The sequence below is a fragment of the Bellilinea caldifistulae genome (assembly GCF_001306055.1).
Taxonomy (GTDB): domain Bacteria; phylum Chloroflexota; class Anaerolineae; order Anaerolineales; family Anaerolineaceae; genus Bellilinea; species Bellilinea caldifistulae.
In genome coordinates, this window is sequence record NZ_LGHJ01000017.1 from 1 (window position 1) to 114,091 (window position 114,091).

Sequence of the window (114,091 nt, forward strand, 5' to 3'; positions counted from 1 at the left end):
TGGAGGTGAAGAGGTCAAATCAAGATACACAGCCCCTTTGTTTTAGGGTGGATACCCCATCGAGTGCGGCTTTTCCACCCCTCAAACAGTCTGCTCGGCGTATTACGCTTGATTTTTCAACTCTCTCTGAGGGCTGCCAGTTTTCGAGCTTAACCTTCCTTGAAGGCCACAAAGCGGCCCCACATGGATTCGGCTTCCATGGCTTTCTGTACAAAACAGCCAATGTAGTAGCGTCCACTGGGAGCATCCGCAATCTGGTAGCCAAGGTTCTCGGCATGCACGATCTTCTTGGGGAAGAGATTGAGGTGCATGTCTTGATAGTACTGATCGAGCGGGAACATTTCATCCCACGACTTACCGAAGTCGCGTTTGAGTTTTTCGTTGGCTTCTTCAAATGTCTTGGGATGCCAGATACGCTGAATGGTGTTCATCGGGTGGTCGGCAGCAACGCAGTCCACACCAATCCATTTGATTTTCTTTTCGGCAGCCCATTGAGCAAAATCAGCGGAGGGGCCGGGGTGCTTGATCATGTAGCGGAACTCGTCCGAATCCGGGCTGATCCAGCCGTATTTATACCAGCCGGTCTTGATGATCAGGATATCGCCTTCGCGCACTTCAACGACCTTTTCGATCATCTCTGGCGAATACACGCTGGAATTGCTGACCATGCCGGAAATATCGGCAATCACACCCGGGCCGACCCACTCTTCCAGCGGCACCTGACCAATGGTGCGCCCGTTCGGGTAAAAGTGCTTTTCGCCATCCATGTGGGTTGCGAGGTGAATCGAGGCATTGCAGATCGAGCCGTTGCGCGCCATGCCGTAGTGAGCGCCGCCAACCCGCTTGAAGTACTTGACCGTCAGCGGCTCGTAATTGGCCCACTGTGGCGAACGTACCGAGAACGGCACCGTCATGTCAATCATCTGGGCGCGGTCCATCGCCTCGTAGAATTCTTTTTCTTCCATCCACTCGGGCGGTTGATAAGCCACCACGCGCGCCCAGGCGGTTTCCACTTCCATGAAGGGGATTGGCATCACGGCAATCCATGCCCGCTGATTCTTGAGTTTATCAATGTCACCGACTATCGATTCGACAAACAGCAGATGATTCTTGGGCAGGGTAATATGAGTCATCTCATAGTACCAGTCCTGTGGGAACATTTCATCCCACGTCTTGCCGTATTCTTTAATCAATTTGGCTTCAGCCTTCTTGAACTCGTTTTCGTGCAGCCGGCGGATGGGGGTGTTCATCGGGTGTTCGGCGCAACCGCAATCCACACCGATCCACTTCAGCTTCATGTCCAGCGCCCACTGGAAGAACTCCGGTGAGGGACCGGGATGCCGTACCAGGAAACCAAACTCTTTGGATTCAACCCCGCCTTGAGCGTTCGGGTTATACACATCCGGTTGGTCCCATGAGTAGCGGTGATAACCGGTGTTGATGATCAGAATATCGCCTTTGCGCACATCGGCTTTCTTCATGATCATTTCCGGGGTGTAGAGGCTGTAATCCGAAACCATGTCGGAAATATCCACTACCACACCCTGACCGCACAGGTCGCTCAAGGGGATGTCGGAAATTGCCCGCCCGCCGGAATGAAAGGCCGTTTCACCGACCAGATGGGTGCCAACCGTGTTCGACCAGTTCAAAATCTGACCGTTAGCGCCAGCTCCGCCGCCATACGCGCCGGTTACCCGTTTGAAGAAATGAACTTCCAGGGCTTTATCGCCGGGGAAAGGCGGTGTGAAGATACTGCATCCCTGAGTCAGATCATATAATTTGGCTTCCGCCATCATTTTGACAAACTTTTCACGATCCATTTTTTCCCTCCACTCCTGATCAAAAGGTTTAGATGCCGTACTTGTCGGCAAAGGCGATCAAAGCATCCTCAAATGCCGACATGGGCATACTCACCACACCCGCGCCAACCTGGCCAACACCGGGATCTTTGTGGGCTACACCCGTATTGACACGCGGCGGAAGTTGTTTTTCCACCACTTTACGGATATCCACGCCGGTGGGTGTGCCGCGGAAATCCAGATAGGGGATGGTGTAGTATTTATGCTCGGCGGTAGTAATCTCGTACATATCCAATGTGGTGCGAATGGCATCCTGCGCTGTACCGCCGATGAAAGTCACAATCGCCGGGGCGGCTGCCATGGCAAAACCGCCGATACCGGTTGTTTCAGTGATCACACTATCGCCAATGTCGGGGTTGGCGTCTTTCTCGGTAAAGCCGGCAAAATACAGGGCTTTTACATGCGGGGCGGGTGCGGTAAACCAGCGGTCGCCCAAACCGCTGACTTTCAAACCAAAATCTGTACCATTGCGTCCCATAATCGACACAACCGTACTGCCTTCGACGCCATGGGCGGCCATTGAAGCGGTTTTACAGCCTGCCATCACGGGGTTCAAGATAGTGAGCGCATTTTCGCCCATGAACTTCAACACATCGAAGGCAATATCAGAGTTCTTAGCAACTTTCGAAACATGCGGTGCCAGCACAGTGGTAAACAAAATTGAAGCCGCATCAAGCCGGTTGTGGCCGTCATCACCCATGTGCAGCGCCTTGCCCAATAGGGAGCGCAGATCAACGCCGCCACTGTTTTTCAAGGCAGCATCCACCGTTGGGCCAAACACCTCGTTTAGCCAGCGCATGCGTTGAATGACATCCTCGCTGTAAGCACCCATCCGCATCACCTTGCCGCGCCCCTCGTTGAGCCCGGAAAAGGCTTTATTGCCAAATACCTGATCTTCAACGATGTAAACCATCATTTCAGGCGAAATCACTCCCGCCATCGGGCCCACCGAAGCGTAATCATGACACGGGGCGAATTTGAACTTACCGGAGGCCAGCATGGCTTCGGCTTCTTTAGCATCCTTAGCCTTGCCCTCAAACAGCAGGGCGCCGATCATGTTGCCCTTCATCGGGCCAGCCATCCGCTCCCAGGTCACTGGCGGGCCAGCGTGCAGTAAAAGATCATCGGTCATGCCGGGAATGACTTCTTTGGCTGGGGCTACCCCAACCACCACCGGCCGGGCTTCCATCATATTTTCAACCGCTTTTCTATTGGCATCTTCAATATTGATCATGATCCTCCTCCAAAAAATTTTCTGGGTGATTCTGTCAAATCATCTCAACTGGCGGAAAGTTTTTTCATCCGCTCCAAAATGCTGGCCAGTTTTTCGTTACCACCAGCCGGTGGCCGCCAATCTACCTGGATAACAGGGGTTTCCTGAGCGGTGAGATTTTCGGCAAACGATTCGAGCCCGACATTGAAGGCTTTGACCGGCTTTTTAAGTATTTCCAAATCCACCGGTGCAGCCGACGACTGCGCTTCATCCAGCGGCTGGTTGAGCGCCTGGATAATTTGACCGGCATAGCGTACGGCGGCTTCATTGCTGGTTTCCACCCACGCTCCGCCCTGTTTCAACTGGCGGATTTGATGACTGAGTTTTTGCGGGTCTTCCTCCGTACCTGTGCAAACGACCACCACTTCCAGATAGCGCCCGGCTTTTTCGGCTTTGGCTTTGGCTTTGGCTTCGGCAATCGCCGGGCCAAGTTCGCTGGCCGGGTCGGGATGCGAACCGAAACCAATCACCACATCCATCAAAATCACCGCCACCTCGGGGTCATTCGCCTCCTCCATCAAACGCCGAATACGCAGGTCGTTATCCATCATCGGGTGCAGGCGGCCGACCGTGAACTCGTCTTCGCCCAGGTCTACAATGGTATGCTCAACGCTCACCAGCGAGTCTTTGAGTTTGTTCTCCTTGTTGATGGGCGCATTGGCATACACTTTTGGCACATATTCGGTCAGCAGGTGCTGGGCCTCGTAAGCCAGTGTGCCGCCGGAAAACAGACCCCGCAGGTATTTTTGGCCGGGGGCAAATCGTTCCAGTTTCAGATCCGGTTCGACCTCCAGCACGGGCGGGCTTTTAGCAAGCTCAACTGCCAGCGCGGCTGCATCATCCAGCCCGGAGGCAAAAAACAAATTCCCCACCCGCCGCGAAATCGGGGTACGTCCAATAAAGTTGACCACTACCGGTTTACCGGCCTTACGCGCCACCCGCAGCACCTGATCAGCCACTTTGGGGGAAGGCGGCTTGGACACCAGCACAATCACTTTGGTATCCGGGTCACGGCTGAGAGCATCCAGCCCCATCAGGAAGGTCACGCCTCCCACTTTTTCGGAGAGATCCCGCCCGCCCGTGCCAATTCCAAAGGTCATACCGCCACCCAGCTGGTCAATGCGGGAGGCTACCTGCTGTAAACCGGTGCCGGCGGCTGCGACCACACCAATCGGCCCGCGCCGGACTTTGTTGGCGAAACCCAGACCGATGCCATTAATCATCGCAGTACCGCAGTCCGGACCCATGACGAGCAGACCCTTCTGAGCTGCCTCCGCTTTTAAAGAAATTTCCTCTTCAACGGGTACATTATCGCTGAAGAGGAAAACGTGCTTGTTGAGCCGTAATGCTTCGCGGGCGACACCGGCGGCATAACGGCCAGCCACCGAAATCAACACCCAGTTGGCATCCGGCATCATACTCTGGGCGCCTTCCAGACTGCGCGGCCGGTAATCCTGCTGGATGCTGGACTTGCGCGCCGAGAGCAGCTCGTCCACTCGTTGGAGGGCATCACTGGCAGCCCGTTCATCGCCAGCTCGCACCACAATCACCAGATCATTTTCCTTGGCCTGTTCCACCTCGGTGGTTACCAGATTGACCCGAACGAGCAATTCTTTGTTCGTAGGGGTACCCATAATCACGCCGGCGTCTTCGACACCGGGCAAGTCCGCCAGTGACCGCTGCAGCTGCATCAAAACGGCTGAATCGTAGTAAACACCGCTGCGAATTTCGGCTTTAATCACGCTCATGTTTCACTCCTATTCCTGGAATCATCCAAATAACCGAACAGAAATAAGCTCCTGTCGGTTGATTTTGGCTGGTAAAAGTAATTTGAAAATCCATTTTCAGTCTGTGCCTGAAAAGGGAATGCCTTTTGGTGTGATGTTTTGCTTCGCTTTTGGGTTTCAGCTTTTGTATGGGTAGAGGAAAACTCGGCAGAGTTCTGGCCGGGAAAAGAAATGTTTGACAACTGACAAATTGAGTATAGCACTTCAGGATAATCGAGTCAATTGGGGTAATTTCATCATGATGACTGTTTCAACCGGTCTGACCCGTTTTTGGAACAGGTCAGACCGGCACACTACACCCAGCAACTTTAAAGTTCAAGAGTTTCCGGCACGCGCAGTACCGCGTTGGCCTTGCGCACTTCTTCCGGCACATCGAAGTTCAGGTCATTACCGACCGCATCTACCAGATATTGCTTAAGCTGGATATTCCAGTGATCCTGATTGACGTAGAAGACTTTGGCGCCGCCCAGTTCATGCTGGTATTCCGGCCACGGTTTGGTGGGTTGCGCCATTGCCAAACCGGCCATCCGCCAGCCATTGTAACTTTCGAAAGTTGACCACCACTCCTTGGCTTTGCAGATTTCCATGGCGTAGTAGGTTTTGGCGTAGTACATTGCCCAGCCGACCCGTCCGCGGCGCGAAAAGGCCATCGTGTGCAGACTGATAGCAAGGTCTTTGTTCCAGAAACGTCCGTTGGCAAAACCAACAAATTCACCGTCAATCAAACCGAGAATAGTGAAAGCATCCTTGATGCGTTTGCGTTTGACCGCCAGAATTTCGCCATAGACGCGCACACCGACAATGTCATAAAAATCTTTTTCGACCTTCATCACCCGTTCCATGAAACCGAGCAGAGTGGGGATGTCATCCTCGGTCATTGAGCGCAGGTAAAGGGTGCGGCCGTCTTTGAGTTGGAAAGTCGCTTCCGGCCATGGCGGTAATTGCATGGGATAACCCTGCAAAATTGCCTCAACTTCGCCAATGTCAATCGTTAACGTGTCAACGGATACGGGAGTTGGGGGGTAAGTTTCATCTGGTCTGCTCCTAATAAAAATTTGGGATTAACGGAAGGTTTCCAGTCCTCCGGGCAAGGTTGACTCATTTGAGAGGAATGGAAACAAAACAACCCGCAAGGTTTTTACACCTGCTGGACGGGTTTTACAACTACATTGTGTGGATATTGATGGTATTGCCTTATGAAACTGTAGGGTGAAGTACTTTTATTATAGCCAATCCAAAAACCTCAGTCAATAACACTTGTAATTTTAGCGTCGGATAATTGTCATACAAATTATCGTCTATTGGCTGGGGTCAAGGCCGGCGGATGGCCAGTTGACCCTCGATGATTTCGCTCAAATAAGCCAGAGAAGGCGGCCCGAAGATTTTTTCACCGTTCAGCCAGAAGGCCGGGGTAACGCTGAAGCCATTTTCACCAGCCCGGCGCATGTCAAATTCCACCTTGCGGCGCATCTGACTCTCGTCCAGGCATTGATTGAAAATCGGCATATCCAGACCCAGCCGGGAAGCATACCCTTTCAATGCCTCCACTCCCAGTCCGGCATCCTGCTCATACAGCAGGTCATGGTACTCCCAAAAACGCCCCTGGTTATGGGCACACTGACCGGCCTCGGCGGCTTTGATAGAAGCCGTACTTCGTCTGGCGTTATCCCGCCAGATGAACAGCACCTGATCGGGGTAACGCTGCAACAGCCCCTCGCGCACCTGAGCGCGGTGCCACAGGCGGCAGACTTCGCAGGCGTAATCCCCATATTCAATCAAGACAATCGCCGCATCCGGGTTGCCCAAAAAGGGGTCATCCAGGAGGCGCCGATCGGCCACCTCCGGATAATTCGGCTTTGGCAACAGGAGTACCAGTCCCAGCAAAGTAATGATCAAAATCATGACCAAAACCGCCGGGCGGCTCTTTATGGCATCCAGTAATTTGAGCGACATGGTAATTTCTCCGTAAAATTACATCCTGTTTGTTTTTTAGATGCCAGAACGGCCGTTTTTCTTACCCAAAGACCATTGACAATTCAATAAAGGTTCATAAAATTATACCTGAGTATAAATATATGAACAATAATTTTCAAAAGGACTCGCTGGTTTCTACCGCCGAACGCACCCTCAAACTGGTTGAATTATTCCTCAACCATTCTGAGGGATTGACCCCCCAGGAAATTCTGCCTCATTTGGGGATTTCTCGCGGCGCATTGTTCTTGCTGCTGCGCACCCTAAAAAACGCCGGTTACCTCGAACAAAGCGAACGGCGCGGGCGTTATCGAGCCGGATCTCGTTTAGCCGCCTGGCGCACCACCAGCAGCGAGTTTCACCAAAATCTGATGGATGCTTTCTATCAGGAAGTCCGTCACCACCCCTGCTCGGAAACCCTGCTCATCACGGTGCCTGCCGCTCCAGGTGTGCTGACATTGGCACAGGTCGAAAGCCGCCAAACCGTCCGCAGTGCCTATCCGGTTGGAGAAGTGATTGGCATCCCCAGCCCTGCCGAAGACATCTTCCAATCGCCGCCAGCGGTCTCGGTCCTGCGCAACGGCTATTCGCTGAAACGCTCAAACGAGATTATCGAACTGGCTCTACCGGTTTGCCCGGACGGGATTCATCCTCAAGCCGCCCTGCTGCTCAGTGCGCCAGCCTTTCGCTGGACGGAAGAGACCCTCGTCCAACAATGGCTGGCCGAATTGCGCGCTCTGGCTGCGCGGCTCTCCTACCGTCTTGGGGCTGCCACCTACACCCCCTATCAGGTTCAGCAGCCCGGCCAGTTGCCCGCCGAAGCTCCCCTGAATCCTCAGGAAATCCGCCGCTTTTTACAGGGGCCCTGGACCGCGCGGCTGGCCTGCCTGCGTCCTGACGGCAAGCCGCATGTCATCCCGGTCTGGCAGGAGTGGGACGGCAAGGCTTTTTACCTGATCGCCTGGCGGGGTTCGCTGTGGGCTGAATACCTGCTCAACAACCCGGAAGCCTCGCTGACAATTGACGAACCCTGGCCGCCGCTGCGCCGGGTTTCTGCCCGCGGTAAAGCCTTTCCTCTGCCTCTTGGTAAGGACGACCCGCAATTGAACGACCTTTTACGCCGCCTTTCCGAGCGTTACCTCGGTGAAGCCGCCCTCGCCCCTTCCACTGAACAGATTCAACAGGTCTTTCAAATCATTCCCGAAACCCTGCGCGGCTGGAAAGGTCTGCTAACTGCCCAATCGCCCAAAGATGAGGTTACTGCTCCATGAAGGTCGAAATCGCCGCCCTCAACCATACCTTTTTTACCCCTCAACCTCGCCCGGCGCTCCTTAATCTTGATTTACACATCCCCAGCGGGCAATTCGCTGCCATCATTGGACCGAGCGGATGCGGAAAGTCCACCCTGCTGCGGCTGATCGCCGGCCTGCTTCAGCCGACCAGCGGCAGTATCCTTCTGGATGGCAAAACCCCGGCGGAAGCCAACGCCGCCCGGCAGGTCGCCTGGCTGGCGCAAAGTCCGGCACTGCTACCCTGGCTGACAGTGGAAGGCAACATTGCGCTGGCTCGTAAACTGCTGGCAACCCGTCTCAACCATCAAATGAGCGTTCAACAGGCCCTCCAGCGGGTTGGGTTGGAAAATGCCGCCCGTGCCTACCCCTTTACCCTCTCCGGCGGTATGCAGCAGCGCCTTGCGCTGGCCCGCCTGCTGATTCAAAACGCTGGCCTGTGGCTGATGGACGAACCCTTTGCTGCTCTGGACGAAATCACCCGTGAACAACTGGCTGCCATGCTGCTCGATCTGTGGCAGCCGGCCCAGCCCACCGTTTTATGGGTCACCCACAATATTTACGAAGCCCTTCGCCTGGCCGAACGAGTAATCGTCCTTTCGCCAGCCCCCGGCCAGATGGTTGCCGATTTCAGCGTGGCTCTGCCGCATCCGCGTCGCGAAGATACACCCGCCTTTCAAAATCTGCTGTACGAAGTACGGACAGCCCTCAATCAGGCGGTGGAGGCAGCCGCATGAAGAAACCGCAGCCGGGCGGCGGTCAGATAGCCGTGCTGATTGTGCTGTTCTTCCTGCTGGTTTGGGAAGCCGCCGTCAGCCTGTCGCAAATTCCAGTCTATCTGCTGCCGGCCCCCAGCCGCATCCTGCAAACCCTGTTTGAACACCCGCAACTCTACGCCCAGGCCAGCCTGCTGACCCTGGGCGAGGCGTTCGCCGGCCTGCTGATCGGCCTGCTGGCAGGGGTGTTGATTGCTTCGCTACTGACGCTGATGCCCGGTTTGGAAGAGGGGGTCATGACGCTCGCCATCTTGCTTAAATCCACCCCTCTTGTCGCAATTGCCCCGCTACTGACCATCTGGCTGGGGTTTGGTATTCTGCCCAAAATCATCATCACTGCACTGCTGACCTTCTTTCCGGTGCTGGTCAACGTCCTCAGCGGTCTCCAGAAGGCCGAAAATCACCATCTGGAGTTATTCCACTCCTGGCACGCCTCGCGCGGGGAGGTCTTTCGTTACCTGCGTGCCCCCAACGCCCTCCCCTACCTGTTTGCCGCCCTTAAAATTTCCGCTCCGCTGGCGTTGATCGGCGCGGTGGTAGCCGAGTGGACCGGCGCATCCGGCGGGTTGGGGCGGGTAATGTGGCTGGCCTACACCAACTTAAACCTTCCTTTTCTGTTTGCAGCCATTTTTATCCTCGCCGCGGCTGGTATGTCACTCTATCGCCTGACCGTCTGGTTGGAACGACGAATCATCTTCTGGCAATCCCATCCCGAACCTTGAGAGGTGAACATGCAACGCTTTACTTCCCTTTCTCTGCTCCTCGTTCTCTTTCTGCTGGTTTCCGCCTGCACTCCTGCAGCCCCGCAGCCCTCACCAACCCCTGAGCCAGTTGCCCTGACTTTTATGGCTGGTTACAAACCGCAGGCCAATTTACCGTTCGTGGGGGCTTATGTTGCCAAAGAAAAAGGTTTTTTTGAACGCGAAGGACTGGAAGTAACCATTGAGCATTCCGCCGGCCAGGGTGAGCATCTCCAACTGCTTACCGCCGGCAAGATTCAGGTGACCACCCAGGATGCCGCGGTGCTGCTGCAACGCCGCGCCGACCCGGGTCTGCCACTGGTTTCGATTGCGCTGATCGGACAGCGCGGTCAGCAAGCCTACGCCGCCCTGGCTTCCTCCGGCATTCAAACGCCCAAAGACTGGGAAGGGCGTACGGTCGGATACAAGGGCACTCCCCCGCCCGACCTGTTCGCCCTGCTCAAAGCTGCCGGCGCCGATCCAGAGAAAATCTCGCTGGTCAATGTTGGCTTTGACCCGCGCATCCTCACCGAGGGCAAGGTAGATGTCTACCCGGTCTTCAAGTCCAACGAACCCTACCTGATTCGCTCTTGGGGGTATGAATTAACTCTTTGGGAAGCCGCCGATTACGACGTGCCGACCCTTGGCCTGACCTATGTAACTACGGAAACCATCCTGCAAGAACAACCGGAAGCCCTGCGCCGCTTTCTCAAAGCCGCCCTGGAGGGCATCCGCTACGCCGAGCAGCACCCCGACGAGGCAGTAGAGATTGTGCTGAAGTACACCGGCCCGCAGGCCGATCCGCAGCACATGCGCTACATGCTGGAAACCGAACTTGGCGATGCGAAATCCCCGCTGACCGAACAGTACGGCTACGGCTGGCAAACCCAGGAGCAGTGGTCGGCTTTGGCCGACTTGCTGGTACAGCAGGGCATCCTTCCGGCGGTAGAGGTTGAAAAGGCGTTTACTACCGACTTGTTGAAGTAGCTCGGCATGATCGTTACATATATCACTAAAAAGAGATGTACTGATGCAGCCTGTTTTATGGTAAACTAATTTTCGCTGGCGGAGCACGCAGCCTTCGGCATGATAACGACAGCCTCAAAGGTGCAAACCGGTTCATCCGGTAGGGGCATGAGCATCTTTGAGGTTATTTTTAATATAATGGAGAATGTATGCGCTGGGTACGCGATTACACACCACAACCCACCGAAAACGGTTTGTACCGGTCGGCATTACTGGTTACCATCAGTGGGAACGTTCTGCTGGCAGCCGTAAAAAGTCTGGCGGCTTACTTTTCCGGTTCGGTTGCCCTCTACTCGGATGCGGCTAACTCCATCTCGGATGTGTTGTATTCCGTCATGATGGTGCTGGGGCTGTATCTGGCTCAACGACCGCCCGATCTTTCACACCCACAGGGCCACAGCCGCTTCGAGCCGCTGGTCGGCACACTGATTTCGTTCTCGATGGCTTTTGCCGGTTATGAAGCCCTGCGTGCCTCCTTTATCCGCTTTCAACAGGGCGGTCTGGCAATTGAACCTGGCTTACCGACGATTGCCCTGCTGTTCAGCGCAGCCGTTAAAGTGGGCATGTACCTCTTCATCCGCAACACGGCCCGCAAACTGACCAGCCCGACCCTCAACACCGCTGCTAAAGACAACTTGAGCGATGTGCTGACCTCCAGTGCCGCCTTCGTGGGAGCGTTTGGCTCCAAACTGATCCATCCGATCACCGACCCGATTGCTGGTTTTCTGGTGGCTATCTGGATCTTCCGCGCCGCTTTTCTGGCTGCCCGCGAAAATCTCAACTTCCTTACCGGTGCTGGCGCCTCGGAGGAATTGCGCCAGCGGATCATTCAGGAAGCCTCCTCCGTACCGGGCGTGCTGCGTGTCCATCACCTGATGACCGATTACTCCGGGCCGCGCCTGATTGCCGACCTGCATGTCAACGTGGATGGCAACACCACCCTGACCGAGTCGCACCGGATTACCGATGAAATCATCGCCAGATTAGAAGCCATGCCCGAAATTGATCGCGCCTACGTTCACCTTGAACCCGACGATTGGGAATAAACACCTGGAGTTTAGGAAGGAACCCCATGCGCCTGTCCGAACTGTTCAGCCAGACCCTGCGGGAATCCCCCGCGGAAGCCCAATCGCCCGGTTATGCCTGTTTATTACGCGCCGGATATTTCCGACAAGTAGCTGCAGGCATCTTTGCTGCGCTGCCACTCGGCCTGCGCGTTCAACGCAAAATTGAGCGCATCCTGCGCGAAGAAATGCAATCCATTGGCGGGCAGGAAGTCAGTCTGCCGGTGGTGCTACCAGCCGAGATTTGGAAGGAAAGCGGACGCTGGTACCGCATTGGAGCCGAAATGGCGCGCTTCAAAGACCGAGCCGAACGCGATCTGGTGCTGGCAATGACCCACGAGGAATCGGTAGCCGATCTGGTGCGCCGCGAAATCCGCTCTCACCGTCAACTGCCGCGCTTGATCTACCAGATTCAAACCAAATTCCGCGATGATCCCCGCCCGCGTGCCGGATTGATCCGCGTGCGCGAGTTCATCATGAAAGACTCCTACTCGCTGGATGCTGACTGGGCGGGGCTGGAAAAGCAGTATCAGGCGCATTATGAGGCTTATCTGCGCATCTTCCGGCGAGTTGGGCTGCCGGTGATTGCCGTTGCCTCCGACAGTGGCATGATGGGCGGCAAACGCTCGCACGAATTCATGTACCTCAACCCGATTGGCGAGGATACGCTGATGCTGTGCGATGCCTGCGGTTATGCTGCTAACCGGCAGGTAGCCCGTTTTGCCAAACCGCAGCCACCGCAGGAAGAAGCCCTGCCTGTGGAGAAAGTCCACACGCCGCATACGCGCACCATCGAATCGCTGGCACGTTTTCTGGGCATCCCCGAATCCAGAACCGCCAAAGCCGTCTTTCTGACCGCCACCCTTGTCGAAAACAAGCAGTCTCAAGAACGGCTGGTGATGGTCATCGTGCGCGGGGATATGGAACTCAACGAGACCAAACTGGCTAACCTGATCGGCGCAGTTGACCTGCGCCCGGCAACTGAAGAAGAAATCCGCACCAGCGGAGCGGTGCCGGGATTTGCCTCCCCGGTTGGACTGCATGACTTACTGGTGGTGGTGGATGACCTTATACCCCATTCCCCCAATCTGGTAGCCGGCGCCAACGAGGAAGATTATCACCTCCGGAATGTCAACTTCGGCAGGGACTATACCACGCCGCTGGTGGCCGATCTCACCGCCGCGCGAGAGGGCGATCCCTGTCCGCACTGTCAGGCGCCCCTGCGCGCCGAGCGCGGCATCGAAGTGGGCAACATTTTCCAACTCGGCACGGCTTATTCCGAAGCGATGGGATGCACCTTTCAGGACGAAGACGGGCAGGTCAAACCGGTAGTGATGGGCTCCTACGGCATCGGGGTGGGAAGGCTGATTGGCTGTCTGGCCGAAGCCTATCACGACGAAAAAGGCCTCAAATTGCCGGCGGTGGTCGCTCCGTATCAGGTTCATCTCGTATTGCTCAGCGGTAAGGACGGCGAAGCCGCCCGGCAAACTGCCGAGCGGCTCTACGAGCAAATGCAGGCAGCCGGTCTGGAAGTGCTTTATGACGACCGCGAAGAAAGCCCCGGTGTCAAATTCAACGACGCCGACCTGATCGGCATTCCCCTGCGCGTCACGGTTTCGAAGCGCACGCTTGAAAATGGAACGGTGGAAATTAAACCTCGCGGTGAGGAAGAAAAAGTCACCCTCCCGCTGGAAAACGGGCTGGCGTACCTTCAAGAACAACTCGCCCGGCAGAAAGAACAATTCAATTTTTAGCTGAATAACACATAATCCTGCAAAAAGCGCTCGGTTTGCTGGTAGAAGTCCTCAATCGTCTCCGGAGCGCGAAAGCCATGCCCTTCGCCGGGGTACAGGCGGAAGAGGTGCGGCACACCCAATCCGCGCAGACGTTCGACCAGCGCCTGATTTTGCGCGGGCGGTACAGCCTTATCTTCCTCACCTTGAAAGATCGCCAGCGCATCGCGAATTTGTGAAGCCTGAAAGAGCGGCGAGCGCTTGCGGTAGAGCGCGGCCGCCTGCGGAAATGGCGCAATCAGGCGATCGGTGTAGTAGCGCTCAAAGCGGTGCGTTTCACGCGCCAGCGCAATCAGGTCGGCTACCGGATAAAGCGCAATCCCGGCTTTGAACACGCCCGGGTAGCGTACCAGACAATTCAGCACGGTATAACCGCCGGCGCTGCCGCCCATCACCGCCATGCGCTGTTCATCCACCCGGCCCTGCTGAGCCAGAAAACGCGCCAGGCTGACCGTGTCCACTACGTCCGCCTCGCCCCAATGACCGTTCAAAGCCTGCTGGTACGTGCGCCCGTAACCGCTGCTGCCGCGGTGATTGACCTCCAGCCAGGCGTAGCCGCGGCTGGTGAAGTAAGCCGCTTCGCGTGGAAAATCCAGCACCACCGCCGAGGTCGGCCCGCCATGGACGTGAACGATGAGCGGCGGCAGACCTTCGCCTTGCACCTGCGGATTCTGCGGCGGGTAAAACCAGCCGTAAACCCGACCCCCATCCGGGAGATTGCATTCAATGGCTTGTGGCTCGGCAAACCACGTCTCCGGCAGCAGCCACGCATCCGTACAGGCAATCTCCTGCCAGCGGCTTCCATCCCAGCGCAAAACTCGCTCGGCCAGGCGCGGTGAGGATGCCAGCAAGGCAATTTCACCGCTGAGTGGGTGAACACTCAACTGGCGCAGCCATGTATAAGGTGCGGTGGGAATCACCCGCACCGCGCCGCTTTCGACTTCCACTTCACACAATTCTGCCAGCCCGGCGCGGTTGCGAATCACCAGCAACCGTCTACCGTCAGGCAGCCAGGCCAGCGTGCGCTGTCCCTGCACCCAGGCCGGCGTGCTGAGGTGAAAACCCTGCGCCGCGTAAACCAGCCGCTTTTCACCGCTACTCAGATCCAACACGATCAGATCATCCCACTCCCCCTGCGCAGCAAGGTAGGCCAGCCGGCGGCCATCCGGCGAAAAGCACGGCTGGGCGAAGGCCGCCTCTTCGTGCCCGCCGGCAATCATCACCTTTTCGGCAACTTGCGGCACTTCTCCTGCCAGCCGTGCCATTACCACCCTCGTGGCATCCCAGGGCATGTTCGGGTTCTCCCATTCCACCCACGCCAGCGCATTTCCATCCGGCGACCAGGCCGGCTGCATGTAAAAATCCGCCCGGCTGTCCAGGAGAATTGGCCAGCCGCCGTTGGACTCAACCAAACCTAATGCAGCCCGATCCCCATCCTCATGAACAAAAGCCAGCCAGCGGCCATCCGGTGAAGGCGCCGGTGCGCTGAACGCCCCCCAGGCTGGCGTCACAGCTCGAACGGCAGCCGTTTCGAAATCGTAACGCATGATCTGGCGGCCCTGCTGGACAAAATACAGGCTGTCCCCGCTGGCAGTAAATTCCCCGCCGCCGTAACCCACCCCACCGCGCGCCGAATGCTCGAAGAGCAAATCGCGGCGGGCGCTACCTCCGGGTTGATAGACCAGCTGGCCCTGCTTTCCGCGGTTTTCCAGCCAGACCAATCCATTGCCGCCAAACTGAACATCCTCCAGCCGGGCGCGCTGGGCCATGCGCCGCGCGCTGATGATGCTGGGCCAAAATCCGTAGGGCTGCCTGCGCTTTGCGTTACTCATCTGCTTCCTCCTCCTATTTGGTTAATTCTACCGGAAAAGCGCCATTGGAATAAAAAAGACTGCCCGCTGAGGGGCAGTCTTTTCGCATCCCAACCGCATCAATCCTGCGGATGTACAACCAGATACGGCTCAAGGGTTTCTTTCAAGCGTTGCAAGGGCTGAAAACCGCTCATCCGCTTGACGGCCTCGCCGTTTTGGAACAGGATCAGGGTCGGCACACTCAGCACCATGAACTGCATGGCAAGGTCTGAAGCCTCATCCACATCCACCGATAAAATTTCCAGACGGTCACCCCATTCCTGACTCAGGCGGGCAAGCTCGGGTTCCAGTCGCTTACAGGGACCGCACCAGACCGCCCCGAACTCAACCAGTACCGGTTTTTCCGTGCCAAGTACCCGTTGTTCAAACTCCTCTTCCGAAATGGTTTCGATTTCTTTCATTCGCATTTCCTCCACTTCAACTAATGGTATCATTGATTATACTCCACGTGTCAAGACAACAATTCCATTTAGCAAAAAGATAACCAAACCTTAATGAAACTTCAACTTCCCCATGGTCATCTTGACTTTCCCGCCTTTCTGCCGGACGCAACTCTGGCGGTAGTGCGTACAGTCGATTCGCGTGACCTGCGCGCCTGCGGTATTCCGGCTCTGATGATGAACGCCTTTCACCTCATGCAAAAGCCGGGTTCCAGCGTGATTCAGGCTTTGGGCGGCCTGCACCGGATGAGCAACTGGGATCGCCCAATCTTTACCGATTCGGGTGGTTTTCAGGCTTATTCGCTCATCCGTCAAAATCCGCGCTTCGGCAAAATGGACGAACGCGGAATCACCTTTCAGCCGGAAGGCGGCCAGCGTAAATTCCTGCTCACACCGGAAAAGAGCGTTCAACTGCAAATCGGCTATGACAGCGATGTGGTCATCTGTCTGGATGATTGCACCCATGTGGAAGCGCCCCGCAGCGAGCAGGAACTCTCTGTGCAGCGCACCATTGCCTGGGCCAAGCGCGCCCGGCGCGAATATGATCGTTTGATGGAACAAAAGAAACTGACCGGAGGTCAGAGACCGCTCATTTTTGCGGTCATTCAGGGCGGAGGCGAACTTGACCTGCGCCGTCAATGCGCCGATGCCCTGTTAGAAATTGGTTTTGATGGCTACGGCTTCGGCGGTTGGCCGTTGGACTCTTCCGGAAGTCTACTGAGCGAGATTCTCGAATATACCCGCCAGTTAGTCCCAGCCCAGTATCCCCTCCACGCCCTGGGAATTGGGCATCCGCACAACGTGGTAACCGGCTGGCAGCTGGGTTACAGCATTTTCGACTGCGCCATGCCAACCCGTGATGCCCGTCATGGCCGTTTGTACACCTTCACCAATCCTCCCGGACAGGATGGCGGATTGAACGGCAACTGGCTGGAATACCTCTACATCAACGACGAACGCCACATGCGATCCAGCCGCCCCATCTCCGAGTGGTGCGACTGTCCGACCTGCCAGCAATATAGCCTCGGCTACTTACGCCACCTGTTCAAGATCAACGACAGCCTCTTTTTAAGGCTGGCAACCATCCATAATTTGCGCTTTATGACCCAGCTGACCGAGCGCATCCGCCTGAATTCCCATGCCTGAGCCGGTGGACATTGATGCCCTGATTCGCGCCGTACAGGCCAACCCGCGCTACGCCGCCATAGACCCCGGCTTGATTCGCGGGTTAATTGAACGCTATCAGAGCAGCATTCACCAGCCGCGTGAATTGATTAAGGCTGTGCGCAATAAACTTCATCAGGTTGGCGGGGCTTATCTGGAAAAGCCAATAGACTATGCGAATTGGGGCGAACGCCTTGCAATCCTGCCCCGTGACCTGCATCATCCCCAGGTCAAAGAATTTTGCCGACAAATGATGGCGCTGCACGCCTCCACCCGCGAACGCCTTCCAATCCTCGACCGGTTTTATGCGGAAACCCTCACCAGTCTTCAGCCCATTCATTCCATCCTCGATCTGGCTTGTGGGCTCAACCCGCTGGCTCTACCGTGGATGCCGGTCAACCCCGCTACCCAAATTTACGTTTGCGACATTTACAGCGACCAGATTAACTTTTTACAGCAATTTTTCAACCATTTTGGCATCCATGGGCAGGCAACCCTTTGCGACCTGACCCGCAGTCTGCCTCAACAGTCGGTTCAGGTGGCTTTCCTGCTCAAATCCATCCCCTGTCTGGAGCAATTGGATAAGACCATCGCCACACGTTTGCTGCACGGCATTCCCGCAAAATACTGGCTGATTTCGTTTCCGGCTCACAGTCTGGGAGGGCGCGGCAAAGGGATGCGCCAGCACTACCGCCAGCACTTTGAGGAACTGATTCGCGGTTGGGCGGTACAATTGCGGTCTTTTGAATTCCCCGGTGAACTGGTTTTCCTGCTTTCCCCTGCCTGATTCATCCTGCAGACCTAGCCGCAATCCATTTCGGGACGGATGGCACACCGAAAGGACTCGGCTATGATAGGGTCATCAAACCACAAGGAGAAACAATCATGGAAAACCAAGTCGAAATCAGAAATACACTCAAGACCAATCCACTGGCAATTGCCAGCCTGGTTCTATCCGCCGGCGGTTTCAGCTTCCTCCCTCTGATCGGAAGTATCGCCGGCATTGTGACCGGGTACATGGCACGTCGCGAGATACGCGAGAATTCCCACCTCTACAACGGCGAGAGCCTTGCCAAAACGGCGATCATCCTCGGATGGATTGGGATTGTGCTGCCAATCGTGATCCTCACCTTTGGCATACTCTTCATGTTTCCTGCGACGACGATCTTCCGCTAATGACGGGCTGACCTATGAACGGGAATGGGTTGAGGAAATTTCCTGTGTTTATCCCTCGTTGGAGATGACCAAAACCCATTCCTGGATCCCGTTTTCCCAAAAAGATAAAAAAACAAGGTTAAAATAAACTTGTCTGCACACTCATACGAAAGAAAAAATCTCATGGAAAGAACCCCGCAAATTGAACATGTTTCCTCTCATCCTCTCGCCATTGTTGGCCTGGTGCTTGGTATTCTTGGGCTGATCGGCGTGTTACCGTTGGTCGGCTCAATTGGGGCATTGATCGCCGGCAAAATGGCTCAAAAGGAAATTCTGGAAAAACCAGAACTTTACACAGGTGAGAATTTTGCCCGCGCCGGCATCATCATGGGATGGATAGGACTCGCCATTGGGGTTGTCATTTGTGTGCTGGTAGCGGTTGCTTTTCTGTTCTTCATGCCGGTTGGCATACAAACCATGCCTCAATAACCCACGATGAACCTGCACAGCCGCTGGCAACAATTTACGAATCGTTTTCTGAACCGTCTGCGCTGGCGGCTGACCCTGAGTTTCACGCTGGTCACCCTGGCGGCAATCTTAATGGCAGCCTGGTGGAGCTTCCTGGCGCTGAATGTATATCTTTCTCGCACCATGCCGGATCTGTTTACCGGCTCATCAGCCAGCCAGATGCTTCCCGGTCTCCTTCAACTGGCAGGACAGGCTCTGCTGGTGCTGATCATTCCGGCTGTGCTGGTAGGAACGTTGTTCGGTTTTTTAACCGCACGCTGGCTGGAAAGCCGGCTTGACCATTTGCGAAACACCACCGAGGCATGGGCAAACGGCAACTTCAAGCCCCGCATCAACGACCTTGCTCAGGATGAAATTGCCCGCTTCGGCAGGCAATTGAATCAAATGGCTGCGGAACTGGAAACCCTGATGTCAACCCGTCAGCAGTTAGCTGCCATGGAAGAACGGAATCAGCTCGCCCGCGACCTGCACGATTCGGTTAAGCAAAATCTGACTGCGGCCATCTTGCAGCTGAACACCGCTGCAGTGCTGATCGCAACCGAACCTCAGGCTGCCCAACAGACCCTTCAAAGAGCCGAGGATCTTGCAGTGCAGGCTCAGCAGGAACTCACCAATGTGATATTAGAACTTCGTCCGGCGATGCTGCACCAAAAGAACCTGCCCGGTGCATTGAAAGATTACCTGCAACGATGGCAACAGCAAAATCAAATTGTCGTGGACTTCACTCACACCGAAAACCTCCAGCTGACATTCAGTCAGGAATTAACCCTTTTCCGAATAGTGCAGGAAGCCCTTGCCAATGTCATCCGCCACAGCAGTGCAACCCATGTCAACGTTTCTCTTGATTGCGACTCGCACCAGATCATGTTGAGAATTCAGGACAATGGCCGCGGCTTTGACCTCAGCCGGTCAGGTTCTTCCGGCTTTGGTTTGAAAAGCATGCGCGACCGGGTGGAAGAAATTGGCGGTCGGCTGGAGATTGAAAGCAGCATCGGACAGGGAACAACGGTCAGCGCCTCCGTTCCGATCAAACTTGAACCGCGAAATGAGGAAATCCTCAATGGATAAAACGCCCAACCCAATTACGGTAATTATTGTGGATGACCACGCCGTTGTTCGGCAGGGTTTGATCGCTTTTCTACAAACACAGGAAGACATCGAAATCATCGGTGAGGCTGAAAATGGGGCGCAGTTGCTTAAGTTACTCCCCCATAGCGTGCCGGATGTCCTGCTGATGGATCTGATCATGCCGGATATGGACGGGGTTGAGGCGACCCGCCGGGTAAAAGCCATCAGCCCTCATACGCAGGTCATCATTTTCACCTCTTATTACAAGGATGAACATATTTTTCCGGCTGTTCGGGCCGGAGCGCTCTCGTATATTTTGAAAGACACCAAACCCGCCGAACTGGTTGATGCCATTCGAAAAGCTTCGCGGGGTGAAGCCGTTCTTCATCCGCGTGTTGCAGCCCGGCTTGTGCAGGAAGTACAGGGCATACGCAGCGAAACCATCAACCCGTTTTCAGAATTGAGTGACCGTGAGTTGGAAATTCTGCGCCTGATCGCCAGCGGCATTTCCAATCGCGAGATTGCCGAAGTTCTGTTCATCAGCGAAAAAACAGTCAAGAGCCATGTGAGCAACATTCTCTCCAAACTGCACCTGGCCGACCGCACCCAGGCTGCCGTTTACGCCTGGAATCAAGGAATTGTCAGACGGGATGAATAAAACTGCTTCTGTTTCTGAAGATGAAATTCGCAAATGGATTGGAATGCTGCGCGCCATTCGAAAGTATCGCTCGCTGGATTTACCCGATGCCCTCCTGCGCGATTTGATTGTGGAGGAGCTGTCCCGTCATTCCTCTTCCAGTGAGGCGTTGAAAGCCGTTCGCCGTAAACTCCACAACATCGTTGCCCCTTACCTTGGCGATCCAGACTACACCACCGCCCAAAAAGCCCTGGAGGCTGCTTTTACCGACGGAAGCCCACAATCTGTCCGAGAATTCTGCCTGTCCATGCTGGCCAGTCACGCCTCCACCCGTGAGCGGATTCCGCTCCTCGATGAGTTTTACTCCCGTTTGTGGAAAATCACCGGACTACCCCAGACACTCCTTGACCTGGCTTGTGGAATGCAACCGTTTGCCCTGCCGTGGATGGGCTTGCCCACCTTGACCCGCTATTTCGCCTATGATCTGCACCGGCCGCGCGTTGATTTGATCAACCAGTTTTTTCAACGGAGCGGCTGCCGCGGTTCTGCCATTCACGAGGATATTTTGGTCAATCCTCCGCAGATAGAAGCCGAAGTTGCCCTGTTTTTCAAAGAAGCCCACCGTTTTGAACAACGCCGCCGCGGGGCCTGTTTGCCTTTCTTTCAAGCCCTGCGCGTTCGCTGGCTGCTGGTATCACTGCCAATCAGCAGCCTGAAAGGCACCCGTGATTTAGAAGATCGTCAACGCAGGTTGATGCAGTCCATCCTTGGCGGTCAAACCTGGGAGGTCACAGAAATCCGTTTTGAGAACGAGTTGGTGTTCTGTATTCAAAAAACATGAGCCGTCGTAAAAAAACTTCCTCAACCGCTCCCTACCCTGCCATTTCAGCACGAGAGACGGCGCTGGAACAATTCCGCGCCTTGCTTGCGCCGGAGGATTTTCAAGCCCTGCTCGAAGAGCTGGAGCGCCCGCTGTTGCCCGCCTTTCGGATCAACCCACTCAAAACTTCGCCGCAAGCCGTTGCAGACTGGTGCAACTGGTACGGTTGGGAGGTCCAGCCGGTAGTGTTTTGCCCAACCGGCTGGCAGGTTCGCCAGGCGCGTACACCGCTCAGCCAGACCCTGGAACACCGGTTGGGGCACTACTACATTCAGGATGCGGCTTCGATGCTTCCGGCAGAATTATTCGACCTGCCAGCGTCTCCCTACCCGCTGATTCTTGACCTGGCCGCTTCGCCCGGGGGAAAGACCACCCACCTGATCAGCCGCACCCTTGACCGCGGGTTGGTACTGGCCAACGATGCCGGACTCGAACGGATCACCCCACTGCGTTTGGTGCTGCAAAATTGGGGGACGGTCAATACCGCTGTCACCCGCTTTCCAGCCGAAAAGTTTGGGCGCTGGTTTCCGGCCACCTTCGATTGGGTGTTGCTGGATGCACCGTGCAGCATGCAATCCCTCCGACCGACCGAATCGCATCCGATGCGGAGCATCTCTCAGCGCGAGCAATCCCATCTGGCACGCCGCCAAACGGCAATGCTCCTCTCCGCCCTGGCAGCGGTCAAACCCGGCGGTCAGGTGGTCTACTCGACCTGTACCCTCGCTCCGCAAGAAGACGAAGCCGTTCTGGATGAGATTATCCGCCGCCTGCCGTTCAGTGTTCAAATCAACCCGGTCACCGACCGGCTCCCCGCCCCTGCCCCAGCACTCGCCAATGCGTTTGGTCAAGTCTTCCATCCGCAGGTACAAAACGCCCTGCGCCTCTGGCCACATCGCTTTTCGACATCCGGTTTTTTTGCGGCCCGCTTAACCCGCACTGGTGAAGTTGAATTACCCATCGAACCGCCACCTGCCCGCCCCCTGCGCGAAACCGGTCAGGAGCCGCTCAACCGCTCAAACCTGCAAGAGATCACCCACTGGCTACAAAATACCTACGCTTTTGACCTGCTCAGCGTACTGGAAACCTATCGCTTAGAACTGTGGCACAGCCAGACCTCCGTTTTTGCCGTTCCCATTGCTTTTCTGGAAAGATTCAACGAACTGCCGTGTCAAATGCTGGGTCTCAAGGTATTGGAAGAAACCCCCGATGGCTGGCAGCCCGCCCATGAATGGGTCAATCGTTTTTTCAATCTCTTTCACGCCGGACGATTAGTCCTACCGAATGAAATGATGGACGAATGGCTGAAAGGCAAGGATGTTCCCCTGCCGGTTTCCGCCGCTAATCCTCCCGCCGTCTGGTTGGTGTTTGATGAACGCAACCGCTTTGTGGGGAGGGGACGCTCCAGTGGTCCCTGGTTGAAAAACCTGCTGCCGCGTCGCCTGATTGGGTAAGAGACGCTTCAATCAGAAAGGCTAATTTCAGCGGTGCGAATGTTCAGCCGGTAGCGCAAACCGAATTGATCCTGAATCAACAGGGTTTCGCCCTCATCCCAGGAAACTGGCAGGTATTGACCCTGCCGATTTTCGACAATATAACGCACCACACCGCTGATCAGGTCAACCAGCACAAATGAGGTTTGCATCTCCGCTGGTTGTTGAATATTGCCCAAAATGCCAAAAGCCAGCCGGCTGTTATCGGGCGCCCAGACCAACCCGCCGGCCTGCCAGTTATCTCCTTGATCCAGCTGCAGTAAGTTTGTGAAGGCAATTTCGCGGAGAACCTCCCCCGACAAACTGTGAATGACCAGACGGCCACCCTGCAAAACAGCAAAGGTTTCAACGTCCCCCGCCGCCCGCAACAAACCGCATTCACCGGTTAGTTGGGTTCTTTCACCGTTTTGCAAATTGACGCGATAAAGACCGCAATCAAATCCGACGATGGTCGGGCTACCATCCGGTATACCATGCTCGGTGTAAAAAAATTGACTTCCATCTTGGCTCCAGTGGAATTGAGCCGGTAAGGTATAACCCAGCCCAAAGGGGCGTTCTTCATCGAGGATCGGCCAGCGCAACCCGCCATCCTTGCGGAACACCGACAGCGAAAGCCGGTAAGTTTCGCCGCTTACCCTGCCATCGGCTGCAACTGGAAAGATGGTGCTGACCTGTACCGTCCATTGACCATCCGGCGAGGGGTAAAACCAGTCCTCATGGGTTGTTTTTGGCGGGGCAGGAGACGAAGTCGGGGTTGACCGAATAGCTTCGGTGGATGGGGGCGCCAAAGTTTCTACCTGGCGAAGTTCAACCGCCGGCGTCGGCGATACCAGTGGAGGTTGAATGACCGCAGTTGGTAGAGACGGCGCAGCCGTTGAACAGGCTGCTATTCCGATGCACGCCCCTATCCAGACCAGATTACGCAGCCATTTGGTCATCATCATCTCCTTTTCGCATAATCCTGTTCTTCAAAAAGGGCCAGCAGTAAAGCAGCCCCGACAATCGCAGCCGTTTCGGTGCGCAAGATGCGTTTCCCTAAACTCACCGGCAGCCAGCCGGCCTGTTCGGCTGCTTGAACTTCCTCGGCTTCCCAGCCGCCTTCAGGCCCGATCAGCAAGCCGGCGTGGGCAGCGCTATCCGCTGGTAAAACAGCCGCCGCGCCGATCATCCGTTGGGTTTCACCCTCCCACGCCATCAATCCAATCTCAAAGTTTTGCCTGAACGGAAGAAAATCCGGCAGCCATCGCGGTTCATCCAGGCGCGGGATCATTCCCCGTCCGGCTTGTTCGGCCGCCTCCTGCAAAATTCGTTGCCAGCGGGGATACTTTTCCAGGGCCAATGCAGGATGCTGCACCAGACTGCGCCGGGTGATCAGCGGCACAATCCTGCTCACCCCCACTTCGGTCACTTTTTGGAGCGTCCACTCAAATTTTTCCCGCTGGGTCAAAGCCAAACCGAGCGTCAGGTGTAAAGCAGGTTCTCGTTCGTTTTTCTGCCAGCCCAACAAAACCCCGCTTGCTTCTCGTACCGAGAGAGCGGTTAATTCGACTACCGCTTCGTTACCCGAACCATCCAGTGCCATCACCCTGCAGCCGGGGGTAAGTCGCAAGACTTGCGCCATCTGACGGGCGCACTCCGGTGGAAATTGAACCCGATTCCCCTCAAATGCTGTCGGCGGGATAAAGAAACGGTGCATACCCCAATTGTACCTGATGGAATTCGATTTTTCAGGTTTCAACCTCCTGAATTAATTTGAATGAAATTTGTAATCCGTGGGGTGTGTCATTTGTCGGTACAGATTCGACCCCACATTTCTTAAAATTGAAACATCCCTTCTGGAGATTGTTTGTATGAAAACGGCCAAACTTCGCCCCACAAACCGCATGGAAGCAGTGACCAGCCGTTGGTGGTTCCTGCTGATTGTCATTTTGATCAGTTTTTTTCCTCTTTATTCCCAACAGCCCTACGACCCGCGCCAAACCTCCGAAGTCATCAGCGCGGTACTGGCTTCACCGCTGATTTACTCGTTGCCAGCACTCTTTCCTCTGTTCAAAATCATCCCGCTGGCTTTGACCGTCTGGCTATTGTTTGAGCCGATTAAGGCGCTGCGCTGGTTTGCCCTCTATGCTGCGCTCAATCTGTTCGGAATTGCCTTCTTTCAGAACAGCGCCCTCACCTCCCAGTATGGACTGGTGATTATCACCGGAAATGTAATTCTCTTCGGCGCAATCGGCGCAGCATGGCTTGCGGAGGCAATGAATCCCCGCTTAATTTTTTCAACCCGTCCTTTGACGACCCGGGCTTTGATCCTTGTGCCGTTGATGTTGCTTGCCTTCTGGATGCCGATTCAAACCGAAACTATGCGCCTGAATCTCGATCCAGCATTGCTTTTTACCAATGAAGCGGGATTGACCGGCTGCATGATGCTACCCCTTTATACCGGCATGCTGGTGATTGCTTACCCTCAGGTTAACCGGGTTTTGCTGCGCCTGAGCGGCTTCATCGGTCTGCTAATCGCCTTTTTTAATTTACTGACCCATTTTGTTTTTGTGCCTGCCAATTTCTGGATGGGCGTGCTGCATCTGCCGTTGTTCTTCATCTCCCTGACGGCATTTGTCTTATCGCTGCGGAAACCAACCTCTCAACCGGCCTGAACCAGCCGCCCTGAAATTAACCCAAGCCGCGCGCCATCCGGTATAATTGGCGCGGTATGGAAAAATGGGTCAAAGACCTGAAAACACTGGTGGGGATCCAACTGACCGCCCGGCAAATTGCCGCCTTTCAGCGTTATGAGGATGAACTGCTGGAATGGAACAGCCGCATGAATCTGACCGCCATCCGCGATCGCGAGGGGATACGCACCAAACATTTCCTTGACTCGCTCAGTTGTATTCTTGCTTTTCGCGAACGCCCCCCCGAACGTCTGATTGACATCGGCACCGGAGCCGGATTTCCGGGTATTCCCCTCAAAATCATTTACCCGCGCATGAAACTTACGCTGGTTGAATCGGTTGGCAAGAAGCTGGAATTTTGCCGTCATATCGTTCAAACGCTCAAGCTGGAGGATGTAACCCTGCTCCAGGCCCGTGCTGAAGCGCTCGGCCAGGATCGCGCCTACCGCGAGCAGTATGACTGGGCAGTTGCCCGGGCGGTTGCCACCCTGCCCGTTTTAGCCGAATATCTACTACCGCTGGTTGCGCTGGGCGGAAAAATGCTGGCACAAAAAGGAGAAAGTGCCCATACCGAAGCGGTTGCCGCGGAAAAAGCCATCCGCGTACTGGGAGGTGAGCTCCAGCAAATCATTCCCGTTCTGGTACCGGGCATTGCCGAAGAACGTTATTTGGTCGTGGTGGATAAAGTCGCTATTACTCCGCCCGGTTATCCAAGGCGGGTTGGCTTACCTGCTCGCCGTCCAATTCAGTAATCAGGCGGGTTGATCAACCCGCTGCACACAGCCGGCCTGTACCTGCCAGACGGTACATTGACGCACGAAAGCCTCATGGAACATATTCAAGTCGGTAGTGGTCAACAACGCCTGATCACACTCTCTCAGCGCGTTCAGCAAGTCGGCGCGCCGCTGAAGATCCAGCTCTGCCAGGGTTTCATCCAGCAGCAGCACCGGCCATTCCCCAATTTTTTCCCGCATCCAGGCGACCTCGGCCAGTTTTAACGCCATGAGGGCCGTGCGCACCTGCCCGCGCGAGCCAAAATCCCCCAGATCAATCCCGTTAGCAGTAAAACGCACCTCATCGCGGTGCGGCCCGATGGTGGTCACTCCACGCTGGATCTCTTCGGCCCTCAGCGCCCGCAAGCGAGCAAGGAAACCTTCGCGGATCTGCTCCTCCGTGAATCCACTGCGATCAACCGTCGTTTCGATGGGCAGGCTGTACTGAGTCCGCAAGGCAACCGCAGGGTTATAAGCGGGACGGTAAACCAACCGAAGCACCTCCCTGCCTTCCGTCAGGCGGTCATGGATGCGTGCAGACAGTCTTTCCAGTTCGCTCAAAGCGCGAATGCGTTCCTGAATCAGAAATGCTCCCCGCTGCGCCAAAAGAGTGTCCCAGTAGGTCAACTGCTCGCTGTCCCCGCCACGCTCGGCCAATTGCTTCAACAAAGCATTGCGTTGGGTCACCACCTGCACATATTCGGTCAGTGCCTGAGCGTAACCCGGCACAATCTGCGAAAGGGTCAGGTTCAGGTAACGGCGGCGTTCGTCAGGGCCTCCTTCCAGAATCTGGGTCATTTGTGGCAGAAACAGAACGGCGTTGAAGCTGCCCATGGCTTCCTGCATGGAACGTTTGACACCGTCCATCAGAATTTCTTTGCGCAGTCGTGCACCGTTTGCGCCTACTGCATCTTGAATCAGACGAATCTCCAAACGGTGCATTTTGCCGCCGCGCTGAAAATCGGCCACCACCCGGGCAAACGGCAGGCTCTCTTCTTCCGCCATGAAATTAATCAGTTGCCGGTCATGAGCGGCGTGAAAAGAAGTAAACGTCGCCAAAAAGTACACCGCTTCCAGCAGGGTGGTTTTCCCCTGCGCATTATCCCCCACCAGCAAGAGAATCTGACGCGGAACCTCTACATCCAGTCGGCTAAAGGCTCGGAAATTGGTCAGGGAAAGGTGGGTCAGATGCATGAAGGCAAATCGCTAAGGCTGATCAGTGGATTAATCCAGCAAAGTGGCTTCTTCTTCCGGGGTCGGCTTCCAAACCCGCGTCGCCCGGTCGGTGAACAGGATGCCTTCGAGATGATCAATCTCATGCTGGAAAATCCGTGCCAGCCAGCCTTTGGCTTTAATGCGCAGCGGCTGTCCGCGCCGGTTCTGGCCGCGAATCACCACCTGAAGCGGACGCTCCACCTCCCCAACCAGCCCGGGGATGGAAAGACAACCTTCAATGCCTTTCTCCGTCTCCGTTGAAACTTTGACAATTTCGGGATTGGCCACCACGAACAGTTTTTTGGGGGCATCATCTTCCTCATCGTTCTCAGCGTATTCCACCACAATCAGCCGCTCGGAAACGCCCACCTGTGGAGCCGCCAGTCCAACGCCCGGCGCCTGCCGCATGGTTTCCACCATGTCGTCAATCAATTTTTGTAAATTTGCATCAAACACCGTCACCTTACGGGCTTTTCGGCGCAGCACCTCATCCGGAACGGTAACAATTTCTCGAATTGCCATAAACTTTTACCCTGCTCTTAAGGAAGAATTGTACAGCCTGTAAATTGTACTACGAATTTTCGCCCAATCGTGTCGGATTTTTACCGTTGCTCTTCCCCTGCACCATGCGGTGATACTCTTCGATCCAATCCGCCAGTTGTTCGTTGATCGAGGCTTCTGCCCGTTCTTCTTCACGCTGTTTGAATTCCATGAAACGTTGGAACAATTCGCGTTGCACCTCGGACGGCGCCATCACATTGTTGAAAGTCAGGGTCGAGTCGCCCACCCGAATGTAGACCGTGCCAAAGTTTAAGATCAAACCGATCAACCCCAGCCGTTCAAAATCAATACTCAAAATATTTTTCAGGGGAGCTGAACGTTTTTGTTCGGTGCCGAGCGGCTTTTTATACACATCAATGATCGTATCGCGGGTGATGATATAACGGTCGTTCCGCCAATCGAAGTAGTTATATACCAACCAACCCGCTGTAATTGGCAGGAACAAAACCCCAATTACCAGCGCCAAAACCGGCGGTAGTGGGAGAATACCAGCGAAAATGGAAATCATGGCCGCTACAACCACAAGTGACAAAAGGAATGGAAGCATCGTTTTCTTAAACAAGATAAACCAGTGGGTGCGGTAAATGATGGTACCGTCCTGCTCAACCCGCAGCATGAACAAATCGGATAGGAACTGGGTCAACTTACCGCTCTTGACCACCGGTTTGACTTCCTGCGAGGATGGCTGCGGGAGTGGTTCGTCAGCGCCGAGGTTCAAACGCCGCCGGATAATCTGGTCAATCGATTCTAGCCGGGCGCGTTTGCGGCTGGCTTTGGCCCTCTCGCGCATTTCATTAATCAGATTGACAATCAGGTAGGGCTGAGCCAGCCGCGAAAGGATCAACTCGCCGGTATATGTTCGGACGATAATATCCCCATAGCCAATAATTCGTCCCAGTTGGGTGGTTCGCACATCATCAGCCAGCACGGCATCAAGCGGCACTTCCTGCCGGCTGTCGTAGATTAATAAAATTTTTCGCAAATAAGCCACCCGACGGTTGGTGACGATCGAATAATCATTGTAAAAATCAACCACCACCCACACCAACCAGCCAAGATTGATCAGCACTACCAGCAATAGTAACCCCATCCCCAACGCCGAGCCGCGAAACAGCACCACATCCAGATAAGAAGTAACAATCGTGGTCAACAAGGCCAAGAAAACCGGCAAAATCAGGCGCAGCACCAGAAAAATGGGATGATGCCTGCCGATGTAGTGAACCACCTCGCGCGGGCCCCGCCAGGGCATACGCGTCCGCATGGCGAGATGATAACTGGCAGCCACCAGCCGAAAGGCAGCCTCCACTTTGGGGTATTCTTTTTTCAATTCATCAATCAGTTCGCCGTTGAAGCGCAGCACAATCACATTCGTCAGCGCAGTGGCTGTAGCAAGGCGCGGCGGCGGGGTATCCGCCAGAGCCTCTTCTCCAAAATAATCCGGCTCGCTGAGAATGACTTTAATTTCCTCATCTTTATAATGGCGCACCAGTTCAACCCGACCGCTGAACAGGAAATAAAAACTTTCCACGGGGGCATCCTGTTCAAAAATTACCTGCTTTTCCTGATACAAAAAAGCCTCAACCCTGTTGGCGATCTCCTCAATTTGGGCCGGACTCAGGCTGATGAACAGATGCGACCCGCGCAACAGATCAATCACATCGCTGCGGTTGACTTCCATGAGTTAAAGTATATACGAAAATGACTACTTCTTCGCTAAACGGCTCTGTTCCTTTTCGAAAATTCGCCTCAGAATGGCAACACTGGTGGCATAGGTCGAGTCCATCCCAAAGTAAGAAAGCGTGCCCGCCCCCAAATTTTTACCTTTGCTCAAGGGAGTATCCGAAGCATAATGGAGAATGCCCAGATCAAAGGGAACTTCATAAAGATTGACCACTTCATTGATCGGGTGCCGCTTGGGACGAAACATCTCATACACCGCAGAAAGATAAGGGCCGGCTTCCATTTCAATATCGGTATAACCTTCGCGGTAAATCACGTCCATGATACGGGCATTTTGTAAAAAGGTACCGTACACGCTGACTGCTTTTTGATTATCTAAAACCGTGCCGTACAACAAATACCGTGCCACATGCGAGGCATTGAACGCATTCTGGAACAGGAAGGTATTTTCGGAATGTTCATCCTGGACTACATTGGGAATCATCACATCCCCAAGCCGGCCGTTCAAGGTAGCCGCCTTTCCCATGATATACACCCCCAAAATAGGATGAACGTGTTCGGAAATTTTGACCAGCAAATTATAGGCAGCCACCCCAAGGGGATAATCAATGTTCAAAATCAGAGCATCACTGCGTTCCAGCCAGGCAAGTTCGCCGTGTTTAATGCGTGGATCCATCCGAGCCGGGTCTAAACGGCGCAATTCAATTACCTGAGCTTCCACATCGAAATAATGCTCGCTCGGTATGCGCACAATCCCCAAATTGACTTCATCCATCGCCTGTGCATGAAGTAACGCTCGCCCTTCGCTGGTCTGCTGATATTTCTTCAAAACATAATACAGGAAGTTCTCCTGACTGGAAGGCACCTGCCCATTGCAAATGCTCTCCCACTCGCGCTTGAGATCCTCGTTTTCCTTGCGATCCAGAAAGCGCATCAATTCATCACGATGTTGCAGGGCAAAACCGGTCGTCAGATTAATTAAGGAATGGGTGTTGCTGGAGACGAAATAAACCGGGCGGCCGGTCAGGATGGGACAGCATCGTTGGATATTATCCCACCAGGCCTGGGTAGCCCGGCGGTAGTCCGCCAGCGAACCGCTCAGCAGGCGCACCCCAATCCGGCAGCGTTTATGAGCAATCCGCTGTAAATTTGCGTAAAATTCCCGCCCCCACACCGTCCGCAGCCGTTCGAGGTCTTCCACCGTCATTTCCAGCGTATTAGCCAGTTGCCGAAAGGCATCTTCGTCCTTTGCCAGCGTCCGGGCATTCAGCGGACGCTGCCATCTTTGCAATAAGTTGTGTAATTTATTCCACTCAATCTGGTAAGCCGTCAGGGTTGGAATAATGTCATCAATATCCGAGCGGCTGGCAATGTAGCAGGCCAGCGTATCTTTCCCGTTGAAAAAACAACGCCGGCGGCGAGCGCGCGCCGAAACCGGCTGCCAGTTTTCCACCTGACTGTAACCGTGCTGGTTAAAAACACTGGCGCTCTGCCCCAAAACCACCGAGCGCACCTCGGTCATGCAATCCGGCAGGCGCAGCGAGCTGTAAATCAGCGCAGAAATGTCCGGAGTGACTTTGCGCGCATCCGGGTGCAGAGATGAGTTGGTCGCCGCATGAACTTCTTCCAACGAGCGGATTTGAACCTCGGCTGAAGTTCGCAGTAACGAGTAAATGGTACGCAGGTACAGGTCAATTTCTTCCGAAGCCGTGCTGGGAACTGTTCTCTCCATGTCCCAAATTGTATCACGAGGGCTCCCCAAACATACGGCTTAACGCCCGGCTTATGTGAATGACAGCCTTTTTGACCGGCACGCTGAGGGGCGCGTCAAACTCCAGGGTTTCAGGTTGAATGCCCAACAACACCACCCGGCAGCCCAGTTCTCTTTGTAAAAATTCTGCCAGCACCGAAGGTGGCAGGGTATGCGTCGAAGCACTTAAACCGTCCAGGGCTTCAACCTCAACCAGCATAACGCTGCCGGCTGACCGGCCCATCTCGGCGCTATCCACCATCACCACCACCTGTGGACGAAAGCGGCGCAGCCTTCCGGTCACATTCTCCGGGGCTGTGCCGCCTTCAATCAGCAGGAGATGATCCGATTGGTTTAATTTTTTCTGGAGGGTGCGCACGACCAGCACCCCAGCGGCATCATCTCCGTTGAACTGGTTACCAATACCGATAACTGCAATCCGCAGCGGATGACCAACCTCACTCGCAAGGCGATTCAACAGGCTGCGCAGCTGCGCGCTCCATGAGGAAGCGGATGTCCTCGTCTTTTCCATAATAGACTTCCAGCGGTTTTTTGTTGGTCACCGCCTGCTCCCATTCTTCATCGCTCAATTCAAGGCATTTGAACCGGCAAGAAACCACACACTGCGAGCAGTAGATGCAGCGGTCTTGATGATAGCGCATCACAAAGCGTTTATTGACCTTGTCAATGACAATCAGCTCAATTGCGTTTGCCGGGCAGTCCTTAACGCACAACTGACAGCCGGTACACTTTTCAGGATCCCAATGCAGCTTTCCGCGAAAGCGTTCCGGGGCCGGTTGCCGCTCAAACGGATACTGACGGGTTACCGGCTTTTTAAACAACGACTTAATCAGGTCTTCAATCATCGAACCAATGCTCATCGTTTCACCCTCACAACCACCATTGACGGATGTAAATACCGGCCAGAATTGCCAGAATTTGCACCAGCCCCATTAAAGCCCCAACCCGCCACCACAGACCAACCGTCTGGTCAATCCGCAGACGGGCGAAAGCAGTTTGAAGCAACGCCATCACCAGCAGCAGCCCGCCGGTCTTTAATACAAAGTCCAACGGGTTGGCAATTCCACCCAGATAAAAAGCAGCAACCAGCGTCAGACCAATCACCAGCTCAATATCCTTGCTGAGGCGGAAGAGGGCAAACCCGCGGCCGCTGTACTCGGTTAATGCGCCGGCAACAATTTCGGTTTCCGCTTCGGGAGCATCGAAAGGCGGAAGTTCTAATTTACCCATCAAACCCACCAGCGCAACCAGAAAACCGATGGGCTGGGCAACGATAAACCAGGTCGTTTCACCGGCATACGCGTTAATTTTGCTGATCTGCCAGGATTGAGCCGCCAGCGCCGGGCCGATCACTGCCAGCAGGAAAGGCGCCTCATAAGAGAACAACTGGGTTAGCGTGCGGGTTGCGCCTACCAAAGAAAAACGATCCACCGAATTAGCCCCTGCCAGCCCCAGCGAAATGGTCAAGGCGCTGAGCAGGTAAATCGTGACGATCAGGTCGCCCTGAAACGAGAAGAAAGGTTGCACGCCAAACATCGGTACATACAGCGCCGCGGTTAAAGCGGCTGCCAGGGCGATGATCGGCAGGGCAACGAACAGGCCGCGGTGAGCACCCTCTGGGATGATCTCTTCCTTTGCCAGCAGTTTCAACACATCCGCCAGCGGCTGAAGGAAGCGCGGGCCAACCCGGTTCTGAAAGCGTGCGACCAGTTTGCGGTCAGCCCACTGAAAGACCAGCCCACTGGCCAGCAAGAACAGACCGCCCGGAAAGAACAACAGTACAATGAGAGGATGGATCGTCAAATTCATCGGTAATACTCTATCCCATAGTTTCTCAAATCTGCCCATGTCCACACTTGCGGGTCTTGCCGATTGCGCTTGACCATCACCAGCCGGTCATTGCAGGAAAAACACGGGTCAATTCCGGCCAGAATCATCGGCATGTCCGCCAATTTGTGACCAACAGCCAGGGTGATGACCGTTCCCCAGTTACACAGACTGGGAGTCCGAACTTTGACCCGCTCCGGCTTTTCACCTCCACCGCTGGCGATGAAGTAAAACAACTCACCGCGCGGGGCTTCAACCCGGCTGATGGTTTCGCCGGCGGGAATACGGCGCGGTACGCGGGTGACCAGTTCGCTTTCCGGCATATTTTCAAAAATCCGCCGCAGCACCCGGATACTCTCCATCGTTTCCAAAATCCGCACCACAAAACGGGCGTGCAGGTCGCCTTCCTGGGCAACCACCATCTCTACCGGAAATTCAGCATAGGCGGCATAGGGGGCATCCACGCGCACATCATAAGCGAAATTAGAGGCCCGTGCCGTCGGCCCAACTGCACCCAACAACTGGGCTTGCTCGCGAGTCATCGTCCCAATTCCGCGTGTACGGCCAATGAAGGTTTCATCGTTGTTGACCACATCCAGATAATGAGCCAGCCGTTCTTCCAGATAATTCAGCCCCTCGCGAATTTTGTCCATCATGTCAGGCGTGAGATCGTACTTCACCCCGCCAATCAGATTGGCCGAGTAATGCACACGATTTCCGCTCAGCATTTCGAGCATGTCCATGACCACTTCGCGGTCACGCCAGGAGTACATAAACAGTGCATCAAAACCGCCTTCATGGGCGGCCACCCCCAGCCACAACATGTGACTGTGAATGCGCTCCAGTTCGGCAAAAATTTCTCGGATGGCACGCGCCCTCGGCGGAGCTTCGACTCCGGCCAGTTTTTCAACCCCCTGAACGAAAGCCGTGGCATGAATGTGGGAGCAGATTCCGCAGATGCGTTCCATCAAATACAGGTTTTGCGTCCAGGTGCGGTCTTCGGCACCCTTTTCGATACCGCGATGGACGTAGCCAAGGCGGACGCTGGCACCGGTAACAATTTCACCGTCCACCACAAATTCAAAGTGACCGGGTTCCTTCAACGCCGGGTGCTGAGGGCCAATTGGCACCACAAAACGATTTTCTCCGTGTTTTTCAAGTGTCATCTTAACCTCCTTCGGCTCCACCGCTAAATCTGGCAGCAGGCACAAACGACTTACGCAACGGGTACACACCCTCCGGCCAGCTATCCGCCAAAATGAGCCGGCTGGTATCCGGGGTACCTTCCACCTTGACCCCAAACATTTCCATCAACTCCCGCTCTCCCAGCGTTGCCGAGGGAATCAGCGGGCAAATGCTCGGTAAAACTGCATCGGCATAGGGCACCCTCACCCGCAAATTGACAATAGCCGCCCCGGAACAGAAGCTATATAACACCTCAATCTCACCTTCCTCCGGTGACTGCCCTTCTTCAACGGCTGCGGCCGGTCGGTCAATCCCCGTAATGGTTGAAAGGTAACCCCAGCGGGCTTCCACCAACACTTTGATTGCAGGGATCAGGTTCTCCCGCGCAAGGTAAACATCCAGCCGATTCGTCTCCGGGCGACTGGAACTTTGGGCATACGGTTGCAGCAGATTTTCTGCCTTTTGAAGAATTTCCTCCAGCGTGCTCATTGGCGCACCTCCGCCTGTGGCATCTCAAAACCGGCGGGTAATTCGACCGTCATCGTGCGTTCCGGACGCTTGCCGCTTTTCAGCGCTTCCAGCAGCACGGCCACCCCATAAATGATGCCCTCCGGGCGCGGCGGGCAGCCCGGCACAAACACATCCACCGGTAGCACTTCATCAATGCCATGAACGATGTTATAACAGCCATGAAAAACGCCCCCCGAAAGCCCGCACGACCCCACCGCAATCACAAATTTCGGCTCCGGCATCTGCCAGTAAATCCGCAACAGACGATCTTTGGCTTGTAAGGATACCGGACCGGTACAAATCAGTACATCCGCATGGCGGGGAGAACCCTGCAACTTAATCCCAAACCGTTCTACGTCATAACGCGGCGTTAGAGTTGCCAGAATTTCAATATCACAGCCATTGCACGAACCACTATTGAAGTGAATTGCCCAGGGGGAATTAACCCGCGCCCACGTGCGGATTTTATCCAGCACCTGCTGCCATGGTGTGCTCACCTCAAGACCCATTCCAACCTCCTCTTTCAAATCTTAAATCCGATACAACCTATCCTAATAATAATGCAACCAGCGCCAAAATCAACCCCAGTAAAAAGGGCAGGATGCTGGCACTGAACTCACCCGTGCCTAATACCAGCATTCCCAAATGCAGAATGGCAAAGAAAAATGCAATCAGGAAAAAGGGACGGTAACCCGGCGCTGCGGCGGTGGAGGGAGCTGCTTCACCGCTTCCATAAGCACTTTCCTTAACCGGAGAAGGATTCTCCGGGCCGGCCAGCACTTTGCCAAACCGTTCAATGATCAGTACCAACGGGATGTAGAGTAAGAATGCCAGTGGAGGAGAGAGCAGAATTTCCATAAAGGTTTACCTCCTTAACCGCCCAGTAAGGCCAACAGACTTTGAGCAGCCGGTTGGGTCAGCCAGCTCACCAGAGAAGGCCAGAAGCCCAACACAACCACGCCGAGAGTCAGTATGAGTAAAGCCGCGTTCATCCACGCTGAAACCGGCTGACCGCTTTCAATCCGGCTGGATGGCTGATGACGGTACATCCGGTTGATCAGCGGGGCGTAATAACCAAGCGAGAGAACGCTGTTAAGGGCAGCGAAAATCACCAGCACAATTGCCCAGGTCTGGCGGGTTTCAAAACCGCCTACGAAGATCTGCCATTTGGACATAAAACCTGCCAGCGGGGGAATACCGCCCAATCCGAGCAGTGCAACACTCAAGGTAAACGCCGCCAGGGGATAACGGGTTGCTGCCCCGTCCAAATCATCCACCATCAACGGCTGATGCTTGCCATTGGCAATGTACACGGCATAGAGCAGAGCGCCGGCCGCAAGAAACGCCAGTCCCTTCATCAAGCCGTGGGTGATAACATGAAAGAAACCACCCGCCGCCGCATTCGGCGCACCAAACGCAAAGGCACAGCCAATCCCCAAAACAATGTACCCCATGTGGCTGAGACTGGAAAAAGCCAAAAGGCGTTTGACCTGCGTCTGGCGTAACGCCATCAGGTTGCCCAGCAGCATATTCAACGCGGCAAAGACCAGCAGGAAAACGCCCCAAAGCTGACTGACCGCAAATAATGCCCCCAGCGCCCGCAGCAGGGCAATTAACCCCGCTTCGATTACCACCCCCGAAAGCATGGCACTGATTCCGCTGGGCGCCTGCGAATGAGCATCCGGCAGCCAGGTATGCAATGGTACCAACGCTGCTTTGACCCCAAAACCAATCAGGAACAACGCCCCGGCTGCCAGCATGACCGGCGTCAGCGGGGCATTGGCGCGGATAGCGCTCAAGGTGAGCGTGCCGGTCTGTCCAAAGACCAGCGCAATCCCAATCAACACAAGGGCCGAGCCGACCGCGCTTTGCACCAGATATTTGACCCCTGCTTCCAGGGCTGCTGGCGTCTGGCGGTGGAAAGCAACCAGCGGGTATGAGGCAATTGCCATCAACTCGAACCAGACCCACAGGTTGAACAGGTCTGTGGCGCACCCCAAGCCGATCATCCCGCCGACCATTGCGCTCAGCAGGGCATAGAATTTTTCCTGATGTTCTTCCCTGTTGAGATACGGTCCGGAGAACAAGGTAACCAGCACACTCAGCACCAGCACCAGCGTGGCGAGGAGTGCACCCACCCCATCCAGTTGCAGCCGAATGACACCCAGCGAAAACGAAACCGGGCCGCCCTGATCCAGGATGACTTGCAAGGCGATCGCAAGCGGATAGAACGCCGCCAGCAGTACCAGCAACGCAACCCACCGGGCCGGGTTCAGGCCCGGTTTTCTCCGCTCAACCAGCCTGCCAACCAAATAGATCAGCGGTGTGCCCAGCAGGGGCAAACCCACCACGAGGAGAAATGCAACGCCCGCTTCCATGTCAACGCCCTCCCACAGCAAGACTTGCCAGTAAGATCAGGAATGCACAAACGATGGCAAACACATTCCAGTTCAACAGGCCCGGCTGAGTCACCCGCAGGGCTTCGGCCAGTTTTTGGGTGGCATTGACCACGCCGCGGTTGATTGCCTCAAAACCGAAACTCTCGGCTGCTGCCTTGCCCACCCCGCTGAGCGCCTGCCCCACCCGGCTCAGGCGCCGGCGCTGCCAGCCAGCCAGCCAGCCAAGTGCCACCACTCCCAGCGCCAGATAAGTCGCCGGAGCCGTGATGACTTCTTCAACTACCGCCAGCGTGCTGTGTACTTCCAGATGATGGGCTGGTAAACTCTCCGCCAGCAGGTGACCAAACGGCCCGGCCAGCAGCCAGGTGGTCAGGCTGCCAATGGCTAAGGGCAGCAGAGCCACTTTCATGGCATTGCCCGCATCGTGAACATGCCGTTCGGGATGCGCCTCACCGTAGAACACCATCGAGATCATGCGAACCGTGTAAAACGCCGTCAGCCCGGCCACAAAAACCATCAGCGCATACAACCACAGCGGATTTTCATGTAAACCCGCTTCCAGAATCAACTCTTTGCTCCAAAAGCCGTTGAAAATCGGGATGCCGGCCAAAGCCAAACCGCCAATCACAAATACGGCGCGGGTTACGGGCATATCCTTACCCAAGCCGCCCATCCGGCGCATATCGCGTGTACCCACCGAGTGAATCACCGCCCCCGCAGCCAGGAACAACAGCGCCTTGAAAACGGAATGGCTGAGCAGGTGAAATTGACTGGCAAAAACCCCACCGGCACCAACTGCATAAACCATAAAGCCCAATTGGGAAATGGTGGAATAAGCCAGTACCCGCTTCAAGTCGGTGGCAACCATCGCCATAACGGCTGCCAGCAAAGCCGAAAGCATCCCCACAATCATCACCGCTTCCCGCCAACCCGGAACCCCGGCAAAGGCCGGGTAAAAACGCGCCAGTAAATACACCCCGGCATTGACCATTGTAGCCGCATGAATCAGAGCACTGATGGGCGTGGGGGCTTCCATCGCATCCGGCAACCAGGTCTGGAAGGGGAATTGGGCGGATTTTGCCGCTGCAGCAATCAGACAACCAAAACCCATCCAGGCCAGCACTCCTGCTGGCAAAATTGCCGGATTTTCAAGCAGCACATGAAAATCATTGCTGCCGGTATAGGCATACAGAAGCAGCGCCCCCGCCAGCAAACCAATCCCACCCAGCTGTGTGATGATCAGTGCTTTGATACCGCCCGCAACTGCCTTCGGATCATCGTTATGAAAAGAAATCAGCGCGTACGAACAAAGGGCAGTAATTTCCCAAAAGAAGAACATGAGCAGCAAATTACTGGTCAACACCAGACCGGCCATTCCCCCGATGAAAAACAGCACAAAGGCGTAATAACGGGGCAGTTGCCCTTCCCCGTGCATATAATCCACCGAGAAGATGACCGCCAGCGAGCCAACTACTGTGGCAATGGCCGCCAGAAAAACCCCCAATCCATCTACCACGAAGGTGAAATCACCAAACACCCCCCCCATCGGAAGGGAATAAACCAGCCGTTCTTTGCCGTAAGGCAGCAGCAGTAAAGCAGCAACCCCTGCCGCCACCGAAAACGCCACAGCCAGCAGATGGGTGAATTTTTCGTCCCGATCACCAGCCAGCCAGATGACCAGCGCCCCCAGCCAGGGCAAGCCAATTGTCAGCGTCAGCCAGGTCATCGCCATAGGCTACCTCCGTAGCGTGGTCAACGCGCTTAAGTCCAGAGTGCCAACCACCCGCCGTACCTGCACCGCCAGCGCAAGCCCCACCACCGCTACAATCGTATCGGCAACGATCACGGTCAGTGCCAGACTCTGTCCGAGGTTTTCCTGCCCCTGCAAGCGACCGGCCAGTACCAGCGCCAGCATGGCAGCCTTAACCATGATTTGCAGCGCAACCACCACCTTAATCAAATTGCGCACGGTCAGCAGCGCATAGGTGCCCACCCCCAACAAACCGATCACAATCAAAATCACAATGTTTGGAACGGATAAATTCATTCCCCATCCTCCGAAAGGCTGTGTTCGGCCGGGGTGGATTCCCTCTCGCTCAACAATCCAAGAACCCCCAGCACGCCGCAAAACACCAGTACCGCCTGCAAGAACACATCCATCTGACGATTGCCCCATAAAACCACTTTGAGAGCCGGTTCTCCCACCGATGGCCCAGCCCGGTCAATCCCCGGCACCAGCAAAACACCCAGCAAAACGATGGCAAGCACACTCATCACCACCGCCAGCGGTTCCTTGATCAAGCCTTTCAGGTCAGCGGCTTCCTCGCCGGTGAGGTTGATCGCAAAAACAAACAAAACCGTTACCAGACCGGCCCCCACACTCAACTCGATCACCCCGATTTCAGGTGCGCCGAGCAGATACAATTCCAGCGCAACCAGAGCGCTGGTGCCGGCCAGCCACAATGCCGAAACAATCAAGCGCCGGGAACGGATGGCTTGAATGGCACACACCAGAATCCCGACCGCCGTCACGAGATGCAGCATGATGATTTTTCCTCCGGTGAAATGGGTCTCAAGATAGAAATGTCCGCCGACGCGCCGGTTACCCCTATGCCTGATCACATCTCCGACACCGATAAATCATAGGGAAAACATGCTCACTGGTATAGGTATATCATCATTTTTGACAAAAGTCATGTGAATTTCATCACAAAATTAACTTAAAAATATTCCTGACCCACTCGGTTTAACTACAAAACGGCTTTGCCTTTCTAACTTAAGGACAAAACCGTTTTGTTGAGAACGCTGGAAACCAGCTTACATGCGAGTCAGCTGGAAGGTGACACCATAGTCCGAATCTTCGCCATCTTCGGGTGTCACATAACGATGTTCCACCACATATCGTACCGTTGCCGGAGTATCTGGAGCCTTGGGCTTGGGATTATGACTGGTAGAAACTTCCTCAAACCTGTACCGCTCCACGGGGGGCAATTGTCCTTTCGGGCTGGTCAAGTTCCAGGCTTTGCGTGCATCCATCGTGATCAAGTCCACGGCTATCCGGTCGGCCGGCGCCCAGGCAGCCCAGAACAATCCCACAATCAGGATCAAAGCAGCGACTACAGCCAGAACAATCAAGCCCTGCGTCAATGTCAGTGAAATCATTTTGGCAATGGATGCGGCGGTTCCTTCCATCGCAACCGCCCCCTGCCAGATGTTTTCAAGGTAATGGACAAAAGCAGATCCAAAATCCCGTAATTGATCTCTTGCGGCTGATTCGCTGTCCACCTCAAAACCAATCAGACCGGCCGCCATCAGCCCTCGATTGAAAGAACCGTTCCACAGATCAGCGCTGTACGCGCCCGAATCTTCCCCCGAGTCCATATCATCCCAGGCATCCCGATTAAACTCAACATGTTTCACGGGGGCAAGGGTATGTTTTCCGGAAGGCATCGAAGCCGGAATCAGGTGGGCAACCCACGCATCAAACCAGATCTCATCCGAACCCAATCCATCCGTTTCTTCGTAGCAACGACCGTTTTCGCTCCAGAAATGGAAGGCAATGTTGGGATCCGGTTCAATTTGCAAAATCAATCGATTCGATTTCAAACGAGGTGCAATTCCGCCGGAATAAACTGCCGAAAGCACATTATTAACCTCGATCCAGACATCGTAAAGACCGGGCGGGAAAGGCGCACCGGGTTGTTGAGGATGTTCTTTAGGGACATTGACCACAACCGAATCGAAAACCCGCCAATCATGGATGGTATGACCACTCTCATCCTTTACCGGGGTTTCCAGATCGCCAAAAACTGGAGCATCAAGGGATATTTTCAAACCAGTATCACGGTTTTGGAACCATACTTTGATCGTCTCGGTGATGAAATTGAACCCTCTCAGACAAATCGTCGCTCCCGGTTCAACCACTGGAAACTGAAGACACTGACCATTGAAGGTATAATCCTGCCCGCCCTCGCAAAAAGCCGGGAATAAAGCTCCGGGTGGGGGTGGCGGCGGAGTTTTCGGTGTGCAGTTGGCAATCAGTTCCCCCGGTTTGTTTAGGTTGACCGAAACGCTGCAATCCTTGGCAATTTGATAAGGCTGGAAAGTGTAAACATTTTCCATCGAAGAACGATAACTCGCCACGCTGCCGTATTCTTTATAATCGCCAATGTCCGGACGGATGGCAGTCAACCACGGCCACGGGCCGCTGAAAATCCGCGGCTGTTGAGAACCATTGGGGGTAGGCGGTAAAACCGCATCCCATATTCTGACCTGTCCGGGGCCTTTGATACCCTTTGAGTTCGACATCAGAGTTTGGGCAGTGTAAGCCAGCCCTTCCAGAACAAAGGCTTCTATCACATCTGCCGGCTGAACTCCATCGCCGCGGACTTTATCGGCCAAGCGCTCATCGAACAAACATTTACGCAAACGGGGTGATAAGTTCTCATAACCTTTAAACCCCTCCCCCAATGCTTTCAGTTGTTTTTTGTTCAAGCGCGAAAGCCCTTCAAAGATCATCTCTTCATAACCGGCTCGCGGATCTTCCCCCTTGCTGAAACGATAAAAAAGTTCTGCCATCATGGGGACAATGGCATCCACCGTTGGCAAATCACAACAAAGGCAATCTGCTTTTGTTCCGGGACGTTGTTTCGGTTTACGAAAATCGTCCACTTTAACCCCAGGAACCCGTTTCAGGATCTCGGTGATTTGCTCTTTTTCTTTGGTCTTTCGCGAACGTCCCCCGCACCGACAATTGGCTTTGGGATTGGCTGCTTCCCCCATCGGTGGTGAACACGGATTTTCTGGTGAGATTTCTTCGCGGACTCCTTCCTCTCCCAGAGGATGCTGATGGGATGCCGTCTCCTCGGATGATTCTTCTTCTTTTTTTTCATGCGCTTTCATAGAATACTCCTGTTGCCTGACTTAACCTTAAAGCAAAACAGGCCAGGGTTGGCCAAAGTTACGGGTCTCTATTCCATAGGCTCTCCGTAAAGAAGAAATGTTATTGAAAACAAAAGGACTTTCCTCTAACCTCACGAAATCAGACAGAGACGAGTCCGTTGAGGAAATTACTCTTAACGAATGCGCTTTATACAGGCTATTATTTACCTTTTTTATCAATATTTTGATTATATCCCCCTGTGTCAAAAAGTCAATCTGGAAAATTGCAAATTGCAATTGAAGGCATTTTTGAACTCATCTTCGCTGAATTTCCTGAATGGCCGTTAAAGATAAACATAAACCGTTGACAAACATAACGCATTGCGTTATATTCCAAATAACGCAATGCGTTATCCAAGGAGGTTGAAATGGCTAAACGAATCGGGCACGAATCTGTCGAAGATGTTACCAATCGCGGTGGGTTCACCGAACTTTCACGGAAAATCCTGCTGGCAGGCATCGGCGCTGCCGCTCTGGCTCAGGAAGAAATTGAGCGCTTTGTCAATCGGCTGGTGGAAAAAGGCGAACTGGCTGAAAAAGACGCCCGCCGGATGATTCAGGAGATCATGGAAAAGCGCGAGAAGCTGGAACAAGAACGCCGCGCCGCCGCCCAGAAAAGCCGACCGGCCCCGGTCACCCAGGCGGATATTGAAGCCCTCAGCGCAAAAATTGCTGAGTTAAGCAAGAAGATTGAAGAATTACGCAAAGAACGCGGCGAGTAATCCGGTTCTGAATGCTGCACATCAAGCGTTACAGCAACCGCAAGTTGTACGATACCGACAACCGGCGCTATATCACCCTGCCGGAAATTGCCCGATTCCTGCGGGAAGGTGAGGAAATTCAGGTCATTGACCATGACAGCGGAATTGACCTGACCACTCTGGTAATGCTGCAAGCTCTCTTCAGCGCCGAAAAACGGTCAGGCGGCTGGCTGCCGCCCAATCCGTTCGACCGATGGTTGGAGGTGGGTGAAAAAAACTTTCAAACCCTGCTGACTGCTCTGCTCCGCCGGGTTGATTTGGATCGCCTGGTCAATCGGGAAATTTTGCATCGCCTGGAGCAGCTGGTCAACAACGGCGATCTGGTGCCAGAAGAAGCCGAGCGGATTGGCAACCTGCTGATGAAATCCTCTCCGCAGACCCTTGACTCTCAAATACCCACACCTGCCCGACGCGAATCCCTTGAAAATCTGCTGGCGGACCTGGAGCGGCTCTCCTCCCTTTTGGATGAACTCGCCGGCCCGCCAGCCACCTGAACCTTGCTTATTCGATCTTGAACACCATGCCAGCCGTCCTTCCCTGAATGTCGGGGAAGTAATAAGCGTAGGCATGCGCCGGCAGCACCCGAAATTCACCTGCCTGCAATGGCATGAGCCGGTAAGTCAGCAGGTACGTCCCGGCCGGCACATATGCTCCCACCCAGCGGATGTGATCGTCGAAGATTCGCGGTTCACTGAAATGCCACCAGCCCCAGCCACGAAGGAAGCGGTCTTGATCCACAACCCCATTCTGCCCTTGTTCACTCCCTTGCCGGGTGGTTAGCAAGGTCGTATTCACAATTTCTGCACCAGCAGGAATGTAGTCTTCCACCACCAGATATGTGAGGTCCTCAGGTACGGTGATGGATAGTTGCACCTGCACAACCGGATTGCTCATCGAACGGTTAACGCCGGTAACCGGCGAGCAGGCATCCGCCCGGCAGTCAGCACCTTCCAGATAGTATTGCCGGCTAAGGATAATTCCGCCGTCCATGGCTTGTACCGTCTCGACGGGTTGACCGACATCGAGGATCGCCCGGTAATACAGACGCCCGCTGCCAGCCGACCGTTGAATCCGCAGGGCATTTCGGTTGGAGGGGAATTGAGTGATATTCACATCCGCCCGCACCGTGTTGAAAGATTGCGCCCCTCCTGCTTCTCCGCTGGCAATGGCTGCTCCGTTCAAAGTGGCCGAGAAGGAGTAGTTGCCTTGCAGCTCGCCCGTCGCCCGCACAGCCCGGCTGAGGGCAGCCAGCACCCACCCGCTGCCGTAACTGTTCAACCAGCCTTGCACCCCGCGTTGGAGAGTCAGATAACGCACCGCATCACCCACGAGGGGCGAGGCCGGATCCAGATCGAGCAGCGCCATTAAAACAATGGCTGTTGAAGCGTAAGTATTTGAAAAGCGGAACAGCGAGTTGTCTTCTTCCTGCCAGAAAACCCCATCTGCCGAGCGAACTGCCCCGCCCTGCAAGTCAGCCAAAATGGTCTGAGCCGATTGAGTATCACCGCTGCTGTTGAGCGCCATCGCCAGAAATGCCTGCCCCCACGGATTTAATCGTCCGCGCAAGCGCAATAATTCCGGCGGAACTGGATTCTGGCGCCCATGTTGATTGAGGACAAAGTAGGCGAAAGCCAGCTGATCCAGTTTGGCGGTTTCCTGCGCCATTTCGGGCGTGTAAAGACTGGCTGTAACAAAACGATTGACATCTAAAATCTGAAAAGGTTCAATAACAAAACCGGCTGCACCCGCCTGATCGAGCACCCACAAAGCATAGGTACTCAAGAAAAAGTCACTCGGTTCGCTGCTGATCCAGCCCCAGCCCCCGTCAGCCTGCTTCTTTTCAAACAAGCGGTCGAGGTCACGCCGGATGGCTTGCTGCAAGCGTTCGCTCAGGTCCGGTGCGGAGAAATTGGTCTCCCGGCTCAATTGATACACACTCAAATTCGCCGCCAGACGCGAGAGCAATACCTCGACAAAATCATCCGGATAACCTTCCAACACCTCCAAACCCGAAAAGACGCTACCCGCCAGATTGGGAGAAAGCTCAATCCGCAGGTTGCCCCCGGTTGGGGTGAACGAGCGCGGCAGAGTGACTACCTCCAAAACCTCTCCCGCCTCATCAAGAATCCCCCCCGTTACAAACGATTGGGGTGTGCTGTATCGGTGGATGGGTAAATTTTCATTAGAAAGCATTACCGCATCTTGCAGCCCCCCACCTTCCACACTGAAAATCAACGAAGCCGAAGGGACATCCTCGACTTTGACCCACCAGTTGACCCGTTGACGGTCATTGGCACTCAGCTGAAGCGCCTGCCGCTCCAAACCCGGATTTTCCAGCACCAGCCCGCTGCTCTGCAAACGAACGGTGACATCCAGTGAAGCATCCGTGTTGTTTTGAACCACAGCCCCTATTTCAACCCGGTCACCCGCCACCACAAAACGCGGCAGAATGGGCCGGATTAGCAAATCCTTGCTGACCAAAATCTCGGCAACTGCTTCCCCCACCCGCGCATCACGGGTCAGTCCGCGCACAAGGACCACCCATGTGGTTAAATTGTCCGGCAGGTTAAATTCCAACCGGGCAAAACCACTCGAATCGGTTTCCAGCGCCCCGACCCAGTAGGCGGTATCTCGAAAATCACTGCGAACGGGAAGCGGAGAGGCATCTCCCCCTCCACCGCCGCCTAAGCCGCGCGGCAGCAACGGGATGCGGCCGATATATGCCGCCATGGAACAGCTGGTGAATACCCCCAGCGGCTGATCCCCGTAAAAAGCGCTGAATATATCCGGGGCATTTGGCGTACTCAACGCAAAAATAGCCTTGTCCACCACGGCTACCGAGAACTCGCCCTGGAGCGGATTGCCGCGCTGATCCTTGACCTGTAGATCGAGCCGGGCGGTCTGGCGCGGTTCGAAACGGCTTTGTGGAGCAGCCAATCGTACATCCAGTTGAAACGCCTCTGGTTTCACCTTCAATTCGAGATAACCCTGCCTGAAATCCGGCTTGCCGGTTTCGTTCACCCCCAAGAGGGTAACCGAAACAAAAACATTGGGAGCAAATGCTTCCCCAATGGATAGATTTACCGTTTCGCCACCCTCGCCAATCGAAAGCACCTGATCGGTAATCACACCGCGCCGTTCGACACTGAGCCACGCCAGGGTATTTCCCTTCAACGGATTGGGAATGAAGATCTGGGCAGTATCACCCACAGCATATCCCTTTCGGTCGGATTCCAGCCGAATCTGCTGGTTGGGTAAACGCGGCCATGGAGCGGCTCCGGATCCCCCCACCCAAACCAGGGCTTGAGAGACCGCCTCCTCGCCCCGCACCTCCAATCGGTAAATACCCGGTTCCTGGGGTGTGAATTCGAGGGTCGCCAGGCCGTTGTTACCGGTGCGCAGGTCGGCTCCGCTGACCGGAGTGACCACCTCACGGTAGGAGACGGCTCCGGTTTCGACTTCGCTCCATTCCTGTACCCACTCAATTCGATCAAAGGATGCACTCAACGGGCGGTCTGCAATGGGTTGATTCTGCCAATCCACCGTCAGAACAGAAAAGATGAACGGACTGCCGGCCGGTTGCACCCAGCTTTCCGGGCGAATTCCAATGACAAAATCCGCAGGGTGCAGGACGGTTTGCGCTCGCTGAGACACGGGAAAGCCGCTTTCGTCCGTCATAGTCACTTCGAGGGTCAGAACCTTTTGGCGATTTTCTTCCATCAGTGCTGTGAGATTTTGGCTGAGGAAAGTCAACGGAAAACGCCCGTCCGTCCCGGTAATGCCGCTCCCCCCTATGATAAAATCCCCAAGCGGTAATTCCATCCGCATCCACCAGTCCGGTTCAAGCCAAAAGGTATCCACCCGACCCGAAACAAAGCCGCCCGGCAGGTCTGCTTCGGTGTTGCGGGCATACAATGACCAGCTGACATTGACCCCAGCAGCCAGCGCTCCAAAGAAATAATTGGCTGCCACCTCAGCGCGGATGTCTTCACCCGCCCGGTAATCGCTTTTGGAAAAAGCAACCTGCAAATCAATTTCCGGCTTGCGGTAGGCCGCCACCTGAAACTCAATCACCGAGTCGGGCTGATCCTCAATTTGAATGGTATATATCCCCGTTGGCGTGTCGGGCGGCAATTGCACCTGCCCGTACGCCGTACCATAAGGCGAAAGGCTCAGTTTTTGGGTTTCCAGCAAGGGTGTCCCCTGTTCGGGGGAGTAGCTGCCGTAAATTTTTACGGTAATCTCTTTCAAGTCGGCGGGCGGGTAGCGTGCATCGTTCCACTGGCGAACAACATAACGGTAGTAAACCATTTGCCCCGGTTGATAAATAGGGCGGTCGGTATAACCGTAGGTTTTGATCGGGGGTTGATCAAAATTGCTGTTAATTCCAAAGTTCCACGGGAAAATCCCACCATTCCATTCCGTGGTTGCCAGCGAAAAATCGGGGTCGCCCTCCTTTCCCAGCGTGACCACCAGCGTGCGGTAAGACCGGCTCTCGGTCAGGGAAATCCGAGCGATGCCCTGTTCATCGGTTTGGGCTTTGCCCAACTCCAATCCACTCCCCCCTTGGTACACGGTGACTTCACGCCCGCTCACCGGACGGCGGTTCAAAGCGTTGACCGCCCAAACCACAACCTCTTGCTGGCTTTCTTTGATGGTCAATTGAATGGGACTGACCACCATTAGCAAATTCACCGCTTGATAGGTTTCAGTAAATTGCGGCGAAGAAATACGAAACGCATAAAGACCGGTTTCCAGACCACTGCGATCCGCCTTGAGGGGAATTTCAATACCCTGACTGGTGTTCTGCGGTAAATTCAATTCAACCTGCCAGTTTTCCTCAAGCGGCAGCGAATCAAATGCGGGGGTGCGTTCGATGGCACGAATCACATCCAGCAGGGTTATTCGCGCCCGGCGGATACTCAACCCCTCCAGATTCGTGGCATAGGCTGGTAATGTGGTATCCCCCGGCAGGGCGTAATAGAGGGTGCCATATGTATTCTGGATGGGAATATTGAGGGTGGGAAGTGAATTACCGGCTTTGAAGGTGAAGGTATAATCCCGCCCGAGTGCCTGTCCCCAGCGGTCCTGGAGGTCTGCTTTCAGGGTCAAGCGGTAGGTTTGACCGCTCTTGAAGAAGCCGGAAATGTACAGAAAACCGGCCTGCTCATCGCTGAAAAGGAAGAAATTACTGATTTTTGGTTCAAGGAGTACCCGATCATTCAAGTTTTGAGTGCGTGCCAGAGGGGCAGAAAATTCCACCAGCAGTGAGCCGTAATCGCCAAATACTTCCAGATCTTCCCCGTCTGCGGGGGTGGTGGAAACCACCTGAAATTGCCCCACCGTTCGAAAGGATTGGTTCAGTGTTTCCTCAATGGTTACTCCGCCCAAGGCTTCAACCCGATCCATCTCAACCACATATTCCCGATTTCGATCCAGCAACTCCTGAGGTTTAACGGCTACCACCGAATCGCGCTCGCTCCACTCATAGGTTAGATTAACCGGGCTGCCATCCTGCCTCCGCAGGCGTAAACCCTGCTCGACACTTCTCCGGTTCATGGGTTGATTGAAGGTCAGGCGAATCTGAACATCCAGCGGTTGTGCCCCTTCCAAAGGCGGTTCAATGCCGATGAGTGCCGGTTTGACAGTACTGAACTGCCAGTTCATCAATTCAGCATCCGGCAAGGACGTCCCATCCACACCCACCAGTGTGGTATTCATCACAACCTGATAGGTCTGACCACCTTCCAGTGCCGGGCGGGGGGTGAACACGTACGTGCTGGTATTTAACCAGCGTCCTTCCCCTTCGGCGGCTGGCTGCAGGGAAAACGCCGCCGGTTCGGCTGAGCCCACTTCGCCCAACTCGATCACCGGACGATTGAAGGAAACCGCCACAATTGAGGTTGGATCTAAATCCTGCACATCCGGTTGGGGGAGTCGTTCGGTGATGCGCAACTCACCTGCGGTGCGAAATTGGTAAGAAAACGCACGGAGCAGGTTATTGCCGCTGCGGTCTTTTGCGGTTGGCTGCAGCGTGAGCGTAAGTGGCGTATCCAACGGCAGGGCCTGATCCGGCACAAAACGCACCGATGTGTCATCCAACCACTCAAAACGGCCCGAGGTGACCGGACGGATCTCCAGAGCGCCCTCTACGGAAGGGCGATCCATCGGCTGATCAAAAGTCACAACCATCCCCTCGCGAGGGTTGATGATACTGCCCGGTTCGGGTTGAACCTCTAAAACTGTTGGGGGCAGTCCCTCTTGGAGCACAGGCAGCCGGGTAGGCTGAGCCACTGTCTGAGTCGGCAGGGTCGAATTGGTCGTTCCACCAAATGGCAGATTGCAGGAAAGACCCACAACGGCCATCAATCCAAACAAGGTCATCATCACCCGAAACAAACCCGGTTGAGTATGGTTTCTCATGGGGGATCCTCCGTAAACACCGCTCAATCCACTGGCGAACTAACTTTACTTTACCACAATTTGAGGGGGAAAACTCCCATCGAATTTATTGAGGCAAACCGCAATAGTTTTCAGGATAGACGCTCTTGAGTCGGTTAAAGTTTCAGAAAAGGGGCTGCCTGTTTTTCAGGCAGCCCCTGCTGTCGGAATCCCACCATCCCCATCAAGGTTGATTGAGGAATGCGCCGAAAAAGCGCCGGAACAACTGGAATTGGCCGCTTTCACCGGTATGATTGGGATTTTGAGCATCCCAAATGGCGGCAAAAGACGCAACCACATCATTGGCATTCAACAAAGCCCCATTGGTGAATCGGACACCATAACGCAGGTTGAAAGTCCATTCGGTCGCGTTTGGATTGGAAGACCATGATTCCGCCAACCCCGGCCGTAGACCAACCCCATCAAACTTGTTTTCGACCAGTGTGGAATACAAGAGACTGGTCACACGGAAGGTCGTCCACTGGGTGGCGTCCGCTGGCCAGAGCGATTCTGGTTCAGCCGATTGGAGAAAGACCAGCGTTCCATCGGGGGTGATCACTTCCGGCAGATTTTCCAGATAGGCATTCACCGCAGCCCCCTGCACCTCGCGGCGAAAAACCGCAGCAGTGCGCACGTGGGCAAGCGGGATTGCGGGTGTGTGCATTCGCAGCATCTCGTTGATTCGGTTGTATCGGTTTTGGCGCTGGTCAGGATCACTGGTACGCCCGGCTTCGTTTGCCATGAACTGAATATCCGGATAGACATTCCCCAATAGTTGGGCATTGGACGAAAAAATGGTTGAATAAAGGCTGTTGGGGTCTGCGTAATCGGCAGACCACGAGTAAAGGAAGAACGCCTCGTTTCCGGCCTGAACCGATTGCTCGAATTCGGCTGCCTCCATGCGGTTGAGACGCACATTGATACCGTACGGCAATAACTGCGAGCGAATCGTCTGGGCAATCCGGTGCGGGTCGGGCAATAATTCATTGCCCTGCGAAGAATAGGAAAGGATCAATTCCTGTTCAAAATCAAAGTTTGCCCGGCGGAGTAAATCCAGTGCTTGCTGCGGGTCATAAGGCAGCCAGGCATACAGCGGGGTGTAACCCACCCCAAAAACCGGGGAAAGGAATTGTTCGGCTACTTCGGTGCCGACCGGGTAAATCGTATTGACGATCCTCTCCCGGTCAATCAACATACTGATCGCTTGACGAACCCGTGCATCGTTAAACGGCGCAAAGCGGTTGTTCATTCCAATAAACGCCAGATTCAGCGCAGGGCGATAGACTAAATTCAAGGAACTATCTTGATTAATGCTGTAAAAGGAATTGGGGTCGGGCGAGTCCATCGCATGGGCTTTTTCAGTGCTGACCTCAACCAGCCGCGAGAGCGAGGTGGTCGCCCATCGAAAGGTTAGGGATTCAATCCGGGGTGGCAAACCCCAGTAGTCCGGATTCGAGCGGAGAACCAATCGCACACCCGGCACATATTCCGCTACCTCATAAGGCCCGCTGCCGTTTGGCTGGCGGCTCATTGCCTTCGAGTCCCCCCGGTGTTCATTCAGATACTCATCATCCTGAATTGCAAAAATTGGAAATGCCAGTTTTGCCGGAAAAGCCGGATCGGGGTTGCACAATGTAAAGCGCACAGTGTAATCATCCACAGCCTCCACTGCGCGAATCGCTCCACCGTAGGAACAATCCTGAGCCCGTACCCGCTGTAAATTGACGGAGGCCTGCACCTGTTCAACTTGCAGGGAAAGCGGCTGACAGGCGCTTAATACGAGACTGATCGTCAAAAGAAGAATGCTTATCCAACTTGAACTTTTCCTGATGAGGAACGTAGATGAACGCTTCATTAGACGCCCGGCTCCCTTTGAATGGGTGGTGATTCCTGATAATCCTCCGGATTGGTCAACATTCGCAACCACGGAGATTGAGCTCCAAGGTAATTATACGGGAAGAGCAGCCCTTTGGAATTGACAAATCAGTAAGGTGGCTGCTGGTCAACTTTTCCTAATCAAGGTATACTCCCTTTGGGATTTCAGCATAGAGGTTACGGGGTTTTCTTCGAATGATGCAAAAATTGATCCAACTGGATGTGAACCTGTCCAATCGGTTGCGCATGGAAGTGGACGAATCCTTCCGGTGGAAACTGGTGGCATTTTTAGCCCACTCTGGCGATTCGTGGTTTTGGCTGCTGGGTTTGGGGGTCGTCTGGTTGTTTTCCAACGCATGGAGGGGATTTTCGGCCTTTTTAATCCTTGATATTCTTCTCCTGGCCGCCCTGGTGATGGGCATCAAATTCCTGGTGCGCCGTAACCGCCCACCGGGTGAATGGGGCAGCATTTACCGCAACACTGACCCGCATTCCTTTCCCTCCGGCCATGCTGCCCGGGCAGTCATGATTGCTTCGGTAGTGGCAGCCAACGCTCCTCTGTGGGTGGCAGCCTGTGTGGTGGTTTGGGCGGTACTGGTCAGCCTATCGCGCATTTTTACCGGTATGCACTATGTATCGGATGTGGTAGCCGGTATGGCACTGGGTCTGCTAAGCGGAGGGGTGTTCCTCTCGGCAAGAGAGTGGATGCAGGCCGTTATACCTTTCCTGTTCGGGTAGTTCCAACCCATGTTCAGGCGCGGATTTTTCTCCCCTCACGGGTGGATCACAATCGGCTTTGGGTTCTTCCTGCTTTGCGCCTGTCAATCCCCATCACTGGAAATACGCGTGGAAAATCAGAGCAGCCTGCCAATTTGCGAAATCTACTTTTCGCCACACCAGCAAACGGATTTTGGCGAAAATCAGTTGCCCGAAGGGGAGTGGATCGCCGGTGGCAGCAGTCAGACTTTCACCCTCGAAGCCGGAGTGTACGACCTGTTGATACGCTCCTGCTCGGAAGAGACCCTCTACTCCGCTGCCCAAATTTCCCAAAACCGTTCCATCATCATCGGCAGCCAGGGGAACGCTCTGTTTCGGGTGACCAATCAAACCACGCAGGAAATTTGCTACCTTTACATTTCCAGTAACGAAGAATGGGGGGACGACCGCCTGGGTAAGGTCGAGAGCATTCTGCCTGGCAGTAAGCGGGTTTTCTTTTTACCGCCTGACATCTACCATGCCCGGGCATTGGATTGCGGCGAAAATGTCCTTGCCGAAATTGGAGAGGTCAACCTGAGCGACTCGTTCGAGTGGGTGATCTCCCCTTGAACAGAGAATTTGACGAATACGGCGCGCTGGAGTATGCTTAATGGCGGGAGTGGTCGGGTCCCGGTGGGCTCCCCGGTCTTCAAAACCGGTGGCGGGCCGCGTTGCGGGCCGCGGTGGGTTCGACTCCCATCCATTCCCGCCTGATTAATGATGGTTATCCTCAACAGGGACAATGACTCATGGAAGATCAACCTTTGCTGTATGAACGAGTCGAACTGGCTGTACGCCGGGTCTTCTTCATTGAAGACACCACCTATGGAGATGAACGCAAAGGGTTTGTAATCAAATATCATGGGCGGATCATCCTGCCAGATACCGCCGAAGCCTATGACCGATTGGCTGAAGCGGTCGCTCCGTTGGGTTTAACCCCCCTGTTTCGTTATGAAAACAACCGCCAAACGGTGATTTTTGTAACCAGCCGGCAAGCTCCGCGCCCTTCCAATCCTCGCACCAATCTGATCTTCTTCATTCTCACCCTGATCAGCGTGTGGTTCACCGGCGGAATGCTTAACTTACAGGAAATGCCGGCCAATGCGATCGAATTCGTCTGGGCAATCATCAGCGGCGGCTGGCCGTTTGCAATCAGTATGCTGGCAATCCTTACGGCCCACGAATTCGGACATTATCTGGTGGGCAGGCGGCACGGTGCCGCCGTCAGCCTGCCCTACTTTCTGCCGCTGCCATTCCCACTCAGTCCGTTTGGAACGCTGGGCGCCTTCATCAACATGAAAGAACTGCCTAAAAACCGACGGGTGCTGATGGACATTGGAATTGCCGGCCCGCTTTCCGGCCTGGTCGTAGCAATTCCGGTATTATTGATCGGCCTGTCCCTTTCCACACTTTCTCCACTGCCGGCAGCGCCCCTGGGCAGCGGACTGGGACAAACGCAGCTGGAAGGCAATTCCATTCTTTACCTGCTGCTCAAATTCGTGGTCTTCGGGCAGTTTTTACCAGCACCGGCTGATTACGGCGGACTTCCCCCGCTGCTTTACTGGCTGCGCTATATTTTCACCGGACAGCCGCTGCCGTATGGCGGGCTGGACGTTCTGCTGCACCCCGTAGCGTGGGCGGGCTGGGGCGGTATCCTGATCACTTCGCTGAATCTGATTCCTGCCGGTCAACTGGATGGCGGCCACCTGCTCTATGTCCTTTTCGGACGGGAACGTGCCCGGCGTATTTACCCGCTGGTACTGCTGGCACTCGGCTTGTTGGGGTTCGTCTGGTCGGGCTGGTGGCTGTGGGCTGTGTTGATCTTCCTTTTTGGACGGGTGTATGCCGAGCCGCTCGATCAGATCACCGAACTGGATCCGCGCCGTAAACGTCTCGGATGGCTGACCCTGGTGGTGTTCCTGCTGGTGTTCACCCCCGTCCCGCTGGTGCTGATGCCCTGACAAAGGTCTCAATCCATTCGCCCTGCAAGGTCCGGTAAACACCCAGTGCCGAGACGGTCAGGCAGACATGCGCAGGGATCACCCCGATCAAGCCGCCAATTGTAAGAGAAGAAAAAACTTCTGGGGGCAAACGGACGATTCCATGTTCCTGGGAAAGCCGCACCAGCGCGCCACCCGGAATGCGCGGCGACCATCCCCGCTCATTCAGCAGCACGGCCCAGCCATAAGCGGCTATGCCATTTTCTGTCACGCTGTCTTTGGAAAAGTGAACCGCGCCCCCGTAGATTACCGCCTCTTGTCGTTCGGGGTGGAAAGCCACCAATGGGCAGGCAACCACTGCGGCTATGTCGGCCTCCCGGCAGGCTCCCAACTGTGCCATCTGAGCATCGTAAAAGACAAAATTACCCGGGCGGATTTCATCAACCCCTTCAAAATTATCACTCAGGCTGCAACCGGGGGTATCACCCACCGATACTTCCAGACCATCAATGCCGTTCTGCTCTAAAAATTGGCGCACCTGGTTCATGCGCTGGTTGCTGCGTCGAAACCGCTGCACCACTTCGTCCGGGTTTTGGCTTTGATAGGTCTCCCCGGCGTGGGTCAACAACCCACGCAGATTCAAGTGAGGCTGCTGCCGAACGTGACCGGCCAAATCCAGAACAGCGTGGGAATCATTCCATGCCAGACCTGTGCGTCGGCTGCCGCTGTCAATCTTAATCCACACATCAACCGGCCTTTCCACCGCATCCGCAAGTGCTTCAACATGCCCGGCACACTCCACCAGCACACCCAGCCGGATGAATTCGCTCAACCGGCGCACCAGATTGATCTGGCGTAAATTGAGGGGAAACGCAACCAGTATGTCTTTCCAACCGTGTCCGGCAAAATACGCTGCCATCTCCAGCGAGGAAACGGTAATTGCCTGAATACCAAACGGCCGAAACCACTCACCTGCTTGCGCCGATTGATGGGTCTTGAAATGGGGGCGCAAGCGTACCCCCGCCGTATTGGCCTTTTCGACCATGCGTTGAATGTTCTTCTGAACACGCTGGGGATCGATCAACAGCGTTGGACGAGAAATATCGGGATATAAGGTTGGGTTCATGGCTCTATTGTATAATAATTGGCATGAATAATCAGCAATTAGCCGAGATTTTTGAGCGTATCGCCAATTTGTTGGAAATCAACGGCGAAGTGGTCTATAAAACCCTTGCCTATCGGCGGGCTGCCGAAAGCCTGCGGGCTTATCCGCGTGAAGCCGAGGAACTGTACCGCGAAGGTAAACTGACGGAAATTCCCGGCGTTGGCAAAGCCATCGCCGAAAAGATCGAAGAATTGCTCACCACCGGCAAACTGGGCTTTCTGGAAAGACTGGAGCAGGAAGTTCCCCCAACCTTGCTGGAATTGCTCGAAATACCGGATGTTGGCCCCAAAAAAGTGGCTCTGTTTTGGAAACAAGCCGGCATCACCTCCCTGATGGATCTGGAATCGGCTGCGCGGGATGGCCACCTTCGCCGCCTTCCGGGAATCGGCGAAAAGTCCGAGCAGCGCATCCTCGCCGGGATTGAGGCGCTGCGCAGGCGCAGCAAACGCATGTTACTTGGCACGGTGCGCCCAATTGGCCTGCGCTGGTTAAACTGGCTGCGGGGACTTCCCGGTGTGCGGGAGGCCGAGCTGGCTGGCAGCCTGCGCCGCTGGAAGCCGACCATTGGAGACCTTGATCTGGTGGCGGCAGCCGATGATCCGGTGGCTGTAATGGAGGCTTTTGTCCATCATGATGAAGTTGTGCGGGTGCTGGCACATGGTGAAAACAAATCCAGCATCGAGCTGAGCAACGGCTTGAATATCCAGCTCTGGATTCAACCACAGGCGAAATTCGGTTCACTGCTCCAATTCGTGACCGGTTCCAAAGATCACAACGTGCGCCTGCGCGAACTGGCCCAGCGGAAAGGTTTTTCCCTCTCCGAGCATGGGCTGACCACCCCCGACGGCAAGGAGCTATTCTTTGCCAACGAATCCGACCTCTATCAGGCCCTTGACCTGGAATGGATACCACCGGAACTGCGAGAAGATCGCGGCGAGATCCAGGCAGCTCTGGAACACCGTCTGCCGGATCTGATCAGTCCAGCCGACCTGATTGCCGAATTGCACAGCCACACCACCTGGAGCGACGGAGCGCTGAGCATTCACGAGATGGCCAGGGCAGCCAAAGCACGCGGCTTGAAGGTGCTGGCAATTACCGACCACACCCATTCACTGGGCATCGCCAACGGGCTGGACGCCGACCGCCTGCGCCAGCAGCGCAAAGAAATAGACGCCGTCCAGGCAATGCTGGGCGAGGAGTTGACCCTGCTGCAAGGCGCCGAGGTTGAAATCAAAGCCGATGGTAGTCTGGACCTGGCCGATGATGTGCTGGCCGAGCTGGATATTGTGATCGCATCCCTGCATGTCAGCCTGCGCCAGCCGCGCGAGGAAATCACCGCCCGCTTGCTGCGTGCCATCCGCAACCCGCACGTGGACATCATTGGTCACCCCAGCGGGCGTTTGCTTCCCAACCGCGAAGGCGCGGATTTGGATTGGGAAGCGATCTTAACCGCTGCCCGCGAAGAAAATGTTGCCCTCGAAATTAACGCCAATCCCTCACGACTGGATCTGGATGAAGTACATGCGCGTCGGGCTGTGGAACTGGGAATCCTGTTGAGCATCAACACCGATGCTCACAGCCCGGCGGATCTGGAGCTGGCAGAATATGGGGTTTCGGTCGCACGGCGGGCCTGGGTGAGCGCCGCTCAAGTGTTGAACACCCGCTCTCCCGCCGAAATTCGCCGCTGGCTGGCTGAACACCGCCACAAATCCGGCTAGACAAGCCACCCAATAGCACCGGCTCGTACCCACGCATTGGCAAGCGGGGGCTTACTTGCATTCAACCTTGCTAACAGGGTTGAAAAGTAAGGTATTACCCACATCTTGCGTCTGATAAGACAGAATAACCCATATTCTGCCTTGTTCTTTTCGTAGAATTCCACCGGCCTGTTTCATCGGGCCAATGTATAAGGTTTCAAAACCCCGAGGGCTGCAAATCAGACTTGTTTCGGTTAAAAATTAAGCAGAGGTAATAATGAACTACGCTACCATCCGCCACGAAAAAGACGAATTCTTCGCCAATCACCCGCAAAGCCCGCTGAGGGAAGAACAAAAGGTCGTTTTTAGCGGATTGAATTACTTTCCACCCAACCCCGGTCTGCGGCTGGAATTGACGCTTCAGCCATTTCCTGAACGAACCCATGTGGAAATTCAAACCAACACCGGTGATATTCAGATCTACGCACGGTTGGGACGTTTTTCTTTTGAAGTTGAGGGGCAAAAAGTCGAACTAACCCTTTACGGCAATCAATACGGCTACTTTCTGCCGTTTGTGGACAGTCTGGCAGGCGTAGAAACCTACCCGGCCGGGCGGTACCTTGAACCGGAGGCGATTGGGCAAAACCAATTCATCGTAGATTTCAATCTGGCCTATAACCCTTACTGCGCCTATAACGATGACTGGTCATGCCCGCTCACCCCCCCGGAAAACCACCTTACCGTACCCATTCGCGCTGGCGAGAAACTCTTCCATTCACCATCCAATCACAAGTAAGAGGTTAAACAATCATGGCAAAAGCAATCTGGAACAATACCATACTGGCAGAAAGTGATCAAACCATTGTCATTGAAGGCAATCACTACTTTCCCCCGTCTGCCGTCAAGTGGGATTATTTTGTAAAAAGCGAAACCCACACCACCTGCCCGTGGAAAGGCGAAGCCAGTTACTACACGATTGTGGTCAACGGACAAAGCAATCCGGATGCCGCCTGGTATTACCCCAACCCCAAAGAAGCAGCCCGTCAGATAAAGGATTATGTGGCGTTCTGGCGCGGCGTCCGGGTTGAAGCCTGAAAAGCATGGGCGGATTGCTCATAGGAGACCGAATCGAGCCTTTTTCCCTGCCCTCAGCAGACGGGAATCCTTATTCATTTTCTGACCTGCTCAACGGAAATCCTTACCTGCTACTTGTATTTTTGCGTCATTTGGGTTGAATACCCTGCCGCGAACATGCTTTGCAGTTGCAAAGCGCCCGGGCTGAATTCCAGCAGGCCGGTATTTCCATCGCCCTGGTTACCTTTGAGCAGGGATACTTGCTGGAGCAATGGAGGGAAACCACTCGAATAGACTTTCCCATCCTGCTCGATCCACAGAAGAACCTGTATCGGGCTTTCGGCTTGCAGCGTTCCATCCGCCGGACGTGGAATTTAGCGACCCTGTGGTTTTATGCCCGGAGATTAATACGGGGTGAAAAGTTGATCGCCACCGGCGGTGATCTGCATCAATTAGGGGGTGATTTTATCCTCGACCGGGAGGGTGTGGTACTGCTGGCCTATTACAGCCACGACCCGACCGATCGGCCACATCCCAAATCCTTGTTGCAATCCATTCCATTAGAAAGTTAGGAATTCGCCAGATTCCCCCTTCTACCGGTATAATGAAAGAGATCGCATAAACAAGGAGATAAAAATGACGCTCCAAAACACAAACCGTCCATCGCTCAAGTGGCGCGGTTACGAAATCAGTCCGGTTGTACAGGCCTTCCGCTTCGTGCCATTCCCCCAGTTCGGAATGATCTGGAATCGTCCCGTTGGCGTACGGGTTCAAACACCTCAGGGCGAAACGCAATACCTACCGGTCTACGATTTGACTCGCATGCTCCAGATCATAATTGTGCTGGGCGGGTTGTTGTTCTTTTTCCTGAAAATTGTTTCCCAGAGGAGATCAGCATGAGCAATTTAGAAAATGTAGAAAATGAAAATCAAGCCGAAACTACCCTCCCCGCAAACGAAGAAGAATTGGCTGCCGCGGCCTTAGAAACCATTCAGGACACCATGGATCAATTCATGGCAACTGCCGATGTGAACGCCGTCTTTGGCGAAACCATCAAACATCAGGGAAATCTCATCCTGCCGGCTGCCGAAGTAGTCAGCATCATGGGCTTTGGCATTGGCAGCGGTTCCGGCGGCGGTGGAGGCGGCAAGACCTTTGCCCGGCCGGTAGCCGTGATTGTCGCTAATGAACAGGGTGTTCAGGTCAAACCGGTTGTAGATTTCACCAAGATTTACCTGACCGCCTTTACCACCCTGGCATTCGTCACCAGCGCCTGGCTGCGGATGAGGCGCGGCCAATAACCCCCACAACTGCTACAAGGACATGGAACGAATCCGGATTACCCGCCTGCGAGGGGATGCCCGCCTTCCCACTCGAAAACATCCCGAAGATGCCGGATTAGACCTGTATGCCGTCGAAAGGGTCGAAATACCCCCCCATGAATTTGGCATTGTACCTACCGGCATTGGCGTGCAAATTCCCGCCGGTTTTGTCGGCTTATTAAAACCCAAAGGCCGCAGCAACCATCTGTTGGGAGCGGGTGTGGTGGATGCCGGTTACCAGGGCGAAATTCTGGTCAAAGTCGCCAATCCCACCAATGAGCGGCTTGTCTTTGAAGCCGGTGACGCCGTCGGGCAATTACTGATCCTCCCCATCCTGACCCCACAGGTGGAGGAAGTCAGCCCGGAGGAGTTCAATCAAAACACTACTGCTCGCGGGGCGAGCGGCGGGATTGTGGAACAGAAACGCCGGCAGTCGGTTGGTTAAAGCGAAGCGTTGAATTGATTTACCGCCCTGACAAGTGCATCCAGGTTAGCCAGCGGTGTATGCGGTGGCAGGTCGTCTTCCGGCGCCAGCACAATGTTGGGAACATCGCGCATGGCAGTTAACAAATTTTGAGTTTCCTCATAAACCGCATCCGCCGGAGCACCTGTTAACCAGTCCACTGCCAGATTGCCGACGACCATTGTGTCTTCTGTAAATTGCTTAACCGCCGAAGCCAGACTCACACGGCTGCCAATCCAGTAGCCTGCAGCGCCACTGGTATGCAATTGGGTCAATTGGGCTTCATCCGCCAGCGGATTGTGCAGGATGACCCCAAAATGCTGATTCTGGACCTCCCGAATCAAACGTTGAATGTGGCGTAAAGAAAACCGTTCGCGCTGATCAGCGGTCAAAGCATCCTCCAGCGGCTCACTAACCACAACGCCGTCCGCATCGTTGAAATGGAAAGCATGCAGGTAATCCGGTAAAAAGCGCATGATTTTATCCAGGAGCGCATCCAAAACTTCCGGCTTCTGGTTAAGAATTTCCTCCCAACGCTCTTCGCCAATCATCTGTCGGGCAACTGCCAGCGGTCCGTTCATGATTCCCAAAACGAATGGTTTAGGATCCGGAAGACGTTCTTTTAGCAAGCGGGGGATAGCCAGCGTGACCGTCGTGCGTTTATGCCCCGGCCGGGGAATGATCATCGCCTCAACATCCTGTTGAGAACCAATCATCGCTGCTGAGGCACCAATCGGCATTTCCGCCTCCACTTGAAGCGGTGTGCCAAACGCTTCAGCCTCGATCATTCGGTCCCAAATGGGTAAAAGAAACGCACCTCCAAACCGCTTGTACACCTCTTCAAGAACCTGAATTTGCGTATTGGTATCGGTAGCAAATTCAGAGATGGCTTTGTCCATTTCCAATCCAACCGGATATCCCGCCGGGAGGATGAATAAACGCTGTTTCGATTTTAGAACGGTTTCAGTAAGGTGGAGCATAAAGGCTACCTCCGCAAGGAATATGATTTTTTTTGAATGGACTAATTTTAAACCCATTCGCGCCTTATGGCTGAAAGGCAGCGTATCTTTTCTTATGCAACAAGAAAGGTCTTTCATATCATTTACCCAATTGCTAAAAAACCCTTGACAAAAACAGAAACAAGCAATAACATTAGTTATATGCTATAACTTATGTGAGAAATCATGACAAGAAGAGCAAAATTCCGCCAGATCACAATTGACGAAATCAAAAGCCTTGCCCGCCTTCAAATGGCAGAAGGCGGAACGGCCAGCCTATCGCTGAATGCGATTGCCAAACACATGGGAATGAGCGGCCCGGCATTGTACCGCTACTTTGAGAGCCGTGATGCCTTGATCACCGCCCTGATTGTAGAAGCTTATGAGGCGCTGGCCAACGCATTGGAAGAAACCGCTGCCCGCTTCGCCGATCAACCGGTACGGGATTGTTTGAGACAAGTCCTGCTCACCTATCGGCGTTGGGCACTGGATCATCCAATAGATTTTCAATTAATCTTTGGTAATCCCATCCCCGGCTATCAGGGTGAGGAAAAAATCACCGCCCCCACCGCAGGCAAAGTTTTTGCCCCCATCTTGAAAATCCTGCAACGCGCCTATCAGCAGGAAAACCGCCCGTACCCGTCCTTTTTAGAAAACCTGCCTCCACAATTACAGGTTCGGCTTTCCCATTCCATGCGAGAATTTCAGCCTTCTCTGCCCGAAAAAGTGGTGTATATCGGAATCGTTGGCTGGTATCACATTCATGGGATGATCATGCTGGAACTTTTCAATCATATTCAACCCTTAATCAGCGATCCGGCCACTTTTTACTCCAATGAAATTGAACGGTTAATGGACCAGATGAATTTATGAGCCAATGACCGGTTGGCATTTTGCTTTTACGAAATTGTATAAAAAAATTCGATGATCAACATTTAAAGGAGTCAAATCATGTCAAATCAAACTTCTCTCCATGTGGTTTTCGGCAGCGGACCGTTGGGGCTTTCCGTTGTGGATGAATTAATGGTTCAAGGCCAGCGGGTACGCCTGGTCAACCGCAGCGGTAAAGCCGATGTGCCTGCTGAAGTCGAGATTGTTCCGGCTGATGTATATGACCTTCAACAGGCATTGCAAGCCTGTGAAGGAGCTGCTTTTGTGTACCAGTGTGCCCAACCGCCCTATCACCAGTGGGTGGAAAAATTCCCCTCCTTACAGCAAAACATTCTGGAAGCCTGTGCAGTTGTCGGAGCGCGATTGATCATCGGCGAGAATCTTTATATGTATGGTGAGGTTGATGGGACAATTCACGAAGGGCTGCCTTACGCCGCCACCACCCGCAAAGGTCAACTGCGCGCCAGGATGGCGGAGGCTGCTCTGAACGCCCATCAAAAAGGCCGTCTGCCGGCTGTGATCGGCCGCGGTTCTGATTTTTTTGGCCCTCGTGTGCTGGGTTCCACCCTGGGCGAGCGGGTCTTTGTCCCTGCTTTGCGGGGTAAAACGGCCAGCTTCACCGGCAATCTTAATCTGCCGCACAGCTACACCTACATAAAAGATTTCGGGAAAGCGCTGGTCAGACTGGCAACGGAAGATCAGGCTTATGGACAGGTCTGGCATGTACCCACTGCGCCGGCCGCCACTCAGCGTCAAATCGGCGAGATGATTTTTGAAATTCTGGGGCAGCCCCCGAAAATGAGCGGGATGGGACGCTGGATGATGGCAATTGGCGGGTTGTTCATTCCCGAAGCCCGCGAAACGGTTGAGATGATGTATGAATTCGAGAAACCATTTGTAATGGATAGCAGCAAATTCACCCGTGCCTTTGGTCAAACAGCCACACCTTTACGGGATGCACTGGCCGAAACCATTGATTGGTATCGGGCTTATTTGAATCAATAAACCGTCCAGCTGAATCAAAGGCCTGGATTTTACTGCTCCTCCCAGCGGGTGTGAAAAACACCTTCTCGGTCAATCCGCCGGTAGGTGTGTGCGCCGAAGAAATCCCGTTGAGCCTGAATTAAGTTAGCCGGTAAGCGTTCACTGCGGTAGGCATCAAAGTAGGCCAGCGAAGCGGACATTGCCGGCACGGCAATTCCCTGTTCGATGGCGATCATAACGACCTTGCGGAGTGACTGCTGAAGGCGGTTGACAGTCTCACTGAAATAAGAGGAGAGCAGCAGGTTCTGCAGATCCGGCTCGGCCTGATAGGCAGCGGTGATGTCGTTCAACAGGCTGGCGCGAATGATACAACCCGCCCGCCATATGCGCGCCAATTCCGCCAGATTCAAACCATAATCGTATTCCGCCGAGGCGATCCGCAGCATAGCCATGCCCTGCGCATAAGAAAGGATTTTGCTGGCGTACAATGCCTGCCGCACGGCTCGAATCAAATCCTCGCCATTGCCTGTAAAGGCCGGTGCGGAATGACCGAAAATGGTACTGGCATGTTGCCGTTCTGCCTTCATCGCGGAGAGAATCCGGCTGTAAACCGCCGCATCAATCGTTGGCACGGCAGCACCAATATCCAAAGCGTTCTGGGCCGTCCACTTACCGGTGCCTTTCTGCTCGGCTTCATCCAGAATGAAATCTACCAGCGGCTGACCGGTTTCTTCATCCGTCTTTGCCAGCACTTTGGCTGTAATTTCAATTAGAAAGGATTTTAATTCGCCATTATTCCACTGATTGAAAATCTCGCTCAATTGAACCGCGCCTAACCCCAACACCCGCCGAAGCACCTCGTAGGCTTCGGCAATCAACTGCATGTCGCCATACTCAATGCCATTGTGAACCATTTTGACATAATGGCCGGCTCCGCGCGGGCCGATGTAACTCACACAGGCTGCGCCGTCCTCGGCTTTGGCAGCGATTGCGGTCAGAATCGGCTGCAAAATCTGCCACGCAGTTTGGGAACCACCCGGCATCAGGCTCGGCCCCCACAACGCCCCCTCTTCTCCGCCGGATACGCCCATCCCGATAAAGTGAATTCCTTTTTCAGCCAGATACTGGCTGCGCCGATCGCTGTCCATAAAATACGAATTACCGCCATCTATCAGAATATCACCGGGCTCCAGATAGGGCAGCACATCCTCGATCGCCTGATCTACCGTCTTTCCAGCCGGCAGCATCAACAACAGGCGGCGCGGCTTTTCGAGCATTTGCACCAGTTCTCTCAAACTGGCAGCACCCCGCGGTTGAGTGCCGGCAGCAGGCTGTTCCACAAACAGGCGCACTTTTTCCGGCGAACGGTTGAAAACCGCAACGCGGAATCCGTTGCGTTGAAAATTGCGTCCCAGGTTAAATCCCATGACCCCAAGTCCATAAATCCCGATTTCTGCCTGTTCCATGCGTATTACTCCTCTGCTTTGTCTTGGATTTCAATGCGGATACGCTCCGCCATTCGGCGCGCCTGTTCCGGCGCAATTCCCAGGTACGTTTCTACCTGCATTAATTGTTGAACGCGCTCAACGCCGAGAATGCCGCCAATGTGTTCATCCTGACAGAATAAATCCACCAATGGATTCTCCCGCCCATTTTGTACCGCCTGCCAGGCAACCAGCGAGTGGCCGCGCAGGCGTTCGTGCATGACCTGCCGATCAGCTCCGGCTTTGACCAGCGCCATCAACACCCTTTCAGTAGCAGCAAAAGGCGCATACTGCTGCAAATTACGCCGAATGGCTGCCGAATGGAATTGCATCCCTTTCAAGATTCGCCGGGTTGTGATCAACATCTCCTCGGTGATCAAAAAACACTCCGGAAGCAGCGAGCGGCGATTAGCCGAATCATCCAGCGTCCGCTCCAGCAACGAAAAAGCGGCATTGCCCCACGCCGTTTGCGGCAGATTTGCTAAAAGCCGCGCCAGCGAGTTGATCTTCTCCGCCAGAATGGGATTACGCTTAAACGGCATGGCCGAAGAACCCACTTGCCGGTCGGCAAACGGCTCCTGCCATTCTCCGAGTGGTGGAGACTGTAAAAACCGCAAATCAAAAGCAAATTTATTCAACACCGCCCCAACGGCCGCCATCTCGCTGATCAAACGATATTCCTGTAAGCGCGGCGCAACCTGCGAAGTAACCGGGTAAAAAGCCAGATCCAGCTTTTGACTCAGCATTTCTTCAAAGGCTGGCAGGTTTTGCTGACCGATCAGGTCGCCATAAGCAGCTGCAGTTCCAACCGCTCCCTTGAACCCTTTACCCCGTAATTCCCCTCTCAACCGGCGCAGCGCTTGCCATTCTGTCAGCAAATCCTGGGCATAAAAAGCCAGGCGGTAGCCCAGCGTGCCTGGCTCGGCTGGTTGCAGGTGGGTAAAGCCCATCACTGGTAAATCGGCAGTCTGCTCAACGTGCCCGGCAAAAAGCAAAAGCACCTCTTGCAACCGCTGCAGGATCAAATCCAGGGCAGACCGCAGGCGCAGCACCTCGGCATTATCTTCGATATCCATGGAAGTAGCGCCAAGATGAAGCACTCCCCCGCCCAGCGGCGATTGCTCGGCAAATGTTTTTAATTCTGCCATCAAATCATGGTGAATTTGTGCTTCGATCGCCAGCGCCCGTTCCAGATCAACCTTTTCTACATTCCGGCGCAGGTCATTTAATTGTTCTTCACTGACCAGTCCAAAATGAGCCTGCGTCTCCGCCAATGCCAGCCAGATACGCCGCCACAGTCGGCGTTTTTCGCCTTCACTCCAAATCCGCCGCATTTCCGGCGAGCCGTACCGCCAGCTGAACGGTGATTGATAGGTATCCCATTCGCTCATCGTGTTGATTTTACTACGAACCGCCGCCAAAACCAGTTGGCTGTCCCAATGTTATAATTTTCTCACCAAATCCTTGAAGCCGAAAGGTGATGATCATGGCAGCATCTGCAAACATTGTTCTGCTGGGTAAAATCGGTCAGTTAGGATGGGAGCTGCACCGCGACTTACAGCCGCTGGGCAGGGTGATTGCGTTGGATTATCCGCAAATTGACTTTACCCGGCCGGCTGAATTGCTTTCCATCGTAGAGTCTTTGCAGCCCGCTCTGATCGTCAATGCCGTTGCCTACACCAATGTCGACAAAGCCGAGAGCGAACCCGAATTGTGCGATCAAATCAATTGCTTAACTGTGGAGCAACTGGCTCAACACGCCGCCCGCCGGCGCTGCGGATTAATTCATATCTCCACCGATTATGTTTTCGACGGTTCCCAATCTCGCCCGTATACCGAAGAAGACCAGCCTCATCCGCTTAACCATTATGGACGTTCCAAACTGGCCGGTGAACAAGCCGTCCTCGCCAATGCTCCGGCCTGCTGGGTGCTGCGGACTGCCTGGTTATACAGCCGGCGGGCAAACGACTTTGTTCAACGCGTGCTGACCTGGAGCCGCCAACAAGAAATCCTCAAAATTGTGGATGATCAGATTGGCTCACCTACCTGGGCAAGGCTGCTTTCCCAAATCATCAGTCTGGCGCTGGCTCAGGCCAGGGGTGATTACTTTGAATTCATCCAGGCCACACGCGGCGTCTATCACCTCGCCGGTGATGGGGCTGCCAGCCGATTAGCGTGGGTTGAAAAAATCCTCGAACTCGACCCGGCGCGGCACGAGCAAAAAACCAGACAGGTACTGCCCGCAAAAACCGCCGAATTTCCTACCCCGGCGCAGCGTCCGTTGTTTACCGCACTCGATTGCAGCAAGTTCGAGAGGGTCTTCGGATTGCGTTTGCCAGCCTGGGATCAGGCGCTTGCGCTGGCAATGGAAAAATAATCGGCTATTTCAGCAGAGTTTCCAGCCGCGAACGGTAGGTGCTGTTCCCCAATTCATCCAGCAGGCGACGCAATTGCTCACGGTCAATGAAGCCCATTCGGAAAGCAATTTCCTCCGGGCTGGAAATCATCATCCCCTGCCGTTCCTCGACCGTCTGGATGAAAGCGGCCGCCTGGAGCAAGGATTCATGCGTGCCGGCATCCAGCCAGGCCACACCACGCCCCAGTTCCTGCACAAACAACTTCCCCAACCGCATGTAGGTCAAATTGACGTCAGTAATTTCCAGTTCGCCGCGGGGAGATGGTTTAAGCTCAGCCGCAATCTGGATGACCTGATTATCGTAAAAATACATGCCCGGCACGGCATAATTCGAGCGGGGATTAGCCGGTTTTTCCTCCAAACTAAGCGCTTTTCCTTCCGAATCAAACTCGATCACGCCATAACGCCACGGGTCTTGCACCGGATAGGCAAAAATGGCTGCGCCGCCCCCGTTGCTCACCCGGGCGGCCATCGAGCGCAAGACCGCCGGCAGTCCATGCCCGAAGAAAATGTTATCCCCCAGGATCAGGCACACCGGGTCACTGCCGACAAAATCCTTACCAACGCGGAAGGCATCCGCCAATCCGCGCGGCTGATCTTGCTCGGCATAACTGAATTTCATCCCCCACTGACTGCCATCCCGGAGCAACCGCCGAAACGATGGTAAATCCTCCGGCGTGCTGATCACCAGCACCTCGCGGATTCCAGCCAGCATCAACATCGAAAGGGGGTAGTAAACCATCGGTTTGTCATAAACCGGCAGGAGCTGCTTGCTGGTTACAATCGTCAACGGATGAAGACGGGTGCCTTTTCCCCCGGCGAGAATAATTCCCTTCATTTTGCTTCTCCTCGTGCAGCGTAATTTTTCATCAGCCAGGCCTGATACTCCTGCTGTTGGCGTATGGCGCTTACCCATTGGCTGTTATCCAGATACCACTCTACCGTCTGACGCAAGCCGCTCGCCAGTTCAAATCGGGGTTTCCACCCCAATTCACGCTCGATTTTGCGGATGTCCATCGCATAACGCCGGTCGTGACCCGGACGGTCGGTGACATGCTGCTTCAACTGAAAGTGCGGTCGATATGGAGATTCTGGACGTAGTTCATCGAGCAGGGCACAAATTTGCCGGATGATTTCCAGATTGGTGGGCTGATTGTTGCCGCCGATGTTGTAGGTTTCGCCAGCCTTTCCATCTTGCAGGATGCTGTAAATCGCCTCGCAGTGATCCTGTACATGCAGCCAATCACGGATTTGGTTACCGTCTCCGTAAACGGGCAAGGGTTTACCTTCCAGCGCGTTGAGAATCATCAAGGGGATTAATTTTTCCGGGAACTGGCGTGGCCCGTAGTTGTTGGAACAATTGGAAATGGTCACCGGCAGGCCGTAAGTATGAAAATAGGCGCGTACCAGATGATCACTGGCTGCTTTGGATGCCGAATATGGCGAATTGGGGGCGTAAGGGGTGTCCTCGCGAAAAGGCGGATCCTCGGGTTTAAGCGATCCAAACACCTCATCGGTCGAGACATGATGAAAACGCACCGGACGGTTTTGAGCAAAGTTCTCTTTGAGCCAGAACTGGCGGCAGGCTTCCAGTAAGGTATACGTGCCGACAATGTTGGTTTGAACGAACTGATCGGGACCGTGAATGGAGCGATCCACATGCGATTCAGCTGCAAAATGCACGACCGTGTCAATTTCGTGTTCGTGCAGCAGGCGATCCACCAGAGAGCGGTCGCAAATATCCCCCTGCACAAATTCATGCCGGTTTTCATCCGGCAGCCCTTTGAGGTTCTCCAGACTGCCGGCATAGGTCAGCGCATCCAGATTGATCACTCGAACGGTTGGGTTAGCCGCTAAAATAAAATGGACAAAGTTTGAACCAATAAAACCTGCACCGCCGGTCACCAGGATATTTTGCATCGTTCCTCCATCATCACATCAGGGATAGGTTTCAGCCTGCTCCAGCCGTAAACCGGCCCGGTCTTTTTCAGAAATAAGCAATTCCACCCCCTCCCTCAACGGCCATGCAATCCCCACCGTCGGGTCGTTCCACAAAAGGGTGCGATCCCAATGCGGTGCATAAAAATCGCTGGCTTTATAGACGACTTCTGCCCACTCACTGATCACATAAAATCCGTGAGCAAAACCGGGGGGAATCCACAGCTGGCGCTTATTCTCGGCGGAGAGGATTTCCCCCACCCATTGACCAAAGGTGGGCGAACTACGCCGTAAATCCACTGCCACATCAAAAATTTCACCAGTTACCACCCGTACCAGTTTCCCCTGGGCTTGCCGAATCTGGTAATGCAGACCGCGCAGAGTACCGCGCCTTGAGCCGGAGTGATTATCCTGCACAAATTGAGCCGTGATCCCATGCTCGGCGAATACTTTTTGTTGATAGGTTTCCATGAAGAAACCGCGCTGGTCACCGAACAGACGCGGCTCGATCAGAATGACATCTGCAATCCGGCAGGGGGTAAATTTCATCCTGCTAATTTTACTTGAAAGCCGCGGGGATGAGAACATTCTTTGAAAAAAATCAAGGATAGGCGGTCGAAAACACCACAATTCTCAAACTTTTCTAAAACTTATTTATTGATATTTCTGATAAAATTAATAAAAGTTATATCAACTCCTTTTCAAAGTAATCATCGGAGTGAGTGGGGGTAAGTTGGGTTTGCGGGAGGAATTTTACAATGTCATTTTTCATATCTAAAAACCACAAGAAAAGAATATTATTTCTCACAATTTTGACCCTGATGGTACTGGGTTTGTTTTTCCAAAACCCATCCCCCGGTTATGCTGATCCGGTGAATTATGCCCTCGAATTCGACGGCTGGTCAAATTATGTTGCCACACGTAAGGAAGGGATCATTTTTGGCAGTTCGAGCTGGCAATCCACAAAAAGTATCAGCGTTTGGGTTAAACCGCTTGCGCCCTCTCCTGTTTGTACCGGCCCCGATCCCGGCAGTTGTCAATTAATTGTTGGGGACCGCCCGCGTTTTTGGGGCATCTACCGGGGCATCTTAAATGGCGAGGACCGTATTTGGGTATGGAATTTCGACAACAGTCCGACCAGTGGGTTTGACTCAATCCCGATCATTTACGAAAATAATGAATGGATTCATATCACACTGGTTCATCACGACAACCGGTTGGATGCTTACCGCTTTGGATTTCTGGCGGGAAGCCGTGTGAGTGGAGCAAGCGTCGGCTTTTTTGATGACGGACCCGCTGACCAGACCGTTCTGCACATTGGCGGTGGTTTTACTCCCCCTGACCGAAAATTTCTCTTCAAAGGATTGATTGACGAGGTACGGGTTTATAACCGGCCTTTATCCGGGGAAGAAATCCGAGCTGACATTTACAACGAGTTGTCCCCTCCTTTCGATTCTGCTCTGAAGGCTTACTATAAAATGAGCGATGGCAGTGGTCGGGTGTTGAGCGATGACAGCGGCAACGGCCACAACGGCACTTTAGATCACATTAACAATCAAAACCCGCCGGGAAATGACCCGCTCTGGGTCGTGTCCGGCCTGTTCGGCAGCGGTCCAACGCCCACCCTGCCAGCCACTTTCACGGTTACCGCCACCTTCACCAATACTCCATCTCCAACCGCAACCCGTCTACCACCCGGTTTCACACCTCAACCGAGTCTGACCCCCACCCGCACCCTGGATCCTAACATGAACAATTTCCTGTTTCTTCCAATGGTCAGAAAATAAATCTGTTAAGACTCCTGATAGCCGCCCGTCCTTGCTTGACGGGCGGCTTTTTTATGGCTATGCTTAAGCCAGCGAACTCCAATGGAAAAAACGAATCGAATCATTCTGAAAGCCTTCTTCGGGCTGGGAGCCATTCTGACACTGGTTGTCAGCGGCGGCTGCAATTTGCCCAAAGCCGGGCAAGCGCTTACCCCTACCGGAGATTGGGCCAGCACCGCTGCCGTGCAAACCGTCTCAGCCCTGACCACTCAGTTCGCCCTTCTGATCACTACTACACCGCCGGCTGTCGAACAAACCAGCCAGCCGCCTCAATCCTCGCCAACACTCACCCCCGCTGAAAGCATCAGACCCTGCGAGCGTGCCGAATTTGTCAGCGATGTGACCGTACCCGATGGCAGCGAGTTTTCCCCCGGACAAACATTCATCAAAACCTGGCGGTTGAAGAATACCGGTTCCTGCACGTGGACAACCAGTTACCGGGTGGTTTTTGAATCCGGCAACGTACTGGGAGCGCCCCCCAGTTTCAACCTGCCGGTGAGTGTACCGCCGGACGGGCTGGTGGACATTTCGGTTAACATGAAAGCCCCCGACCAACCACGCGACTATGAAAGTTACTGGAAGTTACAAAATCCCCAGGGAGTTGTCTTTGGGTTGGGCAGCGACGGCGGTAAGCCTTTTTGGGTGAAGATCAGGGTAATCACAGCAACCCCCGCGACTTAGAAGGAATTTGTAAATTTCAACCCGAATTCAGGATCAAGAAAAAAGCAAAAGAGAGATCCTTACAGGCAAGCGGGACGGTCTCCCACAAATTCAAATCGCATATAGGAGAAAGCGAGTATCACCCGGTTTAGTAAGGATATTATTCCTCTTGTGAGGGCAGACCTTAATTTTTTAAGGAGATGTCGTTTGCGTTTCCGTCGGCACCACCGTATCTGTCACAACCGGTAATGGCGAGGGGGTAAAGGTTGGAAGGGACGTTGGAGTGAATGTTTCCGTCTCGATTGGAATTTGCGTTGGCGTGCGCGTTGGCGAAGCCGTAAACGTAGGCCATGGGGTTCGCGTCGGGCGAGGTGTTCTCGTCGGGGTAATGGTGGGTGGCAGAGAGGTTGGCGAAGCCGTGAAGGTAGGCCGCGGCGTGCGCGTCGGCGGAGGTGTTCTCGTCGGGGTAATGGTGGGCGGCAGAGAGGTTGGCGAAGCCGTGAAGGTAGGCCGCGGCGTGCGCGTCGGCGGAGGCGTCCTCGTTGGGGTGTTGGTTGCCACAGCGGAGGTTGGGGTGAGGCTGCCCGCAGGCGTAGGTGATTCGGTGAGGATGGATGTGGCGGTCGGCGGAAGAGGAGAGGCTGAAGGAGTACTGGTCATTGTACCGGTGACGGTAGGCGAGAGCGTAGGAGGAGGATTATCCAAAGCACCGGAGATTACCCACAGAGGAGGTGTGCCGTTGCCGGGAACGATATTCGTTCCGTCCATCAATTGACCTGTTTTGCCATGGCCGCTGTCGTCAGTAAGGGTCAGGCCTTCACCGTTGGACATTTTGTAATAAGCAACCAGCCCGGCTTCTGCACCAGTCAGTTCGCTCATCATCGTATCCTGTATTTCCTGCTGGCTCAGAGCGGTTGAATAAATCCGCAATTCGTCAATCTGACCCTGAAATCCCCAAAAACTGTGGTTTTGATTCTGGCTGTCCGCTTTGATCATCCCGCCAAAATACAAAACGGGTTGAGCAGGCGGCTGAGCCGTACCAATGCAATTAACCGAACCGACGAGATTCCCATTTTTATAGGCAGAAAGGTAGCCGTTTCCATGCACCAGCGCAATGTGCATCCATTCGTCGAGGGTGTAACCAAACTGAATCTGGCGAATAGGGGAATAAGGAGGATATGTGGAGGGATTAGCCGGATCAAAACAGGCCATCCATACCCAAATTTGAGTTGGGCCGCGGCTGATGCCCCACCAGCGAGCGAAATCGCCAAAGATATTATCGCACTGAGCCGGTTCAATTCGGGGAATACCATTGATGACTGAACAATCCGCCACACCTTCTGGTTTAACCCATAAACTCACCGTTTTGGTGTAAACCCATCCATCATTGGGAAACATAGACACGGTACTGCCCAGGTTGACCATATCATCCCTGCCATCAAAAGAGAGGGCAAACCCCGCCAGACCTTCTGCTCGTACTGCCAATCGGGGGGTAAAACCAACCGCCATCAGCCCAATAATGAGCATAAGCATCAATCCGCTGAAAAATAAACGATAGCGCGAGGAATTAAACACGTTTTTTAACCTCAACTGCCCTTTTGCAAAAGTTAACTAAAGTTTCTTAACTTCATTCAAGCGGGTGGATTTCCCCCTGTTCAACTACCGGTACAGAAGTTCACCCCAGCCTGTTCCAGATTGGGCGTTCAAACCCTGATCTGCCCAGTAAAAACACCCATCTACACATTGTCCACTACTTCAATCAAAATAATTGAATTTATCATACCTGAAAAATGGGGAAGTGTTCTTTATAAATTTTTTATAGTTTTCTCCCGCCCTAACCGTTGTTTCTTCTCCGTGACCATCCCCAAACAATGCCTGCAACCACCAGTGCCGCTAAAAGAAATATACTTGCAGCTTTCCCAGAAATGGAATCCGCTGGTTGTCCCCCCTCTTTAGCGGCTTCGGTAGCCGCATAGGTCGGAACAAAAGAAGCCGTCGAATCAAGCGGGAGCGTGGATATCATGCTGGGAGATGCCTGAGGGGTTACTGAGGGTAGGCTTGAAATCACGGTTGGTGAATTGCGAATTTGCATTTCTATGGTCGGTGAGGAAGCGGCAGGTGACACCAAAAACCAATCGCGCGTGATCGTGTCGGTGCTGAAAAACTCCCATAACTGATGGGCTACCTTCTCAGCCCCCGCCGGTGAGGGATGGGTGCAATCTCTGGTCAAATCACTCCCCAACCAGAAAAAACCATCTTTTCTGGGATTCTCGCCATCAGCCCACAGATACGGTCCCCAGGAAAGAAAAGGCGCTTTAATTTCCCCCTTCTCCGGATCGAAATTCAATGCCGGGTCCCCTGCAATCTGTTTCTCGATCAGCCATTTCACCGCAAAACCGGTCTCATAAGCCAGCGGTTCCGGGCTCAATCCGCGCCAGTAGGTATAGGATCGCGTCCGGCTGGAAAGGAACACCAGTTTCAGATTAGGAAACTTCTCCTTCAAGTGCAGAACGACCGCCTGCAAATCCGCCTGTAAAGCCTCGGCCTTCTGCGGAAAATCTCCCCCGCCGGTGTTGGTCAGTTTGATCCAGGCTACCTGAACCTGTTGGGCAGTAAATCCATAGCCGGTAATTCTCCTGTCCAGCTCCTGCCAGGCAATTCCATCGGGATTGGCCCAGCGTTCAGCAATCTGGTTCGGTAATGCCCCGTTCAATAACACCAGCTGCGGATTGAGTTCCGCCTTCTGTTGAGCCAGCCGCATAAAAGCCCCAAACTCGGTTGCTGTATTGGACATACCGATGGAAATCAACAAAATCCTCCCGTTTATGTCATCTCTCAGCCCCTCTTTTGTCAAGGGTTGTATCTGGTGAGATAATTCCAAACCGGCCGCTTCGTGCTGTACCGGCCGGTTGTTGCTTCCTTCGGGATAAAGTCCTCCGCTAAAACCGGTGGACTTCCCGTCCATGCGGATATATTCATTCCCCCCCAGTTCGGTCAAGGGCAATGCCACCGACTGAAATGGCATGGTGCAAATTTCAGGCGGCTGAGTGGTTTGAGCCTTCACCGGATGTACTAAGGACGCCAGCAGGCCGAGTAAGACGAGACCTGAAAGCAAAGAAGAAATGCGAATCCATTGCTGGTTGAACTGCACATGCACCATCCATCGAGAGGCTCACTCCCGCCCGATTCCTTCAAACGAGAGTGAGCCAATTAGCCCTTGCCAGATTCGTTGCAGAATTTTTTCCTTACGGCAGCCGGGTAATGCGCCCCTGACCACCTTCAGGATATTGGACAGCCGTGATCAATCCGCCCAACCCGGATTGGATATAATTTCGAAGAGATTGCTGGTAAGTTACTCCGACGGTAGTAAAAGCAGCCCCTCGGAAGGGATACTGATCACCACCGCGCGCCAGAAAATCAATCGTCGCGACCGTCAAATCCGGGCCGGGGATGACGCTTCCATCTCCGACAATCTGAGTGCCGTCATCCAGGAATACATCCTTAACTCTCGAACCAACCGTAACGACATTCCCATTTGCATCCAGCGTTTGAGCGGTGCCGGTTGGATCCCAGGTAAAGCGGAAACCGGAAATTTGGGCAAAGCGTCCATCCCCAAATTCCACCCGCGAAACGGCGTTTTCCAAAATCTGCTTGAACTGATCTCTGGATACCCCTTCCACAATTGAAACAAAGTTTGGGAAGGGGAGAATCGAGAAGGTGGTCAACTCGGTAATGTTGCCAGCCGGGATGATAGAAGCATTCCGAATTCCTCCACCATTTTGGAGAGCTACTTGGGGCACACTCACTCCGTACACGCCTGCCAGTTGAGCTGCCTGCCAGCGCAATGCGTCAGCAGTCAAATTACCCAAATTGGTTTCCCGGCTGCGAATGTTGGTTCTTGTGCCGTCCAATGCCACTTCGCTCGCCCCAATTACATTCATACTCATTTCATTAAGCGCCTCAATCAGCGGCTCTACCACTCTGGATTGGACTTCCTCATCGGGGGGAACTGCGTCCGGCTGACCGCCCCCCGCAACCCGCACCGGCCCGCTTTGAGACTCATCAATCATGAGCAGGTTACCAGCTTTGTCAAAACCTGCCACCAGTCGTCCCACGTAGGCATAACTACCTGCGGTCGTTACCACCGGCACTTGAACACCGTTGGAATCAGTTGCCCACAAGGGGTAAGAGCCGAAAATACGCCCTTCGTCACCCGGCACCAATAATTGGCCGGGATTGGCCAGTACCTCATCACCACCGCCAGCGATGATGATGTCAACTCCTGAAAGATAAGGCACCATCGAAAGGTCTTCGGTAATGCTTTGCAGGTGACTGATCAAGATAATCTTGTTGATTTTCATCGTTTCCAGGCGGCGCACTTCTGCCATGACCGCTTCGGCAACCATATCATTGACCCGCACATTGCGTGGACTGGAAATGTACGGAAGCATGGGAGTAGTTGCACCAATAATACCCACCCGTCCCGCCGGCGTTTTTATGGTGGTGCTTGTTGCAATCCTTTTCTGATTTTTCAATTGCTGCAAACGTGGTTCAGCCGAAAAATCCAGATTAACGCTCAGGAAAGGTGGATTCGATACCGAAAAACCCTGAATGAAGTCCGCCAGCACATCCGGCCCAAAATCGAAATCGTGATTCCCCAACGCAATCGCGTCATAACCAATCAAGTCCATGGCGATGCTGTCGTAAAATGGCACACCATTTTTAATGCTGGCATTAAATTCCGGGCCAGCCAAGAAATTATCGCCAGAAGAGACCATTACCACACTTCGCGGAGCTGTTGGGACCGGCGGCTTGCCGTGGAGTGCATCCCACTTCAATCTATCCACCAACGTCTTGAAACGAGCTGCTCCACCAAAATCTTCTAAACCGCTTCCCAGATTGATTAAATCCGACTCTCCGTCATTGTTATGTAAAACAGTCAGCCAAAAGGCAACTTTTGGCTGACTGGCTTGAACAGTATTGTTGGGTAAAAGCCCAACCCCAAGAGAGAGAATGAGCAAAAAGGTCAAAATATAAGAGGCTGTTTTTTTCATTTTTTCTCCAAATCTGATCAAATGGCAGGAAAGGAACATTCGCCCATTAACCGGCCGGCATAAATCAACACGATTTTCTCTTATATCATTCCTCCTTAATTTTATATTTATTGACTTATATTATTGATTATATCAAATATTACCCTGTCATCATTAAAATTTACAGGAGAGCAGGAAACTCACCGTTTGGAGAGGACAAAACTGGCCATTGACCGTTATAATGAACCTGTACAGCCCGCGAATACCAGTGACCCTCTGGGACATCATCTTTCTTCGGTGACGGAGTCTTTCTGAAGGCAGGAATGAATGAACCCTTTGAAATCTGCCACGCGCGTTGCTCTGGCTTCTGATCAGGCAATTTACCGCAAAGGTCTCTCCTCATTGATCATGAGTATCAAGAATTTTCAACTTGTCGGTGAAGCTCAGAGCGTCGTCGAAATTGTTGAGTTATGCAAAATGACTCAGCCGACCCTTGTTTTGCTGGATTTTAAAAGCTCAGCCGAGCAGGCCCATTATCTGGTCAACGAAATTCACTCCCTCTGGCCGACGATGAAAATTGTGCTGCTGCTCGACTGCCCAGAAGAGACCTTACCTCTTGAAGAATTTGGCAGCGTACCCCTCTACCTCTTCTCCCGCGATGTAAACGAAGAAGAATTCAAAGCAGCCTTGCTTCAGGTCGAGCGCGATCCTTCCCCCTCACCCGAAAAAGAAGACATGCCACACCCGGTTTTCAATCATTCCAATCTCTCGCCTTTCGAGAAAGATCTGGAGGAAGCTTTCCCTTCTCCTCGTTCCACCGCAGCCGAAAACGAGGAATTTACCAGCCGGGAATTGGCCATGGCTGGTAAAATCCAGGCCGACATTCTGCCAGAAGAAGCTCCCCACCTGAATGGTTGGGAAATTGTGACTGCCCTGCAGCCCGCCAGAGAAACCTCCGGCGATTTCTACGATTTCATTCCCCTCTCGAACCATAAAATGGGTTTTGTGGTTGCCGATGTTTCGGATAAAGGAATGGGAGCAGCCCTGTTCATGGCATTGAGCAGCTCGCTCTTTCGCACCTACGCAGTTCGTTTTCCGACCCTGCCGGCCATCACCATGAGCGCTGTCAGCGAGCGCATCCTCTCCGATACCCGCGGTAATATGTTTGTAACGGCCTTCTTTGGCATTTTGGAACCGCTTACCGGCAGGTTGACTTATGCCAACGCCGGTCATCCTCCCGGCTTCCTGATCAGTGTTTCCGGTAAAGGGAAAATCTCTCTGAGCGAATTGAAAACCACCGGTATGGCACTGGGGGTTTCTGAGCAGGCCCGCTGGACGCAAAAAACGGTCCGCTTGTCTCCCGGCGATCTGCTCATCCTCTATACCGATGGAATCACCGAAGCCCAGAACGAAAAAGGCGAATTTTTTGGCGAAGATCGCCTTTTGGATGTGGCGCTGGCTTATGCAAGCCACCCTGCTGCCGAAGTTCACTCAGCCATCTTGAATGCGGTGCACCACTTTGTCGGCCATGCCCGCCGCTCGGATGACATTGCCTTGATTGTGGTACGCCGACAATAAGGGGTCATTGCGCTGGGTTACACGGCTTTTCCAGCGGCTCTGGCGCGTTCCAGAACCCGCAGGGCAGACTTGATGACCGGGGCGTCCACCATCTTACCATCCAGGCTAAAAGCCCCTTTACCTGCCTCCTGATAGACCTGCGCAGCCTCGATGATTCGCATGGCAGATTGGATGGCTTCCTCCGAGGGAGTAAAGGCTTCCTGCACCGGTTGAACCTGATTGGGATGGATGATTTGCTTACCGGTGAATCCCATCGCCGCTCCCGCCTGTGCCTCTCGCCTTAGTCCTTCTAAATCTTGAAGGTCTAACCACACCATATCCATCGCCTGCAAATTGAATGCCGCGGCATGGATGACCACCGTGCTACGGGCATACAATAATTCAAGAGCATCGCGGCTGCGGCTGGCTCCAATGCTTCCTGTAAAATCTTCCGCGCCGAAAATCAACCCCTGCAAGCGGGGGTCTGCCGTGCAGATCTCCCGCAAATTCAATAGCGCCTGGGGCGTTTCGATTAATACCAGCAGTCCAATGGAACCGCTTTTCCAACCGTTGGCGTGTTCGGCGGCAGCAATATGTTGACAAACCCACCTTACCTCATCTGCCCCCTCCACTTTTGGCAACACAATTCCATCCGGCTGAGCGGATAGTACAGCCCGCAAGTCCTCTTCAGCCAATCCCGATCCGAGTGGATTAATCCTCACCAGCCGCTCAGAACGTCCAAAATTGATCGTGCGCAGCGCAGCGGGGATATTTTCACGCGCGTCTGACTTACGGTTCACCGCCACGCCGTCCTCAATATCCAGGCAGATGCTATCTACATCCAGACCAGCCGCTTTGTGGATTTTCCGTACATCATCGGCGGGCACATACAACATGGCTCTTCTGGCAGGCATACGTCCTCCTTAACGCAGGTGAATGCTGGTGGAAAGCTTTCCGTGACCAGTTTACCAGAAAAGGCAAGACCGTTACCCCTGAAATTCCCCCGCTAAATTCAGCCCTCACCCGTAACGGTAGAGGATGCCAAAACCGCCACGGGGATATTCCCAGTGCAATGCCTCCGGCGGACAGGCAACCGTACAGGTACCGCATTCCAGGCACCCGGCCCAATCCGCAACAATTTTACCGTTTTGCTGGCTGTAAACATTGGCCGGGCAAACGAACAAACATGCCCGAATTTTACATTCCGCTTCGCACACTTCATTATTGACAATAATATGCGGATGACCATCATCCAATTCATACTTGTTCAAGGCAAGTCTTTCGGTTACCGATAAGCGATTCATAAAGCCCGGCCTCCATTCCAAAAATCTTTAACTAAATCCAATAAACTCAGGTTGTTGCTGCGAACCGCATCGCGGACAATCTGTCTCAGCGGTTGATGAGGGCTGGCGTCCTGCTGATAAATCTGACGAAATACCTCGCTTACCACTTGCGGATAGCGTTTGTACAACCGCGCGTTTTGCATGAAGTGCGGCGCATGAGCATAAGTCCTTAAATCCGCCATGACAAAACTCTCTTCCAGCTTCTGGCGATAGAGCGCCAGACTCTCCGCGCTAAAATCCCGATTTTGATGGGCTTTGACTACCGCTTCGGCCGCCGCAATTGCCGAGCCGATTGCCAGATCCATGCCACGCACCCAAAATCCGTTGTTGATTGTCAGACCAGCAGCGTCACCGATCACCACCATTCCGTCCATAAACAAGCGCGGAATCATCTTCAAACCCGCTTCAGGCACCAGATGCGCTCCATATTCGACCACCTTTCCCCCTTTGATCAGCGAAGCGATCCACGGGTGGTTTAAAAACTGGTCAAAAATCTCGCTAACTTTTTTCTGGCGCTGCACCAAATCCGCCAGTTGAATGACCAGCCCGATGGAAATACTCTCTTGATTTGTATAAAGAAAACCTCCACCGGCAATTCCCTGGGTTGCAGAACCCACAATATTAAAGGCGCTTCCCTCATTTCCTTCGAGCCGAAAGCGATTTTCTATCACCTCTTGGGGCAGGGCAATTACTTCCTTTATTCCCACTGCAACATGTTCTTCAGGAATTCGTTGGCGTAATCCCGCTTCCTGTGCCAGAAAAGAGTTGGCGCCATCTGCAGCAATGACCACATCCGCAAACATTTCTTCCTGCCCGGCCGCAATTCCAATGATGCGATTTTCTTCTCGAATAAGCCGTTCCACTTTGATTCCCGGAATCAGGATTGCCCCGGCTTTTTCGGCTTGCTCGCCCAGCCAGCGGTCAAATTTGGAGCGCAGCACACTCACGGCGTTATATGGCTTTTGAAGGAAAGACGGGGTTTTAAAATCCAGGCTGACCGAATCAGTTTCGGTGAGAAATGTAACCGCTTGATTGGTAATTACCCGCTCGACTGGTGCCTTTTTCCAGAAATTGGGGATGATCTGATGAAGGACCTGCCCATACAACACACCCCCGGAGAGATTTTTACTGCCCGGAAAGGGTCCACGCTCAATCAAGGCCACTTCCAGACCTTCCTGGGCAAGCAAGAGCGCCACCGTGCAGCCCGCCACTCCTGCACCAACCACAATCGCATCCAGTTTGTCATCGCTCATGGGCTACCCTAACCGGCACGGATTGCCTCGATCAAAGCCGGCAACACCTGATACAAATCGGCCGCAATACCGTAATCTGCCTGCTTGAAGATGGGCGCATCAGGATCGCGATTAACCGCCACAATTACTTTTACATCGGTGATTCCTACCGTATGTTGAACCTGTCCAGAAACGCCCAACCCGATATACAAATCCGACTTTATGTAAGCCCCGGAAATTCCAATATAGCGTTCGCGCGGGAGCCAGCCCAACCCCTCAGAAAGAGGACGGGTGCAGGCAATTTCGGCACCCAATTCCCTTGCCAGATTCTCCGCCAGTACCAGATCCTCCTGACGAGCTATTCCCCGTCCGAGACAAACAACCCGTTTGGCATCAGCCAGATTCACCGAAACGGCTGGCAGGTCCATCCGCTCACGCAGTACAGACCTCTTTTCCGGGACGAGAAAGGGCAGATCAATTACTTCCGGGGTTTTGGGGTTTTGAACAGCCTCTGCCTCAAACTGCCCCCTGGCAACACTCATCAGTACCGGTAAACGCAACGGACGTTCAAGCCGTTCCGCGCCGCCAGCAAAGATCATATGACGTGCTGTCAAGCCATCATCGAGAAGGTCGAAAGAACGGACGTCGGTGATTGCGCTGACATCCAGTCGGGCGGCCAGCCTGCCGCAGATTAACCGCCCGCTGGTGGTTGCCCCAATTAACACATACGCCGGTTTTTGCTGATTTACCAGCTCCCATAAGGTGTCAAAAAGATCCTCAACAAGGCAACCTTCTGGCGGCTTTTCAATCCGGTAAATCCGGTCAACCCCCTGTGTACCAGTCAGCGGGATAGCCGTTGAATCGCCCACAACAACCGCCGCAATGGACAAATCCCCATCCCTGTTCAAACGGCGTGCGGCGCTGACCAGCTCGCCGATCAGGTTAACATCCTCGCTCACCACAAATATCCAGGCTTGACTGCTCATCGGCGGTCTCCTTACAACACACCATCTTTTTTCAGGATATTCACCAGCATCGTGGCCGCTTCCTCAACCGAACCGTCCAGGATGATTCCCCTCCGGGCAGTACGCGGAGGTGCCTGAACTGCCAGAATTTCGACCGAAGCCGGCAGGCTTTCGATGCCCAGATCAGCCAGCGACCATTCCAAGACCGGCTTTCTGGACGCCCGTAAAATCTCGCGCATAGAAGCCAACCGCGGCTCACAGATATCCGAGGTTACCGATAAAGCGGCTGGCAGCGGCACCTCGATCACCTGAATCTCCTGTTCGAGTACCCTCTGTACTTGCAATTTATCTGCTTCAATCACCCGAATGTCTCGAATGGCATTTAAACTGACCCACCCCAGCCGTTCACCAACCTGTACACCGGTTTGTTGAAAGTACAGATCAGCCGAGCCCTCACCGAAGAGAACCAGCTGCACATTTTCGATTTTTTGGATGGCAGTCGCCAGCACACGGGCAGTTTCAGCAGTAGAAGCATCCTGCAAGGCTTCATCCACCACCAGTACCAATTCCTCGGCACCGCGCGAGAGGATATCTTTTCTGACTTTGGATTGATTGATAGCAGACGGCCCAACGGACAAGGCAATGACTTTACCCCCGTACATTTCAGTCAGCCGGACACCCGCTTCCAAAGCCGGTAAATCAAAACTGCCGATTGTCCACCCGGCATGAGTGGTACTCACCGAACCATCACTGCCAATTTGCAGATCTTCTGGATCAGGTGCAATTTTGAGACATACAATGATATTCATCGCCACTCCAGTCTTCTAATAAGTTTATCAACAAAGTGGTCTTTCATGAAACCCGTTTTCAACCGAAAATTTTTATAAATCCATTAGAAATTAGCAATCGGTTTGCCGGGATTTCCAGCAAACCGATTGAGAACGTTTTTCAGCACAGGGGTGAATCAGATTATTTTCAGGGGAGCAGGTCGGCCAGCTCAGCCGGGCCGGCACAAATGCCCACCAGCGAACTTCCGGTGTGAGCACCTAAAACCGCTCCAACGGTGACCGGCGGCAGCCATTCGCATTCCACCAGATTCTCCATGGCTTCACGCAGCAACTCAATCCCGGCCGGGTTGTGCCCATGAATCAACTGCAAACGAAGTTTCCGGGATTGTGGATACGCCTTAATCACTTCCTGCGCCATGCGCTGTATGGCACGGCGAAAGGTACGTTCCTGAGCCATCGTCACATACCGCCCATCCTCCTTGGATACCGAGATGACCGGTCGAATGTTCAACAGCGAGGCGAGCAACCCCTTCAGGTGACTGATACGCCCGCCATGAACGAGGTACTTCATGGTATCCAGAGTAAAAAAGCCAACCGTAAGGTTGCGCACCTTTTCTAAAAGAGCGATGATTTCTTTCAATTCCCAACCTGCTTTTATCGCCCTTGCGGCGGCTTCAACTTGCCAGCCCTCAGGAGCAGAAAGCGTCATCGTGTCCCAGATTGTTACATTAGATTCAGGCACCATGCCAGCCGCAACACGGGCGGAGTTCAGCGTACCGCTTAAACCGGAAGAAATGTGAATGGAAAGAATCTCAGGGTCATCCTGAGCAAGACGCCGGTAAAGTTCAACGAAATCCCCTGTTCCGGCTTGAGAAGTGGTCGGATATTCGCCAGTTTCTTCCAGCAAACGGTAGAATTCTTCAGAGGAGAGGTCTTCTCCGCTGGAATAAGTTTTCCCCGCCAGGGTCAATTTCATCGGCACATAATGAATCGGAGGCAGCCCCTCCAGTTGCTGGGGTGAGAGATCACAACCCCGATCGGTGACGATTTGCATGGCATTAACTCCATTAGAAGAGGTGATTTTTTTCATATTATCACCAACTCGGGTGGAGCAAAATAGCCGTTGCCTGATTGTGACCCAAAATAGGAATAGGGTCAGCCGCAATTCCTATTTTCTTGACCGCTCAGACGGTTTAGCCGTCGCCCATATCTGCCACATAATCCCCCACAATTTCCTCAAAATAGGTTCTCAGCGGACGGAAGTACCGCTCCTCCCACCACCGCAACAGGGTTTTTCCCCATTCCAAAGGCACACCTTGATGATGGAGACCAACTTCACAGCCGGTACATGTGGGTTGAAGTGTCAATGAAATGCGGGAGTCCTCTTCCAGGGGTAAACCTTCAATCTGCCAGCTTTGTTCTATGAGTGAATGGGGCACCAGACGGGTCAAGCGGCTTTTGACCGTACCGCCCAAAGCACGAAATCTTCCCCCTGTCTCTGGTTGGATTTCTGCCGCCCGGCCGGTGAACCGGCCATGTTCGTAACTATCGAGCCAGGCACGGTACACCCGTTCCGGGTAAACCGGAATCTCCACTGTGAATTGAAGGGTTGATTTCAGACTCATTTTCATTATGGATTTATTGCATAAATTATATCAGTTTTCGAACCGAACGGGAACCAATGGTCTGACCTCAACGTCCTGATTATGTAGACAAAAAAGGAGGTTACGATGTTTCGATTATCTTTAGCGAGTATTGGAATGATGTTGATGTTGTTGTTGAGTGCCTGCGCCACTCCCGCCGAGGCAGATCCCAATGCACCGGTGGTTAGCCCAACCGAAGGGACTGCTGAAACTCCCGCGCAAGTCAACCCCTACCAGCCGCTCGAAAGTGACGCAGCCTTACAGCGTGGCGAGGTATTCATTGACTCAACCGAACTGTTGATTTTGGAAAGTTACCCGGTTCAAATCAATCTGGTTTTGCAGGGCAACCTCCCAACCCCCTGCCACCAGTTGCGGATTGTAGCCAATCAGCCGGATGAGAACAACCACATTCTGGTTGAGGTCTATTCGGTAGTTGACGCAGAGCAGGTTTGCATTCAAATGCTGGAGACCTTTGAAGTGACCTATAGTCTGGGATCATTCCCCAGTGGGAATTACACCGTACTGGTCAATGGTGAAGTAGCCGGCACATTTGACTCTTGAACCATTCAAAGAAAATTTTTACAAAACCCCCGGTACGAAACAGCCGGGGGTTTTCTTCTTAAAAAAATTTGGATGAGCGGTTTTGGCTTAACTTTTTTTCACAAATGAGATAGAATTATTCGGGCAGGTCGTGGAATCGCGAAACGGCGAATGCCCCACACCTGCTTTTTTGTAAACAGTTCCCGCCGGGTTTTCAGGAGGTGCTGAATGAGTGAATTTATCTTGCCATTTGACTTTTCGGAGGATGATCCCGGTCGCTCCACAGGTCAGGTAATCCTGAAAGAGCCGCTTCCCTACCCCATCGGTACTCAGGGAAGCGGCTTTTACCGTCCTGGCCGGATGATTCTCGAAAATAAAACCTCCATTGATCTGGTTCTCTACCACAACCCGGCTACTGCTCAATTCATCTACACCCACACCGCCAGACCCAATCCCCATTTGCTGGCTTTGACCGGTCTTAAATCGGAAGAAATCCACGTCATTCAAAACCTGACCCTTCCCGGCCAGTTGATCATGGGTTCGCAGCGCTCATTTCTCATCAGTCAGGCAATTCAAGCCATGCTGGCTTCACCCGTCTTTCAAAGCCTGTTCGCCAGCCAGCAGCAAACCCAAATCGCTGTCTTTCCGATTGCCCGCGAGGGGTTGAAGTATCAAGTCACCGAAGCCATTTACGCCAACTCTGGCTATTTATGTGATGAAGTGATTCTGGATGCTCACCATGTCTTTGACAGCAGCGTACCGGTTTTCAGCCGTAAAGTCGAGATGACACTGTTCAAGGACAAAGACTTAAACAAGATCCAGCACGAAAACATCACCGTGGCATTTATTGCCGACAGTATTGCCAGCGGCTTGGTCATGCGTGAGGTGATCAACAAAATCAAAGAGCGTTTTCCGCGCATCCAATGGGTAGAAGTTATTGCTCCCTTTGCCACGCTGCGCGGCTTGTGCCGCATCACCGAATGTGACGGAAGTGAAAACATCCACATCCGCGTCCACAGTTTTGAAACCCTGCTCAATGCTCTGCCGCCGGATTTCTACTACTCCGCCCACTTTAACATCCCCGAACTGCACATCCGCCCCGACCTGGAACAGGCCTACCGTCAATGGTGGGGACAGGATGAAGCCGGCAACTGGATTGCCGATACAGCCTGTGCCGGGTATGGATGGAGTGAGGTATTCTACTCACCGCGTAAACAGATCGAGATGATCAATCAGCAATTGCTCGAACGGCACAGGTTAACGATTGCCGATATTTTACGGCGAAATTTGTACGCCTCAGGCGAGGCGGTTGCGCTCGTAGAGCAAACGCAGGCCAATCAGGGCTAAATTGGGTTCCACCATTTCAATCGTCTGACTTTCGGGGGCAATTAATTCCGCCAGCCCGCCGGTAGCCACCACGCGTGCCTGCCCGCCCAATTCCCGGCGAATGCGCCGCACCATGCCGTCCACCAGCTCGGCAAAGCCAAACACAATCCCCGAACGCATGGATTGCAGCGTGTTTTTTCCAATTGCCGCCACAGGGTGAGCCAGTGCAACCTGGGGCAGGGTGGCTGTGGCGCGGAACAGAGAATCACTGCTGGTTAAAATCCCCGGTGCTATTGCAACTCCCTCGAAATTTCCCTCTTTGGAAACCGCCGAAAAAGTGGTAGCCGTTCCAAACCCCACCACGATGACCGGCGCGCCGTAGAGGTGGCGGGCTGCCAGTGCATTGACAATCAAGTCGGTGCCCACTTCTTTGGGATATTCGGTATTAATGCGCATGCCCAGATCAACCCCATCGGCGATCATCAGCGCTTCCTGATGGAGATAACGCCGGGCAATTTCCTCAAACACCTGGGTAAGCGCCGGCACTACCGATGAAACCGCCACTCCTTTCACATCCGCCACACCCAGGCCGGACGTGGCCAGCAAGTTGAGCAGCAACACCGCATATTCATCCGCCAGCCGATTGCGATCGGTGGCAATCCGCCAGTGACAGCACATTTGATCGCCAGCGAACAGCCCAAATTTTATGTTCGTATTGCCGATATCAATACACAGAAGCATGAGGATACTCCCGATGATTTTTTTCTCCGCACAGGATCTGGTTTTAGTTTAGCACGGATTTTATCCGCCGCACACCAGTCATGTCTTAAACATCACTGACTCTTTATGATAAACTTGGCGTTGTTAAGCGTTTTCAAATCCCAACCCATTGAACGCAAAGGAAGATTATGTGCGGAATATTTGGCATTGTAACCGAAAAAGAACAACCTCTTGGCCCGATTCTGATTGAAGCCGCCCGCCGCCTGACCTACCGGGGCTACGACTCGGTAGGGGCTGCTACCATCTCCGGCAGCCGGATTGATTTACGGAAAGATGTTGGCAAAGTGGATGAGGTAGCTGCCCGCTACAACTTTGCGGAAATGACCGGCAGTCGGGGCATCACCCAGTTGCGTTGGGCGACCTTTGGCGCACCATCTCAGGTCAATGCCCAACCGCACCTCGATTCGGACGGAGACATGGTCGGCGCTCACAACGGCAATGTGGTCAATAATGTGGAACTGCGCCGACAATTCATGGCAGAGGGGATGACGGTGCGCTCGCACAACGACGGCGAATCGTGCGTGCATGCGGTCGAACGCTACGTTGACCGCGGATTTGATTTCATCGAAGCCATCCGCCGCGCCTATCAGGATTTACAGGGCGATTACGCCTACGTCATCGGGCGGATTAACGATGACAAGCTCTACGCCATCAAAAAAGGTAGCGGTTTGGTGGTTGGGATTGGCGAGGGATTTACCTGTGTTTCTTCGGATTTACCCTCCATTCTGCCCCTTACTCGAAAAATCCTGCGAATTCAGGACGGCGAGATCATCACGCTTTGGGCCAATCGGGTCGAATTGCGCTCGGTTGTGGATGGTCGGCTGATTGAACGCGAGCCCGAACTGGTCACCGAAACGATGGAAGCCGTCCAAAAGGGCGGTTACGCTCATTTCATGCTCAAAGAAATCCACGAACAGCCGCAGGTAGCCCGCGAAGTATTGCACATGCTGGCTGGCAGCACAGAGGTAAAACGGGTGCTGGATGCCATCCGTAACGCCCGCCAGGTTTATTTCATCGGCTGCGGTACCAGTTACCACGCCTGTCTGGCCGGTTCGGTGTACTTTGCACAACTGGCTGGCCGAGCGGTTATTCCGGTGCTGGCGCCCCAGTTCATCCCCCAATACCTGCCGGCGGTCAATAAGCAAGATGTGGGCATTTTTGTCAGCCAGTCTGGCGAAACAAAAGATGTGTTAAATGCTTTGCAGGCTGCCGAAGCCCAGGGTATGACCTGTCTGGGCTTGGCGAATGTGATCGGCTCAACCCTCACCAAAGCAACCGCCTGTTGGCTGCCCTTGTGTTGTGGCTATGAAATCAGTGTACCCGCTACCAAGACTTTCACCAATCAGGTGGTTACCTTTTTGTATCTGGCTTATCGTCTTGCCGGCCGGGACACCCGCCCGCTGGAAGACATCCCCGCCCTGATGGAAACAACCCTCAATACAGCCGCACCCCAGATTGAGGCAATTGTCCCGGCAATCAATCCATGGAACGATTTGTACTGCCTGGGTTATGGGGCCACCTACCCGATGGCCCTGGAAGGCGCACTCAAACTCAAAGAGATCACCTACGCTCATTGTGAAGGCATGTTATCTACCGAGTTCAAACACGGACCACTTTCTGCCGTGACGGAGAATTATCCGGTACTCTTTGTAACCGGGCCGGAAGACGTACCCCTGATCGTCAGCGGGATCAACGAGGTCACCTGTCGCGGAGGAAGGGCAATTGCCATTGGGCAGGAAGATTCCCGTCTGCGCGCCAATGCCAGCGAGGTCATCACCCTCCCTGAAGCCAGCCCTGAAATATCCTCCCTGCTCAGCGTTTTGCCCCTCCAATTGCTCGCCTATCACATGTCGGTGGGGCGCGGCTACGACCCGGACTTTCCGCGCAACCTCAGCAAAACCCTGACGGTGGACTGAAAACCCTACCATCCTTCAATCTTTTTTGATGACATTTGTCCGCTTGACATTCTCAGCGGATGTTTTACAATTACATTCAAGGAGTTGAATGTAATGACCAGCGATCCTTTAGACCGCTTTCAGACAGCGGCTCAGTTGTTCAAAGCTCTTGCCCACCCGGCTCGTCTGGCGATTTTGGACGTTCTGCGTCAGGGAGAGGAATGTGTTTGCCACTTGGAAGCCGTGTTGGGTTTTCGGCAGGCGTACCTTTCTCAGCAGCTGGCTGTGCTGCGCGAAGCGGGGATTCTCCAGGACCGCCGTGAAGGATGGAATATCTACTATCGCATCGTCCGAAAGGATGTTTTCGAGATCCTCGACGCCATTCGTACCGTCCTGCCGGAACAAGTTCAGCGGGATGATCTTGCTGAACCACATGAGTGTGACTGTCCAAAGTGTAGACGCAAAGAATCTCCAGCGGCGAGCTCGAAAGCCTTCCTCGCCCTTAATCGGGATTGATTGTTGATGTGAATTGGCCGGAGCAATCTGGTGCCATTTTTATTGGGAAATTAATATTCAAAATCCTGCATAAGAAAAGGAATTACCAACCGCATTATGGACTCAATCCTCAACACCCTTTCATCCCTGCTCTTTGCTGGTTGGAGCAGTCTGTTGGACTATCTGGCTGCTCATGTATTGCTCTGTCTTGTGCCGGCTTTCATCATCGCCGGTTTTATGAGTTCGATGATCCCCAAAGAGACCATCACCCGTTACCTTGGCCCCAAAGCCTCCAAATGGATCAGTTACCCGGCCTCCGCATTCGGCGGATTTATCCTGGCAGTTTGCTCGTGTACCATCTTGCCGCTCTTCGCTGGTATCTGGAAACGCGGTGCCGGTTTAGGACCGGCAATCACCTTCTTATTCGTCGGTCCGGCCATCAACATCCTTGCCATTACCTACACTGGCGCAGCAATCGGCTTTGATATTGCGGTAGCGCGTCTCGTCCTGTCCATCGCCTTTGGGATTGTCATTGGTCTGGCAATGGCGTGGATTTTCCGCAAAGAGGAAACCGCCCGCACACTTCAAATGACCGAAGCGGGGATGTTCGAGCAATCGGCGCAGGTCAAACCGGCGATCTGGGTAGTGTTTTTACTGCTGGTAGCCGTGTTGATCGTCGGCACGCTACAAATAGACTTGTTGACCAACGTCTATGCTCAGATCCGTCTGCCGTTTGAGATCAACCCTCAGCTGCGGGATAGCCTTTCGGCTGTCAACCTGACTTTTCAGGGTGCTTTGCTGATTATCTTGCTGGTTTTCATTGGTCTCACCGCCTGGAAAGGGTTTGAAAATGTGTTTTCCGGCTTCAACCGCTGGACGTATGTTGCCATCGGCCTGATTGCCTTTACGATCATCGTTGCATCGCCCAAAGAGGAAATCGGCTCGATTATCATCGGTATTAATGGACGGCTGATTGGCGAAGCGCTGGTGTTGACCGCGTTAGGGGCGGTGATAAGCCGTTCGTTCACCAAAGATGAACTGAGCGGTTGGATTTGGGAAACCTGGAAGTTCGTCAAACAAATCTTCCCCTTGCTGATCGTCGGTGTCTTTCTGGCAGGCATTGCCAAAGAAATTATCCCGGCGGTGTGGGTGCAAACCATTGCCGGCCGCAATACCTTATTCGCCAATCTGGTGGGTGTATTATTCGGTGTCTTCATGTACTTCCCCACTCTGGTGGAAGTGCCGGTTGCCAGAATGTTCCTCGATCTCGGCATGGCACGTGGGCCATTACTGGCTTACCTGCTGGCCGATCCTGAACTTTCGCTCCAATCCATTCTGGTCTTAAACGGCGTGATGGGCAGAAAAAAGACCGCAGTCTATGTATCTCTGGTCGCTTTGATGAGCACCAGCGCGGGTTACTTATTTGGATTGCTGCTGGCCGCCAGTTAGCGCCACCACCTGAAAAAAAGTGGTACACTAATGTTGAACAACCGGGCAACCTCAATCTTGAGGTTGCCCCCTCACCTTTGATGAGCCAGCCGCTGAAAACCGGAAAGCGAGGGGACATGCTCCAGATATCCCGATGGATGAAAAAGGAGGTCATCTCCATTCCGCTGAATTCGACTCTTCGTCAGGCGATTCAGTTATTCATTGATCATCATATTGGCACTCTGCCAGTAGTGAACGAAGATCATCATCTGGTTGGAATTTTACGCCTGCAGGATGTCATTGATATGGGAATGCCGGATTTCATCCATCTGGTCACCGATTTTGATTTTCTGCATGGGTTTGGTGCAGTTGAAAATCAGCGCCCCGACCCGCAGATTTTTGAAAAGAAGATCGAAGATCTGATTCTTGAACCCGTTTCGGTTCATGAAGACTCCGGTTTATTCCGTACGGCGGCTCTTTTGCACAAACACGCCTTAAGCGACCTGCCGGTAGTGGATCACGAAGGCCGGCTGGTGGGCATCGCCTCGCATGTGGATATCGGTGTTGCCCTACTCTCCTACTGGCTCTCTTGAGGTTTCAGCCGATGACATTTTCGCTTTCTACCGCCGTTTCGGCTTTTCTTTTTTTGGGCTGCCTTGCTTTGATTTTCAGCGAGAAACTTCATCGTACCATTGTCGCTGTGGCAGGTGCAGTTTTGATGGTCATTGCTGGGTTAATCCTGGGTTTCTACAACGAAGCTCAGGCGCTTTCCTCGATTGACTTCAACACCTTGGGGTTGCTGTTCGGCATGATGCTGCTGGTTGCCATGCTGGAACCGACCGGCTTCTTCGAGTTTCTGGCTGTGTGGGTCGGAAAAATGTCCAAAGGCAAAGCCGGCTTGCTGCTTTTCCTGCTGGCGCTGGTAACCTCCCTGGTCTCGATGTTTTTGGATAACGTCACCACCGTGGTGCTGATTGCGCCGGTCACCATTTTGATCTGTGAAATTTTAGGATTCTCCCCTCAGCCCTTTTTGATTTCCGAAGCCATCCTCTCCAACATCGGCGGCATTTCCACACTGGTCGGTGACCCGCCCAACGTGCTGATTGCTTCGGCAGCAGGATTTACCTTTGTGGATTTTATCGTTCACAGTTTCCCCCTCATCATCGTGGTGTGGTTCTCGGCTTATGCGATGCTGAGTTGGATGTTTCGCAAGGAACTCCGCCAGCCCTCTCCCAATGCGGAAGCAGTTCAATCCCTCAACCCGCAGGATGCCTACACCGATCAGCCAACCGCCCGAAAAGCCCTGATTGTGATTGGAATTGCGGTCATCTTCTTTTTTCTAGAAGAACTGCTTGAAATCCGCCCGGCAATCATTGCGCTGGCTGCTGCTTCCCTTGCTTTAATCTGGATAAGACCCAACATCAGCGATTTACTGAAACGCATCCAGTGGGAAATTCTGCTGTTCTTTGCCGGTTTGTTTGTTATGATCGGCGGCATTCAACAAGCCGGCGTCTTGGATATTTTCACCAGCCTGATTGTCCAGCTGGTTTCACTCTCACCCGCTCTGGCCGGTTTGATCCTGTTGTGGTCGGTAGCACTACTCTCTGCAATCGTGGATAACATCCCGATCACCATCACGCTTATCCCCATCATTCAGCATTTGGTTTTACCCGGTTCAAATCCCTCTTTTTTGTGGTGGGCGCTGGTATTTGGTGCCGGCTTAGGAGGAAACGGCACAATCATCGGTTCGACAGCCAATGTGGTTGTGGTTGGTCTTTCGGAAAAAACCCGCCTGCCAATCACCAGTCAAACATGGAACAAACGTGGCCTGCCGGTTATGCTGCTTTCCTGCCTGGTTACTTCAATCCTGTACTGGCTGACTCTGCCGACATTTTTTTGATGAATTAGGGAAAACTTTCTCAATTCGATTACAGGTATAAGATTCTCTCTACCCGGCAATTTTGCTAATGGCAGTTTCTCGATCCGGCACAAAGAATACCTCTCTGCCGCGATTACTTTCGCGAATGAATGCCCGTAAACTATTGCTTTTGTATTTCTCAAATTGACCAATTACAGCCATTTTGACTCGGTAATTGGAAAACTTCAGTAAAATTTCCCCCGCAACTCCGCTCCGTAATTCAAAAAAATCCGGTGTGAAATGATGTTCCTGCAAAATGACACCATTTGCTTCGTAACCACCCACTTCCGCAATCAGATCCAGAGCGTCCTGCGGTGTTTTAATAACAACTTCGCTTGAAAGAACTTCGACAATACGTTGTTTATTCTTCTCGACGACTTTTAATTCCATTATTTTTTCCTTTTACTCCAACTCCTCAAAGTTTCCTGCTTCCAAGCCGTTTTTCAATACCAGCCTGGCGGTGAAATTCCACCACTTCAGCGAATCGCCAGTTTTGATTCAACCTACGAATGTTTCCCTTTTAGAGCCAATTTGCATACCCAAAGTAATTGCCTGCGTAAGGAAAAAGCCAACCAGAACAGCCAGCGGAACCGGCATTGGCGAGAGAAAAATCAACTGATAAGTCAAAGGTACTACCGTATCTACACTATATCACATTGATAGACTTGAAAATTGCCTTGTGATCAGCTGAATTTGAGAGATGTCTCAATAGTCTGGATTGTGTTTTATAGTAGAATCACAGCGTGCCGGGGACGCCGACCCCGGCACGCTTTTTAAGGAGGAGAAGAAGAGAAGTCGCCCTTTTCGATTACAATAATACAGGAAACTTTGTTCCACTGCTTGACGCAAATCCTACGCTTGACCTACGCTAACCTTACAGGCACTTAACGAAATTGGTCTGATTTGGAGAAAATTCCATGAGCCAAAACCTAGCCGTCAAAACTGAAAACCTGGGACGTATCTATAAAATCCGTAACAACCGCAAAGAAAAACAGCGCGAACTGCTCGCCCTCGAAAATGTCAACCTCGAAATTCGGGAAGGGGAATTATTCGGACTGCTCGGCCCGAACGGCGCCGGTAAAACCACCCTGATCAAAATCCTGACAACCCTGCTCTCCCCCACCAGCGGGCGGGCCTGGGTAGCCGGTCTGGACGTGACCCGACAACCGGCTGAAGTCCGAAAACGCATCAACATGGTCTCCGGCGGTGAGACTTCCGGTTACGGCTTGCTGACCGTGCGTGAAAACCTGTGGATGTTTGCCCAGTTTTACGGCATTCCCAGCGCCGAGGCCAACCGGCGCATCAAAACACTGGCAGAGATAGTCGGCATCGCCGACCGACTCAACACCAAATCCTCCGATCTATCCACCGGTTTACGCCAAAAGATGAACATCATCCGCGGTTTTCTGACGGATCTGGAGGTGCTCTTCCTTGACGAACCCACCCTTGGGCTCGACGTGGGCGCTTCGCGGGATGTGCGCTCGTTCATCCGCCGCTGGATGGACGAAAATCCGCACCGCACGCTGCTGCTGACCACCCACTACATGGTCGAAGCTGAGGAACTTTGCGACCGGGTTGCCATCATCAATCAAGGACGGGTGCTGGCATGTGACACGCCGGCACGCTTGAAGCAAAACCTGCGGCACGAGATCTTCTTTCAGGTTTGGGTGGATGCCTCCCGCCTGCTGGATGAGTATGCCTTCCTTCGCATCAACGGGGTAAAACACTTCCACCAGTCCCCGGAGGAAGACTCCCTGCGCCTGGAAATTAGTCTGGAGGAAGAAGCCGTACTCTCCGAGATCATCTATGAACTGACCGCTCAATCTGCCCGCATTCTGCGGCTGGAAAAACGCGAACCCACCCTGGAGGATGTCTTCGTTCAGCTGGTTGGGCAACGCATGGAGGAGGTAGAAAATGTCGCTGTTCCCGCCGATTGAAAAGAAACGCAGCGGCTGGCAGCTTTTCCTGATGACCGTGGTGGGGCGCTCCTATCCGCGAGTAGTGGGTATGCAGCGGGAGCGTTCGTGGATGTTCTTCGACGTCTTTTTGCCCTTGCTCAGCGTGGCCGCCTATGTATTTGTTTACCGCGCCATCGGCGCCCCGGAAGATTATGTCGGTTTTGTGGTTGTCGGCGGTGCAATGACCGCTTTCTGGATGAATGTTTTATGGAGCATGTCCAGTCAGTTGTACTGGGAAAAGGAACAGGGCAATCTGGCGCTCTACATCATCTCACCGGCGCCGATGATGGCTATCCTGCTCGGCATGGCAGTTGGCGGCTTATTTGCCACCCTTTTACGAGCCATTGCCATTATCGCTGTCGGCAGCTTGATTTTCAATGTAACTTACGCCGTTTCATCCTTCTGGCAGCTGATTGCCGTTTTTTCACTGAGCATGGTTGCCCTGTATGGGCTGGGAATGATGAGTGCATCCATATTCCTGCTGCTCAGCCGCGAAGCCTGGCACCTCGCCAATCTGGCAATGGAGCCGGTCTATCTGGTTTCCGGGATGTATTTTCCGGTTAAGAATCTGGGTTTTTGGGCAGCAGCGGCTGCCTCGGTCATTCCCCTCACCCTGGGGCTGGATGCCATGCGTCAGCTGGTCTTTGCCAGTGGGCCGACCCTCGGCTTTTTGAGTGTGGAAACCGAAATTGGTATTTTGGTCATCCTTTCGGTCACCTTTGTAACTGCCGCCCGTTACCTGCTGGCTTATGTAGAACGGCTTGCCGTGCGTGAAGGCCGCCTGACCGAAAACCGCCGATGAAAGGTGCCCCCATGCAAAAATCCGTCCAAAAATCCGTTAATCTGCGCTCTTTCCTGACCGCCTCCTGGCTCGGCTGGCAAATCGAATCCAACTGGACCGACCCGTTTCTGTTCGCCACCTACTCCACCATCAAGCCGGTTGCCGGGGCGGCTATCCTCGTGCTGATGTACTCCATCGTCACTCAGGGTAATTTTGACTCCCCGGTTTTTGCTTACCTGTACCTTGGAAACGCTTTTTATCAGTACGTTCCGGCTGTGTTGACCGGTGTTTCGTGGACGATTATTGACGACCGCGAACACTACCGTACCCTGAAATACATCTACACCGCCCCGGTGAACATCCCCTTTTACCTGTTTGGACGGGCAGTCGCCAAGTTCATTGTGGGCACTTTTGGCGTGGTCATTACCATCGCTGCCGGGGTGTTATTCCTCAATGTTCCATTAGACTGGTCGCGGGTGGATTGGCCGCTTTTCCTGGTGGCTCTCTTTTTGGGTGTGCTCATGCTGGCGCTCAGCGGACTCATCTTAGCCGGCATTACCTTGATGACCGCCCGCCATTCCTACTACATTGGGGATGTGGTCGCGGGCGGCTTGTTCCTTTTCACAGGGGCAATCTTCCCCCTCGAGGTGTTGCCGAACTGGCTGCGGCCTATTGGCTATCTGCTGCCAATCACATACTGGCTGGAATTAATCCGCCGTTCACTGGTCGGGGCAGTTGCTGAAGCCTTCCCTACCTTCACAGCCCTGAGCAATGGAGATTTACTGCTCATCCTTGCCGCCTCTTCGCTGGTGTTTGGAATTGCCAGCATCTTCATCTTCCGTTATTGCGATCATCAAGCCCGCGAAAGAGGGTTAATTGACCAAACCACCAACTACTGAACGGGGAATCGCTTGACCTTAAAATCCTGGCTGAAATTTCTTTATCTGGGCGTAGTGTGGGGCGCAACTTTTTTATGGATCAAAATTGGTCTGGAAGAATTAACTCCCCTCACCTTCACCGCCTTACGGTTGAGTGTGGCTCTGGTCGGCCTGCTCGTTCTCTTGTTCATCACCCGCCCGCGCTTGCCCAAACTTGCCAACGGCTGGGATTTTTTGGTGTTAGGGGTTTTCAACATTGCGTTGCCTTTTCTGCTGATCACCTGGAGCGAGCAGCATGTCACCTCCGGCATGGCAGCCATCCTCAACTCGACCGCCCCGCTTTTCACCATGCTGCTGGCGCAAATTTTTGTGCAGGATGACCACATCACCCTCCCCAAAGCCCTTGGCCTGCTGGCCGGTTTCGCTGGGGTGGTAGTGCTGGTGTCCGACGAATTAGGCACAGCCATGACCGGCGAACGGTGGGGACAACTGGGGGTGCTGGCTGCTTCTCTTTCGTATGCGGTCGCCATCATCTTTGCCCGTCGGCGCACATTTGACCTTGCCCCGGTCGTTCAAGCGCTTGGGCAGAACTTTTTTGCCAACCTGACCGTCTGGGGGCTGGCTTTTGGGCTGGAAGGCAGCTTAAGCTTGCCGCGCCTGCCCATGACCTGGCTGGCGATCCTCTGGCTGGGCATCATGGCTACCTGCATCGGCACCGTGTTATACTATGGGTTGTTGAAAGAAGTCGGGCCAACCCGCACAACGCTGGTTACCTACCTTTTCCCGCTGGTTGGGGTGGTTTTAGGGGTCACCTTTTTACAGGAAGCACTGGACTGGCGCATCCTCTTGGGTGGTTTGTTGATCATCAGCGGCGTTGCAATCGTCAATTCACCAATTGGTTGGAGAAAAACTCCTGCGGAGGCAACTCAAAATGAATGAAACCTCGCCAACATCTTATCGGGCAGGTTACATTGCCCTGATTGGCCGTCCGAACGTTGGAAAATCCACCTTGATGAACGCCCTGATGGGGCAGAAAATTGCAGCGGTTTCCCCCCGTCCGCAAACAACCCGGCAGCGGCAGCTGGGTATTTTGACCCTGCCGGAAGCTCAGTTGATTTTCATGGATACCCCCGGAATGCACAAACCGGTTCACAAACTGGGCGAATACATGAATCAAGTCGCCGAAGATGCGCTGAAGGATGCGGATGTAATCTTGTGGCTGGTGGATGCTTCTGTCTTGCCAACCCCTGAAGATTTGCGCATCTCGGAGCGGTTGAAATCCATCAACGGCTTACCCGCCGTTTTGCTCGGTCTGAACAAAATTGATCTGCTCAACAAAGACCTGTTGACGGAGCGCACCGACCAATACCAGGCCCTTTACTCTTTCGAACAGGTAATCCCCTTCTCCGCAACCCGCGGGGACGGGCGCGATGAACTCATGCAGGCCCTGATCAGCCGTTTACCGGTGAGTGAAGCGCTGTTCGACCCCGACCAGATCACCGATTTGTACGAGCGGGAAATTGCTGCCGATCTCATTCGTGAGGCAGCCTTGCTGCACCTGCGCGACGAAGTTCCCCATGCCATTGCCGTGCGGATTGATGAATATACCGAACGCGGCGAGGAGGGGGCTTACATCCACGCCACTCTTTTCGTGGAACGCGAATCCCACAAAGGGATTGTGATTGGCAAAGGCGGCGAAATGCTCAAAAAGATTGGCAGCAGCGCCCGGCAGGAAATCGAAGCCATGAGCGGCCGGCGGGTGTTCCTGGAATTAAAAGTCAAAGTAAACCCCAACTGGCGCAATAAACCGGATGCCCTTCGCTGGCTGGGGTATTACCGCAAGAAAGATGGGCAATGAATGCTGGTTGGTTCATAGCCGCTGGTATCCTCGCCGCATCCGACTGGTCAACCGTATATTTTGAAAAATACCGCTGGCGCTGGCTGACCAAAACGGGGGCAATCCTCTGTTTGATTACTGCCTACACCCTCTCCGGCGGCTGGCAAAATTCGGTGTGGTTTGGAATGGGATTGGTCTTTTCCCTGGCAGGTGATACATTCCTGCTGCTCCCTCCCCGCTACTTCCTCGCCGGTTTGGCAGCCTTTCTCATGGCGCAGATGGCTTACATCATCGCCTTTCACCAACCCCCTGCCCCGTTGGGGATCAACCATCTGCTCAGCGCCGGAGTGTTGCTGATCATTGCGCTGTTGGCGTTCCGGCGTCTTTCATCCGCTTTAGCGTCTGAAAACCGCACCAATCGGCTGCGTTGGGCAATTCTTTTCTACATTCTGGCGATCAGCACAATGGTGTATTCTGCCCTGACCACGCTCTGGAATCCCGCCTGGCAATTACCTGCCGCATGGCTGGCGGTTGCCGGAGCAATTTCCTTCTACTTTTCGGACTGGATGCTGGCCGATCAACGCTTCATTCGCTCCACGCGCTCCGGCCGGTTGATCATCATGGTCGCCTACCACATCGCCCAATTTCTGCTGGTGTTTGCCTTTCTGATGAGGAAATAGAACCTACTCTTTAACCAGCGGGCGAAAACCTTCTCCCAAAGCTTCGTGCGCCTGCCCAATGACCATGAAAGCCCGCGGGTCAATTTCGCGTACCAGTTCTTTCAACGGATTGACTTCCGAACGGGTGATAACGCAATATAACACCGGCCGTTCCATGCCCGTGTAAGCACCTGTACCCGGCAGAATTGTAACACCACGTTCCAGCACGCTCATAATCGAATGGGTAACCTCATCCGGATGCTGAGTAATGATCAACGCGGTGCGGAACACACCCGAGCCTTCCGAAACTGCCTCTGCCGCCAGACCGGACACATAAATCACCAGCAAGCCATACAGGGCTTTCTCCCACGAAAACGCAAAACCACCGGCCAGCACCACCAGTGTATCAGTAATCAGGTAGGCCTGTGAAATGGAGATGCCCAGCCGGTGATTGAGAATACGCCCCAGAATATCGCTGCCTCCGCTGGTACCCTGCCCGCGATAAACCAGGCCCAGCCCAACCCCCAGCAAAATCCCACCGTACAGACAGTCCAGCACCAGATCGCTGGTCACCCCCTCGGCCGGAATAAACCAGACCAGCCCATCCGTGAACAGGGAGAACAGTGCAATTGCCAGCGCGGTGCGCTTTGCAAAACGCGCTCCACCAAGATATTGCCAGCCGAGAATAAAGAGGGGAACATTCCCAACGAAGACCATCAAACCAATCGGCCAGCCCGTGAAGAAATTGATGATTTGCGATGCACCACTCACCCCGCCGCTGACCAGCTGGGCCGGCACCAGAAACAGGCGCATTGAAAGCGCTTGAATGAATGCCCCAAGCGCAACCAGCAAATATTCCTGTAATGTCTTGCGGGAAAACGCCGCCGGGGTCAACAAAGCCCGCAGCATTTGCCCCACTGAAATTTTGGGAGAACTTGAATATTGCATGGGTAAAACCTCATTCTATCTCAACCACATTTTTCAAAAGCGGGCTAATTATATGGAGTATTGCCCTTTCTGGAAAGCGTTATCTATCCGCCACTTTCGGACATTCATCCTGATTTTGGCAAATCAGCCAAATGTGACTTTTGACACTAATCAGCCCAATGCCCTCGATCCTATAATAATATGGAAAATTCCTTTTCACTGGTTAATGAAAGCAAGATCCTATCCTCAGGAGGAAGAAATGGGAACCAAAGGACGTGAAATCGTTGGAATGAATGTAGATGAGCTGCTCACCCTGCTGAATAAGGCTTATGCCGATGAGTGGCTGGCGTATTATCAATACTGGCTGGGCGCAAAAATTGTTCGCGGGCCGATGAAGGATGCCGTTGCAGCCGAACTCTTGCTGCATGCCGGCGAAGAACTGGCTCACGCCGATATGCTTGCCCTGCGCATAATCCAGTTGGGCGGCACGCCATTAGTCACCCCGCAAGACTGGTTCAAAGAAAGCAATTGTGGGTATGATGCCCCCACCGATCCTTTCGTCAAGAAGATTCTGGCGCAAAACATTCACGGCGAACAATGCGCCATTGGGGTTTACACCAAACTGCTGGAAATTGTTAAGGACAAAGATCCGGTCACTTACAACATGGTACTGACGATTCTTTCTCAGGAAGTGGAACACGAAGAAGATTTACAGGCACTGGATGAGGATTTGGAAGCCCTGATGATGCGTTATCAGTAAAAAAAAGCATCCAATCCCCCCAAAAAAGAACTGCACACCGCTGTTGGCGATGTGCAGTTCTTTGCTTGGAGTTTTAACTTAACTTTACGAGGCGAGGGCAACCTCCGCTTCAAGCGGCTCGAACTGACTGTTGTACAGGTCGGCGTAGAAACCACTTTTCGCCATCAATTCCTCGTGAGTTCCCTGCTCGACGATGTTGCCGTCACGCATCACCAGAATGAGATCGGCATTACGGATGGTAGAAAGGCGGTGAGCAATGATGAAACTGGTGCGCCCCTGCATCAGGGTATCCATCGCCTTTTGAATCAGCAGTTCGGTGTGGGTATCTACCGAGCTGGTAGCCTCATCCAGAATCAGCATGGCCGGGTCCGCCAGAATAGCGCGTGCAATTGTCAGCAATTGTTTCTGTCCCTGCGAGATGTTGGTCACTTCCTCATTGATGACCATTTGATAACCTTCCGGCAAGGTACGCACAAAGTGATCCACGTGGGCAGCTTTAGCAGCCCGAATGACTTCTTCTTCGGTGGCATCTTCCCGCCCGTAGCGGATGTTGTCGAGGATGGTACCGTTGAACAGCCAGGTATCCTGCAACACCATGCCAAACATGCGCCGTAAATCCTCACGACTGAAGCGGCGGATGTCCACTCCATCAATCAGGATTTCGCCTTCCTGAACATCATAAAAACGCATCAACAGTTTAACGATGGTGGTTTTACCCGCACCGGTCGGCCCAACAATGGCAACCTTCTGACCGGGTTGAATGTGGGCCGAAAAACCGTGAATCACGGGTTTTTCAGGCAAGTAACAGAAATGCACATTGCGGAACTCAACTTCGCCGCGCACTTTTTCCAGTTTCACCGGCGAAGTGGTATCAGCCACTTCTTCCTCTTCTTCCAGAAATTCAAACACCCGTTCAGCTGCCGCCACGGTTTGTTGCAGCACATTTGAAATGTTGGCCAGTTGGGTGATTGGCTGGGTGAACGAGCGCACGTATTGGATGAAAGCCTGAATATCACCAATCGCGATGGAGCCGCGGATAACCAGCCATCCGCCGAGGATGGTCACACCGACATACCCCAGATTACCGATAAAGGACATGATCGGCATCATGATGCCGGAGAAGAACTGAGCTTTCCAGGCCGCCCCATACAGGCGGTTGTTGTATTCCGCCATCTTACGGATGCTTTTTTCTTCACCGTTGAAGGCTTTGACGACCACATGGCCGCCAAACATTTCCTCAACATGACCGTTGACATTCCCCAGAAATTCCTGTTGTTGGGTGAAGAAGCGCTGAGAATTACGCACAATGAACATTACCACTACAAAGGAGAGCGGCACGATGAGTAGTGCCACCAGTGTCATCTGCCACGAGATGGTCAGCATCATCACCAGCACGCCGACCACCGTGACAAAGGATGTGATGATCTGGGTCAGGCTCTGGTTGAGAGTCTGATTGACGGTATCCACATCATTGGTCAGACGGGAGAGCACCTCTCCATGGGTCGTGCCGTCGAAATAACGGAACGGCATGCGGTTAATTTTTGACATGATCTGCTTGCGCAGTTGATAAGTGACGGTGATGGCCACATCGGTCATCAGCCAGCCTTGCAGGTAACTGAGGACAGAGGAGAACAGGTACAACCCCAAAACCGTCAACAAAATCTGGCCGATACCGGCAAAATCAATGCTGCCGGTGCCGCTCAATTGCGCCAGCAAGCCTTCAAACAACTTGGTGGTAGCCCCACCGAGGATCTTTGGGCCGAGGATAGAAAACACGGTTGATCCGGCTGCCAGCAGGATCACAATCACTATTGTGATTTTGAAAGGATCCAGATAATGCACCAGTTTACGCAGCGTGCCTTTAAAGTCTCTGGCTTTTTCCACCTTTCCCATCATCATATGTCCACCAAATGGCCCACGGCCGCCCATCGGGCCGCGTCCTGCGGCAGGCGGACGCATCGTTTCGCCTTCACCCTGTTTGGGTTTTCCGTTTCCCGGTGTCAGGTTATTGGATTGGGTCATGCCATCACCTCCTCCCTCTTCAATTGCGAGAGGGCAATTTCTCGATAGACTTCACACTTTTCCAGTAATTCCTCATGGGTACCCTTGCAGATAATCTCCCCTTCATCCAGCACCAGAATTTGATCGGCATCCTTGATGGTTGCCACCCGTTGGGAAACGATAATCACAGTGCTGTCCTTCAGGCTCTGCTTCAAAGCGCGCCGCAAGCGGGCATCCGTGCGGTAATCCAGCGCTGAAAAGCTATCGTCAAAAATGTAGATGGGAGCGCGCTTCACCAGAGCTCGGGCAATGCTTAACCGCTGCTTTTGACCGCCGGAGTAATTGATGCCGCCCTGCGAAACCGGGGCTTGCAAACCTTCCGGTGCGGAAAGTACAAACTCGCTTGCCTGAGCAATTTCCAGCGCCTGTTTGAGAATTTCTTCAGCAGCCTCTTCATTGGCGTAGCGCAGATTGCTCTCAATCGTCCCGCTGAACAGATTGCTCTGCTGAGGAATGTAGCCAATTTTATCGCGCAGTTCGCTCAGACGCACCTCGCGGATATCCACGCCGTCAATCAGGATGGCGCCGTCGGTCACATCGTAAAAGCGCGGAATCAGGTTGACCACCGTAGATTTTCCCGAACCGGTTGTGCCGATGATGGCAGTGGTTTTGCCAGCTTCTGCCACAAAGTTCAAATTACACAGCACATTTTCCTCTGCATCCGGGTAACGGAATGACACATTTTTAAATTCAATCCGCCCTCGGAATGGCTCCGGGAAGGACTTTGGCTGAGGCGGATCTACAACCGTGATGTCCGTTTCCAGCACGTCCGCAACGCGGTTTGCCGAAACATCGGCGCGCGGGAAAAGGATGAACAGGAAGGAAAGCATCATGAAAGCGAACACAATTTGCATGACATACTGCATGAAAGCCATCATATCGCCAACCTGCATGGAAGATTGGGCAACCTGGTGCGCACCAATCCATAAAATCAGCACCGAAACACCGTTGAGGATAATCATCATAAACGGCATGACCATCACAAACACGCGGTTGACGAACAAACTGGTGCGGGTCAAGTCAACGTTAGCCTCTTCAAAGCGTTGTTCTTCATATTTTTGACGGTTGAAAGCGCGCACGACCATCATCCCGCTTAAATTTTCACGTGCAATCAAATTCAATCGGTCCACCAGGCTCTGGATGATTTTGAATTTAGGGGTGGCAATCGCAAACACGATGCTAATCAAACCGATCAGCGCAATGACCGCCACCGCGATGATCCACCACATACCGGCACTCTTGTTGACCGCCCGGATGATGCCGCCAATCCCAATGATGGGCGCATAGAACACCATCCGAATCAGGATCATCATCACCATCTGAATCTGGGTGATGTCATTGGTCGAGCGGGTGATGAGGGAAGCAATCGAGAACTTTTCAATCTCGGCACTGGAAAAACGCATCACGCGCTCGAACAGCAAGTGGCGTAAATTGCGCGCCAGACCCGCCGCCACCCGCGAAGCCAGAAATCCGACCAGTACAATCGCGGCTGCTGAAAGAAGCGAAATGAGCAGCATTTGTCCGCCCACCCGCAGAATGTAATTGGTCTGTAATTGACCGGTGTCCATTCCAAGCGCGTCATATTCGCTTCTTACCACCCGCGCCGCTGCCTGAACCAGTGCTTTTTCTCCCCCGATTGTTTCAAATCGCTGGCTGACCGCCTGACGAATCTGATCCCGCTGAGTCTCCGGCAGGTTGGCCATTAAGGTGAACACGTCCATACCGGCTGGCAACCGGGAGAGGTCAAATGACATGCCCGGCATGAGAGTTTGAGCCTGCTGGGGGTCTTTCAAAACTTGCTCAATTCCGGAAACAATCAGCAATCCCTCCGCAACCGGCGCTTCTAATTTTTGGAGAACCGCCGAATCGGTCTCGGACAGCACATAAACCGGTTCTTCTGCCAAAAGCGGATACGTTTTTACGAGTGTTGCAAAATCGGCGTCGGTTTGATCCACCAGACGGTAAGCGTTTAAGACCTGCTCCTTTTCGGTTGAGGTTAAGAACAGCCCAAGGTGCTGCATGGTTGTCTGGCGCATTGCTTGCGGCAGACCATTTTCCACCCCGCCTTGTTGTATACCCACATTGACGATCCTGGAAAGGTAATCTGGTAACGCCAGATCGGCATTCGCCTGCACAAACAAAAGCAGAATCGCCAGAATCAGCGGCAGGGCAAACGGTTTTAAGTACTTGAGAATACGAAACATTAATCAACCTCCTCAATAATCTGTAACGTGACGGCGGCTATACCGGCTCAATTTCTTTCATCCGCTCGGTCATCAATTCCAGGGCATCTATGATTTGTTCCATTTCTTCCACAGAAAGACGCTCAACCAGTTGATAAAGCCATTGCTGACGGGCAACCGTGCTTTCCGTGAGAATTTGCCGGCCTTTTTCGGTCAAGACCAGTTGCTTGTGGCGGCGATCATTCGGATTTTCGCGGCGGGCAATCAAGCCCTGTTGCACCAGCCGATCCAGCAACTGGCTGGATGCCGCTGTAGTTACCCCCAGCTCCTCACTGATTTGCGAGATGTTGCAATCCTGATTGTAGTGAATATGGCGCAGCGCCACCATTTGAGTCATCGAAAGACCTTGTTCTTTGGTGTATTGCCAGAACGAGCGCATCGAGCGTTGCATAATCTGCCCCATGGCTCTTTCAAACACTTCAAAATATTTTCTTCTAATTTCATCCATAAAATCCAATCCTTGCTATTAGTTAAGCGATGTTGAATATTAACTTGTTTTTACAATTTGTCAAGGGGCAAAATTATACAGCCGCCTGACCTGATGGTCAGGCGGCTGTTGGATTTCATTGCAGTTTCTTTTAGCGCAGACCGGTATCTACGAAGTCCTTCAAAGGATTATTCGGGTCAGCGTACTCTTTCAGGACTTCGTCATAGGTTTTCAAACCCATTGGACGACGTTGTTCCCCCTGCTGATTGGGTTTGAGTCCCAGGAACGTTTCGATCTCATCCCTCAACTGTTCAACTTGCGTGAATTGTTGTTCAAAAGGTGAATGCTTCAAGCGATGTGGCAGGGCTAATTCGGCTGCAATGGCAATATCTTCCAGTGTAATTCTATTCCGCCCTTCAAACGCTGCCTGCGCCCGTGCAGTCTTCAATATCACCATATCCGGACGATGACCATCCACTTGAAAGTGAGCCGTCAATTGGGTGATTGCCAGCAAATCATCGCGTGAATATTGCACTTCTTGAAGCAGACGGCGCGCCTGTTGAATCTGGAACCCCAGTTCACGTTCGCGAGTCTGCCATTCGCGGCAAAATGCCTCCGGGTTTTCTTCGTATGCCAGTCGCCGTTTCATGATGGCGACCCGTTCCAATGCGCTGCGTAAGCCGCGCACCTGCACCGAAAGCCCAAAACGATCCAGTAATTGCGGGCGCAAATCGCCTTCCTCCGGATTCATGGTGCCCACCAGGATAAAGCGGGCCGGGTGGCTGAAGGAAACCCCCTCCCGTTCAATGATATTGACCCCCATCGCAGCCGAATCGAGCAAGACATCTACCACATGATCGTCCAGCAAATTGACCTCATCAATGTAGAGCAGACCGCGATTGGCCGCTGCCAATACCCCCGGCTCGAAAGCTTTTTCCCCTTTTTGGATCGCCTTTTCAATGTCCAGTGTACCAACCACCCGGTCTTCGGTTGCTGAGATGGGCAAATTCACAAACGGGGTTGGACGGGTAATCACGGAGGGTTTCACCCCATCCGTAAAACGCTGGCGGCATTCGGTACACCACTCCATTGGCCGGTCAGGATCACATCCAAAACGACAGCCTTCAATGACTTTGAGCTCCGGCAGCAAGGCTGCCAGGGCGCGCGCCGCGGTGGATTTAGCGGTTCCACGTTCCCCACGGATAAGAACGCCGCCAATCCGTGAATCAATGGCGTTCAAAATTAAGGCACGTTGCATGCGTTCCTGCCCGACAATAGCGGTAAAGGGGAAATTGTAGGTAAATTGCTGCATGATTTTTTCTCTTATGCCTTCACCATCTCCAGCCGGCGTAATTTGATACTGTCTGTATCGCGGGTCTTCTGGTGACGGCAGGCGATCACTTCTGCCAGTATTGCCACTGCAATTTCCTGGGGGGTAACCCCGCCCAAATCCAGGCCGATAGGCGCATAAACCCGCTCCAGCTGGAGGGGATCAAAACCATCCGCCAGCAAATGCTCACGAATGGTACGGCACTTTGCCAGACTGCCAATCATGCCAATGTAGGGAGCAGGCGTGGTCAGAGCATAGCGCAGGGCTGCCTCATCCGAAATATGATCGGTAGTGATCAACACCACATAAGAATCTTCACCGAGTTTGACCTGTTCCAGTTCAGGGACGGTGGCCAGTCCGGCCTGCACATCCACCACCACCACTTCAAACCCGGCGGCTTCGCCCATGATTTTTAGCGGTCTTCCAATGTGTCCGCCGCCAACAATGACTAACTGGGGAGCGGGAAGAAAGGGTTGGATGAAAACCGTCACCTCCCCACCGCACAGCGTACCAATTGCATCTTCCCCTTCCTCAGCCAATTTGTAATGGAAAAGGCCAGAATGATGCTCGGTCAATGCCTTCCTGGCATCACTTAAAATGGCCGCTTCCAATTTACCACCACCGACCGTACCGGCGGTTTTGCCATCGGGCAGAAGCACAATTTGCGCTCCAACCTTTGCCGGCGATGCCCCGCGCACCTCGATCACCGTCGCCAGCACAGCCGGTTGGCGGTTCTCAATGGCCTGTGCAAGTTGTTGGATGGCTTTGGACATCTTTTCACTTCCTTGTCAGTTCGTTTTAACTGCCTCTTTCAACCAGTTCTCAATTTCGGCTTTGGAAGGAATTCTGCCGTAGGAAACTACTTTACCCTCGATCACCAGTCCCGGCGTCGCCAGAATCGGGTATTGCATGATATCGGCATGATTGGTTACCTTTTCAAACTCGGCTTCAATTCCAAGCGTAGCCACCACTTCACGGGTTACGGCCTCAAGCCGTTTGCAGTTTGCACAACCCACACCCAAGATCTTAATGTTCAACATATCTATCACCTCAGTTATAAAATACATTCATTTGAATGAATATTATTATAATTCTAAAATCCCTCATTACCAGTGACAAGTGTAAGAGATTTTCGGGAGGGGTCTCACAGAAAAAAATCTGCAAATTGGTTTTCCTGCTTTTAATCTTTAAACTGCCATTCAGGTTATAATCTACGTAATCCAATCCACGTCCGGGTGAATCTCCTTGTCCCCCCTATCCGAATCGGAGTTACGAGAAATTGTCTTGCGGGTTATTCAGCAAACCACCGGCCAAACCTCAGCTGGGGCGGTCACTACTCCTGCGCCTTCTTTCAATGCCGATCCTCCAAAAAAGGTCATAGCCCTTGGCGCTGATCACGGAGGCTTTGAGCTTAAAGAAATTTTGAAAAAAGATCTGGCCGAAGCTGGTTATTCCATTCTTGACGTTGGAACAAACAGCAAAGACGCCGTGGATTACCCGGACTTCGCTCATGCGGTTGCCAGTCAGGTTGCCAGCGGTAAAGCATGGCGTGGGGTTATCATTGATGGCGCTGGAATCGGTTCTTGTATGGTTGCCAACAAAGTACCCGGTGTGCGGGCTGCCCTTGCCTATGACCTGTCCTCAGCAATCAACAGCCGCGAACATAATGACGCCAATGTTCTCACCCTTGGGGCAGGATTGATTGGCGTCAATTTAGCCCGACAAATTCTCAAAACCTGGCTGGAAACTGCTTTTGCGGGCGGCCGTCACAGCCGCAGGGTTGAGAAAATTACGGCCATTGAAAAAGAATACCTCAAGGGAGGTTAAGCCAGCATGAACGCCGATCCCAAAACGATTGCTTCATTGGTCGAAATCATCACCCGAGAAGTTCTGACCAGCCTGATGCAGCGCCAGGCCTCCGCCGAACAAAATGAAAACGGTTGCAAATTTTCCTGCGCGGAGGGAATCTGTGTGCAAACCTGTTTCGATAAAGTTGGACAGGTCATTCACGCCGGGGCAGAGCGTGTCTCGAACGGGCTGGGTGGGGTGCCACAGGATCTGAAAATCGCCGGCATGATTGACCACACCCTGCTCAAGCCGGATGCCACTCAGGAGCAAATTGCTCAACTTTGCTTTGAGGCCAAACGATATGGTTTTGCTTCCGTATGCGTCAATCCTACCTGGATCGAATTATGCAGCAAACTGGTACAGGGTTCGGCGGTGAAAGTTTGCACGGTGATTGGGTTTCCACTGGGCGCCAACACCCCCGAAGTCAAAGCATACGAAACCGCCCAGGCCATTCAACTCGGCGCTCAGGAAGTGGATATGGTCATCAACATCGGCGCGCTAAAATCCCGCGATTTGCAACTGGTTGCTCGCGACATTCGCGGAGTAGTTAAAACCGCCCACGAAAATGGGGTGCTGGTCAAGGTCATTATTGAAACTGCTTTGCTGACCGATGAAGAAAAAGTGATCGCGTGTTTGATTTCTAAAGAAGTCGGTGCGGATTTTGTCAAAACCTCCACCGGCTTTTCTGGAGGGGGCGCCACCGTTGACGATGTTGCCCTCATGCGACGAGTGGTTGGCTCACAGCTCGGCGTCAAAGCGTCCGGAGGGATACGCACCCACGAAGATGCCGAACAAATGATCAAGGCAGGCGCCAACCGCATTGGAGCCAGCGCCAGTGTCAAAATCATCTCTGGGGCGCAACCCACCGACTCACCAGCCAAGATACCTGAACCAGCTCTGCAAAAAAGTTATTGAGGGAGAAGATGCCATGCTGATCGCCAAAGTAATCGGCACGACTGTGGCAACCATCAAGGATGAAAAACTTGCCGGGCGCAAATTGCTGGTTGTTCGTCCCACTGATGAGTTTGGAAACCCCAGTGGTAAACCATTTGTAGCCATTGACACGGTAGATGCCGGCATTGGGGATCTGGTCCTGACCTGTGCCGGTTCCTCAGCCCGCCAGACCACTTTCACCAAAGATACCCCGGTTGACGCAGTCATCATGGCAATTATTGATAGTCTGGAAGTCGAGGGGCAAATAACTTTTCAAAAATCCCCCTGATTCGCCCTAAACCATCATGTTACTTGGCATTGTCAAAGGTAATGCGGTTTGCACCATAAAATACCCCGGCACCCAGGGGTTAAAATTACTGGTTGTTCAACCGGTCAATAAACACCTCCAGCCGCTGGGAGGGTTGCAAGTCGCAGCCGATACCGTTCACGCCGGTGAGGGTGACTTATGTGTGATGGTGCGTGCCCGCGAAGCCGCCTTAGCTTTGCCAGATGAGAAATTTGTCCCGGTTGATCTGGCGCTGGTTGGAATTGTGGATGAACTGGAAGTCAAAAGTGACGCATCCTTTAATCTCACCCTCCAGCGAGGTTGGAATCCCTACTCGTAAGGTCAGAACATGATTCTTGCCAAGGTTGTCGGCACGGTTGTTACCACCATCAGTCACCCCGATTACAAAAATCGGCGGCTGCTGGTTGTACAGCCGCTTGGCCTGGAAGACGAAGCCCCCGATACTGACTTCATCGCCCTCGACAACACGCACGCCGGCATTGGGGATACCGTCCTGGTCAACCGGGAAGGGAACGGCGCCCGTCAGGTACTGCAAAACCCCAATGCCTGCGTCATCTCGGTGATTGTGGGAATTGTTGATTCGGTCTATCTGGAAGAATAAACCTCGCTACCTTACCACCTCGCCTTTTACAACAATCATCGTTCCGGTAATCCGTTGAGATACCAGAACCCGATGCTCTTCTTCTATCAAGAAAATCCCAATGCCGGCTAATGTTCGGCAGATTTCCCCCTCCAAATGGAGAGAATCTTCATAAACCGACAACAGGCGATCGGCATCATCATCGGCCGCCAGGCGGTTGATTGAAACTGCTCCACATTCGGTGCAGGAATGAATCAACATCAATTCACCTTGCAGTAAATCACCATACTTTTTCCGCTGCCTTTTGATGGTCAGTCCAATCGGCTTCATAGCGCCTTTACAAGCGCTCAGCCGGTCACCCGCGCTGAATAAATCCACGTGACGCGACCAGAGGCAATAAGGGCAATGATTACGATTGGACACACCGCTCAGGATTGGATGAACCGAAACCCAATTTCCACAGTGCTTGCAGGTGAAATCCTGTTGGCTGGGGTAAAAGCGCTTTTTCATGCCGCACCTCGCAACCTCAGGTAACTACGATAACGCCGCGGGGAGATCCTTCCATCCATCACAGCCTTGCGCACAGCACAACCGGGTTCTTCATCATGGACACAGCTCAACCCGAATTTGCATTTTCCGAGGAAATCCCGCATCTCCGGGAATCTGGCAGCCAGTTCATCCGCCGCAATATCCCACAGACCGAACTCCCGCATGCCGGGAGTGTCAATGACGGCACCCCCACCCTTAAGAGGTAACATTTCCAGATGAGTGGTGGTATGCCGTCCCTTCCCGGTGATCGGATTGACATCCCCTACCCTTAACCCCCCTCCGGCTGGTAATGCATTCAGCAACGATGATTTTCCAACACCTGATTTCCCGATGACCAGCGAAAGTCGTCCGGAAAGGATAGAACGCAACTCATCCAAACCTTCACCCGTCCGCACGCTTGTTAAAATCACAGGATAGCCAATGCGGCGAAAATCATCGAGGATCGGCGTGGTTTCCTGCACCGATTGAGGATTCTGGTGTTCGATTAAGTCCACCTTGGTCATACAGATCACTGCCGATACACCGGCATCTTCGCATGCCACTAGATAGCGATCCAGTAAATTCCAGTGGGGATCGGGCTGAGCCACAGAGAAAACAGCCAGTACTTGATCTATATTTGCTGCTATGATTTGTTCATGAGGGTATTTATCCGGCATAGAAAGCGCCGCCCGTCTGCCAAAACCGCTCCGGCGCGGCAGTAATGCCGTAATGACACCCTCATTACTGCCGATCAAGCGTACGCGGACTTCATCTCCAACTGTTATCCCCGTAAGCGAAGCATCTTTTCCCTGCTTCGCTGATTGCTTTGGTTTGTTTCTCTTCAAACCTCCAGCCAGCCGGCACTGAATGATTCTGTAATCAATGCTCACCTCAAAAGCGCTATTCAATTTTTTGGTGATTACACCCAAAAGTTCGTTCTCGTAATGTTGATGAAACATGGTTGAAATTCCTTTAGTAAAAAAACACCAGCCTCGGATCCTCCCGTGGCTGGTGTCAATTATTTCGATTTGCTGACTTATATCAGACAAAATACGCTGGTACCTGTTGCAACCTTGCCATCCGGCAAAGCACCTTCAAGCACCCCCGGAAATAAAAAAGCCACGGGGATGAGCACGCCCGTGGCCGCAGATACTCTCGTTATTCAGATAACCAGAATCAGCAGACTCTCCCGAAAGGCAGGCGCGCCCATACGGCTCGATTACAAGCAAGTACCGATCCTGCATTAAACATAAAACGCCTTTCCTTTCGTAAGAATGAATTTAGATAAACGGTTTATATCAGTCTTTAGTAACTCCGTCAAGGTGACGTTCATCCCCTTTTATCGCAGCCCCATTGTGAAAACAGGCCAATTCATGACCGGCATCCGCAAAAACCCGAACCGGCTGGCCTTCGGCGAATAAGCGGTAATGCGGCTGAAATGCCTCCAGCACCAGCCCGGAATGCAGGCGGACTTTATAGACATTCATCACTCCCTTAAAAACCCGCGAAAGGATTACCCCGTTTGCGGGACCTTTCAGGTCAAATCCAACGTCGTCGGCTCGCACCGCCAGTTCTACCTCGCTGCCCGCTGGTAATGAAACCTGTTGGGGAATGAGGCCGATTTCCGTTTCGATCCCCTGTTCTACCACCCGGCCGGGCAAGAAATTGGCACTCCCCATAAACTCTGCTACAAAGGGATTGATCGGCTGGGAAAAAATGACTTCTGGTTGGTCTAGTTGCTGGACTACCCCCTCATTCATGATCGCCAGCCGGTCGCCCATGTACAACGCCTCTTCCTGATCATGGGTCACAAACAACGCTGTCAGGCCCATCCCTTTGAGGAGCGTTCGGACTTCCTCACGCAGTTTTAACCTCAAGTCCAGATCAAGGCTGGAAAACGGTTCATCCAGCAGCAAAACCTGCGGCCGGGGCGCCAGCGCCCGCGCCAAAGCCACCCGCTGACGTTCGCCACCGGAAAGCTCATGCGGCATTCTTTTCCCAAGGTGGTTCAAACCTACCAGTTCCAGCATCTGGTTCACCTGCCGATTGACTTGTGGATGAGGTTGTTTGCGTAACCCAAAGGCAACATTTTCATACACCGTCAGGTGCGGAAAGAGGGCATAATCTTGAAAGACCACCCCAATCCGGCGTTTTTCGGGCGGAACGAAAATGTCTGGACTACTGAGCAGCCGGCCCTGCATCCAGATTTCACCCCGCTCCGGCCTTTCAAATCCGGCAATCAGTCGTAAGGTGGTTGTTTTTCCACACCCGCTGGGGCCGACCACGGCGAGGATTTCCCCTTCATACACATGCAAACTGACATCTTCAACCGCCGGTTGAGTGTGATAGGCTTTTTTCAAATGGTCGCATTTAATAAGAGGTTCTTTCATTGTCGTTGAGATGATCCTGAAAGGGTAGCGTGATGGTTAATCAAAAACATCGAAATGGATGAAGCGAGAATCAGGATAAGTGCCGGTGCAGCAGCCCGGGCAAAATACGCTTCCGAAACGGCTCCCCATACCTGCGTAGCCAGCGTGGAAAAACCAGTCGGCGCCAGTAATAAGGTTGCAGGCAATTCCTTCATCGTGGTCAGAAAAACCACGGCAGCAGCCGAAGCCACACCCGGCGTGATGAGCGGTAAGGTGACCCTTTGAAACACCCGTAATGGATTTTCGCCAAGGCTGGCGGCGGCCTCTTCCAAACTCCTTTGCACCATCCGCAAGGATGACTGAATGCTTCCCATGGCTTGCGGCAGGAACAAAATCACATAGGCAAATAGAAGCATGAAGAGGGTTTGGTACAACCCCGGCACAAAATTTGCCCCAAAGAAGACCAGTGCCAGCGCCACCACGATGCCGGGGACTGCATAGCCAATGTAACTCCATCTTTCCAAAATCTGACTGAGCCAGTTTGAACGGCGAACAGATAGAACGGAGACAGGGAAAGCGAATACCACGGTAACCATTGCCGCCAGCCCAGCCGAGCTGACCGATCCCAGTAAAGGCCCAAGCCAGTTTGCAATACGCTCACCAGCCAGCAAGCCGCGTATCAACCAGTAAAAAAGCACACCGGTGGGGAAAATGAGTCCAAACAGCAAGATCAGAAAGACCACACCCAAAGCCGCAACCTGCCAGCCTCCCAATCGGATCACCTCCGCCGGATGGACGGCGGTATGAGGGTTTTCGGCAGCCGAACGACGAATACGCTGCTCTGCAATTAGAAAGCCAACGGTAACCAAAATCAACACCAATGACAAAAGCGCTGCGGCTGAGCGGTCAATTGATGATTGGTACTGGAGATAAATGGCGCGGGTAAAAGTCGTAAACCGCAGAATGGAAACCGCTCCAAAATCCCGCAACACATAAAGACCCACCAGCAGACTGCTGGCCGCCAGCGCCGGCCGCAACTGAGGCAGGGTGACTCTCCAAAAAGTCTCCAGCGGAGAACAGCCCAAACTCCGCGCCGCTTCTTCCTGCGAACGGTCACCGCGGCTGAAAACCGCCCGAGCTGCCAGAAAGATATACGGGTATGTCATCAGAGTCAGCACCAGCCATGCCCCCCAAAAACCGTAAACCGAAGGCAGTCGCTCAATACCCAACCAGCCTTCCAGCAGGTTTTGAAGCAAGCCCCGCGGCGCAAAGAAGGAAACGAACAGATAGGCTCCCACATAGCTGGGAATGACCAACGGCAAGGGCAGCAAAGCCGACCAGATGCTGCGCCCAGGCAGATCAGTGCGGCTTACCAGCCAGGCCAGCAAAACCCCCAAAATCAGGGCAGCCAGCATCACCGCCAGCGCCAGCCCCACGCTTTGACCCATGATCTGCAGCGTTTGAGCCCTCAGCAGCCAGTTCCAGGCCGACCGACCAGCGGCGCTGGCACGCACAACCAGATAAAGTAGCGGTAAACTCATGGCAAGCGCCACCAGCGCGGCGGGCAGGTACAACCATGCGCCTCGCGCTGGTGACGAAGAGATCGTCCCAAACCACTGTGGAAAAACCCGGCTTTTCAACATTCTTTAGGGAAGAACACCAGTCTCCCTGAGTAAATTTAACGTA

The 114,091-nt window shown here is 53.5% G+C and carries 111 protein-coding genes and 1 tRNA gene (1 of these 112 cut by a window edge); 54 read left to right on the forward strand and 58 right to left on the reverse strand.

What is annotated here, in order from left to right; translation table 11 throughout:
• Positions 1-149: 149 nt before the first annotated feature.
• The 5 genes from AC812_RS18005 to AC812_RS11165 all read right to left on the reverse strand — a co-directional run bounded on the left by AC812_RS18005 (position 150) and on the right by AC812_RS11165 (position 6,872).
• Positions 150-1,820, reverse strand: coding sequence for a cyclase family protein (locus AC812_RS18005; protein WP_201797726.1), 1,671 nt, complete (start codon positions 1,818-1,820; stop codon positions 150-152).
• Positions 1,821-1,848: 28 nt separating this feature from the next.
• A complete protein-coding gene (locus AC812_RS11150; protein WP_061918465.1) occupies positions 1,849-3,093 on the reverse strand; it encodes a YlbE family protein in 1,245 nt (414 codons plus the stop codon).
• 44 nt (positions 3,094-3,137) lie between these two features.
• Positions 3,138-4,880, reverse strand: coding sequence for an acyl-CoA synthetase FdrA (gene fdrA / locus AC812_RS11155; RefSeq protein WP_061918468.1), 1,743 nt, complete (start codon positions 4,878-4,880; stop codon positions 3,138-3,140).
• A 347-nt stretch (positions 4,881-5,227) separates the two neighbouring features.
• A complete protein-coding gene (locus AC812_RS11160; protein ID WP_114676119.1) occupies positions 5,228-5,866 on the reverse strand; it encodes an N-acetyltransferase in 639 nt (212 codons plus the stop codon).
• A gap of 364 nt (positions 5,867-6,230) precedes the next feature.
• The gene (locus tag AC812_RS11165) at positions 6,231-6,872 is read right to left on the reverse strand and encodes a DsbA family protein (protein ID WP_061918471.1); all 642 of its coding nucleotides are present in this window, start codon (positions 6,870-6,872) and stop codon (positions 6,231-6,233) included.
• A 122-nt stretch (positions 6,873-6,994) separates the two neighbouring features.
• On the opposite strand from AC812_RS11165, the gene AC812_RS11170 reads away from it, so the two are divergent.
• The 6 genes from AC812_RS11170 (at position 6,995) to AC812_RS11195 (ending at position 13,539) form a co-directional block, all read left to right on the forward strand.
• Positions 6,995-8,161 carry a pyridoxamine 5'-phosphate oxidase family protein gene (locus AC812_RS11170; protein ID WP_061918473.1) on the forward strand — a complete coding sequence of 389 codons (1,167 nt, stop codon included), beginning with the start codon at positions 6,995-6,997 and terminating at the stop codon, positions 8,159-8,161.
• A complete protein-coding gene (gene ccmA / locus AC812_RS11175) occupies positions 8,158-8,916 on the forward strand; it encodes a heme ABC exporter ATP-binding protein CcmA (protein ID WP_061918475.1) in 759 nt (252 codons plus the stop codon). Before AC812_RS11170 ends, ccmA begins: the two co-directional genes overlap by 4 nt.
• A complete protein-coding gene (locus AC812_RS11180) occupies positions 8,913-9,677 on the forward strand; it encodes an ABC transporter permease (RefSeq protein ID WP_061918477.1) in 765 nt (254 codons plus the stop codon). The genes ccmA and AC812_RS11180 overlap by 4 nt, the downstream gene beginning before the upstream one ends.
• Before the next feature lie 9 nt (positions 9,678-9,686).
• Positions 9,687-10,682, forward strand: a complete 996-nt coding sequence (locus tag AC812_RS11185) for an ABC transporter substrate-binding protein (protein ID WP_061918479.1) — start codon at positions 9,687-9,689, stop codon at positions 10,680-10,682.
• A gap of 188 nt (positions 10,683-10,870) precedes the next feature.
• Positions 10,871-11,767, forward strand: a complete 897-nt coding sequence (locus AC812_RS11190) for a cation diffusion facilitator family transporter (protein WP_061918481.1) — start codon at positions 10,871-10,873, stop codon at positions 11,765-11,767.
• A 26-nt stretch (positions 11,768-11,793) separates the two neighbouring features.
• Positions 11,794-13,539: a proline--tRNA ligase gene (locus AC812_RS11195; RefSeq protein WP_061918483.1), complete on the forward strand. Its 1,746-nt coding sequence runs from the start codon at positions 11,794-11,796 to the stop codon at positions 13,537-13,539.
• On the opposite strand, the gene AC812_RS11200 is transcribed toward AC812_RS11195, so the two are convergent.
• Together AC812_RS11200 and AC812_RS11205 are read right to left on the reverse strand one after the other, a co-directional pair.
• Positions 13,536-15,410 (reverse strand): S9 family peptidase, encoded by a 1,875-nt coding sequence (locus AC812_RS11200; RefSeq protein ID WP_061918485.1) that lies wholly within the window; start codon positions 15,408-15,410, stop codon positions 13,536-13,538. The two genes, AC812_RS11195 and AC812_RS11200, sit on opposite strands and share 4 nt — an antisense overlap.
• A 98-nt stretch (positions 15,411-15,508) precedes the next feature.
• Positions 15,509-15,883: a thioredoxin family protein gene (locus AC812_RS11205; protein ID WP_201797727.1), complete on the reverse strand. Its 375-nt coding sequence runs from the start codon at positions 15,881-15,883 to the stop codon at positions 15,509-15,511.
• A gap of 60 nt (positions 15,884-15,943) precedes the next feature.
• Between AC812_RS11205 and tgt the strand changes: the two genes are divergently transcribed.
• The 8 genes from tgt (at position 15,944) to AC812_RS11245 (ending at position 22,772) form a co-directional block, all read left to right on the forward strand.
• The gene (tgt, locus tag AC812_RS11210; RefSeq protein ID WP_061918487.1) at positions 15,944-17,035 is read left to right on the forward strand and encodes a tRNA guanosine(34) transglycosylase Tgt; all 1,092 of its coding nucleotides are present in this window, start codon (positions 15,944-15,946) and stop codon (positions 17,033-17,035) included.
• Positions 17,028-17,840 (forward strand): class I SAM-dependent methyltransferase, encoded by an 813-nt coding sequence (locus tag AC812_RS11215; RefSeq protein ID WP_061918489.1) that lies wholly within the window; start codon positions 17,028-17,030, stop codon positions 17,838-17,840. Before tgt ends, AC812_RS11215 begins: the two co-directional genes overlap by 8 nt.
• A gap of 98 nt (positions 17,841-17,938) precedes the next feature.
• On the forward strand, positions 17,939-18,229 hold the full coding sequence (locus AC812_RS11220; protein ID WP_061918491.1) for a DUF4190 domain-containing protein: 291 nt from the start codon (positions 17,939-17,941) through the stop codon (positions 18,227-18,229).
• A 162-nt stretch (positions 18,230-18,391) separates the two neighbouring features.
• Positions 18,392-18,697: a DUF4190 domain-containing protein gene (locus tag AC812_RS11225; protein ID WP_061918493.1), complete on the forward strand. Its 306-nt coding sequence runs from the start codon at positions 18,392-18,394 to the stop codon at positions 18,695-18,697.
• 6 nt (positions 18,698-18,703) lie between these two features.
• On the forward strand, positions 18,704-19,804 hold the full coding sequence (locus AC812_RS11230; protein ID WP_061918495.1) for a HAMP domain-containing sensor histidine kinase: 1,101 nt from the start codon (positions 18,704-18,706) through the stop codon (positions 19,802-19,804).
• On the forward strand, positions 19,797-20,462 hold the full coding sequence (locus AC812_RS11235) for a response regulator (RefSeq protein ID WP_061918497.1): 666 nt from the start codon (positions 19,797-19,799) through the stop codon (positions 20,460-20,462). The genes AC812_RS11230 and AC812_RS11235 overlap by 8 nt, the downstream gene beginning before the upstream one ends.
• A complete protein-coding gene (locus AC812_RS11240) occupies positions 20,455-21,282 on the forward strand; it encodes a class I SAM-dependent methyltransferase (protein ID WP_061918499.1) in 828 nt (275 codons plus the stop codon). Before AC812_RS11235 ends, AC812_RS11240 begins: the two co-directional genes overlap by 8 nt.
• Positions 21,279-22,772 (forward strand): hypothetical protein, encoded by a 1,494-nt coding sequence (locus AC812_RS11245; RefSeq protein WP_061918501.1) that lies wholly within the window; start codon positions 21,279-21,281, stop codon positions 22,770-22,772. The genes AC812_RS11240 and AC812_RS11245 overlap by 4 nt, the downstream gene beginning before the upstream one ends.
• Positions 22,773-22,780: 8 nt before the next feature.
• On the opposite strand, the gene AC812_RS11250 is transcribed toward AC812_RS11245, so the two are convergent.
• Together AC812_RS11250 and AC812_RS11255 are read right to left on the reverse strand one after the other, a co-directional pair.
• Positions 22,781-23,749, reverse strand: a complete 969-nt coding sequence (locus AC812_RS11250; protein ID WP_061918503.1) for a hypothetical protein — start codon at positions 23,747-23,749, stop codon at positions 22,781-22,783.
• Positions 23,750-23,751: 2 nt separating this feature from the next.
• A complete protein-coding gene (locus AC812_RS11255) occupies positions 23,752-24,507 on the reverse strand; it encodes an RsmE family RNA methyltransferase (RefSeq protein WP_082149171.1) in 756 nt (251 codons plus the stop codon).
• Positions 24,508-24,661: 154 nt separating this feature from the next.
• Here AC812_RS11255 and AC812_RS11260 point away from each other — a divergent pair, with 154 nt between their 5' ends.
• The gene (locus tag AC812_RS11260; protein ID WP_061918508.1) at positions 24,662-25,465 is read left to right on the forward strand and encodes a hypothetical protein; all 804 of its coding nucleotides are present in this window, start codon (positions 24,662-24,664) and stop codon (positions 25,463-25,465) included.
• 56 nt (positions 25,466-25,521) lie between these two features.
• A complete protein-coding gene (rsmG, locus tag AC812_RS11265) occupies positions 25,522-26,235 on the forward strand; it encodes a 16S rRNA (guanine(527)-N(7))-methyltransferase RsmG (RefSeq protein ID WP_061918510.1) in 714 nt (237 codons plus the stop codon).
• On the opposite strand, the gene recF is transcribed toward rsmG, so the two are convergent.
• From recF to AC812_RS11345, 16 genes are all read right to left on the reverse strand, one after another.
• Entirely contained in the window at positions 26,236-27,450 is a 1,215-nt protein-coding gene (gene recF / locus AC812_RS11270) for a DNA replication/repair protein RecF (RefSeq protein WP_061918512.1), read from the reverse strand.
• Between the two features lie 30 nt (positions 27,451-27,480).
• Positions 27,481-27,993 (reverse strand): peptide deformylase, encoded by a 513-nt coding sequence (gene def / locus AC812_RS11275; protein ID WP_061918514.1) that lies wholly within the window; start codon positions 27,991-27,993, stop codon positions 27,481-27,483.
• A 49-nt stretch (positions 27,994-28,042) separates the two neighbouring features.
• Complete coding sequence (locus AC812_RS11280; RefSeq protein ID WP_061918516.1) at positions 28,043-29,710, reverse strand: cyclic nucleotide-binding domain-containing protein; 1,668 nt, start codon at positions 29,708-29,710, stop codon at positions 28,043-28,045.
• A gap of 24 nt (positions 29,711-29,734) precedes the next feature.
• Positions 29,735-31,444 (reverse strand): DUF6909 family protein, encoded by a 1,710-nt coding sequence (locus AC812_RS11285; protein WP_061918517.1) that lies wholly within the window; start codon positions 31,442-31,444, stop codon positions 29,735-29,737.
• Between the two features lie 13 nt (positions 31,445-31,457).
• Positions 31,458-31,994, reverse strand: coding sequence for a hydrogenase maturation peptidase HycI (hycI, locus tag AC812_RS11290; RefSeq protein WP_082149172.1), 537 nt, complete (start codon positions 31,992-31,994; stop codon positions 31,458-31,460).
• On the reverse strand, positions 31,921-32,343 hold the full coding sequence (locus tag AC812_RS11295) for a 4Fe-4S binding protein (protein WP_061918521.1): 423 nt from the start codon (positions 32,341-32,343) through the stop codon (positions 31,921-31,923). The genes hycI and AC812_RS11295 overlap by 74 nt, the downstream gene beginning before the upstream one ends.
• 10 nt (positions 32,344-32,353) lie before the next feature.
• Complete coding sequence (locus tag AC812_RS11300) at positions 32,354-33,292, reverse strand: complex I subunit 1/NuoH family protein (RefSeq protein WP_061918523.1); 939 nt, start codon at positions 33,290-33,292, stop codon at positions 32,354-32,356.
• Complete coding sequence (locus tag AC812_RS11305) at positions 33,289-34,476, reverse strand: hydrogenase large subunit (RefSeq protein ID WP_061918525.1); 1,188 nt, start codon at positions 34,474-34,476, stop codon at positions 33,289-33,291. The genes AC812_RS11300 and AC812_RS11305 overlap by 4 nt, the downstream gene beginning before the upstream one ends.
• 1 nt (position 34,477) lies before the next feature.
• Positions 34,478-34,984 carry an NADH-quinone oxidoreductase subunit C gene (locus AC812_RS11310; RefSeq protein WP_061918527.1) on the reverse strand — a complete coding sequence of 169 codons (507 nt, stop codon included), beginning with the start codon at positions 34,982-34,984 and terminating at the stop codon, positions 34,478-34,480.
• Complete coding sequence (locus AC812_RS11315; RefSeq protein WP_114676120.1) at positions 34,981-35,514, reverse strand: NADH-quinone oxidoreductase subunit B family protein; 534 nt, start codon at positions 35,512-35,514, stop codon at positions 34,981-34,983. Before AC812_RS11315 ends, AC812_RS11310 begins: the two co-directional genes overlap by 4 nt.
• Positions 35,515-35,551: 37 nt before the next feature.
• Complete coding sequence (locus tag AC812_RS11320) at positions 35,552-35,863, reverse strand: hypothetical protein (RefSeq protein ID WP_061918529.1); 312 nt, start codon at positions 35,861-35,863, stop codon at positions 35,552-35,554.
• A 14-nt stretch (positions 35,864-35,877) separates the two neighbouring features.
• Positions 35,878-37,383, reverse strand: a complete 1,506-nt coding sequence (locus tag AC812_RS11325) for a complex I subunit 5 family protein (protein ID WP_061918531.1) — start codon at positions 37,381-37,383, stop codon at positions 35,878-35,880.
• A 1-nt stretch (position 37,384) separates the two neighbouring features.
• Positions 37,385-39,136, reverse strand: coding sequence for an NADH-quinone oxidoreductase subunit 5 family protein (locus AC812_RS11330; RefSeq protein WP_061918532.1), 1,752 nt, complete (start codon positions 39,134-39,136; stop codon positions 37,385-37,387).
• Between the two features lie 3 nt (positions 39,137-39,139).
• Entirely contained in the window at positions 39,140-39,451 is a 312-nt protein-coding gene (locus AC812_RS11335; protein ID WP_061918534.1) for an NADH-quinone oxidoreductase subunit K, read from the reverse strand.
• Positions 39,448-39,948: an NADH-quinone oxidoreductase subunit J gene (locus AC812_RS11340; protein WP_061918536.1), complete on the reverse strand. Its 501-nt coding sequence runs from the start codon at positions 39,946-39,948 to the stop codon at positions 39,448-39,450. The genes AC812_RS11335 and AC812_RS11340 overlap by 4 nt, the downstream gene beginning before the upstream one ends.
• A gap of 273 nt (positions 39,949-40,221) precedes the next feature.
• A complete protein-coding gene (locus tag AC812_RS11345; protein ID WP_061918539.1) occupies positions 40,222-42,306 on the reverse strand; it encodes a hypothetical protein in 2,085 nt (694 codons plus the stop codon).
• Between the two features lie 407 nt (positions 42,307-42,713).
• On the opposite strand from AC812_RS11345, the gene AC812_RS11350 reads away from it, so the two are divergent.
• Both AC812_RS11350 and AC812_RS11355 read left to right on the forward strand, forming a co-directional pair.
• On the forward strand, positions 42,714-43,067 hold the full coding sequence (locus tag AC812_RS11350) for a phasin family protein (RefSeq protein WP_061918541.1): 354 nt from the start codon (positions 42,714-42,716) through the stop codon (positions 43,065-43,067).
• A gap of 11 nt (positions 43,068-43,078) precedes the next feature.
• A complete protein-coding gene (locus AC812_RS11355) occupies positions 43,079-43,600 on the forward strand; it encodes a polyhydroxyalkanoate synthesis regulator DNA-binding domain-containing protein (protein WP_061918543.1) in 522 nt (173 codons plus the stop codon).
• Positions 43,601-43,607: 7 nt separating this feature from the next.
• Here AC812_RS11355 and AC812_RS11360 read toward each other — a convergent pair whose 3' ends face one another.
• Together AC812_RS11360 and AC812_RS11365 are read right to left on the reverse strand one after the other, a co-directional pair.
• The gene (locus tag AC812_RS11360; RefSeq protein ID WP_061918545.1) at positions 43,608-49,529 is read right to left on the reverse strand and encodes an Ig-like domain-containing protein; all 5,922 of its coding nucleotides are present in this window, start codon (positions 49,527-49,529) and stop codon (positions 43,608-43,610) included.
• Positions 49,530-49,731: 202 nt separating this feature from the next.
• Positions 49,732-51,342: an ABC transporter substrate-binding protein gene (locus AC812_RS11365; RefSeq protein WP_061918547.1), complete on the reverse strand. Its 1,611-nt coding sequence runs from the start codon at positions 51,340-51,342 to the stop codon at positions 49,732-49,734.
• Positions 51,343-51,617: 275 nt separating this feature from the next.
• Between AC812_RS11365 and AC812_RS11370 the strand changes: the two genes are divergently transcribed.
• The 4 genes from AC812_RS11370 (at position 51,618) to AC812_RS11380 (ending at position 54,139) form a co-directional block, all read left to right on the forward strand.
• On the forward strand, positions 51,618-52,160 hold the full coding sequence (locus AC812_RS11370) for a phosphatase PAP2 family protein (RefSeq protein ID WP_061918549.1): 543 nt from the start codon (positions 51,618-51,620) through the stop codon (positions 52,158-52,160).
• Positions 52,161-52,268: 108 nt separating this feature from the next.
• The gene (locus tag AC812_RS11375) at positions 52,269-52,748 is read left to right on the forward strand and encodes a hypothetical protein (protein WP_145962579.1); all 480 of its coding nucleotides are present in this window, start codon (positions 52,269-52,271) and stop codon (positions 52,746-52,748) included.
• Positions 52,749-52,793: 45 nt separating this feature from the next.
• Positions 52,794-52,887, forward strand: a tRNA-Sec gene (locus AC812_RS17625).
• A 40-nt stretch (positions 52,888-52,927) separates the two neighbouring features.
• Complete coding sequence (locus tag AC812_RS11380; RefSeq protein WP_061918553.1) at positions 52,928-54,139, forward strand: site-2 protease family protein; 1,212 nt, start codon at positions 52,928-52,930, stop codon at positions 54,137-54,139.
• Here AC812_RS11380 and AC812_RS11385 read toward each other — a convergent pair.
• Positions 54,108-55,244 carry an alanine racemase gene (locus AC812_RS11385; protein ID WP_061918555.1) on the reverse strand — a complete coding sequence of 379 codons (1,137 nt, stop codon included), beginning with the start codon at positions 55,242-55,244 and terminating at the stop codon, positions 54,108-54,110. The genes AC812_RS11380 and AC812_RS11385 overlap by 32 nt on opposite strands.
• 23 nt (positions 55,245-55,267) lie before the next feature.
• Between AC812_RS11385 and polX the strand changes: the two genes are divergently transcribed.
• From polX to AC812_RS11420, 7 genes are all read left to right on the forward strand, one after another.
• Complete coding sequence (gene polX / locus AC812_RS11390) at positions 55,268-57,001, forward strand: DNA polymerase/3'-5' exonuclease PolX (protein ID WP_061918557.1); 1,734 nt, start codon at positions 55,268-55,270, stop codon at positions 56,999-57,001.
• Positions 57,002-57,257: 256 nt separating this feature from the next.
• Positions 57,258-57,776, forward strand: a complete 519-nt coding sequence (locus tag AC812_RS11395) for a DUF1684 domain-containing protein (protein WP_061918559.1) — start codon at positions 57,258-57,260, stop codon at positions 57,774-57,776.
• A gap of 14 nt (positions 57,777-57,790) precedes the next feature.
• A complete protein-coding gene (locus AC812_RS11400; RefSeq protein ID WP_061918561.1) occupies positions 57,791-58,075 on the forward strand; it encodes a DUF427 domain-containing protein in 285 nt (94 codons plus the stop codon).
• A 140-nt stretch (positions 58,076-58,215) separates the two neighbouring features.
• Positions 58,216-58,626, forward strand: a complete 411-nt coding sequence (locus AC812_RS11405; protein WP_082149176.1) for an AhpC/TSA family protein — start codon at positions 58,216-58,218, stop codon at positions 58,624-58,626.
• A gap of 64 nt (positions 58,627-58,690) precedes the next feature.
• A complete protein-coding gene (locus AC812_RS11410) occupies positions 58,691-58,954 on the forward strand; it encodes a hypothetical protein (protein ID WP_061918565.1) in 264 nt (87 codons plus the stop codon).
• The gene (locus AC812_RS11415) at positions 58,951-59,355 is read left to right on the forward strand and encodes a hypothetical protein (protein WP_061918567.1); all 405 of its coding nucleotides are present in this window, start codon (positions 58,951-58,953) and stop codon (positions 59,353-59,355) included. Before AC812_RS11410 ends, AC812_RS11415 begins: the two co-directional genes overlap by 4 nt.
• A gap of 22 nt (positions 59,356-59,377) precedes the next feature.
• Positions 59,378-59,821, forward strand: coding sequence for a dUTP diphosphatase (locus AC812_RS11420; protein ID WP_061918569.1), 444 nt, complete (start codon positions 59,378-59,380; stop codon positions 59,819-59,821).
• Here the strand turns inward: AC812_RS11420 and AC812_RS11425 are convergent.
• Complete coding sequence (locus AC812_RS11425; RefSeq protein ID WP_061918571.1) at positions 59,818-60,819, reverse strand: uroporphyrinogen decarboxylase family protein; 1,002 nt, start codon at positions 60,817-60,819, stop codon at positions 59,818-59,820. The two genes, AC812_RS11420 and AC812_RS11425, sit on opposite strands and share 4 nt — an antisense overlap.
• A gap of 204 nt (positions 60,820-61,023) precedes the next feature.
• On the opposite strand from AC812_RS11425, the gene AC812_RS11430 reads away from it, so the two are divergent.
• Both AC812_RS11430 and AC812_RS11435 read left to right on the forward strand, forming a co-directional pair.
• Positions 61,024-61,710: a TetR/AcrR family transcriptional regulator gene (locus AC812_RS11430; RefSeq protein ID WP_061918573.1), complete on the forward strand. Its 687-nt coding sequence runs from the start codon at positions 61,024-61,026 to the stop codon at positions 61,708-61,710.
• A gap of 78 nt (positions 61,711-61,788) precedes the next feature.
• The gene (locus tag AC812_RS11435; protein ID WP_061918577.1) at positions 61,789-62,733 is read left to right on the forward strand and encodes an SDR family oxidoreductase; all 945 of its coding nucleotides are present in this window, start codon (positions 61,789-61,791) and stop codon (positions 62,731-62,733) included.
• A gap of 29 nt (positions 62,734-62,762) precedes the next feature.
• Here AC812_RS11435 and gndA read toward each other — a convergent pair whose 3' ends face one another.
• Complete coding sequence (gene gndA / locus AC812_RS11440) at positions 62,763-64,178, reverse strand: NADP-dependent phosphogluconate dehydrogenase (protein ID WP_061918579.1); 1,416 nt, start codon at positions 64,176-64,178, stop codon at positions 62,763-62,765.
• Between the two features lie 5 nt (positions 64,179-64,183).
• Positions 64,184-65,587, reverse strand: a complete 1,404-nt coding sequence (gene purB, locus AC812_RS11445; RefSeq protein ID WP_061918582.1) for an adenylosuccinate lyase — start codon at positions 65,585-65,587, stop codon at positions 64,184-64,186.
• A gap of 95 nt (positions 65,588-65,682) precedes the next feature.
• Here purB and rfbD point away from each other — a divergent pair, with 95 nt between their 5' ends.
• A complete protein-coding gene (gene rfbD, locus AC812_RS11450; protein ID WP_061918584.1) occupies positions 65,683-66,573 on the forward strand; it encodes a dTDP-4-dehydrorhamnose reductase in 891 nt (296 codons plus the stop codon).
• Positions 66,574-66,577: 4 nt separating this feature from the next.
• Here the strand turns inward: rfbD and rfbA are convergent, their stop codons facing one another.
• Genes rfbA through rfbC form a run of 3 tightly spaced genes read right to left on the reverse strand, consistent with a single transcriptional unit; the run spans position 66,578 to position 69,099 of the window.
• Positions 66,578-67,450, reverse strand: coding sequence for a glucose-1-phosphate thymidylyltransferase RfbA (gene rfbA, locus AC812_RS11455; RefSeq protein ID WP_061918586.1), 873 nt, complete (start codon positions 67,448-67,450; stop codon positions 66,578-66,580).
• Positions 67,447-68,532 carry a dTDP-glucose 4,6-dehydratase gene (gene rfbB / locus AC812_RS11460; protein WP_061918587.1) on the reverse strand — a complete coding sequence of 362 codons (1,086 nt, stop codon included), beginning with the start codon at positions 68,530-68,532 and terminating at the stop codon, positions 67,447-67,449. Before rfbB ends, rfbA begins: the two co-directional genes overlap by 4 nt.
• An 18-nt stretch (positions 68,533-68,550) precedes the next feature.
• On the reverse strand, positions 68,551-69,099 hold the full coding sequence (rfbC, locus tag AC812_RS11465; RefSeq protein WP_061918589.1) for a dTDP-4-dehydrorhamnose 3,5-epimerase: 549 nt from the start codon (positions 69,097-69,099) through the stop codon (positions 68,551-68,553).
• Positions 69,100-69,308: 209 nt separating this feature from the next.
• Between rfbC and AC812_RS11470 the strand changes: the two genes are divergently transcribed.
• Both AC812_RS11470 and AC812_RS11475 read left to right on the forward strand, forming a co-directional pair.
• The gene (locus tag AC812_RS11470) at positions 69,309-70,337 is read left to right on the forward strand and encodes a LamG domain-containing protein (protein WP_061918591.1); all 1,029 of its coding nucleotides are present in this window, start codon (positions 69,309-69,311) and stop codon (positions 70,335-70,337) included.
• 81 nt (positions 70,338-70,418) lie between these two features.
• Positions 70,419-71,057: an NBR1-Ig-like domain-containing protein gene (locus AC812_RS11475; protein WP_061918593.1), complete on the forward strand. Its 639-nt coding sequence runs from the start codon at positions 70,419-70,421 to the stop codon at positions 71,055-71,057.
• A gap of 171 nt (positions 71,058-71,228) precedes the next feature.
• On the opposite strand, the gene AC812_RS11480 is transcribed toward AC812_RS11475, so the two are convergent.
• The 3 genes from AC812_RS11480 to AC812_RS11490 form a co-directional block, all read right to left on the reverse strand.
• Entirely contained in the window at positions 71,229-72,611 is a 1,383-nt protein-coding gene (locus AC812_RS11480; RefSeq protein ID WP_061918595.1) for a LamG domain-containing protein, read from the reverse strand.
• Positions 72,612-72,870: 259 nt separating this feature from the next.
• A complete protein-coding gene (locus AC812_RS11485) occupies positions 72,871-74,196 on the reverse strand; it encodes an SGNH/GDSL hydrolase family protein (RefSeq protein WP_061918597.1) in 1,326 nt (441 codons plus the stop codon).
• An 85-nt stretch (positions 74,197-74,281) separates the two neighbouring features.
• Entirely contained in the window at positions 74,282-76,090 is a 1,809-nt protein-coding gene (locus tag AC812_RS11490) for a bifunctional metallophosphatase/5'-nucleotidase (protein ID WP_061918599.1), read from the reverse strand.
• A gap of 306 nt (positions 76,091-76,396) precedes the next feature.
• Here AC812_RS11490 and AC812_RS11495 point away from each other — a divergent pair, with 306 nt between their 5' ends.
• Positions 76,397-77,647 (forward strand): SpoIIE family protein phosphatase, encoded by a 1,251-nt coding sequence (locus AC812_RS11495; RefSeq protein WP_061918601.1) that lies wholly within the window; start codon positions 76,397-76,399, stop codon positions 77,645-77,647.
• Between the two features lie 17 nt (positions 77,648-77,664).
• On the opposite strand, the gene AC812_RS11500 is transcribed toward AC812_RS11495, so the two are convergent.
• The 7 genes from AC812_RS11500 to AC812_RS11530 all read right to left on the reverse strand — a co-directional run bounded on the left by AC812_RS11500 (position 77,665) and on the right by AC812_RS11530 (position 83,579).
• Positions 77,665-78,540 carry an HpcH/HpaI aldolase/citrate lyase family protein gene (locus AC812_RS11500; protein WP_082149179.1) on the reverse strand — a complete coding sequence of 292 codons (876 nt, stop codon included), beginning with the start codon at positions 78,538-78,540 and terminating at the stop codon, positions 77,665-77,667.
• Positions 78,541-78,645: 105 nt separating this feature from the next.
• Positions 78,646-78,930 (reverse strand): ferredoxin family protein, encoded by a 285-nt coding sequence (locus AC812_RS11505; protein ID WP_061918605.1) that lies wholly within the window; start codon positions 78,928-78,930, stop codon positions 78,646-78,648.
• Entirely contained in the window at positions 78,927-80,222 is a 1,296-nt protein-coding gene (locus AC812_RS11510) for an FAD-dependent oxidoreductase (protein WP_061918607.1), read from the reverse strand. The genes AC812_RS11505 and AC812_RS11510 overlap by 4 nt, the downstream gene beginning before the upstream one ends.
• A gap of 8 nt (positions 80,223-80,230) precedes the next feature.
• Positions 80,231-81,187 (reverse strand): electron transfer flavoprotein subunit alpha/FixB family protein, encoded by a 957-nt coding sequence (locus AC812_RS11515; RefSeq protein ID WP_061918609.1) that lies wholly within the window; start codon positions 81,185-81,187, stop codon positions 80,231-80,233.
• An 11-nt stretch (positions 81,188-81,198) separates the two neighbouring features.
• The gene (gene fixA / locus AC812_RS11520) at positions 81,199-81,975 is read right to left on the reverse strand and encodes a putative electron transfer flavoprotein FixA (RefSeq protein ID WP_061918611.1); all 777 of its coding nucleotides are present in this window, start codon (positions 81,973-81,975) and stop codon (positions 81,199-81,201) included.
• A 166-nt stretch (positions 81,976-82,141) separates the two neighbouring features.
• Positions 82,142-83,044 carry a DegV family protein gene (locus AC812_RS11525; RefSeq protein ID WP_061918613.1) on the reverse strand — a complete coding sequence of 301 codons (903 nt, stop codon included), beginning with the start codon at positions 83,042-83,044 and terminating at the stop codon, positions 82,142-82,144.
• 103 nt (positions 83,045-83,147) lie between these two features.
• Positions 83,148-83,579 (reverse strand): SRPBCC domain-containing protein, encoded by a 432-nt coding sequence (locus tag AC812_RS11530; protein ID WP_169787300.1) that lies wholly within the window; start codon positions 83,577-83,579, stop codon positions 83,148-83,150.
• Between the two features lie 105 nt (positions 83,580-83,684).
• On the opposite strand from AC812_RS11530, the gene AC812_RS11535 reads away from it, so the two are divergent.
• Together AC812_RS11535 and AC812_RS11540 are read left to right on the forward strand one after the other, a co-directional pair.
• A complete protein-coding gene (locus tag AC812_RS11535; RefSeq protein ID WP_061918617.1) occupies positions 83,685-84,158 on the forward strand; it encodes a hypothetical protein in 474 nt (157 codons plus the stop codon).
• A gap of 207 nt (positions 84,159-84,365) precedes the next feature.
• The gene (locus AC812_RS11540) at positions 84,366-85,484 is read left to right on the forward strand and encodes a hypothetical protein (protein ID WP_061918619.1); all 1,119 of its coding nucleotides are present in this window, start codon (positions 84,366-84,368) and stop codon (positions 85,482-85,484) included.
• On the opposite strand, the gene AC812_RS11545 is transcribed toward AC812_RS11540, so the two are convergent.
• Complete coding sequence (locus tag AC812_RS11545; RefSeq protein ID WP_061918621.1) at positions 85,434-86,204, reverse strand: type III pantothenate kinase; 771 nt, start codon at positions 86,202-86,204, stop codon at positions 85,434-85,436. The genes AC812_RS11540 and AC812_RS11545 overlap by 51 nt on opposite strands.
• 167 nt (positions 86,205-86,371) lie before the next feature.
• Here AC812_RS11545 and glmS point away from each other — a divergent pair, with 167 nt between their 5' ends.
• The 5 genes from glmS (at position 86,372) to AC812_RS11570 (ending at position 91,961) form a co-directional block, all read left to right on the forward strand.
• Positions 86,372-88,159, forward strand: a complete 1,788-nt coding sequence (gene glmS, locus AC812_RS11550; RefSeq protein WP_061918623.1) for a glutamine--fructose-6-phosphate transaminase (isomerizing) — start codon at positions 86,372-86,374, stop codon at positions 88,157-88,159.
• 93 nt (positions 88,160-88,252) lie between these two features.
• The gene (locus AC812_RS11555; protein WP_061918626.1) at positions 88,253-88,654 is read left to right on the forward strand and encodes an ArsR/SmtB family transcription factor; all 402 of its coding nucleotides are present in this window, start codon (positions 88,253-88,255) and stop codon (positions 88,652-88,654) included.
• Positions 88,655-88,750: 96 nt separating this feature from the next.
• Positions 88,751-90,082 (forward strand): permease, encoded by a 1,332-nt coding sequence (locus AC812_RS11560; RefSeq protein WP_061918628.1) that lies wholly within the window; start codon positions 88,751-88,753, stop codon positions 90,080-90,082.
• A 116-nt stretch (positions 90,083-90,198) separates the two neighbouring features.
• Positions 90,199-90,654 carry a CBS domain-containing protein gene (locus AC812_RS11565; protein ID WP_169787301.1) on the forward strand — a complete coding sequence of 152 codons (456 nt, stop codon included), beginning with the start codon at positions 90,199-90,201 and terminating at the stop codon, positions 90,652-90,654.
• Between the two features lie 11 nt (positions 90,655-90,665).
• Complete coding sequence (locus AC812_RS11570; RefSeq protein WP_061918632.1) at positions 90,666-91,961, forward strand: ArsB/NhaD family transporter; 1,296 nt, start codon at positions 90,666-90,668, stop codon at positions 91,959-91,961.
• A 48-nt stretch (positions 91,962-92,009) separates the two neighbouring features.
• Here AC812_RS11570 and AC812_RS11575 read toward each other — a convergent pair whose 3' ends face one another.
• On the reverse strand, positions 92,010-92,369 hold the full coding sequence (locus AC812_RS11575) for a DUF4180 domain-containing protein (RefSeq protein WP_061918634.1): 360 nt from the start codon (positions 92,367-92,369) through the stop codon (positions 92,010-92,012).
• A 527-nt stretch (positions 92,370-92,896) separates the two neighbouring features.
• On the opposite strand from AC812_RS11575, the gene AC812_RS11580 reads away from it, so the two are divergent.
• Genes AC812_RS11580 through AC812_RS11605 form a run of 6 tightly spaced genes read left to right on the forward strand, consistent with a single transcriptional unit; the run spans position 92,897 to position 98,113 of the window.
• The gene (locus AC812_RS11580) at positions 92,897-93,916 is read left to right on the forward strand and encodes an ABC transporter ATP-binding protein (RefSeq protein WP_061918636.1); all 1,020 of its coding nucleotides are present in this window, start codon (positions 92,897-92,899) and stop codon (positions 93,914-93,916) included.
• Entirely contained in the window at positions 93,894-94,739 is an 846-nt protein-coding gene (locus AC812_RS11585; RefSeq protein ID WP_061918638.1) for an ABC transporter permease, read from the forward strand. Before AC812_RS11580 ends, AC812_RS11585 begins: the two co-directional genes overlap by 23 nt.
• Positions 94,740-94,750: 11 nt before the next feature.
• A complete protein-coding gene (locus AC812_RS11590) occupies positions 94,751-95,617 on the forward strand; it encodes an ABC transporter permease (RefSeq protein ID WP_169787302.1) in 867 nt (288 codons plus the stop codon).
• 12 nt (positions 95,618-95,629) lie between these two features.
• Positions 95,630-96,535, forward strand: coding sequence for a DMT family transporter (locus AC812_RS11595; RefSeq protein ID WP_061918642.1), 906 nt, complete (start codon positions 95,630-95,632; stop codon positions 96,533-96,535).
• Positions 96,528-97,454, forward strand: a complete 927-nt coding sequence (gene era, locus AC812_RS11600; protein ID WP_061918644.1) for a GTPase Era — start codon at positions 96,528-96,530, stop codon at positions 97,452-97,454. Before AC812_RS11595 ends, era begins: the two co-directional genes overlap by 8 nt.
• On the forward strand, positions 97,451-98,113 hold the full coding sequence (locus AC812_RS11605; RefSeq protein ID WP_061918647.1) for a lysoplasmalogenase: 663 nt from the start codon (positions 97,451-97,453) through the stop codon (positions 98,111-98,113). The genes era and AC812_RS11605 overlap by 4 nt, the downstream gene beginning before the upstream one ends.
• A gap of 3 nt (positions 98,114-98,116) precedes the next feature.
• On the opposite strand, the gene AC812_RS11610 is transcribed toward AC812_RS11605, so the two are convergent.
• Positions 98,117-99,040, reverse strand: a complete 924-nt coding sequence (locus AC812_RS11610) for a YitT family protein (RefSeq protein ID WP_061918649.1) — start codon at positions 99,038-99,040, stop codon at positions 98,117-98,119.
• Positions 99,041-99,278: 238 nt separating this feature from the next.
• Here AC812_RS11610 and AC812_RS11615 point away from each other — a divergent pair, with 238 nt between their 5' ends.
• Positions 99,279-99,779 carry a ferritin-like domain-containing protein gene (locus AC812_RS11615; protein ID WP_061919008.1) on the forward strand — a complete coding sequence of 167 codons (501 nt, stop codon included), beginning with the start codon at positions 99,279-99,281 and terminating at the stop codon, positions 99,777-99,779.
• 84 nt (positions 99,780-99,863) lie between these two features.
• Here AC812_RS11615 and AC812_RS11620 read toward each other — a convergent pair whose 3' ends face one another.
• From AC812_RS11620 to AC812_RS11645, 6 genes are all read right to left on the reverse strand, one after another.
• The gene (locus AC812_RS11620; protein ID WP_061919010.1) at positions 99,864-101,738 is read right to left on the reverse strand and encodes an ABC transporter ATP-binding protein; all 1,875 of its coding nucleotides are present in this window, start codon (positions 101,736-101,738) and stop codon (positions 99,864-99,866) included.
• A gap of 59 nt (positions 101,739-101,797) precedes the next feature.
• Positions 101,798-104,044, reverse strand: coding sequence for an ABC transporter ATP-binding protein (locus AC812_RS11625; RefSeq protein WP_061918650.1), 2,247 nt, complete (start codon positions 104,042-104,044; stop codon positions 101,798-101,800).
• 37 nt (positions 104,045-104,081) lie between these two features.
• The gene (locus tag AC812_RS11630; RefSeq protein ID WP_061918652.1) at positions 104,082-104,531 is read right to left on the reverse strand and encodes a MarR family winged helix-turn-helix transcriptional regulator; all 450 of its coding nucleotides are present in this window, start codon (positions 104,529-104,531) and stop codon (positions 104,082-104,084) included.
• 130 nt (positions 104,532-104,661) lie between these two features.
• Positions 104,662-105,822, reverse strand: coding sequence for a magnesium chelatase ATPase subunit I (locus AC812_RS11635; RefSeq protein ID WP_061918654.1), 1,161 nt, complete (start codon positions 105,820-105,822; stop codon positions 104,662-104,664).
• 11 nt (positions 105,823-105,833) lie between these two features.
• Positions 105,834-106,613, reverse strand: coding sequence for an XdhC family protein (locus AC812_RS11640; RefSeq protein WP_061918656.1), 780 nt, complete (start codon positions 106,611-106,613; stop codon positions 105,834-105,836).
• A gap of 15 nt (positions 106,614-106,628) precedes the next feature.
• On the reverse strand, positions 106,629-106,880 hold the full coding sequence (locus AC812_RS11645; RefSeq protein WP_061918658.1) for a thioredoxin family protein: 252 nt from the start codon (positions 106,878-106,880) through the stop codon (positions 106,629-106,631).
• Positions 106,881-107,085: 205 nt separating this feature from the next.
• Here AC812_RS11645 and rpiB point away from each other — a divergent pair, with 205 nt between their 5' ends.
• The 5 genes from rpiB (at position 107,086) to AC812_RS11670 (ending at position 109,529) form a co-directional block, all read left to right on the forward strand.
• Positions 107,086-107,667, forward strand: coding sequence for a ribose 5-phosphate isomerase B (rpiB, locus tag AC812_RS11650; protein WP_201797728.1), 582 nt, complete (start codon positions 107,086-107,088; stop codon positions 107,665-107,667).
• Positions 107,668-107,913: 246 nt separating this feature from the next.
• Complete coding sequence (gene deoC, locus AC812_RS11655) at positions 107,914-108,603, forward strand: deoxyribose-phosphate aldolase (RefSeq protein ID WP_346265127.1); 690 nt, start codon at positions 107,914-107,916, stop codon at positions 108,601-108,603.
• 13 nt (positions 108,604-108,616) lie between these two features.
• Positions 108,617-108,910, forward strand: a complete 294-nt coding sequence (locus AC812_RS11660) for a EutN/CcmL family microcompartment protein (protein WP_061918660.1) — start codon at positions 108,617-108,619, stop codon at positions 108,908-108,910.
• Between the two features lie 16 nt (positions 108,911-108,926).
• The gene (locus AC812_RS11665; RefSeq protein WP_082149181.1) at positions 108,927-109,247 is read left to right on the forward strand and encodes a EutN/CcmL family microcompartment protein; all 321 of its coding nucleotides are present in this window, start codon (positions 108,927-108,929) and stop codon (positions 109,245-109,247) included.
• A gap of 9 nt (positions 109,248-109,256) precedes the next feature.
• Positions 109,257-109,529: a EutN/CcmL family microcompartment protein gene (locus tag AC812_RS11670; protein ID WP_061918662.1), complete on the forward strand. Its 273-nt coding sequence runs from the start codon at positions 109,257-109,259 to the stop codon at positions 109,527-109,529.
• A 6-nt stretch (positions 109,530-109,535) separates the two neighbouring features.
• Here the strand turns inward: AC812_RS11670 and AC812_RS11675 are convergent, their stop codons facing one another.
• The 5 genes from AC812_RS11675 to AC812_RS11695 all read right to left on the reverse strand — a co-directional run.
• Complete coding sequence (locus tag AC812_RS11675; protein WP_061918664.1) at positions 109,536-110,018, reverse strand: RNHCP domain-containing protein; 483 nt, start codon at positions 110,016-110,018, stop codon at positions 109,536-109,538.
• Positions 110,015-110,995, reverse strand: coding sequence for a ribosome small subunit-dependent GTPase A (rsgA, locus tag AC812_RS11680; protein ID WP_061918666.1), 981 nt, complete (start codon positions 110,993-110,995; stop codon positions 110,015-110,017). The genes AC812_RS11675 and rsgA overlap by 4 nt, the downstream gene beginning before the upstream one ends.
• Positions 110,996-111,334: 339 nt before the next feature.
• Positions 111,335-112,426, reverse strand: a complete 1,092-nt coding sequence (locus tag AC812_RS11685) for an ABC transporter ATP-binding protein (RefSeq protein WP_061918668.1) — start codon at positions 112,424-112,426, stop codon at positions 111,335-111,337.
• Entirely contained in the window at positions 112,423-114,048 is a 1,626-nt protein-coding gene (locus AC812_RS11690) for an ABC transporter permease (RefSeq protein ID WP_082149182.1), read from the reverse strand. Before AC812_RS11690 ends, AC812_RS11685 begins: the two co-directional genes overlap by 4 nt.
• 3 nt (positions 114,049-114,051) lie before the next feature.
• Positions 114,052-114,091: the end of an iron ABC transporter substrate-binding protein gene (locus tag AC812_RS11695; RefSeq protein ID WP_061918670.1), read on the reverse strand. Its footprint extends 986 nt past the window's final position; only the last 40 of its 1,026 coding nucleotides appear in the window; its start codon lies beyond the right edge, outside the window; the stop codon is at positions 114,052-114,054.

What these genes read in the sequence shown, in the direction of transcription:
- fdrA (WP_061918468.1), bottom strand. Translation starts at nt 4,880, where the DNA reads ATGAGCGTGATTAAAGCCGAAATTCGCAGCGGTGTTTACTACGATTCA.
- AC812_RS11395 (WP_061918559.1), top strand. Translation starts at nt 57,258, where the DNA reads ATGAACTACGCTACCATCCGCCACGAAAAAGACGAATTCTTCGCCAAT.
- rfbA (WP_061918586.1), bottom strand. Translation starts at nt 67,450, where the DNA reads ATGAAGGGAATTATTCTCGCCGGGGGAAAAGGCACCCGTCTTCATCCG.
- AC812_RS11260 (WP_061918508.1), top strand. Translation starts at nt 24,662, where the DNA reads ATGAAAACGGCCAAACTTCGCCCCACAAACCGCATGGAAGCAGTGACC.
- AC812_RS11470 (WP_061918591.1), top strand. Translation starts at nt 69,309, where the DNA reads ATGTCATTTTTCATATCTAAAAACCACAAGAAAAGAATATTATTTCTC.
- AC812_RS11190 (WP_061918481.1), top strand. Translation starts at nt 10,871, where the DNA reads ATGCGCTGGGTACGCGATTACACACCACAACCCACCGAAAACGGTTTG.
- AC812_RS11505 (WP_061918605.1), bottom strand. Translation starts at nt 78,930, where the DNA reads ATGAATCGCTTATCGGTAACCGAAAGACTTGCCTTGAACAAGTATGAA.
- AC812_RS11540 (WP_061918619.1), top strand. Translation starts at nt 84,366, where the DNA reads ATGAGTGAATTTATCTTGCCATTTGACTTTTCGGAGGATGATCCCGGT.
- AC812_RS11285 (WP_061918517.1), bottom strand. Translation starts at nt 31,444, where the DNA reads ATGGAGAGAACAGTTCCCAGCACGGCTTCGGAAGAAATTGACCTGTAC.
- AC812_RS11495 (WP_061918601.1), top strand. Translation starts at nt 76,397, where the DNA reads ATGAACCCTTTGAAATCTGCCACGCGCGTTGCTCTGGCTTCTGATCAG.
- era (WP_061918644.1), top strand. Translation starts at nt 96,528, where the DNA reads ATGAATGAAACCTCGCCAACATCTTATCGGGCAGGTTACATTGCCCTG.
- AC812_RS11435 (WP_061918577.1), top strand. Translation starts at nt 61,789, where the DNA reads ATGTCAAATCAAACTTCTCTCCATGTGGTTTTCGGCAGCGGACCGTTG.
- AC812_RS11675 (WP_061918664.1), bottom strand. Translation starts at nt 110,018, where the DNA reads ATGAAAAAGCGCTTTTACCCCAGCCAACAGGATTTCACCTGCAAGCAC.
- AC812_RS11670 (WP_061918662.1), top strand. Translation starts at nt 109,257, where the DNA reads ATGATTCTTGCCAAGGTTGTCGGCACGGTTGTTACCACCATCAGTCAC.
- AC812_RS11610 (WP_061918649.1), bottom strand. Translation starts at nt 99,040, where the DNA reads ATGCAATATTCAAGTTCTCCCAAAATTTCAGTGGGGCAAATGCTGCGG.
- AC812_RS11245 (WP_061918501.1), top strand. Translation starts at nt 21,279, where the DNA reads ATGAGCCGTCGTAAAAAAACTTCCTCAACCGCTCCCTACCCTGCCATT.
- AC812_RS11525 (WP_061918613.1), bottom strand. Translation starts at nt 83,044, where the DNA reads ATGAAAAAAATCACCTCTTCTAATGGAGTTAATGCCATGCAAATCGTC.
- rfbD (WP_061918584.1), top strand. Translation starts at nt 65,683, where the DNA reads ATGGCAGCATCTGCAAACATTGTTCTGCTGGGTAAAATCGGTCAGTTA.
- fixA (WP_061918611.1), bottom strand. Translation starts at nt 81,975, where the DNA reads ATGAATATCATTGTATGTCTCAAAATTGCACCTGATCCAGAAGATCTG.
- AC812_RS11160 (WP_114676119.1), bottom strand. Translation starts at nt 5,866, where the DNA reads ATGCAATTACCGCCATGGCCGGAAGCGACTTTCCAACTCAAAGACGGC.
- AC812_RS11410 (WP_061918565.1), top strand. Translation starts at nt 58,691, where the DNA reads ATGACGCTCCAAAACACAAACCGTCCATCGCTCAAGTGGCGCGGTTAC.
- AC812_RS11335 (WP_061918534.1), bottom strand. Translation starts at nt 39,451, where the DNA reads ATGAATTTATCCGTTCCAAACATTGTGATTTTGATTGTGATCGGTTTG.
- AC812_RS11685 (WP_061918668.1), bottom strand. Translation starts at nt 112,426, where the DNA reads ATGAAAGAACCTCTTATTAAATGCGACCATTTGAAAAAAGCCTATCAC.
- AC812_RS11385 (WP_061918555.1), bottom strand. Translation starts at nt 55,244, where the DNA reads ATGAACCCAACCTTATATCCCGATATTTCTCGTCCAACGCTGTTGATC.
- AC812_RS11250 (WP_061918503.1), bottom strand. Translation starts at nt 23,749, where the DNA reads ATGACCAAATGGCTGCGTAATCTGGTCTGGATAGGGGCGTGCATCGGA.
- AC812_RS11485 (WP_061918597.1), bottom strand. Translation starts at nt 74,196, where the DNA reads ATGGTGCATGTGCAGTTCAACCAGCAATGGATTCGCATTTCTTCTTTG.
- AC812_RS11475 (WP_061918593.1), top strand. Translation starts at nt 70,419, where the DNA reads ATGGAAAAAACGAATCGAATCATTCTGAAAGCCTTCTTCGGGCTGGGA.
- AC812_RS11570 (WP_061918632.1), top strand. Translation starts at nt 90,666, where the DNA reads ATGACATTTTCGCTTTCTACCGCCGTTTCGGCTTTTCTTTTTTTGGGC.
- AC812_RS11585 (WP_061918638.1), top strand. Translation starts at nt 93,894, where the DNA reads ATGTCGCTGTTCCCGCCGATTGAAAAGAAACGCAGCGGCTGGCAGCTT.
- AC812_RS11355 (WP_061918543.1), top strand. Translation starts at nt 43,079, where the DNA reads ATGCTGCACATCAAGCGTTACAGCAACCGCAAGTTGTACGATACCGAC.
- AC812_RS11425 (WP_061918571.1), bottom strand. Translation starts at nt 60,819, where the DNA reads ATGCTCCACCTTACTGAAACCGTTCTAAAATCGAAACAGCGTTTATTC.
- gndA (WP_061918579.1), bottom strand. Translation starts at nt 64,178, where the DNA reads ATGGAACAGGCAGAAATCGGGATTTATGGACTTGGGGTCATGGGATTT.
- AC812_RS11320 (WP_061918529.1), bottom strand. Translation starts at nt 35,863, where the DNA reads ATGGAAATTCTGCTCTCTCCTCCACTGGCATTCTTACTCTACATCCCG.
- AC812_RS11300 (WP_061918523.1), bottom strand. Translation starts at nt 33,292, where the DNA reads ATGAATTTGACGATCCATCCTCTCATTGTACTGTTGTTCTTTCCGGGC.
- AC812_RS11660 (WP_061918660.1), top strand. Translation starts at nt 108,617, where the DNA reads ATGCTGATCGCCAAAGTAATCGGCACGACTGTGGCAACCATCAAGGAT.
- deoC (WP_346265127.1), top strand. Translation starts at nt 107,914, where the DNA reads ATGATTGACCACACCCTGCTCAAGCCGGATGCCACTCAGGAGCAAATT.
- AC812_RS11605 (WP_061918647.1), top strand. Translation starts at nt 97,451, where the DNA reads ATGAATGCTGGTTGGTTCATAGCCGCTGGTATCCTCGCCGCATCCGAC.
- rsgA (WP_061918666.1), bottom strand. Translation starts at nt 110,995, where the DNA reads ATGTTTCATCAACATTACGAGAACGAACTTTTGGGTGTAATCACCAAA.
- polX (WP_061918557.1), top strand. Translation starts at nt 55,268, where the DNA reads ATGAATAATCAGCAATTAGCCGAGATTTTTGAGCGTATCGCCAATTTG.
- AC812_RS11280 (WP_061918516.1), bottom strand. Translation starts at nt 29,710, where the DNA reads ATGGAAGTCAACCGCAGCGATGTGATTGATCTGTTGCGCGGGTCGCAT.
- AC812_RS11205 (WP_201797727.1), bottom strand. Translation starts at nt 15,883, where the DNA reads ATGATACCATTAGTTGAAGTGGAGGAAATGCGAATGAAAGAAATCGAA.
- AC812_RS11310 (WP_061918527.1), bottom strand. Translation starts at nt 34,984, where the DNA reads ATGAGCACGCTGGAGGAAATTCTTCAAAAGGCAGAAAATCTGCTGCAA.
- AC812_RS11330 (WP_061918532.1), bottom strand. Translation starts at nt 39,136, where the DNA reads ATGGCGATGACCTGGCTGACGCTGACAATTGGCTTGCCCTGGCTGGGG.
- AC812_RS11235 (WP_061918497.1), top strand. Translation starts at nt 19,797, where the DNA reads ATGGATAAAACGCCCAACCCAATTACGGTAATTATTGTGGATGACCAC.
- AC812_RS11415 (WP_061918567.1), top strand. Translation starts at nt 58,951, where the DNA reads ATGAGCAATTTAGAAAATGTAGAAAATGAAAATCAAGCCGAAACTACC.
- AC812_RS11620 (WP_061919010.1), bottom strand. Translation starts at nt 101,738, where the DNA reads ATGCGTCCGCCTGCCGCAGGACGCGGCCCGATGGGCGGCCGTGGGCCA.
- AC812_RS11535 (WP_061918617.1), top strand. Translation starts at nt 83,685, where the DNA reads ATGTTTCGATTATCTTTAGCGAGTATTGGAATGATGTTGATGTTGTTG.
- AC812_RS11560 (WP_061918628.1), top strand. Translation starts at nt 88,751, where the DNA reads ATGGACTCAATCCTCAACACCCTTTCATCCCTGCTCTTTGCTGGTTGG.
- AC812_RS11215 (WP_061918489.1), top strand. Translation starts at nt 17,028, where the DNA reads ATGCCTGAGCCGGTGGACATTGATGCCCTGATTCGCGCCGTACAGGCC.
- rsmG (WP_061918510.1), top strand. Translation starts at nt 25,522, where the DNA reads ATGGAAAAATGGGTCAAAGACCTGAAAACACTGGTGGGGATCCAACTG.
- AC812_RS11690 (WP_082149182.1), bottom strand. Translation starts at nt 114,048, where the DNA reads ATGTTGAAAAGCCGGGTTTTTCCACAGTGGTTTGGGACGATCTCTTCG.
- recF (WP_061918512.1), bottom strand. Translation starts at nt 27,450, where the DNA reads ATGCATCTGACCCACCTTTCCCTGACCAATTTCCGAGCCTTTAGCCGA.
- AC812_RS11350 (WP_061918541.1), top strand. Translation starts at nt 42,714, where the DNA reads ATGGCTAAACGAATCGGGCACGAATCTGTCGAAGATGTTACCAATCGC.
- AC812_RS11640 (WP_061918656.1), bottom strand. Translation starts at nt 106,613, where the DNA reads ATGTCCAAAGCCATCCAACAACTTGCACAGGCCATTGAGAACCGCCAA.
- AC812_RS11575 (WP_061918634.1), bottom strand. Translation starts at nt 92,369, where the DNA reads ATGGAATTAAAAGTCGTCGAGAAGAATAAACAACGTATTGTCGAAGTT.
- tgt (WP_061918487.1), top strand. Translation starts at nt 15,944, where the DNA reads ATGAAACTTCAACTTCCCCATGGTCATCTTGACTTTCCCGCCTTTCTG.
- AC812_RS11255 (WP_082149171.1), bottom strand. Translation starts at nt 24,507, where the DNA reads ATGCACCGTTTCTTTATCCCGCCGACAGCATTTGAGGGGAATCGGGTT.
- rfbB (WP_061918587.1), bottom strand. Translation starts at nt 68,532, where the DNA reads ATGCAAAATATCCTGGTGACCGGCGGTGCAGGTTTTATTGGTTCAAAC.
- def (WP_061918514.1), bottom strand. Translation starts at nt 27,993, where the DNA reads ATGGCAATTCGAGAAATTGTTACCGTTCCGGATGAGGTGCTGCGCCGA.
- AC812_RS11345 (WP_061918539.1), bottom strand. Translation starts at nt 42,306, where the DNA reads ATGAAAGCGCATGAAAAAAAAGAAGAAGAATCATCCGAGGAGACGGCA.
- AC812_RS11530 (WP_169787300.1), bottom strand. Translation starts at nt 83,579, where the DNA reads ATGAGTCTGAAATCAACCCTTCAATTCACAGTGGAGATTCCGGTTTAC.
- AC812_RS11340 (WP_061918536.1), bottom strand. Translation starts at nt 39,948, where the DNA reads ATGCTGCATCTCGTGACGGCGGTCGGGATTCTGGTGTGTGCCATTCAA.
- AC812_RS11230 (WP_061918495.1), top strand. Translation starts at nt 18,704, where the DNA reads ATGAACCTGCACAGCCGCTGGCAACAATTTACGAATCGTTTTCTGAAC.
- AC812_RS11580 (WP_061918636.1), top strand. Translation starts at nt 92,897, where the DNA reads ATGAGCCAAAACCTAGCCGTCAAAACTGAAAACCTGGGACGTATCTAT.
- AC812_RS11590 (WP_169787302.1), top strand. Translation starts at nt 94,751, where the DNA reads ATGCAAAAATCCGTCCAAAAATCCGTTAATCTGCGCTCTTTCCTGACC.
- AC812_RS11420 (WP_061918569.1), top strand. Translation starts at nt 59,378, where the DNA reads ATGGAACGAATCCGGATTACCCGCCTGCGAGGGGATGCCCGCCTTCCC.
- AC812_RS11430 (WP_061918573.1), top strand. Translation starts at nt 61,024, where the DNA reads ATGACAAGAAGAGCAAAATTCCGCCAGATCACAATTGACGAAATCAAA.
- AC812_RS11645 (WP_061918658.1), bottom strand. Translation starts at nt 106,880, where the DNA reads ATGTTGAACATTAAGATCTTGGGTGTGGGTTGTGCAAACTGCAAACGG.
- AC812_RS11490 (WP_061918599.1), bottom strand. Translation starts at nt 76,090, where the DNA reads ATGAAAAAAACAGCCTCTTATATTTTGACCTTTTTGCTCATTCTCTCT.
- AC812_RS11295 (WP_061918521.1), bottom strand. Translation starts at nt 32,343, where the DNA reads ATGAGCATTGGTTCGATGATTGAAGACCTGATTAAGTCGTTGTTTAAA.
- rfbC (WP_061918589.1), bottom strand. Translation starts at nt 69,099, where the DNA reads ATGAAATTTACCCCCTGCCGGATTGCAGATGTCATTCTGATCGAGCCG.
- AC812_RS11500 (WP_082149179.1), bottom strand. Translation starts at nt 78,540, where the DNA reads ATGCCTGCCAGAAGAGCCATGTTGTATGTGCCCGCCGATGATGTACGG.
- AC812_RS11315 (WP_114676120.1), bottom strand. Translation starts at nt 35,514, where the DNA reads ATGGGTCTTGAGGTGAGCACACCATGGCAGCAGGTGCTGGATAAAATC.
- AC812_RS11370 (WP_061918549.1), top strand. Translation starts at nt 51,618, where the DNA reads ATGATGCAAAAATTGATCCAACTGGATGTGAACCTGTCCAATCGGTTG.
- AC812_RS11170 (WP_061918473.1), top strand. Translation starts at nt 6,995, where the DNA reads ATGAACAATAATTTTCAAAAGGACTCGCTGGTTTCTACCGCCGAACGC.
- AC812_RS11240 (WP_061918499.1), top strand. Translation starts at nt 20,455, where the DNA reads ATGAATAAAACTGCTTCTGTTTCTGAAGATGAAATTCGCAAATGGATT.
- AC812_RS11630 (WP_061918652.1), bottom strand. Translation starts at nt 104,531, where the DNA reads ATGGATGAAATTAGAAGAAAATATTTTGAAGTGTTTGAAAGAGCCATG.
- AC812_RS11305 (WP_061918525.1), bottom strand. Translation starts at nt 34,476, where the DNA reads ATGACACTTGAAAAACACGGAGAAAATCGTTTTGTGGTGCCAATTGGC.
- AC812_RS11625 (WP_061918650.1), bottom strand. Translation starts at nt 104,044, where the DNA reads ATGTTTCGTATTCTCAAGTACTTAAAACCGTTTGCCCTGCCGCTGATT.
- AC812_RS11360 (WP_061918545.1), bottom strand. Translation starts at nt 49,529, where the DNA reads ATGAGAAACCATACTCAACCGGGTTTGTTTCGGGTGATGATGACCTTG.
- ccmA (WP_061918475.1), top strand. Translation starts at nt 8,158, where the DNA reads ATGAAGGTCGAAATCGCCGCCCTCAACCATACCTTTTTTACCCCTCAA.
- AC812_RS11185 (WP_061918479.1), top strand. Translation starts at nt 9,687, where the DNA reads ATGCAACGCTTTACTTCCCTTTCTCTGCTCCTCGTTCTCTTTCTGCTG.
- AC812_RS11615 (WP_061919008.1), top strand. Translation starts at nt 99,279, where the DNA reads ATGGGAACCAAAGGACGTGAAATCGTTGGAATGAATGTAGATGAGCTG.
- AC812_RS11400 (WP_061918561.1), top strand. Translation starts at nt 57,791, where the DNA reads ATGGCAAAAGCAATCTGGAACAATACCATACTGGCAGAAAGTGATCAA.
- hycI (WP_082149172.1), bottom strand. Translation starts at nt 31,994, where the DNA reads ATGGAAAAGACGAGGACATCCGCTTCCTCATGGAGCGCGCAGCTGCGC.
- AC812_RS11325 (WP_061918531.1), bottom strand. Translation starts at nt 37,383, where the DNA reads ATGGAAGCGGGCGTTGCATTTCTCCTCGTGGTGGGTTTGCCCCTGCTG.
- AC812_RS11555 (WP_061918626.1), top strand. Translation starts at nt 88,253, where the DNA reads ATGACCAGCGATCCTTTAGACCGCTTTCAGACAGCGGCTCAGTTGTTC.
- AC812_RS11195 (WP_061918483.1), top strand. Translation starts at nt 11,794, where the DNA reads ATGCGCCTGTCCGAACTGTTCAGCCAGACCCTGCGGGAATCCCCCGCG.
- AC812_RS11545 (WP_061918621.1), bottom strand. Translation starts at nt 86,204, where the DNA reads ATGCTTCTGTGTATTGATATCGGCAATACGAACATAAAATTTGGGCTG.
- AC812_RS11220 (WP_061918491.1), top strand. Translation starts at nt 17,939, where the DNA reads ATGGAAAACCAAGTCGAAATCAGAAATACACTCAAGACCAATCCACTG.
- AC812_RS11635 (WP_061918654.1), bottom strand. Translation starts at nt 105,822, where the DNA reads ATGCAGCAATTTACCTACAATTTCCCCTTTACCGCTATTGTCGGGCAG.
- AC812_RS11180 (WP_061918477.1), top strand. Translation starts at nt 8,913, where the DNA reads ATGAAGAAACCGCAGCCGGGCGGCGGTCAGATAGCCGTGCTGATTGTG.
- purB (WP_061918582.1), bottom strand. Translation starts at nt 65,587, where the DNA reads ATGAGCGAATGGGATACCTATCAATCACCGTTCAGCTGGCGGTACGGC.
- AC812_RS18005 (WP_201797726.1), bottom strand. Translation starts at nt 1,820, where the DNA reads ATGGATCGTGAAAAGTTTGTCAAAATGATGGCGGAAGCCAAATTATAT.
- AC812_RS11165 (WP_061918471.1), bottom strand. Translation starts at nt 6,872, where the DNA reads ATGTCGCTCAAATTACTGGATGCCATAAAGAGCCGCCCGGCGGTTTTG.
- AC812_RS11565 (WP_169787301.1), top strand. Translation starts at nt 90,199, where the DNA reads ATGCTCCAGATATCCCGATGGATGAAAAAGGAGGTCATCTCCATTCCG.
- glmS (WP_061918623.1), top strand. Translation starts at nt 86,372, where the DNA reads ATGTGCGGAATATTTGGCATTGTAACCGAAAAAGAACAACCTCTTGGC.
- AC812_RS11515 (WP_061918609.1), bottom strand. Translation starts at nt 81,187, where the DNA reads ATGAGCAGTCAAGCCTGGATATTTGTGGTGAGCGAGGATGTTAACCTG.
- AC812_RS11510 (WP_061918607.1), bottom strand. Translation starts at nt 80,222, where the DNA reads ATGAGCGATGACAAACTGGATGCGATTGTGGTTGGTGCAGGAGTGGCG.
- AC812_RS11150 (WP_061918465.1), bottom strand. Translation starts at nt 3,093, where the DNA reads ATGATCAATATTGAAGATGCCAATAGAAAAGCGGTTGAAAATATGATG.
- AC812_RS11380 (WP_061918553.1), top strand. Translation starts at nt 52,928, where the DNA reads ATGGAAGATCAACCTTTGCTGTATGAACGAGTCGAACTGGCTGTACGC.
- AC812_RS11200 (WP_061918485.1), bottom strand. Translation starts at nt 15,410, where the DNA reads ATGAGTAACGCAAAGCGCAGGCAGCCCTACGGATTTTGGCCCAGCATC.
- AC812_RS11225 (WP_061918493.1), top strand. Translation starts at nt 18,392, where the DNA reads ATGGAAAGAACCCCGCAAATTGAACATGTTTCCTCTCATCCTCTCGCC.
- AC812_RS11665 (WP_082149181.1), top strand. Translation starts at nt 108,927, where the DNA reads ATGTTACTTGGCATTGTCAAAGGTAATGCGGTTTGCACCATAAAATAC.